The sequence below is a fragment of the Mesorhizobium sp. KR9-304 genome (genome assembly GCF_040049215.1).
In the GTDB taxonomy this organism is placed as follows: domain Bacteria; phylum Pseudomonadota; class Alphaproteobacteria; order Rhizobiales; family Rhizobiaceae; genus Mesorhizobium_K.
This window is the reverse complement of the sequence record NZ_JBDZDN010000002.1, coordinates 114572-226031: the sequence shown is the minus strand read 5'-3', so window position 1 is coordinate 226031 and position 111460 is coordinate 114572. Positions and strand designations below refer to the sequence as shown.

Below are 111460 nucleotides of genomic sequence, written 5' to 3'. Positions count from 1 at the left end.
GCGTGTCAGGCGACGACCTTGCGGGGGTCGGCGCTGAAGGCCGAGATCAGCTTGCAGAGGTCGGTCTCGTTCAGCATGCGCGCGGCGTCGGCCGCCGCCACCCATTTGCGCTTGCGCTGACGCTTTTCCTTCCACTTGTCCGCGACCTTGTCGACCTCAAGCGGAAAGACCAGAACCTCGCACTGAACCTCCTCGCCGGAGGAGAGTATCTTGGCATACAAATACCGGCCCGCCGCGCGTCGCGAGACAGCGCCCGACAGGCCTGCTTCCTCGGCCGCTTCGCGCGCGGCAGCATCGCACAGCTGCTCGGTGCCTTCCGGCCAGCCCTTGGGCAGCACCCAGCGGCCGGTGTCGCGGCTGGTGATGAGCATGATCTCGACGCCATCCGCCGTCTTGCGCCACGGAAGTGCGGCGACCTGCAGGCGACAGGGCGCGTTGCCGAACAGCCGGCGCACCCTTTCGACCAGATGGTTGCTCGTCAGCACATTCATGAACATCAGGAGGGTAACGCCCCAAGCTCCGATTCGTTTGCCGCCTCAGTAATATTAAGGCTAATTGTCGAGAATAAAAGTAAAAATTCCATTCCGGATTTCAAGATTCAAGCTGCTCGAAAGTTGCGGTCCGTGCCGGCACGCGGCCGCGATCAGAACATGATTCGACCGCCCGAATGTGACAGGGCACAACCGCGCACTGTCGGGCGAGGGATGCAGCTCTGCTTGGAAATCAGCCGATGTGGTCGTCGGCAATCGGCTTCTGGTAGGTGAATCCCATGTCCCAGGGGAAATAGATCCAGGTGTCCTGGCTGACCTCGGTGACGAAAGTGTCGACCAGCGGACGGCCCTTGGGCTTGGCGTAGACGGTGGCGAAATGCGCCTTGGGCAACATGGCGCGGACGATAGCAGCGGTCTTGCCGGTGTCGGTGAGGTCATCGATGATGAGGACGCTCTCGCCGTCGTTTTCAAGCAGTGCCGGCGCGATTTCCTTCAGCACCGAGAGCTGACCCTGCGACGCGTAGTCGTGATAGGAGGCGACGCACACCGTCTCGATCACGCGGATGCCGAGTTCGCGCGATATGACGGCGGCAGGCACAAGGCCGCCGCGTGTGATGCAGACGATCGCCTTCCACTGGCCGTTGACGCCGGCAAGCCGCCAGGCGAGCGCGCGCGCGTCGCGGTGGAACTGGTCCCAGGTGACGGGGAAGGCCTTTTCGGGAAGCGACATGCGGCTGCACTCCGGCGGAATGCAGCCGGGATTAGCCGGGAATGACGGGGTCTGGCAAGCCTCGGCCTGCGGGCAGAGGCGTTTGTGCCCGTCGATATCGATGTCGGATATGCCTTGGTGCGTAGCCCCTCGTTACCGCCGTCGACGCCGATTGCCAGCGACCCGGCGACGATGATCGTTCCCAGCCTGCTCTTCATTGCTTTGCTCCTGAGACGTTTTCCAGGGCGACCAGCCGCGCGACGAAGGCCCCGGCCGTGGCGCAGCCGGACAGCGCAGCGAAGGTGAGGGGCTAGACGGCAAGTAGCCCGTCGATCAGCGGCAGGGCGATCTCCATGCCCGAGAGCAGGCCTGCGAGCGACATCAGGCGCATGCTCCAGGCGCGCGTCAGCACGGCGCGCCAGTTGGCGACGAGACGCATGACAGTTCTCCGGATTGTAGGAAGGGCGGGGAGGCGCTATAGACTTGCGCTGGGGTCTATTGTTGGGGTGAGTGGTGGCGCAAATACACCGGGGTACTTGGTTCGACCGCTATCCAGCGATGTTTAGGGTGGCACAGGAAAGATTACCTAATCCCGCCAGAGTTCTTTCCTTCGGGTGTTCGACCGGCGAAGAGCTTCTTACCATCCGTCGTTACTTCCCGGATGCTGAGATACTTGGCTGCGACATCGAGTTAACAGCGGCCCGTGCGCGCGATGACCTTCCAGGTAGGGTGTTTTTCAGTACGCCGGAGACGGTTACTGGCAACGGCCCATACGACATCATCTTCGCAAACAGCGTTTTATGCCTTCACGACAAGCAACACCGGCGCCCCGATATTTTTCCTTTTTCCGAGTTCCACGATCTGGTCGGGATCCTGCATCGGTCGCTAACGGCAGGCGGCCTGCTCTGCGCCTACAACACAAGTTACCTATTCAGCGAGCTGCCATTCTCCGGGCAATACCGACCGATCCGATCGAACGTGATAACGGATAACGGCTTCCTCCCGAAATGGCATTCCACCGGCGTCCAACTGTCGCGACGCAAGGGCCGTCGCCACATAGTATTGCAGCCCTACCTCACGTCGAAGTGGGACTTTTACGATTGCATTTTCGAGAAGGCGCAGGGAACGCCAATCACGGTTGAACTCGCGGAGCAATTCGACGCCGGCCGTAACATACGCCCGCCGTATGCGCCGCTCTGGCGCCAGGTGATTGGAGCTTGGCGTCTTCTGGTGGGTCCTGCAACCGTCCCAACTCGTCCTCAATCGACTCTAACGACCGCTGGAATACCGCATGCCCCGGCCCCAGCCCAGCGGATAGTCGGGGGCACGCGCCAAGGTGCGGCGAAAGACGAGACCTCGAACATAGCAGGATGAACTTGACGCGCGCGCCTTAGCTGATCGTGACAAGAACCATTGCCGACGCAGCGCCCGGAGTGCGATACGCTCTACAATCTGGTCTGGCAGCGCGCGATGGAATCCTTCGCCGCCTTTGTCGAACAGCACGTTGGAACGGCGATGCTTTTCGAGAAGCGAAGATCAACTGAGCTAATGCCATCCCGCGCAGCTATCGCGACAGGAACGCCGTAACCGGCATGGATTGCAGCACGGTGCGGGTGACGCCGCCGAAAAGCAGTTCCTTCAGCCATGAATGGCTGTAGGCGCCAAGCACGAGAAGATCGGCGCCGGTGGCTGCGAGGCGGTCGCGGATGATGTCGTCGGTTGCAGCCCCGTGCGAGGCCTCGGTGTGGACGGTGACATTGGCGCCGTGGCGTTCGAGCGCAGCGGCGATGTCGGCGCCCGCCTCGGCCGCCGCTTGCCCCTCCGGCGGATCGACGACCAGGATTTCCGTCCCTTCGGCCTCGAGGATGAAGGGCAGGGCGTCGAAGGCCGCGCGCGCGGCCTCGCGGCTGCCGTTCCAGGCAACGATCACGCGGCGGAAAGAGGCGAGGCAAGGCGCGTCGTGCGGGGTGACGAGCACCGGCCGGCCGGCATCGTAGAGCAGGGCATCGACATCGGGCGAGGCGCCGTCCGATCCGGCCTGGGCCGCGACGACGAGATCGCAGCTGCGGGCGCTGGCGATGCCCGAATGGGCGCTGTCGCCCGAAAAACTTTCGAGGCTCCGCCACTCGGCCGTTATGCCGGCCCCGGCGGTGCGCTGCCTGAAGATCGCCTCGATTTTCTTCGAGCGCTCCTCGTTCACCCCGGCCGATGCCTGGATGAACTCGGCGTCGGGAAAACCGATTGCCGAGGTATAGGGAACAGGCAGCGCCTCGGCATGAAGGCCGATCAGGTGGGCCTCGTGGCGAGCGGCCAGCGCCCCGGCGCAGTCGCTGACCCGCTCGGCGTCCTCGACGCCCTGGATGATGGCGAGAATGGTCTTGAACGGCATGGTTCCTCCAGCGAAAGGCGCGGCGCGACAGCCACGTGGACTGTATTGTTTCCGCACGGCCGCGCAAGCAGGGCAGACCGCGGTCGGTACGCCTCGCGGAAGAAGAACGCTCGGCGGCGGGCGGGCGTTCCGCCGCGTGCCCGGACGGCGCGAGACGGGCTACGCCGCCCTGGGAAGCCCGGCCACCATCTCCTCGACCGCTTTCGTTGCTGCGTCCAGCGCTTCCTGGGAGCGGGCGCGCACGACGAGTTCGGTCCAGAACGCGCCGTCGAGATATTTCGGATAGGAGCCGATAATCGTGTCGGGATGCGCCTTCTGGATCTCGGCGAGCGGCCCGCCGATGATGCCTTCGCCATGTGGGCAGGGGATGGTTGCCGAAAGCAGCTTCGTGCCGGTCTTCAGCGTCGGCACGACATTGTCGAGCATGGCCTGGAAGATCGACGGCACGCCGGCCATGACATGGACGTTGCCGATCTTGAAGCCGGGCGCGACCGAAACCGGATTGTCGATATGGGTCGCGCCGACGGGCATGCGCGCCATGCGCTTGCGCGCCTCGTTGAACTCGATGTTGCGCCTGGCGTAGCTTTCGGCCAGCAGGGCCATCGCCTTCCCGTCATAGTCGCAAGGAACGCCGAAAGCCCTGGCGACCGAATCGGCGGTGATGTCGTCATGTGTCGGGCCGATGCCGCCTGACGTGAAGACATAGTCGTAGCGGGGGCGGAGCGCGTTGACGGCGGCGGCGATCTCGTCCTCCTCGTCGGCGACGATGCGGACTTCCTTCAGGTCGATGCCGATCGCGGTCATGATGTCGGCGAGATGGCCGATGTTGCGGTCCTTGGTGCGGCCGGAGAGAATCTCGTCGCCGATGACGATCATGGCGGCGGTGACGATGTCTGACATGCGGGGATACCTCGGCGAGCCGACGTGAGATAGCGCGGCGGGCGGTTCACCGCAATGTTTATAGCCTCTGACTTGCCGAGCGCCTTCAACACGCTAGCGTGGCGAACGCTCAACCGGATTCGCTTCGCCGCTCTATCTCTTTGTTTCAGCATCGGATTTGTCCGAAAACCGCTGCGCAATTTTCGGTCCGATGCTCTAAAGCGCGTCGCGTCAAAGCGGATTCGGGCGACGCGCTTTAAGCGTCTGATTTCTCGCATGTCGTTATCCCGAAACCGGTTCCCACTTTCGGGCGACATGCTTTAGTCTCGCGCAAAATTGCGTGTCTGAGGAACATCATGGCTTCGGTCATCGGCTGGATCGTCGGCGCCGTCTTCCTGGCGGTTATCTTCGTCGCCGGCTATTTCGCGCTGGCGACGCGGCGCATCGCCGCCCGAGCCGAGCGGCTGGTGCCGCCATCGGGCAAATTCATCGATCTCGACGGCAACCGCATCCACTATGTCGAGATTGGCGAGGGACGCCCTATCGTCTTCGTGCACGGGCTCGGCGGGCAGCTTCACCATTTCCGCCACCCGATGTTCCCGTTGCTGCCGGGCTATCGGCTGATAGCGCTCGACAGGCCGGGATCGGGTTATTCAGTCCGTGGTGCCGGGGCGACGGCGCGGTTGCCCGAACAGGCCGAGACGGTCGCGTCCCTCATCAGGGCGCTGGAACTGGAGCGCCCCCTGGTGGTCGGCCACTCGCTGGGCGGCACGGTGACGCTGACGCTTGCGCTCAACCACCCCGAACTCGTCTCGGGCATCGTGACGCTGGCGCCGCTGACGCATATGATGGAAGAGGTGCCACCCGAGTTCAAAGGCCTCTACATCGCGTCGCCGCTCAAGCGCTGGCTGATTGCGCGGACGACCGCCGTGCCGGCCTCCCTGAAATATGCGAAGCAGACGCTCGATTTCGTGTTCGGGCCGCAGAAATGGCCCGAGGATTACATCGTTGCCGGTGGCGGCATGCTCGGACTGAGGCCGAGCCACTTCTACGCCACGTCGAGCGACATCGTGGCGATCGGGAAAGACCTTGGAGAGATCGAGGGACGCTACGGCGAGATCAAAATGCCGGCAGCCATGATGTTCGGCACCGCCGACCGGGTGCTCGACCACAGGAGGCACGGGCTGCCGATGCGCGACAAGGTCGCGAGCCTCGATTTCGAATTGGTCGACGGGCATGGCCACATGCTGCAGTTCATGGCGAGCGATCGCGTTGCCAAGATCATAGAGCGAACGGCTGCGAAGGCGTTCGGCTAGGGCTGTCTTCCGGGGAAAAGCACGCTGCCCGCTTCGACGGCCGATGCGGCACGCTCGTTCGACCGGCGGGCCGAAGTCGCTTCCAGCCGATTCCGGTAGATCCGCTTGAGGATATCGCAGGCCGACCTGGCCCGCCCTTCGCTGCGTGCCTTAAGCGCGCCGCCGCCCAGCGCCGCGGGCGCACCGGTTGTGTCGTCCCATACCATCCATGTCCCGGTCGGTTCCCGAAGACAGCGGAATCTAGGATACGTTTCTCCATTCCGGTGGATTGCCATAACGAGCAATGATGACGGGCACCCAAGGTTCAACAAAAGCTAATATAGTGGTTAACGATGCGCGGCGGCTGGGCGGGGCGCCAATGATGCGCTGGCCTTCATGGCTGGCTAAGGATTCCGACCAGCGGTCTGGAAAATCCCGAAGTCCCGGCGTAAGCTGCTGTCGTTCGCGCTACGCTGGGGAGCTTGCTGCGTCCATGGAGAAGTTCATCGCTGTACAGGAGCCGACCTGTACCTGGGCGGTCCTCGATACGCTCGACGACGTGCCCGCTGAAGTCGGCGGCAGGGTTTTGATCGGGCTCGCGAGGGAGGAAGCGATGGCGCTCGCCTTCCTCGCCAACGCGGAGCGGACGCCTGGTATCGGAGACGGACGCATCCCGGGAACCGGTTTGCGACTTGTCGTGGCCAGAGCGGCATAGGCTTGGCTGGACCGCGCGTCGGTAACCTTAGCGCCTAAGGTTAAAAGTTCCTTTCATTGGCGCGATGCGCTCGACTGATGCACAAGGATCGGGAGGCGCGAGGCATTTGCCGCGCGTGGGTGGGCTCAGGGGCTAACGCGCCGGCCGTCTCGCGTCTCTCCGCCACGGGACAATACCGCGTTGCCGCTTGACGGCGGATGCCGCGCGCCCGAAAAGACCTGCACGCGGACGTGGCGGAACCGGTAGACGCAAGGGACTTAAAATCCCTCGATCTCTGATCGTGCGGGTTCGATCCCCGCCGTCCGCACCAATCTTCAGGGTTGTCCGTCAATAAAGTCGCAACGATTGTCGGTACTTAATGGCGTCGTTTCGTCAAGGGCAACGCTTGAAGTCATGAAAAAGCTACTACCGCTCATTGCTGCATCGCTCATGCTTGTGCTCGCGCAGGCTGCGTCCGCCGCCACCCTCACCGCCAACGTTTCGCTGTCCAGGCAGACCATGACGGTCATGCATCGCGGCACTGTCATCGGCACCTGGCCGGTGTCGACGGCGCGGCGCGGCAAGGTGACCCCGACGGGCAGCTGGAGCGCGAAATGGCTGTCGCGCCATCACAGGTCCAGCCGCTACAACAATGCGCCCATGCCGTACTCGATTTTCTACAACGGCAATTATGCGGTGCACGGGACCTACCAGACCAAGGCGCTTGGCCGTCCCGCCTCGTCGGGTTGCGTGCGCCTTGCTCCCGCGCACGCCGCCAGGCTGTTTTCGCTGGCCAAGGCCGAGGGGCTGGCGAACACCCGCATCATCATAAGGCATTAGCCCGATCTGGCCCCGCCGATGAACGCCCCACGACGTTAGGCGTGCTGTCAACGGCAGTGCGTAGGTCTGCTTGGGCGATCCTCAAATTATTGCCGCGCGTTGCGCAACAGCAACAGACTCGTCGAGCGCAAAGTTCTAATGTAACTTCCTCTAATATATGGCGATAGACAGCGAAGAGGTGTGCAATGTTGTCCCTTCGAAAAACTGCTCTAACGACCGCAATTCTGTTGGCATGGGGCGGATACGCCATCGCAGCGGACGCCGTGGTTGAGGAAGCCGTCATCGTCGAGACGGCCTATGACTGGAGCGGGGTCTATCTCGGCCTGCAAGGCGGCTACGGCTGGGCTGACGCCGATTTCTCGATTGATAACGGGGCCGAATTTACCGTCGATGCGGACGGGCCGTTCGTCGGCGGATATGCTGGCTACAATTTCCAATGGGATCGTTTCGTTGCCGGCATCGAGGGCGATATCAACGCGAGTTGGATCGACGAAGACGACGGAGTCGGAGATATCGATATAGACTGGTTCGCCTCGATACGCGGACGCGTCGGTTACGCGTGGGACCGTACGCTGTTTTTCGGCACCGCCGGCTGGGCATTCGCTCATGCGGACGCGTCGGCTGTGGTGGTGGCTGGCATAGACAATGACCTGGATTTCGACGGATGGACGGCAGGTCTCGGTATCGAACATGCCTTCACCGACAACTGGCTCGCGCGCGCAGAATATCGCCACTACGACTTCGGCAGCGAGGATATCCTACGAGGTGAAGTCGATCTGGACATGGACACCGTGTCCGTGGGCATCGCCTACAAGTTCTGAGCCGCATACCCAGGCAGCAAAACCCCGGCCAGTGGCCGGGGTTTTGCGTTCATATGAACGTGTCGGATCGAGTCTAAGAGTGCTTGATCAATCGACTATTTCCGGGCGTTCCGGAGCACACTTGATGGGCGGCAGCGGATGCCACGGCCTTCGGGCTCCGGCGCACCGCTATTTCGCGTCGATGAAGTCGGTTACCGACTTGGTGTATTCGTCGGGCGCCTGCAGCATGGCAAAGTGGCTGGCGTTGGGCAGGATGACCAGTGTCGCGCCAGGAATTGCCGAGGCGATGTATTTGGTGTGGGCGCGGGTGATCGCCTCGTCATGGTCGCCGAGCACGATCGCCGTCGGCGTGGTGATCTTGGCAAGCTGCTCCTTGGTCCAGGCCGGCTGGCTTTCCCACATGTGGCTGATCTGGGCGACGAAGGCCTCGTATTCGCCCGGCGTCTTCGACAGTTTTGCGTAGTCCTTGCCGGAGCGCTCGATATAGGCGCCAAAGGTCTTGTTGGTCATGACGCCGGGATCGAGACCGTCGACCGTGACGTTGGCGGCCTGGGCGTAGAGCTTCGTCAGCCGCTCGGGGTGTGTCATGGCGATGTCGATGCCGATGATGCCGCCATCGCTCCAGCCGACCAACGCCGTCTTGTCGATCTTGAGGTAGTCGAGCAGTGCAAGGTAGTCCGACGCCATCAGATCATAGCCGAAGGGCTGCGCATCGCGGGTTGAGCGGCCATGGCCGCGGCTATCGGCGACGATGACCTTATGGGTCTTGGAAAGCTCCGCAACCTGGCTTGCCCAGATATCGGCGTGGCCGAGCCCGCCATGGATGAGCAGGACAGGGTCGCCGGCGCCGTAGGTGGCGTAGTACATATCAATGCCATTGACCTTGGCGTAGCCGGTCTCGGTCGCCGCGGGCATCGCCGCCGGTTCGGGCAGCGTCTGCCAGCGTTCCTCGGCGGTGGCAGCACCAACGAGGAACCCGAACGCCAAGGCAAATGCTGACAAATTCCAGAAGCGGCTCATTGTGCTCTCCATCAACTGATGCCGGAATTGAACGACCAGGCCGGATACTTGTCAACGAATGAAAAACCCGCGATTGGTCCTCTCGGAGAGACGGGGTTACGCGTTCGGTCTTCGGGGTCGCGCTGGATTTTCTCCGGGCTGGCAAGGCGCTTGAAGACGCGCTCGGCAGGCACGTTGCCGACGCCCGCCGTCACTCCTCGTCGACGAAGACTTCCTCGCGCTTCTTGCGGACTGAAGGCAGGAAGACGACGATCAGGACCGCGACAGCCAGCAGCAACAGGCCGGCGCTGATCGGCCGCGTGACGAATGTACTGGGATCGCCGCGCGACAGGATCATGGCGCGGCGGAGATTTTCTTCCAGCAGCGGGCCGAGCACGAAGCCGAGGAGCAGCGGCGCCGGCTCGCAGCGCAGCTTCAGCAGGAAATAGCCGAGCAGGCCGAAAAAGGCGACGACGAACAGGTCCCAGACGTTGGAATTCACGCTGTAGACGCCGATCGAGCAGAACGCCATGATGACAGGGAACAGCACGAAGTAGGGCACCTTGAGCAGCTTCACCCACAGCCCGACCAGCGGCAGGTTGAGCACGATCAGCAGCAGATTGCCGATCCACATCGAAGCGATCAGGCCCCAAAAGAGAGCGGGATTCTCGGCTGCCACGTTTGGCCCGGGCACGATGCCCTGGATGATCATCGCGCCAATCATCAGCGCCATGACCGGATTGGCCGGAATACCGAGCGTCAGCATCGGGATGAAGGAGGTCTGCGCGCCGGCATTGTTGGCGCTCTCGGGTCCGGCGACGCCGGCGAGCGCGCCGCGGCCGAATTCCTCGGGGCGGTCGGAGACGCGTTTCTCGATCGAATAAGAAGCGAAGGCGGCAAGCACGGCTCCGTTGCCGGGCAGGATGCCCAGCGCCGAACCGAGCGCGGTGCCGCGCAGGATTGGTCCGACCATGCGACGGAAATCCTCGCGCGTCGGCATCAGGCCGGTGACCTTGGCCATCAGCACCTCGCGCGTGCGTTCGTCCTCCAGGTTGCGGAGAATCTCGGCGATGCCGAAAAGTCCGACGGCGATGGCGACAAAATTGAGCTGGTCGCCGAGCTGGATCAGGCCGAAATTGAGGCGCGAGGCGCCTGAGATGACGTCCTGCCCGACAAGTCCAAGAAGCAGGCCGAGCACCACCATGGCGATAGCCTTGACCACGGAGCCGTGGGCCAGGGCGACAGACATCACCAGGCCGACGATCATCAGCGAACAATATTCGGCCGAGCCGAATTTCAGCGCTACCGCGGTGAGCGGTGGGGCGAAAAGCGCGATGAGCACGGTCGCGATCGTACCGGCGACGAAGGAGCCGATCGCAGCGGTGGCAAGCGCCACGCCTGCACGGCCGTTCCTTGCCATCTGATAGCCGTCGATCGCGGTTACGGCGGAGGAGGATTCCCCGGGCATGTTGATCAGGATCGCGGTCGTCGAGCCGCCGTATTGCGCGCCGTAGTAGATGCCGGCGAGCATAATCAGCGACGAGACCGGGTCGCCGATCTGGAAGGTGATCGGCAAAAGCATGGCGATGGTGGCGGTGGCGCCGATGCCGGGCAGCACGCCAATGAGCGTGCCAAGCAGCACGCCGATCAGGCAGAAGCCGATGTTGGTGAACGTCGAGGCGGTGGCGAAGCCGAGAGCCAGATTGTTGAGGAGGTCCATCGGGTGCCTCTCAGCGCAGCCAGGGGCCGAAACGTTCGAACGGCAGTCCGAGCGCATAGCTGAAGACGAGCGTGGAGAAGACGGTCAGCGCCACCGACAGCGCCAGCGCATACAGCGGCTTCATCCTGAACGAGGCGAAGCAGGCGAACAGCGCGGTGATGAAGACGGCGCCGATGAAGCCGAGACCACGCACCGTGAGGCCGAAGATGATGGGGGCGAGCGTGATGAAGAAGATCCCGCGCCAGGCGATGACGCCGACCGGCTCCCCGATTTGGCGCAGCGCTGAAAAGAGGATGATAGCGCCGAGCAGAACGAGCAGCAGCGACAGGGCAAGCGGCATGCCGCCGGGGCCGATGCGCAGCCAGGTGCCGAGCTCGACTTGCAGCGACTGCCACGTGAAAATCGCGCCAACCAGGATGAAGAATGCGCCGCAGATGACGTTCGTCGGGTCGAATGCCGCCGGCTTCATGAGTGTCCCCTCCGTGTCGGCGGCTTGGGATATCGGGCCGCTGGCCGATCGTCTTTTTGTCTGTCCGTTTGAGGAATAAGAACTAAGCTCTCCTCCGATCCCCATACTGTGCCTGGCGGAACCGCGAGACAAGTGCCGGCGAGCGGCCGGAGCGGGCTTGAAAAACCGGACGCCGCACTGCGGCGGCGCCGGGTTTCCTGCTTTCCATGTTTGCGAAAGCGCAGATCAGTCCGCGTACTGTCCGGCGGCGTCGATGATCGGCTTCCAGCGCGCGATCTCGCTTTCGAGCTTGGCCTTGAGCGCGGCCGGCGTCGCGTCGGCTTCCGGCGACGGGGCGGTGCCGAGTTCGGCGAAGCGTGCCACCACGTTGGGATCCTTCAGCGCAACCTGCAGCGATTTCGACAGGCGTTCCGTAGCCTCCGCAGGGGTGCCCTTCGGCGCATAGAGGCCGTGCCAGATACCGACCTGGAAACCGGGCAGGCCACCTTCCTCGGCGGTCGGGACATCGGGAAGCACGTCGAGACGGGCAGCGGACGTCACCGCATAGGCCTTGATGGTGCCACCCTGGATCTGCTTGGTCGTGTTGGTGGTCTGGTCGCACATGATGTCGACCTGGCCGCCGAGCAGGTCGGTCATGGCAGGACCGGTACCCTTGTAGGGGACGGTGACGAGCGGCGTCTCGATGGCGCTCATGAACATCATGCCGCAAAGATGCGACGCCGCGCCGATGCCGGCATTGGCGACGCTGACGGTGTCCTTGTTGGCCTTGGCGTATTCGATCAGGCCTTTGAGGTCGGTAGGCTCGAGGTCCTTGCGGGCGACGATCGTCATCGGCACGTCGGTGACGAGGCCAACATATTCGAAGGCGTTGAGCGTATCGTATGGCAGCTTGCGGTAGAGCGTAGCGCTGGTCGCCATGCCGATATGGTGGAGGAGCAGCGTGTAGCCGTCGGGCTCGGCCGATGCCACGCGGCCGGCACCGAGCGTGCCGCCGGCGCCGCCGACATTCTCGACGATCACCTGCTGGCCGAGATCCTTGGACATGGCTTCTGCGACAAGGCGGGTGACGGTATCGGTCGGGCCGCCGGCCGCGAACGGCACGACCACGGTGATGGTGCGCTCCGGATAGGCCTGAGCGGAGGCGGCTTGCGGCAGCGCGAGGGTGGCCGTGGCGAGGGCGATCGATGCTAAGATGGATTTCATTTGCTTCCTCCCAGAGATTGTTCCGCCCTGATGATCCCAAAGTGGGCGTTTGTTTGCCCAGCATTGGCGTTTCGCGCGGAAAATCAACCGAAATCCTGCTTCGGAAGCAATTGCCGCGATCTTGTAGACGAAAGGCTTAGATCGCCGCCAACGCCCGGATGACAGCTCAGCGGTTGGGCTCGGCGGGCTCCAGCGTAATGAATCGGCCTTCTGCCAGGAAAGCAATGTCTGGCCAGAACTCGGCTTCGAGTTGCAGCCAGCCGCAGCGCTTGCCCATGCGGCCAGACTCGATGGCTTCGCAGGGCGAGCCGGAAGGCCAGATTTCGAACTCCTCGTAGACGTGCTCGATGAAGAAAGATTTCTCGCCGACGCCGTCGATTGTCACGCACGCCTCGATCCAGCCGGAGGGATGCACGTCGACGCGAAGCGCGGCTCCCATCTCCATGGCATCCCTGCCGACACGGAAATCGGCCTCCAGCGGATCGGTGTATTCAGCCTGTCGCACCTCGATTAGCGAGACCTGCCAGCCGCCGACCACCCAGGGGCCGTCGAAGCCAAGCGCAGTGGACAGACGGTGGCAAAGCGCCATCAGCGTTTCGCGCGGCGGAACACCCTCCTGGGCGGTGAACGCGTCGTTGTGGATCGGCGGGCGCCGCGGTGGAGGAACGTTGCTGGTCATTGCATGTCCGAATGAGGACGGATACTGGCGCTTCACGATCTCTCTTGGCAAAGTCCGGCAAAAGCAAGGAGCATGTTCATGGCGCAGAGGCCGGCGAATGGCGCGGGAAAGCCGAGACCCTGGGCCCAGATGGCGACGACGCTGGTCGATGTCGCGACGGGACGCAGACCGGCAGATCTGGTGGTGCGCAACGGGCGCTGGGTCAATGTGCATTCGGGCGAAGTCATTCCCGGTACGGATCTGGCGATCGCCGGCGGGCGTTTTGCGTATTGCGGGCCGGACGCCAGCCACGCGATCGGCGAGGGGACGACGGTGGTCGATGCCGGCGGTCGCCACCTGGTGCCGGGGCTGTGCGACGGGCACATGCACGTCGAGAGCGGCATGGTGACGGTGACGGAATTTTGCCGCGCGGTGATCCCGCACGGCACGACCTCGATGTTCATCGACCCGCACGAGATCGCCAACGTGCTCGGGCTGCCCGGCGTCAGGCTGATGCATGACGAGGCGCTGGCTATGCCCGTCAACGTGCATGTGCAGATGCCGTCCTGCGTGCCGTCGGCGCCAGGGCTGGAAAACCCGGGCGCGACGCTCGGCGTCGCCGAAGTCGCCGAGGCGATGGGCTGGGAAAACATCATCGGGCTTGGCGAGGTGATGAACTTTCCTGGTGTCTCGGCCAACGACCCGAAGATGGCCGGCGAGATCGCCGCGACCATGAAGGCCGGCAAGACCGTCGGCGGCCACTATGCCTCGCCGGACCTCGGATTGCCTTTCGCGGGCTATGTCGCGGGCGGACCGGAGGATGATCACGAAGGGACGCGAGCCGCAGACGCAATCGCCCGCGTGCGGCTCGGCATGAAGGCGATGCTGCGGCTCGGCTCGGCATGGTTCGACGTGGCCGAACAGGTGAAGGCGGTGACGGAGCAAGGCATCGATCCCCGCAATTTCATCCTCTGCACCGACGACAGCCATTCCGGCACGCTGGTCAATGAAGGCCATATGGACCGCGTGCTGCGCCACGCCATAGCGCAGGGGCTGAAGCCGGTGACGGCGATCCAGATGGCGACGCTGAACACCGCGCAGCATTTCGGGCTGGAGCGAGAGATCGGCTCGATCGCGCCGGGGCGGTCCGCAGATTTCCTGATCGTTGAGGACCTAGCCGGGATGAAGATCGACCAGGTCTACGCGCGCGGCATGCTGGCCGCCGAAGCCGGCAAGCTCGTCATCGACATCCCGCCCTATGACTATCCGCAGAGCGCGCGCAATACGGTGCATGTCGGCAGGACGATCGAGGCGAAGGATTTCGACATCAAGGCGCCGGCCGGCGCCAACGAGGTCAGAGCGCGGGTCATCGGCGTGATCGAGAACCAAGCGCCGACCAAGGCGCTGGAGGCCGACCTGCCGGTGGAGGAGGGGCTGGTCGCGATGGACCGGGCGAACGACATCTGCCAGATCGCGGTGGTCGAGCGCCACAAGGGCACCGGCAAGGTGGTCAACGCGCTGGTCTCCGGCTTCGGCTACAAGGAGGATTGCGCGCTAGCCTCGACCGTCGCGCATGACAGCCACCACATGATCGTCGTCGGCACCAACAAGCAGGACATGGCGCTCGCCGCGAACCGTCTGGCCGAAGTCGGCGGCGGCGTGGTGCTGTTCTCCAAGGGCAGGGAGCTTGCACTGGTGGAGATGCCGATCGCCGGCCTGATGTCGGACGAGCGCGCCGAGATCGTGGCGGCGAAGGCCGGCAGACTGACCGAAGCGATGCGCGCCTGCGGGTGCACGCTCAACAACGCCTATATGCAGCACTCCCTGCTGGCGCTGGTCGTGATCCCGGAACTCAGGATCTCCGACGTTGGGCTGGTGGATGTCAGGACGTTCGAGAAGGTCGAGCTTTTCGTCTAGGCAGTTACCCGGCCGTCATTCGGACCCTACCGTGAAGATCCTGAGCGGTGTCGTCACGACGATCGAGGTCGCCTGACCGACTGAGCTTGCCAGCCGGTTGACGCGCTCGTTGGCTTGCTCTTGCGTGGGACGCAGGCTTTCGGGCATGCGCAGCCTCTGGCCAAGCAACTGGACGAGCACCGGATTGTCGGCGAATTTCGCGTGGTTGAGCTTGTCTCCGGACTGCGTCTGGCTGAGATCGACCACGACCACACCCAGAGCCGCCAGTTCGTCGGCATTCGCATCGTCGCCGACGCGCGCCTTCTTGCCGGCGATGCGACTTGAGAAGCCCAATGCCTTGTCGTCGGCCGACAGCAGCACGACGAAGGGTCTGTCAGGCTTGCCGTAACGGATCATCTGCTTCTTGAAGATGTCAACGTCGATGTCGGGCGACGCGAGAATGACATAGCCTAGCTTGCCGCCGAGATCGCGGTTGCCGGCGATGGCGAGCTGGCGCAGCGCCTCCACCGCCACCCAGTTGCCCATGGAATGGGCGATGATATCAATGCTCTTCACGCCGCGGGTTCTGGACAGCGTCACCAGTGTCGCCTCGAGATCGTCGCGGGCGGCGGTGCTCGAGTCCTTGTCGTAGACATAGTCGCGGGTCCTGGCGCCGGACGCCCAGGAGAACAGAACCGGCGTGCCGGGATAGCCCATGTCGTGCGCGATCTGGGTGACGCGATAGACGCCGTCGTCGAAGCCGGTGTTGTAGCCGTGCACGAAGACCAGGACGCGATCTCCGTTGTCGGCGACCGCGGTGCTGAAGGCTGCACCCGAATCGTAGATTGTCAGGTCCGTGGCCGTGAAATCCTTGGCGGGGTCGCCCGGATTGCCGTCCTTGGCGCGCTCGATCGTGCCGATTTCGTGGTTCTTGGGCACGGTGACCCCGATCCGGGCGAAGGCGAGCATATCGGAGCGGTCGCGGCTGAAAACGAGGCGTTTGTCCTCGGCCTGGAGCCGCGTGGTAGCGACGAAGATTTCGTGCTTGGCGGCGACTTCGGAAGCAGGCACAGGACGCAATTCGTCCGCGAACAGCTCGTGCTTGCGTTCGGTGGCGCAGGCGGAAACGGCCAGCGCGAGCGGCACGACAATGAGCAGTCTAGGACGCACTACACTCACCTCCGGCGCCATCCCTGCAGGGCGCTTGCGAGCACCGATAGGGCTAGAACGGTGCCTGGTCCAGCGCAAAAGCTCCCGCCCCGGACCGGCCGGCGCGCCCGAAGCGCTCTAAGAGCCTTGGCCGAGCGCGGTGATGCGGTCGGTCACCTCGCGGTCGCTGGCGTAACCGTCGTCCTCGCGCAGGCGCTGTCCGAGCAGCCTGACCAGCGTTGGATTGTCGGCGAACTTGGTGTGGTTCAGCCGATCCGCGCTCTTCTCTTGCGACAGGTCGACGACGATGACGCCGAGTTCGGCGAGTTCGGCCTGGTTGCCGTAGCCGCCGACGCGAGGGCGGTTGCCGGCGATGATGCCGGAAAGCTTGAGGGCGCGGTCATCGGCCGAAATCATCAGGAAGAACGGCCGGTCCGGCTTGCCGTAGCGGCGCATCTGGCTCTTGAAGACGTCGAAATCGATGTCGGGCGAGGCCAGCACCACGTCGCCGAGCTTGCCGCCGAGATCGCGGTCGCGGGAGAGCGCAAGCTGACGCAGCGCCTCCATCGTGACCCAGGTGCCCATCGAATGCGCGACGATGTCGATGCGGCGCGCGCCGGACTGGGCAAGCAGGCGAAGCGTGGCCTCGAGCTGGTCGCGGGCGACGCTGGCGCTCTCGCGGTCGTAGACATAGTCCTTGGTCGTGCCGCCCGACGCCCAGGAGAACAGAACCGGCGTTCCCGGATAGCCGGAATCGTGGGCGATCTGCGTGGCGCGGTAGACGGCGCTGTCGAAGGATGTGTTGTAGCCATGAATGAAGATCATGGCGCGGCCGCCGCGCGCCGCGATGTCGGCGCTCAGCGCCGAGGAGAATTGCGGCTGCGCTTCATAGGCGACGACCTCGGTTGCCGTGAAGAACTTCAACGGGTCGTCGGCCTTGCCGGGCTTGTTGCGTTCGATCTGGCCGGTCTCGTGCGCCTTCGGCACCGTCACGTTAACACGGGCGAAGTTCAGCTTGGGCGAGCGCGAATTGTTGAACACCTTGGCGTCCGCCGACGCTTCGCGCGTGGTGGCGACGAAGATCGAGTGGTTGCCGGCGATCTCGCTGACCGGGACCGGCACGGCCGCGGTGCCGATCAGATCGGTGGCGTTGTCGTTGGTCATGCAGCCGGCGCAGACGAGAGCAAGCGCCGCGGATAAAAGTTTGATTTTCAACACAGTCTACAATTCTCCGGCCATTCGGCCTGTTTCTTGAGGCATACCTTCCCCGAACGCCTGATAAAGGCATTAGCAAGGCGAAGAGGGCAGAAACGGCCCTGGCGCGGTCGACGGCCGTCGCCCTGTTGCGTGAAAGCCAAAATGGATCGCCGCCGGTGAAGCGCGCGATGTCGGCCGATATGCGGACACCTTGTTGTCCGATTGCCGAGACAGGACTTCGGCGTGGCCTCGACCGCGCGGATATGCGATAGCGCAAAAGCGTGGAGAGCGGCAGCCATGCGGTCAATATGGTGGGAGCGATGACGAGTTTCGCGGAGCGCGTTTCGAAAGCGGCGGCGGCCCTGCACGCACTGTTTCCCGCAACGCCACTGCAGCGGAACGACTATTTGTCGAAGAAGTACGGCGCTCATGTGCTGCTGAAGCGCGAGGACCTGACGCCGGTCCGCTCCTACAAGATACGCGGGGCGTTCAACTTCTTCCGGCATGCGCTGGCCGCCGGCACCGCTGCCGAACTGTTCGTCTGCGCCTCGGCCGGCAACCACGCGCAGGGTTTCGCCTTCGTCTGCCGGCATTTCGGCAAAAGAGGCGTGGTCTACATGCCCGTCACCACGCCGCAGCAGAAGATCGACAAGACAAAACTCTTTGGCGGCGAGTTCGTCGAGATCAGGCTTTTTGGCGACTTCTTCGATGATTGCTATCGCGCGTCGCTCGAATTCGCCGAGGCGAGCGGGGCGCATATGGTGCCGCCCTTCGATCACAAGGACATCATCGAGGGGCAGGCGACCGTCGCCTGGGAAGTCGCTGACCAGATGCCGGGCGGCCGCTCGCCGGACATGATGGTGCTGCCGGTCGGCGGCGGCGGATTGTCGGCGGGCGTCACGCAATATTTCCACGAGATCGGCCGCGACATGCGCTTCGTGTTCTGCGAGCCGGCTGGCGCCCCGAGCCTTGCCCAAAGCCTTGCGGCAGGTCGGCGCGTGAGGCTTGAAAGCGTCGACAATTTCGTCGACGGCGCGGCGGTCGGCGAGATCGGCCGCGAGCCGTTCCGGCACCTCAGGGATTTCCCGGCGGACTCAGTGCGGCTGATACCCGAGAACCGGCTTTGCGCGACGATGATCGAAATGCTCAACGTCGAGGGCGTCGTGTTGGAGCCGGCGGGCGCGCTGGCGATCGACGCGCTGAAGGATTTTGCGAAGAAGGAGCTTCGCGGCAAGACGATTGTCTGCGTGGTCTCCGGCGGCAATTTCGATTTCGAGCGGCTGCCCGACGTCAAGGAGCGCGCGCTGCGCTTCGAGGGGCTGAAGAAATATTTCGTCTTCCGCTTCCCGCAGCGGCCCGGCGCGCTGCGCGATTTCCTCGATCTGCTCGGGCCTGACGACGACATCGCGCGCTTCGAATATCTGAAAAAGTCGGCGCGCAATTTCGGCTCGGTGCTGATCGGCATCGAGACGAAGGACCGCAGGAATTTCGACGTGCTGGCGAAACGCTTCCACGAAGCGGGATGGGCCTATCAGGATATCACCGACAACGAGACGATCGCCGGGCTGGTGATATGACCGTCTACATCATTCTCTTTCGCGGCGTCGGCGGCGCGACGCAGCTGCCAACCAAACCGCTGCGCGAGGCGCTGACGGCGGCAGGCTTCAAGGATGTCGCGACCTATATCAACAGCGGCAACGCCGTCTTGTCTTCACGAAAGAGCGCAGCGAGCGTCACGACCGACGTCGCGAAGATCGCGAGGCAGGAATTCGGCTTCGACAAGGCCGTGCATGTGGTGACGCGAGAAGAATGGGCCGATCTGATCGCGAGCAACCCGTTCCCTAAGGCGGTCGAGGTTCCGAAATTCCTCCATGCGGCGGTTCTGGCCGAGACGCCGGAGGAGGGGAGGGTGGAGGCCCTGCGCGCGTTTGCGAAAGGCGGCGAGCGCATCGAGGTCGTCGGCAAGGTCGCCTATCTGCACACGCCGAATGGTTTTGGAACGTCGAAGCTCGCCGAAAAATTCGACAAGGGAATCGGCGTGCCCAACACGGCGCGCAACTGGAACACGGTGATCGCGCTGGCCAAAATGGCCGACGCGATCAAGTGACAGGAAGAAGGCGCGTCACCAGCTTCCGGTGTTGGCCATCGAAGCCCAGGGTTCGGCCTTTGCGAGAGCCGGTCCTTTCTGCAGCAGTTCGATGGAAATGCCGTCCGGCGACTTGATGAAGGCCATGTTGCCGTCGCGCGGCGGACGGTTGATTGTGACACCGGCGTCCATCAGGCGCTGGCAGGTCTCGTAGATGTTGTCGACCTCATAGGCGAGGTGGCCGAAATTGCGGCCGCCCTTGTAGTCTTCCGGATCCCAATTGTAGGTCAACTCGACCAGCGGCGCTTTTTCGGTGACGCCGCTGTGCTCGTCTTCGGGAGCGGCAAGGAAGATCAGCGTGTAGCGGCCCTGCTGATTCTCATAGCGGCGGACTTCCTTCAGACCGAGCTTGCTGACGTAGAAATCGAGCGACGCGTCTATGTCGGCGACGCGGACCATGGTGTGCAGATAGCGCATGTTTCATCCTCGGAGATCTGGGTGCGGGAACATAGGGCGGCTCACACCGGTCGGCAACCTGCAGCGACGGGCTTTACTGGCCGGGATTTACCATGAGACCTCCAAAACCTAGTGCATATGTGAAAAAAGCCAGAGCAGGCCTTGCACATAAGCTTACGCACAGTGTTAATCTTGAGCCTAGAATCAGCTGTGCCAGTCCACGACAGGGGGCGTTCTGATGGGGGAAAAAGCCTCTATCGCGAGGCGTGAGGGAATCGGAGACGAAGCCTTCGTCGGCAACGAAGGCGGCGATGCGGCAGTCGTTGAAGTTTCCGGCGCCATCAAGTGGTTCGACGTCGCGAAGGGCTATGGTTTCGTCCTGCCCGACGACGGCCAGTTCGGCGACGTTCTCCTCCATGTGACCTGCCTCAGGCGAGACGGTTTTCACACGGCGCTCGAAGGCTCGAGGGTGGTCTGCCTGGTCAAGCAGGGCGATCGCGGACTGCAGGCGTTCCGCGTGCTCTCCATGGACAACTCCACGGCGGTGCATCCGGCCGAGTTGCAGGAGCAGCGCACGCATGTGGTCGTGACGCCAGAGAGCGGGCTGGAGCGCGCGCTGGTCAAATGGTTCAACCGCACCAAGGGGTTCGGCTTCCTGACGCGCGGCGATGGCACGGAAGACATCTTCGTGCATATGGAGACGCTCAGGCGTTACGGTCTGACGGAGTTGCGGCCAGGACAGGTCGTTCTGGTTCGCTACGGCCGCGGCGACAAGGGCCTTATGGCTGCCGAAATTCATCCCGATATCGGTACCTTGCCGGTCGCGCACTAGATTGGTCCTAGGCGCGCCGTGGCCCGCCGGTGATCTTGGGACCGCCCGAATGATTCGCAAATCCCTGCTTGCTGTCGTTGCGGTCGTGGCCATCGTCGCCGCGCTCGGTTTCTATATCGGCATGCCGCAGTCGTCGGCGGACCAGGCGATGCGCCTGCCGGTCGATGCGGCGCCGCTGGTGGCCGAGACGGCCGGCGGCGAGCGATCTTTTACGATCGAAATCGCCGACGACGGGAGCGAACGTTCCGCCGGGCTGATGTTCCGCCAGACCATGGACGATGACCACGGCATGCTGTTCGTGTTTTCCGAAACCAAAGAGGTCGGCTTCTGGATGAAGAATACGCCCATGCCGCTCGATCTCATCTTCATCGGAGAGGACGGCAGGGTACGCGGCATATTGCCGGGCGAGCCATTTTCGGAAGCGCCGATCTCGCCGGGCGAACCGGTTCGGTTCGTGCTCGAACTCAAGCGCGGCACTGCGGAGAAGGCGGGCATCAAGGACGGCGACATATTGCGCCATCCGACGATCGCCGCGGCGGCCGGTAGGCAATGACGGCTAGGGCCAGAGGCCTAGGCGCGGTCGGGCGCGGTCGGGTTGGCCAGAATCCAGGCAGGCGGCAAACGTGGTCTCGACCCTGAAGGGAATTGCCGGCGCGATGCAGTTCTTCGAGCATGACGGCTTCGATTTCGCCTTCATCGACCAACAGCCTGCGCCCGGCGCCGAGCCGGTGCTGCTGATCCACGGCTTCGCCTCGACCCATATGGTCAACTGGGTGGCAACGGGCTGGGTGAAGACGCTGAACGACGCCGGCTACCGCACCATCGCCTTCGACAATCGCGGCCACGGTGCAACCTCGAAGAGCTACGTTGCGGCGGACTATACGCCCGAGAAGATGGCCGGCGACGCTTCGGCCCTGCTCGACCACCTCGGTATCACCCGGGCTCACGTGATGGGATATTCGATGGGCGCGCGCATAGCAGCCTTCCTGGCGCTCGCGGAGCCGCAAAAGGTCGCTACGCTGATCTTCGGCGGGCTGGGCAGCGGCATGGTCGATGGCGTCGGCGAATGGGATCCAATCGCCTCCGCGCTGCTGGCCGATGATGCCGGCAGCGTCACCCACCCGCGCGGCAAGAGCTTTCGCGCCTTTGCCGACCAGACCAAAAGCGACCGCAAGGCGCTCGCCGCCTGCATCGTCGCCTCGCGGACGCTGCTGACCGAGGCGGAGGTCGCCCGCATCGCGCAACCGACACTGGTGGCCGTCGGAACCAGGGACGACATAGCCGGTTCGCCCGAGGAACTTGCCGGGATGATGCCGAACGCAGAAGGCTTCCCGATCGAGGGGCGCGACCATATGCTTGCCGTCGGCGACCGCAGCTTCAAGGCGCGCGTTGTCGGGTTTCTCAAGGAACATCCGATAGGAAGTTCATGACATTGCGACATTGGCGAGCCTTGCGGTCAGTCCGCGATTGCGGTGGCATCAAGCGGACGTCGGCCCGGCCGGGGAAAGCTTGCGGATCGAAGCCCGACGGCTTGACGCCATTTCTGCCGCAACATATTGGAACCGTGCGCCCGAAACGGCGAGGCCTCGTGGCGGAGTGGTTACGCAGAGGACTGCAAATCCTTGCACCCCGGTTCGATTCCGGGCGAGGCCTCCACTTCGCGCGTTGCGTCCAGGCGGTTCCATCGCCTTGGGATGCGTAACTGAGGGGCGCGCGGCGCGCGCATAGTCGGGCCAAACGAAGATGACCGCCGATTTCTCCGAACTTCGCGTCAAGATGGTCGACGGCCAGTTGCGTACGACCGACGTGACTTCCCAGCCGCTGCTGTCGGCAATGCTCGAGGTGCCGCGCGAGGTATTCGTGCCCGAGCCTCGCAAGGCGCTTGCCTATATCGACGACAACATTGCCGTCTCCGGCCAGGGCGGACAGGGCGCTCGCTATCTGATGAAGCCGTCGCCGCTCGCCAAGCTCATCCAGCTTGCCGAAGTCGGCGCCAACGACAAGGTGCTCGATGTCGGAACCTGCACCGGCTATTCGGCGGCGGTGCTGTCCCGGCTGGCCAAATCCGTCGTAGCCCTGGAGTGCGACAATTCGCTCGCCGATCAAGCCGCGGCAAATCTCGCCGGCCTCGGCTACGGCAATGTCTCGGTGGTGCGCGGGCCTCTGCAGGCCGGTTACAAGCAAGGCGCTCCCTATGACGTCATCTTCGTCGGCGGCAGCGTCGACGTGCTTCCGGAGGCCTTGCTTGGGCAACTTGCGGAAGGCGGCCGGCTTGTCGTCACCGAGGGCAGCGGCAATGCCGGCGCGGCGCGCATTTACGTCAAAGCCAACGGCATCGCCACGGGACGCCAAGCGTTCAATGCGGCAGTAAAGCCACTACCGGGATTTGAACGCGCGCCCGCGTTCGAATTCTGACGGCTTGGCTCTTGCACGAGCCGCTAAGCCATGTTGCTTTAGGGACCGGGGACCATCATCGCCGATTTGACGCAAATTGTTTCAGCGTGGGATTGGCCGGAAACCAGGTGCCGGATGGCCGGCGAGGAGCATATGCGGCCGAATCGGCTGATGGCTCCTGCGAATGCATGAGGGTAGAGTGTGTCGTTGGTAGCCAGGAAAGTTCTCGCCGCCGTACTTTTTGCCGCGACGGCGCTGTCTTCGTCGGCGGTGTCGGCCGAGACGCTATTCGGCGCTTTGGCAAAAGCCTACCAGCTTAATTCGACTTTGAATTCCAGCCGCGCCGGCGTGCGCGTTACCGACGAGAACGTGCCGATCGCGAAGTCCGGCTGGCGTCCGACCATCGGAGCCAGCGGAAGCATCGACTACACGACTACCAAGGGCCGGAGCCGGCTGACCACCGGTTCCTTCGGCGTGCAGATCGACCAGATGCTGTTCGACGGTTTTCAAACGAGGAACAATGTCCGCGCTGCCGAGGCGCAGGTGAGGGCGTCAGTCGAAAGCCTGCGCAACGACGAACAGAACACGCTGTTCGATGCCGCCAGCGCGTATATGGATGTGATTCGCGACCGGCAGATCGCCGTTCTGACCGAACAGAACTTGCAGTTCCTGACCGAACAGTCGCGCGCCGCGCGTTCGCGTTTCGAGGTCGGCGAGGGCACAAGGACGGACGTTGCCCAGGCTGACGCGAGCCGTTCCGCCGCCGTCGCGCAGCTCGCGGTGGCCCGGGCGCAGGCGCAGACCAGCGAGGCAACCTACCGGCAGGTGATAGGCGACGATCCGGGCAAGTTGCAGGCCGGGGCGCCGCTCGCCAAGATGTTGCCGAAGAGCATGGAACAGGCGATTGCGATCGCTGCGGGGGACCATCCCGCGATCATCGCGACCGAGCATCTGGTCGATGCCGCGGCGTTCGCGGTGAAATCGAACGAAGGCGCCCTTCTGCCGCAGGTGTCGGCGTCGGCCGGCGTGGCGCGCAGCTATCAGAACACCGAAGTCAACGGCCTGCCGGGCGTCGGGAGCACGCAGGACGGAACCTACGACTCGGCCAGCGTCGGCGCTACCTTGACGATCCCGATCTACACCGGCGGCCGCGTTTCGGCGCTGGTGCGCCAGTCGAAGGAATCGCTCGGTCAGGCGCGCATCCAGGTCGATGTCAGCCGCGACCAGGTGCGCCAGGCGATCGTCTCGGCCTGGACTCAGTATGTAGCGGCGCGCGAGAGCGTCGCCGCCAACCGCGAGCAGGTCGCTGCCCAGCAGCTCGCCCTCAACGGTGTGATCGAGGAGCGCAATGTCGGCCAGCGTACCACGCTCGACGTTCTCGACTCGCAGGCTGACGTGATTACCGCGCAGATCAATCTGGCGAGTGACGAACGCGACGTTGTGGTGGCCAGCTACGCCATCGTTTCGGCGATGGGTGCGCTCACCGCCGAGCGTCTCGGCCTCCAGGTGGCGGTGCACCGGCCGAAAGAGCACTACGACGCGGTCAAGGACAAGTGGGGCGGTCTGCGGACGCCCGACGGCCGCTGAGCTCTGCGCGCGGCGGCTTGGTGCAGCGCGCAAGTCTTTGAAATAGCAATCTGTTGAAATCCCCGGCACCCGGAGTTTGGGGATTCTCCTAAGACGTTCCGTCCGCTACGCTTTCACCAATGATTCGCAGACTCGTCCCGTGAGCGGGCGAGCTGCGAATTGGTCAGGGGCGGCGGACGCGACGATGGCACAAGCAAGCAGCGCACAGCGCGAACCTTCCATGGAAGAGATACTGGCCTCGATCCGGCGCATCATCGAGGACAATGACGCTGGCCGCAGGCAGGCCGACGAACCGGAGCAGACCCGGACCGAGCAGAGCCGCACTGCGGCGCCGGCCGCGGAATCGGCCGAGCGCACGGTGATCGAGGTCGACGCCTTCCGCAACGAACTGCGCACGCCGATCGACGCGATGGAGCGCGCGCCGGCGCCGCGCGAGGTGGCGCACAAGAAGCCGGTCACGCTCGCCGAGGTGCAGGCGCAGATCACGGCCGAGGCCGCGGCGATGCCGTCGCGATGGGACATGCCGCCGGAAAGGCCGGCTCCCGAGCGACCTGTTTCCGAGCGGACCCCCTATGAGCGCTCGCCCGACGACATCAAGAAAGCGATCGAGAATTCGCGGATAGCGCGCGAGGACGCCCGCGCGCTGCTCGGCATACCCGAGCCGGCGAACAACGCTCAGCCGCCCCAGCTGCGCGGGAGCGAGCCGGGGACGTTGCGGGACGCGGCGATCGAGAGCAGGCCGGCTATCGTGACGCAAAACCGTCCGGTGGCCGTGGAGATCGCCGCAGCCAAGCCTGCCATATTGTCGGAGCGGGTCGAGCGTCAGGTGGCCGCCTCCTTCAGCGAGCTTTCGGAAGCCTTTGCCGCGCGCAGCAGGAAGACCTTCGACGAGATGGCCGAGGAGATGATCGCGCCGCTGCTTCGCGACTGGATGGAGAACAACCTGCCGACGCTGGTAGAGCGTCTGGTGCGCGAGGAAATCGAACGGGTGGCGCGCGGCGCGCAATAGCGCCGCCGCCTGCCGCACGGACTGACGCCGCTCTTGGGCGGCGTTTTTGTTTGCGCCGTCCGCCCGCAGCTACCCGCGGTTGACTTGCCGGCGGCCTTCCGATTTACAGCGACCGAAATCCGGACAGCGCAGCCATGCTTGAGAAGACTTACGACGCCAAGACCGTCGAGCCGAAGATCGCGAAAATCTGGGAAGAGGCCGACGCCTTCGCGGCCGGAGCCGGCGCTCAAGCCGACGCCGAGCCGTTCACGATCGTCATTCCGCCGCCAAACGTTACCGGCTCGCTGCATATGGGGCATGCGCTCAACAACACGCTGCAGGACATCCTGGTGCGCTTCGAGCGCATGCGCGGCAAGAACGTGCTGTGGCAGCCCGGCATGGACCACGCCGGCATTGCCACCCAGATGGTGGTCGAGCGCCAGCTGATGGAGAAGCAGATCCACCGCCGCGACCTGACGCGGGAACAGTTCGTCGAGAAGATCTGGGAATGGAAGGCCGAGTCGGGCGGCATGATCTTCAACCAGCTCAAGCGGCTCGGCGCGTCAGCCGACTGGTCGCGCGAGCGCTTCACCATGGACGAGGGCCTGTCCAGGGCCGTGCTCGAAGTGTTCGTCACGCTCTACAAGCAGGGCTTGATCTACAAGGACAAGCGACTGGTCAACTGGGACCCGAAGCTCTTGACCGCCATCTCCGACCTCGAGGTGGAGAGTCGCGAAGTCGATGGCCACATGTGGCACTTCAAGTACCCGCTCGCCGGCGGCGAGACCTACACCTATGTGGAGAAAGATGCCGACGGCACCGTCGTCTTCCAGGAGGAACGGAACTACATCTCCATCGCCACGACCCGCCCCGAAACGATGCTCGGCGACGGCGCGGTGGCGGTCCATCCGTCAGACGAACGCTACGCGCCGATCGTCGGCAAGCTGTGCGAGATTCCCGTCGGTCCGAAAGAGCACCGGCGGCTGATCCCGATCATCACCGACGAGTACCCCGATCCCGCCTTCGGTTCGGGCGCGGTGAAGATCACCGGCGCGCACGACTTCAACGACTACCAGGTCGCCCGCCGAAACCGGATTCCGCTCTACCGCCTGATGAACGAAGTCGCTGCAATGCGCGAGGACGGCGAGCCTTACGCGGTATGCGCGGCGCGCGCCGTCGAGATCGTCCGCAGCGGCGAACTGCCCGCCGATTCGGAAGTGGAGTCGATCAATCTCGTGCCCGACGAGTATCGCGGCCTCGATCGCTATGAGGCCCGCAAGCGCATCGTGGCCGCCATCAACGCCGATGGACTGGCGGTGACGATCAAGGATGCAGACGGCAACGACGTTCCCTACGTCGAGAACAAGAAGATCACGCAGCCTTTTGGCGACCGCTCGGGCGTCGTCATCGAACCGTTCCTCACCGACCAGTGGTACGTCAACGCGGCGGAACTGGCGAAGCCGGCCATCGCATCGGTGCGCGAGGGCCGCACCGAGTTCGTGCCCAGGAACTGGGAAAAGACCTATTTCGACTGGATGGAGAACATCCAGCCCTGGTGCATCTCGCGCCAACTCTGGTGGGGTCACCAGATCCCGGCCTGGTACGGACCGGACGGTCATATCTTCGTCGAGAAGACCGAGGAGGAGGCCCTCGGCGCGGCGGTGGAATATTATCTGGCGCTGGAAGGCCCCTGGAAAGCCTGGGTCGAAGACCAGCTTGAGAATTACGAGCCAGGCAAAATCCTGACCCGCGACGAGGACGTGCTCGACACCTGGTTCTCCTCGGCGCTGTGGCCGTTCTCGACGCTCGGCTGGCCCGAAAAAACTCCGGAACTGGATACCTACTACCAGACGGACGTTCTGGTGACCGGCTTCGACATCATCTTCTTCTGGGTCGCCCGCATGATGATGATGGGCCTTCATTTCATGAAGGAGGAGCCGTTCCACACCGTCTATGTCCACGCGCTCGTGCGCGACAAGAACGGCGCCAAGATGTCGAAGTCGAAGGGCAACGTCATCGATCCGCTGGAACTGATCGACGAATACGGCGCCGACGCGCTGCGCTTCACGCTCACCATCATGGCGGCGCAGGGGCGGGACGTGAAGCTCGACCCGGCGCGCATCGCCGGCTACCGCAACTTCGGCACCAAACTCTGGAACGCAACGCGTTTCGCCGAGATGAACGGCGTGGCGCGTAACGACGAGTTCTGGCTGAACGACGCGAAGCTGACCGTCAACCGCTGGATCCTGACCGAGCTGACGCGCGCGGCGAAGGATATCACCGACGGCATCACATCGTACAAGTTCAACGAGGCGGGCGCCTCGGCCTATCGCTTCGTCTGGAATTATTTCTGCGATTGGTATGTCGAGCTGCTGAAGCCTGTGTTCATGGGCGACGACGAGGCCGCCAAGGCCGAGAGCCGGGCGACGATGGCCTTCGTGCTCGACGAAATCTACAAGCTGCTTCATCCGATGATGCCGTTCATGACGGAAGAGCTCTGGGCGCAGACGGCGAGCGAAAGCGAACCCCGCGCCACGCTGCTCTGCCATGCGGCATGGCCGGCGCCCGATTTCGAGGACACCGGTGCGGCGGCGGAGATCAATTGGCTGATCGACCTGGTCTCGGGTGTCCGCTCGGTGCGCTCGGAGATGAACGTGCCGCCTTCGGCCATCGCGCCGCTGGTGCTTGTCGGCGCCAATGCCGAGACGCGCGACCGGCTGTCGCGTCACGAGGCGGCGATCAAGCGGCTGGCCCGCGTCGGCGACGTCAGCCATGCCGAGGCCGCGCCTGCCGCTTCGGCGCAGTTCGTGCTGGGCGAGGCGACCGCCTGCCTGCCGCTCGGTACGCTGATCGACGTGAAAGCGGAGACGGCGCGGCTGCAGAAGGAACTCGCCAAGACGACCGAAGAGATCGCGCGGCTGCACAAGAAACTCTCGAACGAGAAGTTCGTGGCCAATGCGCCCGAAGAGGTGGTGGCCGCCGAACGCGAGAAGCTCGACGAGTACCGCGAGGCGCAGACGAAGCTCGACACGGCCCTGTCGCGCGTGCGCGGCGAAGGCTGAACGGCCGTACAACCTGCCGCTGCGGCATATTCCGTAGGCCGAAATGCCGCAGCGTTACGCCCGTATCGCGACCATTTTTCGCCGCGTTGTTGCCATAATGTAACAGGCGCGTGAATTCCGCACAATTTCGAGGCTGTCTGGCGGCGTCCTAAGGGTTTTGCTCAGCAGAAATCCGTAGAATCCTCCGAAAATGGGTGATTCATGCGCCATAGGCACAACTTCTCCGTGAAAACCTGCGCTTCCGCACCGTGGAACGCGAACAGTCTGCGAATTTGTCAGTTGCGCAGAATCGCTGAAGTCCATTTAGCTTGTGGCAGTACTTCGGGGAGGAAGGCATGAAGAGCCTGCATGTCACAGCGTTTCTGGCTGGATGCGCGACGCTGGCGGCGGTTGGGACGGCGAACGCCGGTGGCTTCAGCCGCGGCGTGGCCGATACCGATCTGATTTTCGAAGAAGGCAACTTCAACATGCGGGCGAGCGTGACGGTCGTCATGCCGAAGCGCGGATATGAGACTCTGACCGCGCCGCCCGCCGGCCCGCTGGCCGGCCTGACACCGGGCCAATCCTACGCAAGCACCGACGGTGACTATACCCAGACCTACGCAATTCCGAGCACTGCGGTTAAGTTCAACCTGACGGACGACTTCCGTTGCGCGGGAACATATACCCAACCGTTCGGAGCGGATTCAGAATATGGCCCTCAGGCCGTCCTTTTCGGTTCGCTGGCCGATGGGACAGGCACGATCAGGGAGGGGTTCGACACCAATGAATTCGCTGGGACCTGCGGCTACAAGTTCGACCTCGCCAAAGGTCGGGCATGGTTGCTTGCGGGCGGATTTTTGCAAGATTTCAGCTACAGTCAGACCGTCTTGTTCAACGGCACGGTGGTTGCCGCCGGTCTCATCGCAGCGGGAGTTCCACCGGTGCAAGCGGGCCAGCTTGGCACTGCACTAAACAATACCGATGCCACCCTGCAGTTCGATGGTGACTACGAACCGGGCTTTCGTATCGGTGTCGCGTACGAGATCCCGGAAATTGCCCTGCGGGCCCAGATCATGTACCGATCCGAAGTCCATCACACGCCGGACGGTACGTTCTCAACCGCACTTGACGGGCCGTCAGGACCGGCCCCTGCCGTCGCCGACGGCACCCTGCCGCAGTCGGTTGAGTTGAAGGTACAGTCCGGCATCGCGCCAGGCTGGCTCGCCTTCGGGTCGGTTAGATGGACGGACTGGAGCGTGCTCGACACTCTCGATTATACAATCCTCGGCGGTCCGCTTCCGGGCGCGAGGGAACTTGAATATTACTACAAGGACGGCTGGACAGTGACCGGCGGTATCGGCCATGCCTTCAGCGAAAGCATCTCCGGCGTGGTTGGCCTTACCTGGGATCGCGGGGTTTCGACCACCGAAGATACGCTCAGCGACAGCTACACAGCCGCCGCCGGCGTTTCGTTCAAGGACAAGCTTGGCGGCGAGGTCCGGTTTGGCGGCGCGATCAGCTATTTGACCTCGGCCAGCGTTTCGGCCGAGGCTCAACCGACAGGCGTCGGCGTGGTCGATGAAGGCGCAAGCTTCGGCTACACAGTCGACGGCGACTGGGTCTACGCCCTCTCGGCCGGATACAGGATCGCCTGGTAGGAAACTTCAAATCTCGCGAAAAGCCCGGCAATGCCGGCCTTTTTTATTGGGTATGCGGGTGTTGCCCGCGCGCTACGGTTGCCGCCCATCCGTGATTTGTGACGTTTCGGCAACACTATCTCAAGAACCAATGCGGTATGGTTCCGGCCGGGAAATTTGCCCCGTTCCCGCCATAAACCCGGCGCACCCGAAAGTCTCCTTCGGACGAGCGCCGCAAGAAAAGACGCAGACGACGGGAAACGTGCCGTGAGTTGAACGGCAAGGAAACGAATGGACGCCAGGGTAATCTCGAAGGCAAATTTGCCGAGCCGCCACGTGACCGAGGGTCCGGCGCGCGCTCCGCACCGTTCCTACCTTTACGCCATGGGCCTGTCTCCCGCCGAGATCGCACAGCCGCTCGTCGGCGTCGCGAGTTGCTGGAACGAGGCCGCTCCCTGCAACATCTCCCTGATGCGCCAGGCGCAGGTGGTGAAGAAGGGCGTGGCCGCCGCCAGCGGCACTCCGCGCGAGTTCTGCACCATCACCGTGACCGACGGCATCGCCATGGGCCACCAGGGCATGAAGTCGTCGCTGGTGTCACGCGAGGTGATCGCGGACTCCGTCGAACTGACCATGCGCGGCCACTGCTACGACGCGCTGGTCGGGCTTGCCGGCTGCGACAAGTCGCTGCCCGGCATGATGATGGCGATGGTCCGCCTCAACGTGCCGTCGATCTTCATCTATGGCGGGTCGATCCTGCCGGGCTCCTGGCGCGGCCGCCAGATCACGGTGCAGGACGTGTTCGAGGCCGTCGGCCAGCATTCGGTCGGCAAGATGTCCGACGCCGAACTGTTCGAGGTCGAGCAGGCCGCCTGTCCATCCGCCGGTTCGTGCGGGGCACAGTTCACCGCCAACACGATGGCCACGGTCGCCGAGGCGATCGGGCTAGCGCTGCCCTATTCCTGCGGCGCCCCGGCGCCCTACGAGATGCGCGACCGCTTCAACTTCGCCTCCGGCGAAAAGATCATGGAGCTGATCGCCAAGAACATCCGCCCGCGCGACATCGTCACGCTGAAGGCGCTGGAGAACGCGGCGGCTGTGGTGTCCGCCACCGGCGGCTCGACCAACGGCGCGCTGCACCTGCCGGCGATCGCGCACGAGGCCGGCATCAAATTCGACCTTTTCGATGTCGCCAGAATCTTCGAGAGGACGCCTTACATCGCCGACCTCAAGCCTGGTGGCAAATATGTGGCGAAGGACATGTTCGAGGCGGGAGGGATTCCGCTGCTTATGAAAACCCTGTTTGAAAACGGGTACTTGCATGGCGACTGCCTGACGGTCACAGGCCGCACTTTGGCCGAAAACATGGAGCATGTTTCCTGGAACGACAATCAGGACGTCGTGCGCCCGGCCGACAAGCCGATCACCGTGACCGGCGGGGTTGTCGGCCTCAGGGGAAATCTTGCTCCCGAGGGTGCGATCGTGAAGGTTGCGGGCATGTCCGAGCTGAAATTCTCGGGTCCCGCGCGTTGTTTCGACTCCGAAGAAGAGTGTTTCGAGGCGGTCGGCAACCGTGATTACAAGGAAGGCGAGGTTCTCGTCATCCGCTACGAGGGTCCCAAGGGCGGACCTGGCATGCGCGAGATGCTGTCGACGACGGCGGCGCTTTACGGCCAGGGCATGGGAAGCAAGGTGGCCCTCATCACCGACGGGCGTTTCTCAGGCGCAACGCGCGGCTTCTGCATCGGCCATGTCGGGCCGGAGGCGGCTGTGGGCGGTCCGATCGGGCTGCTGAAGAACGGCGACATCATCACGATCGACGCCACCAAGGGCACGATCGAAGTGGCGCTGCCGGACGCGGAACTGGCGGAACGGGCGAAGAGTTGGAAGCCGCGCAGGACGGACTACCAGTCCGGCGCGATCTGGAAATATGCACAAACGGTCGGGCCCGCCCGAGACGGGGCGGTTACCCATCCGGGCGGCGCGAAAGAAACACACTGCTATGCGGATATATGAGTTAGTCAGGGTTTGCGCGTTCGGCGGCGCCGTTGCCGCGGCTTCGGCCGCCGGCACCGGCATTGCGCTGGCGTTCGACGACAATGTGTTCGACGAGGCCGGCGGCGTGAAGGCTGAATCCAACCCCTGGGCCGTCTTCCAGTTTGGCTATTCGGCCTACCAGAGCGGTCACAAGGACCAGGCCGCGGAAGCCTACCGCTATGCGGCCGAGAACGGCCAGATCGGCGCGACGTGGAAGCTCGCACGCATGTATGCGGCAGGCGACGGCGTTGCCCGCAATGACTACGAGGCGTTCAAGTTCTTCTCCGAGATCGTCGAGCAGGATGTCGAACCCGGCAGCCGCGAGGAAAGCTACGTGTCGGACGCGCTGGTGGCGCTGGCGGGCTATCTGAAGACTGGAATCCCCGGGAGCCCGGTCGGGGCCAATGCGGCGGCCGCGCAAGAGTATTACATGCGCGCCGCTGCCAACTACCGCAATCCGAGCGCCCAGTACGAGATGGGCAAGATGTTCCTCAAGGGCGAAGGCGGCGTGAAGGCGAGCATGCGCCAGGCCGGGCGCTGGTTCCAACTGGCGGCCGAGAAGGGCCATGCGGGCGCGCAGGCGACGCTCGGAAACCTGCTCTTCCAGAACGGCAAGATCGTGCGCGGGCTTGCCATGATGACGGCAGCGCTGGAACGCGCCTCTCCCACCGATCAGCCGTGGATCCGGGGCATGCAGGAAGAAGCCTTCTCGCTTGCTCCCGAAGCCGACCGCCGCACCGCGATCGCGCTGGCGCAGGACATCCTCGGCAAGGGCGGCAACAGCCAGTAGGCAAAAGCCTCGCCAGTTGCGCAGCCGCTTCAATAGGCTGTGCCAAAGCCTTATTTTTGCTCGACCTGGCCGCGCCGTTCCTGAACAATGGCGTGGCATTCCACTCGAGTCTCGAGATTGGCAGATATGAGCAGCGAAAGGCCGCCGCGCGATCCTATCCTGCGTGACGCGATGATGAAGGCGGCGACTTCCGAGCCGTCGGCCCGGCCATTCGTGCACCTGCGGGTGCATTCGGCCTATTCGCTGCTCGAAGGCGCGCTGCCGGTGAAGAAGATCGTTGCCCATGCGGTGAAGGACGCCGCGCCGGCCATAGCCACCAGCGACACCAACAATCTCTTCGGCGCGCTCGAATTCGCGCAATATGCAGTGAAGGACGGAATCCAGCCGATCATCGGCTGCCAGATCGATGTCGCTTTCGGCGACGAGAACCTGGATGCCAACCGCGGCTACCAGAAGCGGCAGGGACCGGAACTTCATCCGCTCGTGCTGATCGCCGCCAACGAGACCGGCTACGGCAATCTCGTGCGGCTGGTCAGCCGCGCCTATCTGGAGAATGCGCCGGGCGAGGCGGTTCATGTCTCGCTCGGCTGGGTCGCTGAGCATGCCGAAGGCCTGATCTGTCTTACGGGCGGCCCGCGCGGAGCGATCGGAACGGCGCTGAAGACCGATCACGCGCAACTTGCCGAAAACCGCCTGCTCACGCTGAAACGGATATTCGGCGACCGGCTTTATGTCGAGCTGGAGCGTGCCGAGGGCTACGACCGCGTGATCGAGGCGAAGACGATCGACCTGGCCTACGCTCACGAACTGCCGCTGGTCGCGACCAATGAGGCGTTCTTTCCGGCGCGCGAAGACTATGAGGCGCATGATGCGCTGATCGCCATAGCCGCGGGCTCGGTCATCGCCGCCGACGACCGGCGCCGACTTGCGCCGGACCATTTCCTGAAGAGCCAGAAGGAGATGGCGGCGTTGTTTGCCGACTTGCCCGAAGCCATCGACAACACGGTCGAGATTGCGCGGCGCTGCTCCTACTACCCGAGGACGCGCAACCCGATCCTGCCGCGCTTCACCGGCGGCGACGTCGCCGACGCCGACGCGGCGGTGAAGGCCGAAGCGGCGGAATTGGCGCGGCAGGCGCGCGAAGGGCTGGCGGCGCGGCTTGCCGCGCACGGCCCGACGCCGGGCTTCACCGTCGAGCAGTATGGCGAACGGCTGGAGTTCGAACTCGGCGTCATCGAGCGGATGAAATATCCGGGCTACTTCCTGATCGTCGCCGACTTCATCAAATGGGCGAAGGCGCACGGCATCCCGGTCGGCCCGGGCCGCGGTTCGGGCGCCGGCTCGCTGGTCGCGTGGTCAACCACCATCACCGACATCGATCCTCTGCGCTTCTCGCTGCTCTTCGAGCGCTTCCTCAACCCCGACCGCGTATCGATGCCCGACTTCGATATCGACTTCTGCCAGGACCGCCGCGACGAGGTGATCCGCTACGTGCAGGAGAAATACGGCCGGGACCAGGTCGCGCAGATCATCACCTTCGGAACGCTGCAGGCGCGCGCGGTCCTGCGCGATGTCGGGCGCGTGCTGCAGATGCCCTACGGACAGGTCGACCGGCTCTGCAAGATGGTGCCGCAGAACCCGGCCAATCCGGTGACGCTCGCCAAGGCCATCGAGGGCGAGCCGCGCTTCGCGGAGGAGGCGGAACGCGAGCCGGCGGTCCAGACCCTGCTCGACATGGCGCAGAAGCTCGAAGGCCTCTACCGCCACGCCTCGACCCATGCGGCCGGCATCGTCATCGGCGACAGGCCGCTGTCGGAACTGGTGCCGATGTACCGCGATCCGCGCTCGGACATGCCGGTCACGCAGTTCAACATGAAATATGTCGAGCAGGCCGGACTGGTGAAGTTCGACTTCCTCGGGCTGAAGACGCTGACCGTGCTCGACCGAGCGGTGAAGCTGATCCGCCGGCGCGGCATCGACGTCGATCTCGCCCATATCCCGCTCGACGACGAGAAAACGTACTTGATGCTGTCGCGCGGCGAGGTGGTCGGCATCTTCCAGGTGGAAAGTGCGGGCATGCGCAAGGCGCTGGTCGGCATGAAGCCTGACCGCATCGAGGACATCATCGCGCTGGTGGCGCTCTATCGCCCCGGCCCGATGGAGAACATCCCGACCTACAACGCGCGCAAGCACGGCGAGGAGGAGATCGCCTCCATCCACCCCAAGATCGACCATCTGGTGAAGGAGACGCAAGGCGTCATCGTCTACCAGGAACAGGTGATGCAGATCGCGCAGGAACTGTCCGGCTATTCGCTTGGCGAAGCCGATCTTCTGCGCCGCGCCATGGGCAAGAAGATCCGCTCCGAGATGGACGCGCAGCGCGCGCGCTTCGTCGAAGGGGCGCTGAAAAACGGGTTGTCGAAGCCGCAGGCCGACTTCATCTTCGATCTGCTGGCTAAATTCGCCGACTACGGCTTCAACAAATCGCATGCCGCGGCCTACGCGGTGGTCTCTTACCAGACGGCCTATTTGAAGGCGCACTATCCGGTCGAGTTCCTGGCAGCGTCGATGACGCTCGACATGGGCAACACGGACAAACTCGCCGACTTCCGCCAGGACGCGCTGCGTCTCGGCATCGACGTCGCGCCGCCGTCGGTGACGACGGGCTTCCGCGATTTCGAGGTCGGCGAAAACAAGATCTTCTATTCTCTTGCCGCGCTGAAGGGCGTCGGCGACGCCGCCGTCGAGCACATCGTCGCCAAACGGCAGGAGAAGGCGTTCGCCAGCCTTGAGGACTTCTGCGAGCGCGTCGATCCGAAGATCGTCGGCAAGCGCGTTCTGGAAACGCTGATCATGGCCGGCGCGCTCGACTGCTTTGGCCACGACCGCGCCGCGATGATGGCCGGGCTCGATCGGATGATGGGCCTTGCCTCCCGCGCCTACGAGGACGCGGCGCTCGGCATCACCGACATGTTCGGTGGGTCGGCGGTCAGCCAGCAGAAGCTTCACCTGCCATTCGCGGAGCCGTGGCTGCCGGCGGAAAAGCTGCACCGCGAGTTCCAGGTGGTCGGCTTCTATCTGTCCGCGCATCCGCTCGACGAATATCGCGCGGCGCTGAAGAAGATGCGCGTGCAGACATGGGCGGAGTTCTCGGCCGGCGTGAAGCAGGGCGCGACGGCGGGCAGGCTCGCCGGCACCGTGACCTCGAAGCAGGAGCGCAAGACGCGCACCGGCAACAAGATGGGCGTGGTAAGCTTCTCCGACACGTCCGGGCAGTACGAGGCCGTGCTCTTCTCCGAGGGTCTCGCGCAGTACCGCGACATGCTGGAGCCCGGCAAATCGCTTGTCATCACCGTCTCGGCCGAGGACCGGCCCGAGGGCGTCAATCTGCGCATCCAGACCGTGCAGTCGCTGGAGGAGATGGCCAGCCAGGTGCAGAAAGCCCTGCGCATCTACGTCCGCGATCCAGGCCCGCTGGGCACGCTGGCAGGCCAGCTTTCGGCAAAGGGCGAGGGGCAGGTGAGCTTCGTCGTCATCAAGGAAGGTGCTGCGGGCGAAGTCGAGATCGAGCTGCCCGACCGCTATCGCATCTCGCCGCAGGTGGCGTCCGCCATGCGCGCGGTGCCCGGTGTCGTCGAGGTCGAACTCGTCTAGTTCTGGCACTCCGGGCAACCTCGCGCCTGCCGACGCGTTGTAGCTTGCCGCCTTGCAAGGCGGCGCTGGAGGGGCCTCACTCGTGACATTGACACCGGCCGACGGCGACGAAAAGCCCCTGACCGGCATCACGTGGCTTCGCGACAAGCTGCGCCGGCTCTATCACGGTCGCACTCCGGCGGCATTCCGGTTCCAGATGGCGGTCATCGTCATCGACTTCGCCATCATCGCCTTCTTCATCGCGACGCCGGTGCTGTCGGAGACACGCTCCTTCCTCTGGATCGACTACTCGGTGGCAGCCTTGGTCGCTGCCGACATGGTCGCGCGGCTGCTCGCCTCGACGAGTATGCTGCGGCTGTTGAAGCAGCCGACCTCCTGGGTCGATATCTTCATCCTGGCCACCCTGCTTTTCCCGCAGGCGCTCGCCAATCTTGGCTTCCTACGGATCTTGCGGCTGTGGTCGCTGGCTAGAAGTCATGTCCTGTGGCGGCCGCTCAATCGCCGCGGCCTGCGTCCCTGGCGCGAGACCATCATCGCGGTCGTCAATCTTGTGACTTTCCTCTTCATAGTCACCGGTTTCGTCTACACGTTCTTCTTTCGCGTCGGGGCCGGCATCGAAGGGTATGTCGATGCGCTCTACTTTACGGTGGCGACGATCACCACCACCGGGTTCGGCGACATCACGCTGCCCGGCGTCGCCGGCAAGCTGACCTCGATCGTGGCGATGATCGTCGGCATCTCGCTGTTCGTGAAGCTCGCGCAGGCCGTCTTCCGGCCGAACAAGGTGTTTTACGAGTGTCCGCATTGCGCTTTGCAGAGGCACGAGCCGGACGCCGTGCACTGCAAGGCCTGCGGCCATCTGCTGAAAATCCCCGACGAAGGGACCTGATGCTCAGGATGTCGCGACTTCAGGTTCGCGCGCGCGGCGCTGGAGATTGAAAAGGTTGCCGGTCAGGATGAGCGCCGCGCCGATGGCGGTGAAGAGATCGATTCGCTCGCTGTAGAGCAGGAAGCCGATCAGCGCCGACAGCGGCAGCCGCAGGAAGTCCATCGGCATGACGACCGTCGCCTCCGCATAGGACAGGGCGCGGGCCATGCAGAAATGCGACGACATGCCGGTGAAGGATACCAGAAGGATCCACGGCCACATCTCTGGCGTCGGCGTGCGCCAGACGGCGATCGCCGGAACGAGCCCGATGATGGATTGGATGATCAGCATCCAGAAAATGATGGCGACGACGCTGTCGGTGCGGGTGAGCGACTTCACCATCACCACGGAGATGCCGAAGGCGACGGCGCCCGCGAGCATGATGAGGTGGCCGGGATCCACCGCTGTCGCGCCGGGCCGCACGATGACGAGCACACCGACAATGCCGAGCAGAATCGCCGCGATCTTGCGCGCGTTCATGCGTTCGCCGAGGAACAGAACCGCCAGCAGCGCGCCCCAGATCGGCGTGGTGAATTCGATCGAGATGAGCTGCGCCAGCGGTATCATGGTGAGCGCCTGGAGCCAGGCGAACTGGCCAGCATAGTGCACGACGTTGCGGCCGATGTGCTGCAGCGGCCGCTTGGTGCGCATTGCGGCAAAGCCGCCCGACGCGAAGACCAGCGGCAGCAGGATGAACCAGCCGATGACCGAGCGCATCTCCATGACCTGGAATACGTCGAGTTCCGGCATGATGGCACGGCCGGCGACCGTCATGGTCAGGAAGGAGGCGATCGACCCTCCCATCCACAGCGCCGCCTTTGGTGTCGAATGCGTTTCGGCCATGCGCGGTGTGTGGCAAGGGCCGCGTTCCGCCGCAACCGCTTAGAGCCGCCAATCGGCTGGGCCAGAGCGCTACGAGCTTACACACGCCTGTCAAACATACGTGCGAGAAAGGCGCGCCACTGTGATCTTTCGGGCTGATTCTTCGGAGGCCGTCATGACCAGAGCTTTCCGCATTCTGTTTGTTGTGTTTGCGTTTTGCTCGTTGTTTCGCCGGCCCTGGCCGACGACGCGGATATGCTCGCCTCCTTTGCCGGCAGTTGGAGCGGCAAGGGCAAGTTCCGCCTGACGACGGTCTCGTCGCCGGTAACGGTTTCTTGCGCCATGGATGCCGACGCCTCGCCGACTAGCCTCTCCATGGACGGAAAATGCCGCGGCCTGGTCGTCGTGTCGCGCAAGATCGGCGTGACGCTAAAGTCCGACGGAGCGGGATTTTCCGGCGCTTACCTGGGCTCCACGACCGGTCCGGCGGGCCTTTCCGGCGCGCTGACGGGTGATGTTTTCGACCTCTCGATCCGCTGGGCAAAGGCGGTCAACGGCGACCGCGAAGCGAAGATGAAAGTACAGAAGGTCGGCGAAAACGGCATGAAGCTTACGACGGTCGACGTCGACCCGAAGACCGGCGAGCAGGTCGTCACATGCGAGATCGACCTCAACAGATCGTAGAGCGCTTCAATCCTCGTCCCGCTCGATGAATTCCGGCGGATGGGCCGAGCGGCCCTTGCCGAACGTATAGCCGGTCTCGACGGCCTTTCTTCCGAACTTTTCCCGCAGGCTGTCGATAGCGCCTTCGGCAAGCGCACGTTTGCGCGCCGGAAGATCGACGAGGTCGGGCGGATCAGCCTTGTCCGAGTCGGTCAGGTCGCTGACGCCTATCCCCAACAACCGATATTTGGTGCCGTCGGTTTCCTTTTCCAAGAGATGCAGCCCGGTCTGGAAGATGCGGTCGGCAAGCCGCGTCGGATCGGTGAGCTGCCGGTTGCGGGTGCAGAGCTTGAAATCCTGCGTCTTGAGCTTCAGCACTACGGTGCGGCCGGCAATGCCTGACTTCTTCAGCCTCGCCGAGACTTTTTCCGACAGGGCGCGCAGCACCGGCACCAGATCAGCGGGCGATGCGAGGTCGGTGTCGAACGTCGTCTCGGCCGACACGCTCTTGGCGTCGCGGTCGGCATGGACCTGGCGTTCGTCCTGCCCGCGCGACAGATGATAAAGCCGGTCGCCCATCGAGCCGTAGCGGCGCATCAGTTCGGCGCGCTCCAGTTTCTGCAACTGGCCAATCATCCTGATGCCGTCGCGCTCGAGCGTTGCCGCGAAAGCCTTGCCGACACCCCAGATCAGCGTCACCGGCTGTTCGGCGAGAAACCCGACGGCCTCTGCCTCGCCGATCACCGAGAAGCCGCGCGGCTTGCGGAAATCGGACGCCACCTTGGCCAGGAATTTGCAATAGGAGAGGCCGGCGGAGACGGTGATGCCGACCTCCTGTTCAACGCGCCGCGTGAAATCGGCAAGCACCATCGCCGGCGGACGGCCATGCAGCCGCTCGGTGCCGGAGAGGTCGAGGAACGCCTCGTCGATTGAGAGCGGCTCCACCAGCGGGGTCAGCGCCTGCATCATGGCGCGCACCTCGCGGCCGACGCGCACATATTTCTCCATGTCCGGCGGAACAACGATTGCCTCGGGGCAGGCCTCCAGCGCCTTGAACATCGGCATGGCCGAGCGCACGCCCTTGATGCGGGCGATGTAGCAGGCGGTGGAGACGACGCCGCGTTTTCCGCCACCGATGATGACCGGCTTGTCCTTCAGCGCAGGGTTATCGCGCTTCTCGACCGCCGCGTAGAATGCGTCGCAGTCGATATGGGCGAGATGCAGCCGGTAGAGTTCCGGGTGCCGCGCCATGCGCGGGCTGCCGCAGCGCTCGCAGCGCGGCGCGGCGCGCGCCTGCAGCGCCATGCAGTCGCGGCAGAAACCGTGCTCGGGGTCGTTGACAGGGATTGCCATCACTGCGAACATAAAGAGAACATCGCAAATCTTATGCCAGCGCGCCGTTGCGAACAAGCGGCGCGGAAGGGTGGGTAATATGCCTGTGGACATTCGGCCGCTGACGCCCGATCTCTGGCCCGCCTTCGAGGACCTGTTCGGCAAGCAGGGCGCCTGCTACGGCTGTTGGTGCACCTACTTCCGCTTGCCGCCCGCTGCGCGCAAGACCAAGGACGGCCAGCAGAAGAAAGCGATCATCCGCGGGCGGATCGAGGCCGGCCCGCCGCCGGGTCTGCTTGCCTTCGATGAGGGCCAAGCCATCGGCTGGATGCAGATAGGTCCGCGCGCCGACGTACCGGAGTGGAACAATGCGGGCAGGGGCTCGGCGCCGGTCGATCCCGGCGATGCGTCCGACCCGGCGGTATGGGCGATCTCGTGTTTCTTCCTGCGCGCCAAGGCACGCGGCAAAGGGCTTAGCCACAGGTTGGTAGCGAGCGGCCTTGCATTCGCGAGGGAGAATGGCGCTCGCTTGGTCGAAGTCTGCCCGATCGACCAGTCGAAAAGTTCACGTTCGGTCGGCCTTTTCGTGGGCTCGACGCGCGTCTTCGAAAAGGCGGGCTTCTCAACGCTCGTCAAGCGCAAGGCCGGCCGGCCTCTGATGCGTTATGTGCTTTGAATGCCGCGGGAACCCATCAGACCGATCGGTCGTGGTCGTCGCCGCCGAAGGGCAGCGCGCGCAACGCAGCCGAGACCTGCTGGGGCGGAATGCCCGAATCTTCAGAAAAGCGCATCAGCGTGGGCTCGTGCGCGACGATGAACTGCAGCACGCCGGCGAGGAAGCCGGGTTCGCGGGCCGCCTGCCGGATCGCGCCTGCATCGATGCCTGATATCGCCAGGAAGCGAGGCAGCAGCTCCGGATCGGCGGCGACGAAGCCCAGCGCCTGGATAGCCAGCGCCTCGGCACTCTCGCGGTTCTGTCGGTCGTTTGTCATAGGCGGCCTTTCGGATCGGGTCCCGAGTAACTATCCTGACGACCGCAGGCAAGCGCGCGCGCCGCGATTCCCTGGATGCAGGGGCAGGAAAGCCTTGTGTTCGACCCTATTGGTTTGTGTTTCGTCAATGTTCTTGTCGTAACGTCTCGACAGGGGTTTGACGCCCGAAAAGGCGTTGCGGCGATGCTTGCCCGCTCGGATCGGGAAGCTGGAACGGGAAGTCGATGCCGAAGAAAGTCATGATCGTCGAGGACAACGAGCTCAACATGAAGCTCTTTCGCGACCTGATCGAGGCCAGCGGCTACGAGACCGTGCGCACGCGCAACGGGCTGGAGGCGCTGGATCTGGCGCGGCTGCACAAGCCCGACCTCATTTTGATGGATATCCAGCTGCCGGAAGTCTCCGGCCTCGACGTGACCCGCTGGCTGAAGGAGGACGACGACCTCCACAAGATCCCGGTGATCGCCGTGACGGCTTTCGCCATGAAGGGCGACGAGGAGCGGATTCGCCAGGGCGGGTGCGAGGCCTATATCTCCAAGCCGATATCGGTCCCGCGCTTCATCGAGACCATCAAGTCTTACCTGGGCGACGCCTGATGACCGCGCGCATCCTCGTCGTCGATGACGTTCCAGCCAATGTGAAACTGCTCGAGGTCCGGCTGCTCGCCGAATATTTCGAGGTATTCACGGCGGGCAATGGCGCGGACGCGCTCGAGACCTGCGAGAACGGCAAGATCGACGTCGTGCTGCTCGACGTCATGATGCCCGACATGGACGGGTTCGAGGTCTGCCGCCGGCTGAAGAGCGACCCGGCTACCTCGCACATCCCGGTGGTCATGATCACCGCCCTGGACCATGTGTCCGACCGCATCCGCGGGCTCGAAGCGGGCGCCGACGACTTCCTCACCAAACCGGTCAACGACCTGCAACTGATGACCAGGGTGCGGAGCCTGGTGCGGCTGAAGATGTTGACGGACGAGCTTCGCCTGCGCGCCTCGACGACGCGGAACATCGGGATCGAGGAACTCCTGTCCCGCCGCGAGCCCGAGAGCGAAGCGACGCCGGCGATTCTCCTGATCGACGAGCGGCCCGATTCTGGACGGGAGGTCGCCGAAATGCTCGGCGAGTCGGCCAAGGTCGATGTGGCGACCGATCCGCATGTCGGCTTCTTCCAGGCGGCGGAGGAACCCTATGAATGTGTGATCGTCTCGACCGGCTTTGCCGAATTCGATCCGCTGCGGCTCTGCTCGCAACTGCGCTCGCTCGACCGCACGCGCTTCGTGCCGATCATCCTGCTCGCGGAGGAGGGCGAGGTCGACCGCATCGTGCGCGGGCTGGAACTCGGCATCAACGACTTCCTGATCCGGCCGATCGACCGCCAGGAACTGACGGCGCGGCTGCGCACTCAGGTAAAGCGCAAGCGCTACAACGACCATTTGCGGCTCAGCGTCACCCAGACGATCGAGATGGCGGTCACGGACGCGCTGACCGGACTGCACAACCGCCGCTACCTCGACAGCCATTTGCAGACTCTGTTCGACCGCGCGGTGGCGCGGCGGCGGCCGCTGTCGCTGATGATCACCGACATCGACCGCTTCAAGGCGATCAACGACAGCCACGGTCACGACGGCGGCGACGAGGTGCTGCGCGAGTTTGCGCGGCGGCTGCGCAAGAACGTGCGCGGCATCGACCTTGCCTGCCGCTATGGCGGCGAGGAGTTCGTGGTGGTGATGCCCGACACCGAGGCGGCGATTGCCGGGAAGGTGGCGGAGCGGGTGCGCGCCGAGATCGCGGACGCGGCGTTCGCCGTCGCGGGTAAGGATGTCACGGTCACCGTCAGCGTCGGCGTGTCGTCGCTGAAGAAGGGCGTCGATTCGGTGGCGGAACTGCTGAAGCGCGCCGACGTGGCGTTGTACGAGGCCAAGAGCGGCGGCCGCAACCGGGTGGTGGCCAAGGCCGCCTGACGGAAAACACGGGCCAAGGGCGGGTTTCTGAAATTTACCTTAATCCAAGCGATTCGCGAGGGTTGGTTAAGAAAGTATTGATTTCCAAACGTTCTTGCGCGAAAGTTGCTCTAACAAAACGGGCGCCGGAACGAGGAAATAACGAGCCGCACCGCCTGATCGACACCCCATGATGCTCAGGTCCGCCGCATCTCCTGGGTCCGTGGGGTCGGCCGGCCGGCGCTGGCACATAGTGGCCTCCTCGTACCGCTGTCAGATGCCCGGCCGGCCCCCTTCCTCTTTCTATAGCAACGCGTGAAGAATTTAGCCGAACACTCTGTTTGTGCTCGAAAATCCGCGCGCTTGCAATGCAGTGCCGCGTGGATAGAGGACGGGCTGTCACAAATTTGCGACGGTGAAAGTGCGTTGAAGAACAACAGGTTACGAAAATTGAACGGTGCGGCGGCCGGAATTTTTGTTCACAACCAGCCGCCGGGCGCAGTCAGCCCGCACGATCAACGAAAAACGCCGCCCGAAGGCGGCGTTTCGATGCAGTCTGGAAAACCCGATCCTACTTGATCTTGGTTTCCTTGAACTCGACGTGCTTCTTGGCGACCGGGTCGTATTTGCGGAACGACAGCTTGTCGGTCTTCGTGCGGCTGTTCTTGCTCGTCACGTAGAAGAAACCGGTATCGGCGGTCGACAGAAGCTTGATCTTGAGTTTTGCAGCCTTGGCCATTTTTTCGTCCGTTGGATTGTCTGGAGTTCATGCCGCCTGAACGCGGGCAGAACCCGGACGCGGAAAACTTGGCGCGACACATAAAGATCGCTGCCCGAAAGTCAAGTCCGTGTCCGGGTTCAAGACATATGAGACGGTTTGAGGCCTCCAACGTTGCGGCGACCTGCCGGCCAGGAAAGGGGGCCTATACTGAAAAGTTCAAGGCCGCATAGAATGACGGCATGAGCGTCTCCGACCCGCAGGCCAACCATGCCGACCAATCCGGCGAACGGCGGGTGGCGATCGTCTATGACGGCGGCTGCCCGTTCTGCTCGGCCTATGTTCGGCTCGTCCGGCTGCGCGACGCGGTGGGGCCCGTGGAGTTGATGGACGCGCGGCGGGGAGGGCCGCTGGTCGACGAGATCGCGGCAGCCGGCTACGACCTCGACGACGGAATGGTGCTGAAGCTCAATGGCGTTCTCTACCATGGTGACGAATGCCTCAACCGGCTGGCGTTCCTGTCGACCGGCTCCGGCGTGTTCAACCGGCTGATGGCGTTCCTGTTCAGCCGCCCCGCGGCGGCGAGGATCGCCTATCCCTTCCTGCGCGCCGGCCGGAACCTGGCGCTCAGACTGATGGGGCGGAGAAAGCTGGACATTGCGAAGCCGAAGCAGCCGGTCTAGCTTTTTTCAGGAGGGTGCATGAATGGCCTATGTCCTATCGTCGGGGATATCGGACAAGCCGGGCTGGATGTCAGCGCCGCGGCTGCGGCTTGCCTTATTCGTCGTCATTGCGGGGTTCATGATCGGCGGGCCGGTGGCCGAACAGATTTTCGGGCTGCGCAGCAAGGCCATCCGCTCCTGGATAATGTTCAGCGTGCCGGGGCTTGGCATGGTCGACGTGTCGTTCTCGATCCGCCAACCGGACGGGACGTTCGCCCCGCTCGATCGTTTCGCGCTGCTCGATGAGCCGCGCACGGGCAAGCTGAAGCGCATCGAAAAACGCAAGGATCTCGCCGAGGTGATCGAACGGATCTGTGCGGCGGCAGGACCCCAAGCCGATATCCGGGTCAAGGCACGGCAGGCGGTCCGCTCCGGCTGGAGAACCCTGCACACGGGAGCGCGGAATGCCTGCGCCGAGTGACACCGCCCGTTTCGTTCGGCAGCAGCTACGCGACGCGGTCTTCCGGCTGGCGGACTGGGCGGCCAACTCCGAAGGATCGTCCCGCTCCTCGGCGCTCATCCGCATAGGACTTGCCGCTCTTTTCTGGGCGCGGCTGGCGAATGAAATGATCCTGTACAAGGATCAAAGCGCCGTCGGACTGCTGCTGTCGCTCAATTTCTTCATCGCGACAACGGCGCTGATGATCGGTTTCCACAGCCGAACAGCCGCTCTTTGGGCAGGCATCGTCGGATTCGTGGTCTACTATTTCGGGCAGGATCTCGGCCGCCCGCCCTGGGTACATCATCATACCTACCTGTTGTCCGTCGCCATTACACTGCTGGCGCTGACGCCATGCGGCAAATCCTATTCGCTCGACCGCTATCTCGCGGTCGTCCGCGCCGAGCGGAACGGAGAGCCGCCGCCGGCCGAAAGCGGCAATCTGCTGGGGCTACGGCTGATCGTCGTGCAGATGTCGGTGCTCTATTTCTTTTCGGCATTCGACAAGACCAGCGCCGCCTTCCTCAGCGGGGCGAGGCTGGAACATATCTTCCTCTATTATTATTCCGGCTCCGACTATCCGTCGCTGCCAGGCTTTCGCGGGCTCGCGATCGTGACGGCGATTGCGGTCGTCGTTCTGGAATATGCGCTGGCATTCGGCATGCCGTTCGCCCGAAGCCGGAGATATCTGGTGCTGCCAGGCCTGGCCTTCCACGCAATCATCTACTGTACGTTGCCGGTCTATACGTTTAGCGCCACCATGGTGGTTCTGTATCTCGCCTATTTCGATCCCGGCACCGTCCATAGGCTGATCGACCGGCTGAATGGCCAGAGCGAGGCCGGCCCCAGACGCTCGGACGCAGGCGGCGTCTAGAGCGGCGAACGCTCAATCGGAATCGCTTCGCCGCTCTATCTCTTTGTTTCAGCATCGGATTTGTCCGAAAACCGCTGCGCACTTTTCGGTCCGATGCTCCAGGATCCAGACCTAACGGCCGGTTCCGCCCGCCAAACGGCTGGCGGCAAGCGCGATGTAAGCGGCGAAGAACAGCGCCAACGACCAGCCGAATCCGTCGGTGCCGAAGAGGTCCATGCCGATGCCGATCGCCTGCGGCCCGAGCACCATGCCCAGACCGTAGCAAAGAACGAAGGCGGCGTTGGCCGAGGCGAGGTCGCGGCCCGTAAGGCGGGAGCCGAGATGGGCAAGCCCTATCGTGTAGAGGGCCGCGACCACGCCGCCCCAGACGAAGAGCAGCGCCGCCATGATGTGCCAGTCATAGGCGAGATGCTGCATCAGGATGGTGCCGGCGAGGCCGACGACGGCGCAGCCGAGCAGCAGATGGCGGCGGTCGCGGATGCGGTCGCTGAGCATCCCGATCGGAATCTGGAGGAGCACGTTGCCCAGCCCGATCATGCTCAAGAGCAGTGCCGCGTCGGCCTCCGAATAGCCGATGCGCGCGCCATAGACGGGAAACAGCGCGAAGCCGCCGGTTTCGACAGCGCCGAAGACGAGCACGGCGGCCGTAGCGGTGGGCACCAGCCATATGAAGCGCACGAAGCTTGTCGTCTCGTCGCCCTCCGCGTGGATCGCGGGGCTCTCCCGCCAGGCGGCAAGCACGGGGATGGCGGCGACCGCGACCAGGCAGAAGGTGACGCCGAAAGGCAAGAACCCCTGGCTGCCGATATGCGAGAAAAGCCAGGGGCCACCGGCGAAGCCGAGCGACAGCACGGTGGCGTAGATGCCGAGCACGAAGCCGCGTCTGTGCGGCGGCGCCGACGTGCTGATCCAGAACTCCGACAGGATGAAGAGGACGGTCAGCGCCACGTGAAGGCCCGCGCGCAGCGGAAACCACATCCAGAAGCTGTTGGCGAAATAGAAGCCCACGAAGGCGAACGCGCCGAGCGCGATCATGGCCAGCATGGTCCACACCACGCCGAAACGCGCCGCGAGCGGCGTGGCGATGGGAGCGGCGGCGATGGAGGCCACCCCAGCGACCGCCGTGTTCAGGCCGATCATGGTGGCGGAAATGCCGCGGCTCTCGAGGATGACGGAAAGCAGCGGCATGCCGAGCCCGATGGCGATGCCGACGACGCTGATCGAGGAGATGGCGGCGGCGATCGGCAGCCAGTGCAGGCGGTCGGGATCAGGGGCGGGCGGGGTATGCATGCATGCGGGGCCGGTTGCGGGAGCGGGCGCAAGCCGGGTCGCTCAAATCGGGGCCGGTGTCAATGCATGGCGGGAGGGAGGGGAAAGATTAGGGCAGGGGACGTTCACATCGCGTGCGCGGGAAAGACACGGTAGCGCCTGGGCCGAAAGGCGATGCGGCCGCTGGCGCCTGCCGGATGCTCAACCGGCAACTCGATCTCGACGCGTTCGCGCGCGCCACCGACTTCGAGTTCCACCCGGCGCGTGCCGGCGACGCGTCGGCTTGCGGCAACCGTCCCGGCGATGCAGCCGCCGCATCCATCGAGCAACTCGATGTCGTGCGGCCGGAAGTAGAGCGTCGCTTCGCCATTCGGCACGCTGGTGGCCTCGATGCCGATCGAGCGATCCTGAAGCCAGAGCTGACCGTTTTCCACCCGCACCGGCAGCGCGCTGGAATCGCCGATAAAGCCGTATACGAAGGGCGAGTTCGGGCGGTCGTAGACGTCGTCGGCCGACCCGACCTGCTCGACGCGCCCCTGGCTCATCACCACGACGCGGTCGGCAAGTTCCAGTGCCTCTTCCTGGTCATGGGTGACGAAGACAGTGGTGTGGCCGGTCCTGTCGTGTATTTCGCGCAGCCAGCGGCGGAGCTCGCGGCGAACCTGCGCATCCAGCGCGCCAAACGGCTCGTCCAGCAGAAGCACGCGCGGCTCGATTGCCAGCGCTCGGGCAAGCGCCACGCGCTGCCGCTGCCCCCCGGAAAGCTGACTCGGGTAGCGGTTTTCCAGCCCGGAGAGCTGGACGAGATCGAGAAGTTCCGAGGCGCGGTGACGTATCTCGGACTTGGGCGGGCGGCTGGCCCCGGGGCGCACCTTCAGCCCGAAGCCGATGTTGTCGGCCACCGTCATATGGCGGAACAGCGCGTAGTGCTGGAAGACGAAGCCCACGTTGCGTTCCTGAACCGAACGGTGCGACGCGTCTTCGTCGCCGAAGAAGACCGTGCCTACAGTCGGGCGCTCCAGCCCGGCGATCAGGCGCAGGAGCGTGGTCTTGCCCGAACCCGAAGGGCCGAGCAGCGCGATCAGTTCGCCTGAGCGGATGTCGAGCGAGACGTCGTGCAGCGCCGGGTAGCCGTCAAACTCCTTGCGCACCGACTTGATCGAGACGTCCATGGTGCCGCTCCTAGTGCCTGGCCGCGGCGGCGATTTCGTCGCCATAGCGGTATTCGAGGATTGATTTGAGGACGAGCGTCACCAGCGCGAGGCCGGCGAGCAGCGTCGAGACGGCGAAGGCCGCGACGAAATTGTACTCGTTGTAGAGAATCTCGACATGCAGCGGCATGGTGTTGGTGAGCCCCCGGATATGGCCTGATACGACCGAGACGGCGCCGAACTCGCCCATGGCGCGGGCATTGCAGAGCAGCACACCGTAGAGCAGCCCCCATTTGACGTTGGGCAGTGTCACGTAGCGGAAAGTCTGCCAGCCGGAGGCACCAAGGGACAGGGCGGCCTCCTCGTCGCCGGTTCCCTGGTCCTGCATCAGCGGGATCAGTTCACGGGCCACGAATGGGAAGGTCACGAAGATGGTCGCCAGCACGATGCCCGGCACCGCGAACAGAATCTCGATGCCGTGGGACTTCAGCCATGGCCCCAGCACCGATCCCGCCCCGAACAGCAGCACGTAGACGAGGCCCGAGATCACAGGCGAGACAGAGAAAGGCAGGTCGATCAGCGTCGTCAGGAACGCCTTGCCCTTGAACTCGAACTTGGCGATCGTCCAGGCTGCGACGATGCCGAAGACGAGGTTCAGCGGCACTGCGATCGCCGCGACCGTGAGGGTGAGCCGGATGGCCGCGAGCGTGTCGGGCTCGTTCAGCGCGAACAGGAACTCGCCCGCGCCTTTCCGGAACGCCTCGATGAAGACGGCGATCAGCGGAAGCACAAGGAACAGCGCGAGGAAGCCGAGCGCCAGAGCGATCAGGATTCCCCTGACGAGCGGACCCTCAGTCGTGGCGCGGCGATAGCTGCGCGTACGCGGCGCAGCGGATGCGACCGAATCGGACATGCCCGACATCAGCTCAACCGCCATAACCGTGTCTCCCGCGGCTCCAGGCCTGGATCAGATTGATGGCGAACAGCATGGCGAAAGAGATGAGCAGCATGATCGCCGCGATGGCCGTCGCGCCCGCGTAGTTGAACTCTTCCAGGCGGATGACGATCAGCAGCGGCGCGATTTCCGAGACGTAGGGAATATTGCCCGCGATGAAGATGACCGAACCATACTCGCCGACCGCGCGCGCAAAGGCGAGCGCGAATCCCGTCAGAACAGCGGGTGCAAGACCGGGCAGGATGACGCGCCGGATGGTCTGGAAACGGTTCGCACCCAGCGTGGCGGCCGCCTCCTCCACTTCGCGGTCGATTTCCTCCATCACCGGCTGCACGGTGCGCACGACGAAGGGAAGGCCGATGAAGACCAGCGCGATGACGATCCCGAGGGGCGTGAACGCCGCCTTGACGCCAAGCGGGGCGAGGAACTGGCCGATCCAGCCATTAGGGGCGTAGATGGCGGCCAGCGCGATGCCTGCCACCGCGGTCGGGAGCGCGAAAGGCAGATCCACGGCCGCGTCGACGATGCGCCGGCCCGGGAAACGATAGCGCACCAGCACCCAGGCCACGATCGTCCCGAAGACGACGTTGACGATGGCCGCGATCAGCGAGGCTCCGAAGGAAATCCTCAACGCGTTGAGCGTGCGTTCGTCGGTGGCTATGGCCCAGAACCCGGCCCAGCCGAGTTCGGTCGTACGCCACGCGACGCCGGACAGCGGGATGAGGATGATGAGCGCCAGGTAGGTGATCGTGAAGCCGAGCGTCAGCCCGAAACCCGGGATGACGCTCGGCTTCCTGAATCGCCACCCCTGGGATGCGGCCAGGGTGGTCATGCGCTTCCTCAGTTCGATGAGCCGGGTCTGTAAATCTGGTCGAACACCCCGCCGTCGCCGAAGTGGTAGGGCTGGGCCTTCGCCCATCCGCCGAAGATCGGGTCGTCGATCGATACCAGTTCCAGTTTCGGCAGCTTCTGGAGGATGTCCGCCGGAACGACGTCAGGGTTCGATGGGCGGTAATAGTGCTTCGCCGCCAACTGCTGACCCTCGTCTGAATAGAGGTAGTTCAGATAGGCCTCGGCGACCTTGCGCGTGCCCTTGGCATCGACGTTGCCGTCTACGATCGTGACCGGCGGTTCGGCCAGGATGGAAGATGGCGGCACGACGATGTCGAACAGGTCCGCGCCGAATTCCGCGCCGGCGAGCGCCGCCTCGTTTTCCCAGGCGAGCAAAACGTCGCCGATCTGGCGCTGGGCGAAGGTGGTCAGCGAGCCGCGCGCTCCGGTGTCGAGCACGGGGGCCCGCCTGTAGAGCTCGGCGATGTATTCCCTGATCCTGGTCTCGTCGCCGTTGAACTGCTTGTGCGCCCAAGCCCATGCGGCAAGGTAGTTCCAGCGCGCGCCGCCAGACGTCTTGGGGTTCGGCGTGATGAGCTGGACGTCGCCCTTCACGAGATCGCCCCAGTCGCCGATGCCCTTGGGATTGCCCTTGCGGACGAGGAACACGATGGTCGATGTGTAGGGCGATGAATTGTGGGGCAGGCGCTTGCGCCAGTCGGCGGGGATCTTGCCGCTGTTCTTGGCGATCGCGTCGATGTCGCCTTCGAGCGCCAGGGTGACGACGTCGGCGTCGAGACCGTCGATCACGGCGCGCGCCTGCTTGCCCGAGCCGCCGTGCGACGTCTGGATCGTGACGGTCTCGCCGGTGTCGGCCTTCCACTTGGCGGCGAAGGCCGCGTTGAATTCCTTGTAGAGCTCGCGGGTCGGGTCGTAGGACACGTTGAGAAGCGTGGTGTCGGCAAAGGCGAAGCCGAGCACGCCGAACTGTACGGCGCCGGCCAACATGCCGACGAGAAGCGAGCGAGATACAAACCTTGTCATGGCAATGGTCCCCGTTAATTTCACCAAAATCCTACTAAATTTATAGAATTATGGACGCTCTGCCTGTTTCCTTTTTTCTTCTGCGGGGGAATTTCGTTTCGGATTTGGAGCTGCTGCGGGATTTTCCTTCTGGAGCCGAGCTGCCGGCGTCGCTTAAGCCGGAAACGCAAACAGGCCGCCGACGACCCTCGCGGCAATGCCTCGCCAGATCCGTCGCACCCTTGCGCGCCACGCAGAGTCGCTAATTTGCCTTTTCCGCGAGGCGGAACCTGCCGTCGCGCCCCTCGACGATGCCTTGCTCGACATCGGCGAATTTTGTCTCGGCGCAATAGAGGCGGGCGGCTTCCCGATGGGCCGTCCGCTGCGCGGCTGACGGTTCGCCGAGCTTGCCGCGCAGCCTGCGCGAGATACGCTTCATCTCCCAGGCGAGGCTGGCCCAAAAATCCCTGGCGCCCCATTGCCGGTCGAGCCAGTCGGGCCACGGTGTGTCCCTGAGGAACGCCTCGTAGAGCCGATATGCGGAACGGTCGGGAAACAGTCTCTTGCGGAATCCGTAGCGCCGCCAAGGCTTGTCGTGGCCGGCATGATGGACGATGACGGGACAGGGAGGGTCGTCCGCCCAGGGTCGCTCCCTGGTGTTGGGAGGCATGTTCCAGATGGGCGTCAACTCGGCGATGTTTCCATCCAGAACGGCGTTGAGCGCGTGCTCGTCGGGGAGAAAACAAAGGTCGGGGTTTTGCCTGATAAAGGCGAGGGCCCGCTCTCCAAGCATAGCCCGGTTCCATTTCGCGACGTCGATGTAGAGAACCCCGCTGTTGAAGAAGCGGTAGGGCTCGCTCATGCCGAGAGCCTTGAAATGGTCAAGGGTTTGCCGGCGCTGCTGTTCGGTCAAGTCGACGAGGATGCGCCCGGACGGAGCGGCGGCGATTTCGAATGGCCCGGTGTCCAGCGAGAATATCCGGCCGACATCGCCATGGATGGTGAGATCGCTGTCGAGGTAGAGCAGCCTGTCGTATTGACCGGACAGGTGTTCGGCCAATTGGAGTTTCATGAGCGTGGCCGAGGTCAGGCGTCCGGAGAACCGCTTCACCTCCGACAGCCGGGCCATGTCCATGTCGTCGCGGAAGATGATGCCGCGCTCCCGCATCCAAGCCTTGTGCGTCTCAGTCACTTCTGAGGCTTGGGAGAAGACGATGACGTCGTAGCGGTTGGACGAAGCAGGTTCCCTCGACCGGACGGCGTCGGCGACGAACAGCGCCGGGATGAGCATGTTCCGGTCCGTACAGAGGCACACCGCGTTGCGCGCGGGCGTCGCCTTCGCGAGAGGGCTGACGGCATTCGACGGAGAGGGAGAACGCGGGTCGAGGTTCACTTCTTCCGCTCGAACGGGCGAAGGTTTGTCTTGGTCAAATGGAGGAACGGTTTCTCGTTTCCGTGGAGGTCGATGCCCTGCTGGTAGTGCTTCTGCCAGCCGGCCTTTCTCGCCGCGGACCCCTGCACCTTCAGATCGTCGTTGAACTTCTTGCGGGCCGTGGCCCATTCGCGGTGGTCGGCTTCAAGTTGCGGGTCAGCCGAGATGGGCATGATCCTGGGACGGACGCTTTCCAGCGCGCCACGCCTTGCGAGCGTGAGGTGGCAAAACGGCTCGCCCTTGTGGAAGCGAATCGCGGTTTTGGGCCGCGTGAATTTCCAGTTCATGGTGAAGTTGAACGGCCCCCAGTCGCTCTCGACGACGCCCGTCAGAGGGGCGATGGCGTCCTTGGGCTGGTTGATCGGCCCCTGAACGATGAGGTCGGTGCCGGGATCGGTCCTGAACACCAACGGCATCCTGAACGTCAGTATTCCCTCGCCGAAATGACTGATCGCAGGCGGCGTCGTGCCTCGGTCTTCAAGCACAACGACGCCATCGAGCGACGGTCCGCCGTTCCAGATGGCCGTGAAGCTGACGGGACAGAGGATTTCCCAGCCATAGCGGTTGGCCATGACGAGCGGCAGACATCGGTATGGCGCCCGCTGATGAGCGTCGTCCATCCAGTCACGCCGATGGGGAGCGGGCCGAATCTCGAACCCGCCGTCGTCTTCAATGACGTAGCAGATCAGTTCCATTGCCGACGCAACTGCTCAAGCACCACCGACCCGCTGAATTACCCGGCGATCCGCTCCCGTCACGACAGACTTTCTGACAAAGGCCGTCCTAGCTAAACTATGTCAAGGAACACTAGGTATCTGCGGCGGCGGAGCGAACGGCGCGGACTGTGACACCGCGGTGACTGCCGGCAGAATCACGCGCTTGTCGAGCGAAGGCTTCAAATAAGGCTTTCTCATCCAAATCTCCGAACGGACGTCAGGTTGGTAAAAATGGCGGCGGCACGAACGGCGCGGACTGCGTCTGCGCGGTGACCGCCGGCAGAATCACTCGCTTGTCGAGCGAAGGCTTCAAATATGGCTTTCTCATCCAAATCTCCGAACGGACGTCAGGTCCAGCAACCGTCAACCACCAGGTAACAGCGGCGGCGGCACGAACGGCGCGGACTGCGTCTGCGCGGTGACCGCCGGTAGAATCACTCGCTTGTCGAGCGAAGGCTTCGAATATGGCTTTCTCATCCAGATCCCCTCGTGGAGTCCCGCTACAATGCCATCAGCATTTACCTTCGTTCAACGCGAAATGGAATAGCCGACAAGTTGCCCGCTGCCGATTAACGTCGTCAGTGCCGCCGATATCGTCACTCGGTCATGCCGCAGGCTTGTCTCTCAGCGAAATCGCATATTCCGGCTCGATCACCTTCGGCCGACGCCAGGGACGAAGGAAATCCTTGAGCCGCTTTCGGTCCACGGGCTTCTCGTAATCCGGAACCGGGAGAGACGCGAGGCCGTAGTATGCGTCCAGTATGCCTGTCTGCAGCAGCTTGCGCTCCTGCGTGTAGAAACTGAAGTGCGACACGATGAGATCGCCAAAAATCCGCCCGCATGTGTCGAGCTTGGCCGGCAGGACCACGGAATACCATTCCTCCTCGGCGCCCCGGTGGTGGTGGAAGAGCTCGCCGAGCCGCGCGATGTCAGAGCCGAAGAAGGCAATCGCGTTGATCGAGAACCGCGACAGGCGGATGTCCCGGTCGGGCACCCGGAAATCGGCGAGCCTTCCCTGTCGCACCGCGTCGATAAATACCGGATGCATCGCCTTGGGAAAGCTCGCATACGCCCATGCATATGGGCACATGGCCTGGCAGGTGATCGGGCCGTTGATGACGACCCGCGAGAAGTGCTGCAGCAGCGAGGCGCAGACCACGTTGTTTATGACCAGCGGAGAGAACCACAGCGCCGAACCCTTTGCGGCTTGGGCTTTCGCCTGGAACTTCTCGAAGAAGCCGGGCTCGACAAAGACGATGTCGTCATCGAAACGAAGGTAGAGCGCTTCCGGATCGTCGCAGAACCGGAAAAAATCGCCAACTATGCCAAGGTTGCCGTTGGCGCCGGGCAGCTCCTTTATCTTGCAGCGTGGATCGGTCGCAGCAAGCTCGCGCAAATACCGTCGATCGCTTTCGGTGCGGCAATTGTCCCACAGTTGCCACTCGGACACTTCCGGGCTGCCGAGAACGTAATGACTGAGAAGACGGAGATAGCGCTCCCGGCCGGCTGGCGTGACGACAATCAGCTTCATTCAACCGTCCTTCAGCGCCGGTGGCCACAAGCCCCAGGCAACCGGAACATCGTATAGTTGACGCTGGATAGAGAAGTGAATGACTTCTGCCAACCGGGTGGCGTTTTCCTCTGGCGTCCGGGGCGGATATCGCACTATCCGTCCCGTCCCGACATGCTATGGTGGCGCAAAAGCGCCACGGCGAGGGCGGCGCGGGAGCATGGTGAGAGGACGGGTATGGTGAGAGCTTTTCTGAGCGCGGCGGCGATGGCCGCGGGCATTTTTCTGGCGCCTGCGGCGGCTTTCGCCTGCGAGGGCGGCAAGGTGCTGATGGAGGACAATTTTAGCAAGCTCAACCGCGCCTGGGGCGTGGCGATCGATCCCAAGCTGGAGCGCGTCGACGGCGAGGGCCTGTCGACCGACTATCCGCCCGGCACTGTCAAGCGCGCGATCAGCCAGTGGGGCTTCTTCGACAATGCGGTCGCCTGCGCCACCTATACGGTGGCCTATCGCTGCACCGACGCGGAGGTGTGCGAGACGCAGCCCTATGTCGGGCTGATCGTCTGGGGCGTCGACCTCGAGAACTACTATGCCTTCGAGGTCGCCCCGCTGGTCGGCATCTACAGCGTGCAGCGGCTGCAGAACAACAAATGGCTGACGCCGGTTTCCTGGACCGCGCTGCCCGGCGGCCGGAAATTCGCGGCCGGCGACAAGTTCGAGCTGTCCGCGGTGATGAAAGGCAACATGATCACCTTCAAGGTGAATGACCGGCCGGTCATCGAGTTCGAGGCTATGGCGCCGGAGGGCGGATCGCTGGTGGGTTTCGAGCTCGCCGCCGCGCAGACCGGCCGGGCCAAGACCCAGCTCAATCTGTCGCGTTTCGAGGTCCGCGAGCTAACTGCGGAGTCGCAGTGAGCTTACGTGCCGTGCGCCCATCCGGAGGGCGCCCGTACGCTGTGGGGAATGCGAATGACAAAGGGCTATTGGGTTGCTTTTGTCGATGTATTGGACCCGGAGGGCTACAAGGCTTACGTGGCCGAGAATGCAACGGCATTCCGCAAATACGGGGCCCGTTTTCTCACCCGAGGCGGTCAGGGCGAGAATCCGGAAGGCCAGCCGCGGTCCCGCGTCGTTGTCATTGAGTTTCCAACCTACGACGCGGCGATAGAGTGCTATCACTCCCCGGAATATGCCAGGGCGATGGCTTTGAGATCAGGCAAGTCCATCATGGATTTGGCGATTGTGCCAGGATACGACGGCCCGCAGCCCGAAGGGAGCGCCGACCGGATCTAGAGGCCCGCCGCGCGCTCAAAGCATCTCGCGGACGAAGCGTTTTCTGACCATGCGGTAGAAAGGCGCCGGCCCGCCGGGGTTGAGCCCTGGATCGCAGGCCAGACGTTTTTCCAACTCGCCGAGCACGGTCCTGGTGATTTCGGGAATGTCGACGCGTTTTGCTTGCGCGATCGGAAGCCAGACCAACTCTTCCAACTCGTTGGTCGGTCCGCCCCCGGGCAACTCGACGGCGACGTCGCCACGCCAGGCGCTGAGGAATCGCGTGTCGAAGCGCCGTACGCGACCGGGCGGCGTGATCGCCCGCGCAATCAAACGCAGGCCGGCAAGCGCCGGGCGAACGCCGTGGTCGGCGAAGGCCTGCCACTCGGCCTTGCCGGCGGCGAACGGACCCTTCTCGCCGATCAGCATGCCCGCTTCCTCATAGGTTTCGCGGATCGCCGACAGCGCTATGGCGCGGGCCCGCGCGAGGCTCGTGCGACCGGCGCCGGCCATGAGCTTCGCCTCCTCGTGCGGGTGCAATCCCGACGCCACGACGACGCGGCTGTCGGCGGGATCGGTGCGGCCGCCGGGAAAGACGAACTTGCCCGGCATGAAAGCGTGCCGCATATGGCGGCGCCCCATCAGCACGTGGAGGTCGCCACCCCTGCGGTTGAGCAGGATAAGGGTGGCAGCGTCGCGCGGGCGAAGCGGGCCAGGCCCCAGCGCCTTCGCCTCGATCCTGTCCACCTCGGCTTTGGTCATGCCTTCCATGGTGGCCAGATTAGGGGAAGGGGAGGCGCGGTCAATGTCTCAGCTTAGACAGCGGCACCGAGCGCTGGCCGGCAATGGACACTGGCGATTCGAGGTGCGGCTTGTGGATCCATGCGACTGATGTATGCTCGGATTCGCATATTTCGCACGAGAGCGGGGAAGTGCTTGTGAAGAGGACCTACGAAAAGCCGGTGCTGACGAAACGCAGTCTGCTGTCGACGGTTGTCGCTACCGCATCGCCGGTTCCTATGCCCAGTTAATACGGCCGGGCCGGGGATGCCGTCTTCGCTCAGGCAAAGGAGGGACAATTGAAGAAGACCTACGAGAAGCCGGTGCTGACGAAACGTAGCCTGCTGTCGGCGGTTGTCGCTACGGCATCGCCGGTGCTTATGTCCGGGTAATCCGGCACCAGGCCACAAAAAGGAGGGACAATTGAAGAAGGCATACAGGAAACCCGCGCTGATCAAGCGCGACGTGCTTTCAAAGGTCACCGCAGGCGATCCGTCGTTGATCTTCGCGTGCGTCTAGCCATTTCAATCGTTAAGGCTGCGCCGTTCTCCTTGAGAGCGTGACGATTCAGTCGATCTTCATCGATGACCGGCGTGTAGCCCTGGTCATCCACCAGAACCGCGTTGCCGAGAATGGCCATTGCGTGACGATGCGACCCGACGCGGCCGCGTAGTAGTTCCTCGTCGTCTTGTAGACGGATTTCTCCAGCCTTTCCTGGACCCGGCGGTTGAAGCCGTCGAAGGCCGAGCGCCTGACCTCGACCGTCGCGCCGCCCGCTCTCACCATCGCCGCGAGGCAATCGGCGGCGAAGCGCGCCTGGCATTCGAGGATGAACAGCAGCGTGCCGCTGTTGCTGTTGGGGCCATCGAGCATGAAGAAATTCGGGAAGCCCGGTACGCAGGAGCCGAGGAAGGCGGCCGGCTCGCCGCTCCAGACCGTGTGCAGGTCGGCACCGTTCCTCCCCACGACTTCAAGGCGCGACAGATAGTCCGCGGCGCTGAAGCCGGTCGCGAGCACGACGACGTCGAGCTCGTGGCGGTTGCCCTCTTCGTCGATCAGGCCGTCGGCGTCCATGCGCGCCACCGCGGGAGCGATCGCGACGTGCGGCTGTTGGACGGCGGCGTAGAAGTCGCCGCTGGCCACCGCGCGCTTGGCGCCGAGCGGATGGTCGGGCAGGAGTTTCTCGACGAGGTCGGGGCGTTCGGCCAGCGACCGCCTGAGATATGCCTCGGCGGCGGTGCGCATACGCCGGTTGATCTTCGAGCCCAGCCTTTCCGGCCGGCCGATCCTGGCCCATTCGTACCTGAGAAATTCCTTCAAAGCCTTGAAGCGGTACTGCCACGAGGTTTGGTAGCGTGTGCGCTGTCGGGCGGTAAATATCCGGTTCTTCTTGGGCAATATCCAGTTCGGCGAACGCTGGAAGATGGTGACCGACTTCGCGACCTTCGCCGCCTCCGGGACGATCTGCACGGCCGACGAGCCGGTCCCTATGACGCCGACGCGCTTGCCCGCGAGGCTGATGTCGTCGGGCCAGCGCGCCGTATGGCAGGCGATGCCCGGATAGGCGGCAAGATCGATGCCGGGCGGGATGACGGGGACGCTGAGGAAACCGACGCAGGAGATGACGGCTTCGAACTCCGCGGTCCGGCCGTCGGCGAAGCTCACAGTGTAGAGCTTCTTCTCGTCCGACCACGCGGCCGAGACGACCGTGGCGCCGAAGCGGAACCGCGAGCGAAGCCCGAATTCGTCGATCGTCTTCTCGAGATAGCGTTTCACCTCCGCTTGGCTGCCGAATCTTTGCGTCCAGTCGTACCTGTTGAAGGAGAATGAGTAGAGATGGCAGGCGATGTCGACCTCCGCGCCGGGATAGCGGTTGTCGTGCCAGGTGCCGCCCGGCTCGCTCGAACTCTCGAAGACCAGGAAATTGTCGAGTTTCGCCCGCTTGAGGTACCAGGCCGCCGCGATGCCGCTGATGCCGCCGCCGACGATGGCGATGCGCAACCCGGCGGACCTGTCCAGCGATATGTCGACCGGTCGATCCGCCTGAACAAGCCCTTCGTGCATGGCGCGGAAGCTACATCAGGATCGCGACGAACGCCAACCGGTCTCAGGCGGCGCTGCGCGGCACCTTTCGGCGATAGGCCTGCTGCCGAACCGGCGGGCTCGATTGTGGCAGCGCGGGCGAGGGTATCCGCGAGGGGGCCTCGGCCCGGCGGCGGCCGATGGGCGCGCCGAGCAAGCGCAGGCCGTTGAGCACGACCAGAACCGTACCGCCCTCATGTCCGATCACCGCAAGCGGGAGCGGCAGGTCGAAGAACAGCCCGCCAGTGACGAGCACGGCCATCGCGCCGATCGCGAATATAAGGTTCTGCCGGATGATCGTCGCCGTCCGGCGCGCCAGCCGATGCGCTTCCGCCAGGCGCCCCATGTCCTCCGACAGCAGGGCGACGTCGGCGGCCTGGAGGGCCACGTCCGAGCCCGCCGCGCCCATGGCGATGCCGACGTCGGCGCGCGCGAGAGCGGCGGCGTCGTTGACGCCGTCTCCGACGAAGGCGACCTTGCCTTTGGCAGCGAGCGCCGCGACCAGTTCGACCTTGTCCCGCGGCAGCATGTCGGAATGAATCTCGTCGTCCCGCAGCCCCAGTTCCGCGCCGATGCGCAGCGCGACGGGACGGCGATCGCCCGTCATCATGACGATCGTGCCGACCCCGGCATCCCGCAGCGCGGAAAGCGCCGGCGCGGATGTCGCGCGCGATTGGTCGGCAATGGCGACGGCTCCCAGCACCTCAGTGTCCCGGCCGAGATAGACGATGCTCTGGCTGTCTTGCGTCAGCGGTTGCAGCGCCGGGTGATCGATCGATGCGCCCATTTCTGCCGCAAGGCGCGGATTGCCGGCCCAGAGCAGACCCTTGCCGTCCTCGCCGACGATCCCGGCGCTGGGCCGCGTGGTGGCGTTCCTGACCGGGGCGGGGTCGATGCCGCGGCCGGCGGCCTCCCGGCGGATGGCGGCGGCGCTTGGGTGCTCAGACTGCGCCTCGAGGCCGGCCAGCAGCGACAGGAAGCCCGGCACGTCTCCGTCGATCGCGACGACGCTGGTCACCGCCGCCTTGCCCGTCGTCAGGGTTCCGGTCTTGTCGAATGCGAAAGCGTTGACCGCCGCCAGCGTTTCAAGCGCGGCCCCACCCTTGAACAGAACGCCCCCGCGCGCGGCGGCCGACAGCGCCGAGAGGATCGCGGCGGGAACCGAGATGACGATGGCGCACGGGCTGGCCGCCACCAGCAGGGTCGCGGCCCGGTAGAGCGCTTCCTCCCAGTCGCGCCCCAGCCAATAGAAGGCCGCGAAGGCAAGCACGGCGCCGGCCATGACCGCTACCGTGTAGCGCTGACCGAACCATGCGCTGAAACGCTCGGACGGCGCCTTGGCCGCCTGGGCCTCGGTCACCAGCGCGATCATGCGGGCGACCGTGCTTTCCGCGACGGTCCTGCTCACGGCGACTTCGATCACGCCGTCGAGGTTGACCGTCGCCTCGAAGACCTGAGCGCCTGGCTCCTTGGCGACGGGCATCGATTCGCCGGTGATGTTTGCCTCGTCCACGGAGCCGCGCCCGGCGACGATCACACCGTCGGCCGGCACGCGCGCGCCGGGCCGCAGCACGAAGACATCGTCCACCACAAGGCCGGCGGCGGGAATTTCCTTGACCGTGCCGTCGGGCTTCCTGCGCAGGGCCGTTTCCGGACGCAGCGCCATCAAGGCTTCGATGGCGCGGCGCGCGCGTCCCAAGGCCCGCTCCTCCAGGGTGGTCGAGATGCTGAAAAGGGTGAGCAGGACCGCGCCTTCGAACGGCGCGCCGACTGCCGCCGCAGCGATGGCCGCGACGACCATCAGCAGGTCGATGTCGAGGATGCCTTCCTGCCACAACGTTCCGAGCGCCCGCCAGGCCGCCGGCAGGCCGCCCGCCAGATAGACAAGCGACAGGCCTGTCAGGGAGAACAGCGCGGCGGCTTCGCCCTCCAGAGGCCAGATGGCGGCCGAGGCAAGCAGCATGCCGAGCACGGTCAGGACCGTCAGGACCACCGAGGTGTCTAGCGGGAAGAATCGTTGCACGTCATGTCCTCGGCCAAATATCTGGTGGGCTTGGCGGTGCCTGGACCGGGTCCCCGACGACACCGCCATGCCGACGACCCGCCATACAGGCCTTCGCCGATTGAAGAAAGCGGCGTTAGAAAGCTCGATATAGCGCGTTGCGCCATGCTCACCCAATCAGAGCCGCTCTCAACGCCGGAATGTCGTCGAGCACATGGTCGACGAAGGCCGCGATACGCGGTGTCTTGCGCAACTCGGGGTGCGCGAGCAGGTACCAGGCGCGGGTCAGTTCTTCGACCGGCGGGAGCACCTGGACCAGCGTCTCCTCGGCGTCACCCAGGGTCGTGGGCAGTGGCGCGACGCCAATGCCGGCCTTCACCGCCGACAAAGTGCCCAGCATGCTGTTGTTTCGGTTGACCACGCGCGCGTTCGGCACCGCCGCCGGCAGCCATTTCGCTACGCGGTGGTTGGCCATGATCCCATCAAAGCCGATCATTGCATAGCCGGCGAGCTGTGCGACGCTGGCCGGCCGCCCATGCTGCTGGATATAGCTCTTGCTGGCGTAGATGGCCCACACCGAGTCGCAGATCTTGCGCCCGACCAGCGTGTCGTCGGCGGGCTCGCCCGAGCGGAATGCGACGTCGGCCTCGCCCTTGGCGATGTCGAGGTAGCGATCACTTGTCACGAACTGTACCTTGAGGCCGGGATAGCGCTCATAGAAGCGGTCCAGCAGGCCTGTCGCGACGATACGCGAAACGGTCGGCTCCGGACACGTAAGGCGGATCACCCCCGTGAGATCGTTCTTTAGCGCCTCGACCTGGTGGTCAAGCGCGGCGATGGTCGCCTCGACGGCCAACACCTTGTCGATGAGCGCCTCTCCGATCTCCGTAAGCCGGTAGCCCGTGGAGCGCCGTTGCACCAGTGTGAGGCCGAGGTTGCGCTCAAGCTCCGTCAGCCGGCGGTGAACGGTCGACTGGTTGCAGCCGAGCGCCCTGGCCGCGGCCAAGGTGCTGCCGTGTCGGGACACGGCGATCAGATGGCGCAGGTCGCTCCAATCGAACATCGTTGGACTATGCACTTTTGCGCGCTTGTCTTGCAAACAAGCTGCTCCCGGCGATGCCGCCCGGTGGCTACCTTTCTCCTTCAATGCCTTGGAGGAAGACATGCACGAGAAGACCAGCGTCGACACCATGATCGCGGGCCTGACCGTCGGGGTCACGCGCAGCGCCGAGGAGACCGGGATCGCCAAGTTGACCCCGCTGCACCGCGAGGTCGTCGCGAGCATGCCGCGAGCGTCGGAGCAGGAGATTCGGGTTCTGTTTGCCACACTCCTGCCCGGCGACGTCACTCCATATCACTGGCACCGCTTCCCGGTGACGGTGTTCGTAGTCGAAGGTACGTTCACGCTGGCGCTGGAGGGGCGCGAGCCGATAGCGATTGCCGCGGGACAGGTTCTTGTGGAGCCGGCCCACGTCAAGATGAGGGGCTATAACAGGGGGGACGTGCCGGCACGGATGGCGCTGTTCTACGTGTGCGAACCTGGCGCGCCGTTCGCCGATGCCGTCTCGACCTGAGCCAGCGATCACGCCCCGGAGGGTGCGCCGCCACTCTCGGTTCACATCTCGGGATGCGTTTCCAGCGCATCGTCCTCGTCGCCGAAGCCGTGCATGTAGAGCGCCCATTGCAGGCCGACGATGGCGCCCTTGACCGGGCGCAGCAGGCCGACCGCCATGACGATTGTGAGCGGTGCCCAGATCGCCAGGTGCTGCCATGTCGACAGAGTGCTCGTCGCCTCGAAACCCATGAAGGCGCCGACGATGACATGGCCGACGATCACCACGACCAGATAGGCAGGCAGGTCGTCGGCGCGATGGTGGTGCATATCCTCGCCGCAATGCCCGCAGGCCGGCACGACTCCCAGGAAGGACGAGAACAGCTTGCCTTCGCCGCATTTCGGGCATTTGCCGCGAAAGCCGTTCCACATGGCGTTCCAGAGCGGCCGGGCTGGGCGCCCCGTGTGGTGCTCGCCGCCGAAAACCTGGCTTTCCATTCTCATCTCCTTGCGCGGCCGCGCGGCTGTGAGGCACGCTCCCGCATCTTCCTGCCGCCCTTGGACTTGTGGAACGAACGCTTCGATCCCGGCAGGGGTTTCGGCTCGCTCAGCATCTCGAACCGCATCGCGCCGGCGAGCGGCGCGACTTCCACAAGGCGGACCTCGACACGGTCGGCGAGCTGAAAACCCTTGCCCGACTGGCTGCCGAACAGGGCCCGCGCGGCTTCGTCGAAGTGGTAATAGTCATCTCCAAGAGAAGATATAGGTATGAAACCATCCGCACCGTACTGCGGCAATTGGACAAATAGTCCCGATTTGGTGACGCCCGAGATGCGCGCCTCGAAGGTCTGGTCGACCTGCTCGGCGAGATAGGCCGCGATCAGCCGGTCGACCGTCTCGCGCTCGGCCGCCATGGCGCGCCGTTCCGACGCTGATATCAGCCCTGATATCTCCTCCAGCCGCGCCTCCTCGGCCGGCGTGATCCCGTCCGCGCCGAGCTTCAGCGACGCGATCAGCGCGCGATGGACGATGAGGTCCGAATAGCGCCGGATCGGCGAGGTGAAATGCGCGTAGCGCCGCAGGTTCAGCCCGAAATGGCCGAGATTCTCCGGCGAATAGACGGCCTGGCTCTGCGTACGCAGCACCACTTCGTTGACCAGCGCCTCGTTGTCGGCGCCCTGTACCTGCGCCAGGATTCCGTTGAAGGCGCGCGGGGTGAGTTGGGCGCCGCGCGCCAGCGACATGCCCAGCGTCGCCAGGAATTCGCGCAGCGATTCCTGCTTGGCGAGCGAGGGCGCGTCGTGGACCCGGTAGACCAGAGCCTGGAGCTTTGCCTCCAGCGTCTCGGCCGCGGCGACATTCGCCTGGATCATGAACTCCTCGATGAGTTTGTGCGCATCGAGACGGTCGGGAACGATCACCTTGTCGACAGTGCCGTCCGGCTTGAGCAGGATCTTGCGCTCGGGCAGGTCGAGTTCCAGCGGCTGGCGCGAGACGCGGCCGCGCTTCAGGACAGCATAAGCCGCCCAGAGCGGCTTCAGCGCCGTGTCGAGGATCGGACGGGTGACATCATCAGGCGCGCCTGACATCGCCGCCTGCGCCTGGTGGTACGCGAGCTTCGCCGCCGACTTCATCATGACGCGGTGGAACGAGTGGCGGATTTTCCGCCCTTCGGACGAGAAAGTCATCCTCACCGCGAGCGCGGGACGGTCGACGCCCTCTTTCAGCGAGCAGAGATCGTTGGAGATGCGCTCGGGCAGCATCGGTACGACGCGGTCGGGGAAATAGACCGAATTGCCGCGCTTCAGCGCCTCGCGGTCGAGGGCTGAGCCGGAACGCACATAGGCGGCGACGTCGGCGATGGCGACGGTGACGATGACGCCGCCAACATTCTTCTCATCCGTGTCTGGTTCGGCGAACACCGCATCGTCGTGGTCCTTGGCGTCGGCCGGATCGATGGTGATGAGGGGGAGGGCGCGGAAGTCTTCGCGGCCGGCCATGTCCGCGTGTTTCGCCGCCTCGGCTTCGGCCAGCACGTCGGCGGGGAAGATGTGCGGAATCTCGTGCGCGTGAATGGCGATCATCGAGACCGCCTTCTCCGAGGTCAGCGAGCCGAGCACCTGAATCACACGTGCGCGCGGCAGGCCGTAACGGGCGGACGAAACCTGCTCGACCTCGACGAGATCGCCCTTCTCGGCTCCGTTGAGATCGTCGCGCGAAACCGTCATCTCCGACTGGCGGCGCTCAACCGGCTCGATGCGGAAGGAGCCGTCATCGGCCTGCCTGAGCACGCCGAGCACGGCCTCGGCGCGCTTCTCGAACAGCTTCATGACACGGCCGGTGTAGGCCGGGCCTTCTCCCTCGTCAGACGGGAAGGTCTTTGCCAGCACGCGGTCGCCTATGCCCGGCGCGGGGCCGCTGCGCGACGGTTTTAGCGAGACGATCGGCGGCTCGCCGAAACGGTCGTTCCATTCGCTCGGCCGGGCAAGCAGCCCGCCATCGGCGTCGCGGGAATAGATTTCGAGCACGCTGACATGGGGCAGGCTGCCGGCACGCGAAAGACGCTTGCGTTCCTGGTTGAGCAGGCCCTCGTCCTGCAGGTCGCGCAGCATGTCCTTCAGCCAGACGCGATCCTCGCCCTTCAGCGAAAAAGCCTTGGCGATCTCGCGCTTGCCCGAGCGGTCGGGGTTCTCGTGGATGTATTTGAGGATGTCTTCCCGGGTCGGACGGAAGTCGCCGCGCACTTTACCCTGGGCCGCCGGGGCTTTGCCGGCTGGTTTTCCTGTGCCGGGAATCCTGCGTGCCAATCCTCAGGCCTTTTTCTTGGCGGCGACCTTCTTCGCCGCCGGCTTTTTCGCCGCCGTCTTCTTCGCTGCTGGCTTCGCGGTCGAGGAAGCCCTGCGGAACGATTTCTTGCCGCCGCCGCCCTTGGCGGCTTTCTCGGCGATGAGCGCAAGCGCATCTTCGAGCGTCACCGACATCGGGTCTCTGCCCTTGGGTAGCGTGGCGTTGATCTTCTCGTGGTTCACGTAGGGTCCGTACTTGCCGTCGCGGACGGTGATCTTGCCGCCGTCGGGATGCTCGCCCAACTCCTTCAGCGCTGCCGGGGTTCCACCGTTGCGCCCGCCGCGCCCCTTGGAGACCTTCTCGGCGATAACCGACACGGCGCGGTTGAGCCCGATCGAGAACACATCCTCGATGCTTTCGAGATTGGCGTAAGTGCCGTCATGCAGCACGAACGGCCCGTAGCGGCCGAGGCCGGCGGAGATCATCTTGCCGCTTTCGGGATGCTGGCCGACATCGCGCGGCAACGCCAGCAGCGCCAGCGCCTTCTCGTGATCGATGCTGTCGGGCGTCCACCCCTTCGGCAGGCTGGAGCGCTTGGCTTCCTTGCCGTCGCCGCGCTGGACATAGGGTCCGAAGCGGCCGGAGCGCAGCGTGATCTCCTCCGATGTGTAGGGGTCCTTGCCGAGCACCTTCGGCCCTTCGGACTCGCCGCCGTTTTCGGCGTTCTCGGCACCGAACTGGCGCGTGTAGCTGCACTCCGGATAGTTCGAGCAGCCGATGAAGCCGCCGCTTTTCCCGAGCCGGAGCGACAGGTTTCCGGTGCCGCATTTCGGACAGATGCGGGGGTCGCTGCCGTCGGCGCGCGCCGGGAAGAGCAGCGGCGCAAGGTCCTCGTTCAGCGCGTCGAGCACCTGGGAGATGCGCAGGTCCTTGATGTCGTCGACGGACGCCGAGAAGTCGCGCCAGAAATCGCGCAGCACGACCTTGTATTCGAGCTTGCCGTCGGAAATCTCGTCGAGCTTCTCCTCCAGCGAGGCGGTGAAGTCGTATTCGACATACTTCGCGAAGAAGCTTTCGAGGAATGCCGACAGCAGCCGGCCCTTGGCCTGGGGGATCAGACGGCGCTTGTCGATGGCTACGTATTCGCGGTCCTCGAGCGTCTTCAGGATCGCCGTGTAGGTCGACGGACGGCCGATGCCGAGTTCTTCCATCTTCTTGATCAGCGTCGCCTCGGTGTAGCGCGGCGGCGGCTCGGTCGTGTGCTTCGAGACGTCGATCTTCTCGCGCTTTAGCGTCTCGCCGGCGCGGATTTCGGGCAGGCGGCGGTCCTCCTCGTCCTCGGCGTCGTCTTCCTTCTGGTCCGTGTAGGCGGCGATGAAGCCGTCGAAGCGGACGACCGAGCCGACTGCGCGCAGCGTCGCGGCGCGGCTGCCGTTCACCGCCTCGATCTCGGCGGTGGTGCGCTCGATCTCCGCCGGCTGCATCTGGCTGGCGATGGCGCGCCTCCAGATCATCTCGTAGAGGCGGAACTGGTCGGCATCGAGATATTGGCGCACCGAACCCGGCGTGCGGAAGAAGTCGGTCGGGCGGATCGCCTCGTGGGCTTCCTGCGCATTCTTGGCCTTGGTCGAATAGTATCGCGGCTTCTCCGGCAGGTATTTTTCGCCGAACTCCTTGGTGATCGCGGCGCGCGCGGCGTCGATCGCTTCCGGGGCCATCTGCACGCCGTCGGTTCGCATGTAAGTGATGAGGCCGGCGGTCTCGCCGCCGATGTCGAGACCCTCATAGAGGCGCTGCGCGATCTGCATGGTGCGCGTCGCCGAAAAGCCGAGCCGCGACGACGCCGCCTGCTGCAGCGTCGAGGTGGTGAAGGGCGGACCGGGGTTGCGCCTGGTCGGCTTGGCTTCGACGGACAGCGCGCTGAACGACGCGCCTTCGAGCATGGCGCGGATGTCGTCAGCCTGGGCCTGCGATGACACGTCGAGCTTCTGCAGCCGCTTGCCTTCGAAGCCGGTCAGCCGCGCCTCGAAGCTGTCGGCGCGCGGCGTGCCGAGGATGGCGGCGATCTGCCAGTAGTCCTCGCGGATGAATTTCTCGATCTCGACCTCGCGGTCGGAGACAAGCCGAAGCGCCACCGACTGGACGCGGCCGGCCGAGCGCGAGCCCGGCAGCTTGCGCCACAGCACCGGCGACAGGGTGAAGCCGACAAGATAGTCGAGCGCGCGGCGGGCCAGATAGGCGTCGACCAACGGTGCATCGATCTGGCGCGGATGGGCCATCGCGTCGAGCACTGACTGTTTTGTAATCGCGTTGAAGACGACGCGGCTGACCGGCTTGTCCTTCATCACGCGCTTGTTCTTCAGCACTTCGAGCACGTGCCAGGAGATGGCTTCGCCCTCGCGGTCGGGGTCGGTGGCGAGGATCAGACCGTCCGCATCCTTGACCGCGTTCGCGATTTCGGTGAGACGCTTGGAAGAGGGGCCGTCGACCTCCCACGACATCGAAAAATCGTCGTCGGGACGCACCGAGCCGTCTTTCGCCGGAAGGTCGCGGACATGGCCGTAGGAGGCCAGGACCTTGTAGTTCCGGCCGAGATATTTGTTGATCGTTTTCGCCTTCGCAGGCGATTCGACGACGACAACGTCCATGAGCGGTTAGGTTTCCCTGCGGCGCGGAATGGGAGAACGACGCGCCATGAAGTTTTGGAATCGTCCGTCACATGGCTGCGCTTTTCGGTCCGGTCAAGCCCGCAGGCCGAAAATCGCGGTTGGTGCGACCCTATGCAACTTTGACGGTAGGTAAGAATTCCTTGCAACCTATAGTAAATATGGTAGGGATAACATCCGTAAGGAACTGCCGCGAATAACCGCAAAATAATCCAGAGACTGAACGATGGCTTGGCGCATTTGAAATCGCGCCGGGCCGGCAATGGAGTCTTGCTCGATGCATGCGCAGCCAGGCAGGAAAAGGCACGATGCGCTCGACTACATACAGTCGATGCTCGGACAACTGCGCAACATGGCCGAAGCCGAGCGCTGCGACATGCTCGCCTACCTGATCGAGATGGCCTATCTGGAAGCGAGCGACATCGTCCGCGGCGAGCGGCCGTCACGGAGCCCCGAGCAGAAGCGAAACAGCTCCGCCTGAGTGGCGTTCGAGCCGGCCGGCGAGGTCGAGCTCCAGAAGGATCATGAACACCTGAGCCGGGTGAAGCCCGGTGTGGCGGATCAGTTCGTCGATGCCAACAGGCGTCGGTCCGAGTGCCTCGATGACGCGTTCGCGGTCGGTGTCCTGCGGCGGAGGCGTGGCGCCGAAATCCGGTGGTTCGTCGAGTTTTGGCGGAAGCTGGATCGCGGAACCCGTCAGCGGCGCGATGGCTTCCATGATGTCGGCCGCCTCCGTCACCAATATCGCGCCTTCCTTGAGCAGGCCGTTGGCGCCGGCCGCGCGCGGGTCGAGCGGCGAGCCCGGCACCGCGAAGACCAGCCTGCCCATCTCGCCGGCAAGCCTCGCGCTGATCAGCGAACCGGAGCGTTTCGCCGCCTCGACCACCACCAGCCCGAAGGAGAGGCCGGCGATGATGCGGTTGCGGCGCGGAAAATCCTGTGCGCGCGGCTCCCAGCCGAACGGCATCTCCGAGACCGCCGCGCCGCCGCGCGTCGTGATCTCGCCGAGCAGGTCGATGTTCTCGGGCGGATATGGCTGGTCGAGCCCGCCGGCGAGCACCGCCACGGTTCCCGTGGCCAGGCTGCCCTCGTGTGCCGCGGTGTCGATGCCGCGCGCCAGGCCGGAGACGACGCCATAGCCATGCCGGCCAAGCTCGGCGGCGAGCATGCGCGCCATCTTGATGCCGGCAAGCGAGGCATTGCGCGCACCGACGATGGCGACCGGCGGCAGCGAGAACACGGCAGGCGTACCCTTCACCGCCAGCAGCGGCGGCGGGTGGTCCATGCGCTTCAGGAGCGGCGGATAGTCGGGCTCGCCGATGCCGATGAAACGCGCGCCATGTTTCGCGGCGGTCTCGAGTTCCGCCTCGGCTTCGGCGATCGAGGGGATGCGCACGGCTCGCCCCGCGCCGCCGGCCATCGCCAGTTCCGGCAGGATTTCCAGCGCAGCCTCGGCGGAGCCGAAGCGGTTGATGAGGTCGCGAAAGCTCGCGGGGCCGACATTGGGTGTCCGGATGAGGCGCAGCCAGGATAGCCGCTGCCGGTCGCTGAGGCGAGGGGCTCCATCCGGCCTGTTCAACCCTTGGCCCCGATCCTGCCTTCGGTGCCGGCGATGAGCCGCGCGATGTTGGCGCGGTGTTTTATGAAGACGATGACGCTCAAGCCGGCGAAGAGGATGGCGAGGTCGATGCGACCCATGAACCAGAGAGCGAGCGGCGTGACGACGCAGGCCGTCAGCGCCGACAACGACGAGTAGCGCAGCGCGAAGGCGACGACGACCCAGACCGCGCAGAACAGCAGCGCCGCCTGCCACATCAGCCCGGCTAGCACGCCGATATAGGTGGCGACGCCCTTGCCGCCCTTGAAGCCGAGCCAGACCGGGAAGAGGTGGCCGAGGAAGGCGCCGAGGCCGGCGGCGATGGCGGGTTCGGCGCCGTAGACGCCGGCGATCAGCACCGCCGCCGTGCCCTTCAGCATGTCGAGGAGAAGCGTCGCCGCGGCGAGACTCTTGTTGCCGGTGCGCAGGACGTTGGTCGCGCCGATATTGCCCGAGCCGATGCTGCGCACGTCGCCCAAGCCCGCCGCGCGAGTCAGGAGCAGGCCAAAGGGGATCGAGCCAAGGAGATAGCCGAAGGCGAGGGCGAGGATGGTGGCGTAGGTCATAGTTTCCCGACGAGCTATGCGGAAAAGACTGTGCGGCCCGCGACCAGCGTTTGCAAGACCCGGCCCTGCAGCCGCGCGCCCTCGAAGCAGGTGTTTTTCGAGCGCGAACGGATGTCGGCCTCGCGCACGACCCAGGGTTCGTCGAGGTCGACGAGGACGAGGTCGGCGGGCGCGCCCGGCTTCAACGTTCCGCCAGGCAGGCCGAACAGTTTTGCGGGAGCGGTGGAGAGCACTTCGGCAAGGCGCAGCAGCGGTACGTCGCCATTGTGGTAGAGCCGGAGCGCGGCGCCGAGCAGCGTCTCCAGCCCGATCGCACCCTCCGCCGCGTCGGCGAAAGGCAGCCGCTTGGTGTCGACGTCCTGCGGGTCGTGCGAGGAGACGATGACGTCGATCGTGCCGTCCTTGAGGGCCTCGATCATGGCGAGCCGGTCGTCCTCGGCGCGCAGCGGCGGCGACAGGCGAAAGAAGGTGCGGTATTCGCCGACGTCGTTCTCGTTGAGCGAGAGGCTGTTGATCGAGACGCCCGCGGTGACGTTCGCGCCGTCGGACTTGGCGCGTGCAATCGCGGCGGCCGCCATGGCGGTCGAGATCTTCGCCGCATGGTAGTTGGCGCCGGTCAGCCTTGCGAGCATCAGGTCGCGCTCGAGCGGGATCGCCTCCGCCTCGCGCGGAATGCCCGGAAGCCCCAGCCAGCTCGCATAGAGCCCTTCGTTCATCACGCCGCCCGCCGACAGGTCGGCATCCTGAGTCTCGTGCGCGATCACCGCGCCGAAATCGCGCGCATAGGTCAGCGCGCGGCGCATCAGCGAGGAACTGGCGATGGTGTGCCTGCCGTCGGTGAAGCCGACCGCGCCGGCTTCGCGCAGCAGGCCGAACTCGGTCATCTCGCGGCCTTCGAGTTTCTTGCTGATGGCGGCCGCGGGATAGACGTGGACCGACGCCGTGTCGCGCGCGGCGCGCAAGACGTGCTCGACCAGCGCTATGTCGTCGATGATCGGATCGGTGTCGGGCATCATCACGATGGAGGTGACGCCGCCTGCAGCAGCGGCCTGGCTCGCCGAATGAATGGTCTCGCGGTGCTCCGCGCCCGGCTCGCCGATGAAGACCCTGGAATCGATTAGTCCGGGGATGATGACCTTGCCCCGGCAGTCGACGACCGTGGCGCCTTCCGGCGTGCCCTGGTTCAGTGCGGATGCGCCGGCCGCGACAATCTTCCTGCCGTCGACGATGACGGCGCCTGTCTCGTCGATGCCGCGAGACGGATCAACGACGCGGGCGTGGCTGAAGACGGTGACGCTCATTGCGCGCCTCCGCCGGCATTGCGGCGCGGATCGAGCAGCGCTTCCATCACCGCCATGCGCACGGCGACGCCCATCTCCACCTGTTCCTGGATGACGCTCTGCGGTCCGTCGGCGATCTCGGAGGCGATCTCGACGCCGCGGTTCATGGGCCCGGGATGCATGACCAGCGCGTCGTCCTTGGCCGCCTTAAGCTTCTCGGCGTCGAGGCCGAAATAGCGGAAATATTCGCGCACCGAGGGCACGAAGGCACCGGCCATGCGCTCGCGCTGCAGGCGCAGCATCATCACCACGTCGGCGTCCTTCAGTCCTTCCGCCATGGTGCGGGAAACGATGACGCCCATCCTCTCGATGCCTGATGGCAACAGTGTCGAAGGCGCTACGACGCGCACCTGCGCGCCCAGCGCATTGAGCAGCATGATGTTGGAGCGAGCGACGCGCGAATGCAGCACGTCGCCGCAGATAGCGACGATGAGCTTCGACAGCGGGCCCTTGGCGCGGCGGATGGTTAGCGCATCAAGCAGCGCCTGCGTCGGATGCTCGTGCGCGCCGTCGCCGGCGTTGACCACTGAGCAGCCGACCTTCTGCGCGAGCAGGGCGGCGGCGCCGGCCGACTGGTGGCGGATGATGAGGATGTCCGGCCGCATGGCGTTCAGCGTCATCGCCGTGTCGATCAGCGTCTCGCCCTTCTTCACGGACGAACTCGCCACCGCCATGTTCATCACGTCGGCGCCGAGCCTTTTGCCGGCGAGTTCGAAGGACGACTGGGTGCGGGTGGACGCTTCGTAGAAGAGGTTGATCTGGGTGCGGCCGCGCAGCGTCGAGGTCTTTTTTTGCGGCTGGCGCGAGATCGAAACTGCCGCGTCGGCGCGGTCGAGCAGCATTTCGATATCGGCGGGAGACAGGTCGCGGATGCCAAGCAGATGGCGATGCGGGTAGAGCGGCGGAGAGGGCGCTTCGGTCATGTCAAGGCGCTGCTATAGGGTGCGGGTCCTTTCCCCGCAAGCCAAGCGGCTTTGGATTGGCTGTATTCTCCCCGGTATTTTCGTCGCGTTAACGACAGCTTCGGCTATATAAAGCCCCGATGTCAGCCCGGATTCGGTCGGCTGGCGGCAGTCAGGAACAGCGCGTGACGGACGAGGTAACAAACCAGCCACCGCCGATCGCAGGCGGCAACGCCTGGCGAGGCGACCCGCTGCTGATCCAGATCGCCGAGGATTTTTCGGCGCCGGTGCGCAAGGACCTCGACAATCTCGGACGTTTCGTGCTGACGCCCGAAGCGCAGGAGACCGCTCGGCTCGCGAATGTCGAGACGCCGGTGCTGAGAACCCACGACCGGCAGGGCAGGCGGATCGACACGGTCGACTTCCACCCGGCCTACCATGCGCTGATGCGCCGCTCGATGGCGAGCGGGCTGCACTCCTCGATCTGGGAAAACGGAGCCGCCGAAACCGGCCGGCGTCATCAGGTGCGCGCGGCGCGCTTCTATCTCACGTCGCAGCTCGAGGCCGGGCATCTCTGCCCGATCACCATGACCAGCGCCTCGCTGGCGGCGCTGATGGCCACCCCGCAACTGTTTCGCGAATGGGCGCCGCGCATCACCACGCGCAAATACGACCAAAGCACCAAGCCGCCGGTCGAAAAGACCGGGCTGACGCTCGGCATGGGCATGACGGAGAAACAGGGCGGCACCGATGTGCGCGCCAACACGACCAAGGCCGAGCGCGCCGGCAACGGCTTTTACCGCATCACCGGCCATAAATGGTTCATGTCGGCGCCGATGTCGGACGCTTTCCTCGTGCTGGCGCAGGCGGGCGAGGGGCTCTCCTGCTTCCTCGTCCCGCGCATCCTGGGCGACGGCACCGGCAACGGGTTCCATTTCCAGCGGCTGAAGGACAAGCTCGGCAACCGCTCCAACGCCTCTTCGGAAGTGGAGTTCGTCAACGCGATCGGGCAGATGGTGGGCGAGCCCGGCGCCGGCATCAAGACGATCATGGACATGGTCACGCTGACCAGGCTCGATTGCGCCGTAGCCTCGTCCGGCCTGATGCGGGCGGGCCTTGCCGAGGCCATCCACCACACGCGGCACCGCCAGGTCCAGGGCCAGAAGCTCGTCGACCAGCCGCTGATGCAGCGCGTTCTGGCCGACATGGCGCTCGACGTGGCCGGCGCCTCCGCGCTGTCCTTCCGGCTGGCGCGCTCCTTCGACGAGGCGGCGAGCAACCGGACGGAGGCGTCGTTTGCCCGCGCGATGACGCCTGTGGTGAAATACTGGGTCTGCAAGATCGCGCCCGCGCTGCTCTACGAGGCGATGGAGTGCCTCGGCGGCAACGGCTATGTCGAAGAGATGCCGCTAGCGCGCTACTACCGCGAGGTGCCCGTCAACGCGATCTGGGAGGGTTCGGGCAACGTGATGGCGCTCGACGTTCTGCGCGTGCTGGGCCGCGCGCCTGGCTTGTTCGACGAGGTGCTGGCCGGCATCGAGCACGACCTCGGCGCCGGCGGACCGGGCACGGTCGCCGTGCTGCGCGCGGCCATGCAAGTCGCATCCACCGACGAGGGTTCGGCCCGCATCCTGACCGAGCAACTGGCGCTGTCGGCGGCGGCTGCGGAATTGAAGCGCATGGGGGCGGGGCGAATCGCCGACGCCTTCATCGAGACGAGGCTCGCCGGCCAGTGGCGCACGACCTACGGCATGCTCGACGCGCGCCATGACGCGCGACTGATCATCGACACGCTCTATCCCACGACGAACTGAACGCGGAATCGTCTCCGCAGCGGTCAACGAGAAAGGGCTGGCCATCCACAGGCCGCGTCCGTTAACCTTAACAAATGGTTTACGTTGCATCGCATTTTTGCCCGGACCACTGTCCGAGGGCGACCCAAGGGATTCTCATGCGGCCTCTTTCAACCACCTTTGCGGGTTTCAGCGCGGCCGTCCTGCGGGAATCCGGCCGCCTCTGCGGAGATCCATGCTGATGCGTTGGGTATTCGCCGCCTGGGCGCTGCCGATGGGCATTTTCTGGGGCTGGTATTTTCTGTCGCTCAACGACATGAACTTCGGCTACGTCATGCTGACGCGCCAGGTGCACGATTTGCTGTTCCAGCTCTACGGCCAGGCGCTCGGCGTCGAGCCGGCGACGATCCCGCCGCTGGTGGCCAAGGCTTGCGTCCTCGACACTCTGCTCATCCTCGCCATCTGGGCCTTCCGGCGCAGGCAGGCGATCGCCGACTGGTTCAGGACCAAGCGCCAGCGCTATTTCGGAGCGGAACCTTCGCCGAGCGCGTGAAGCCGGTCGAGCACGCCCTGCAGGATGAAGGCGGCGGCCGCCGAATCGATCTTGCCGGCGCGTTTCTTTCTGGAAAAGTCCATTTCGATCAGAGTGCGCTCCACGGCAACGGTCGAGAGCCTTTCGTCCCAGAAGACGAAGGGCAGGTCGGTCATCCTGGCCATGTTGCGCACGAAGGCGCGTGAGGCCTGAGCCCTCGGCCCTTCCGAGCCGTCCATGTTGATCGGCAGGCCCATGGCCACCGCGCCGACATTGTCCTTCGCCAGGAGGGCGAGCAGCGCGGCGGCGTCGAGGGAGAATTTCTTGCGTAGGATGACCGGGCGCGGATGAGCGAAGGACAGGCTCCGGTCGGACACGGCAACGCCGATCGTCTTTTCGCCGAGGTCGAGCCCGGCGAGCGTCTTGCCGCCGTCAAGAGTGGCGGGTAGATCGGTGACGGCGATGACGGCCAACGGATGTTCCTTAGCGCGGAGTTCGGGCCGTTCTACCTTCTTAATGCAGGTTGCTCCAGCAATTGAAATACCGAGGAGATGTTCGATGAAGCTGACCTGGTACGGGCAATCGGCCTTCCGCGTCGAGGCGGGTGGCGCGACGATCCTGATCGATCCGTTCCTTTCCGGCAATCCGCTATGGAATAGGGGCTGGGAAGGGCCGGCCGAGGGCGTCACCCATGTGCTGCTGACCCACGGCCACAACGACCATCTCGGCGACACCGCCGACATCGTGAAGAAGACGGGAGCGCAGCTCGTCGCCAACTTCGAGATCTGCATGTATCTCGTCGGCCAGGGTGTTTCGGGCGAAAAGATCAATCCGGGCAACACGGGCGGAACCGTCGATTGCGGCGGCTTCACCACGACCTTCGTGCAGGCGCTGCATTCCTCGTCGTTCAATGTCGGCGACGGCTCGAACGTTTACCTCGGCAACCCGCTCGGACTGGTGCTGCATTTCCCCGAGGACAAGACGCTCTATCATATGGGCGATACCGACATCTTCTCCGACATGGCGCTGATCAACGAGCTGCACGGGCCGGAGATCGGCCTGGTGCCGATCGGCGACCGCTTCACCATGGGCGGGGCCGTGGCCGCGCTCGCCTGCCGGCGCTTCTTCAAGTTCCAGACGGTTATTCCCTGCCACTACAGGACCTTCGGCCTGCTCGACCAGACGCCGGACAAGTTCGTCGCGGGGATGGAGGGGTCGGGCACGAAGGTGCTGGCGCCGGAGGTTGGGAAGGCGGTGGGAGTGTAGCGGGCGAGGCGAAGCGACGCCCCTTTGACCTTGATCAACAAATCGACAGGATTTTGGGTTATCGTTCTTTCATGGTTCGTGCGATCGGACAGATTCGGGCAGTCTGCGCCGTGCTGGTTCTTGGCATGGTCATGGCGCTTGGCGTCGTCGCCCTGTCGGAAGCCGCGCCTTTCGGCGGGTATAACGAGCCCGCCGTTCACCAGATGGTCGAAGCCGATTCTGCCTGCGCCGACGCGGCGTGCACGGAGCGCAATGCCGATGACTGCTCCGCCGCCCAGGCATGCTGCGGCGCTTGCGCCGTTCTCGCCTTGGAGACCGCCGGCGTTCCGGCCCGCCCGGGCGATGCCTGGGGATTGATACCCCGCCCTATGCTCAGCGGCCTCGCCCCGCTCGTCAACCGACATCCTCCCCGCGTCCACGCCTGACCTTGGCGCCACGTGCGCCGGTCGAGCCACCATTCTTCGTCCCGGCGCGCAAGCGCCGAGGCAATGGCGGCTCCAAGTCAGACAGTCGACAAAGGGAGATTCCCAAATGCGCAACATGCTACCGCTTGCCGCGGCCATCGTTCTTGGCCTGACGGCAAACGCCTTCGCCCAGGCCGATCCCCACCATCCACAAGGCACCTCCGCGCCCGAAGCGAAGATGCCGGCCGAAACGCAGGCGACCCCGCAGACAGCCCCCATGGACTGCCGCGACATGATGAGCGGCATGATGGGCAACATGACGCCGCCGGACGGCTCACCGCAAATGCAGACGATGCGGATGATGCACATGATGCAAATGATGCAGATGATGCAGGCGATGCACATGCAGATGATGCAGCAGATGCAGAAGGACATGATGTCCGAAACACCGAACAAGGGAGTCTCGCCATGACCGACCTAGCCAATGCACGGCCTCTTTCCGTCCTCGGGCTTTCGGTTGCAATCGGTGTCGCGCTGGTCGTCCTTTTCGTGCTGTGCGCCCTCGTCGAGCTGCTGCTGCCGGGCCTCCCGGCGACGCACGCCTGGATCGGGCTGTTCACGCTCGCTCCGGTGACGTCGCCGCGCGCCTGGATCGAAGGCGTCTTCTACAGCTTTGTCTTCGGGATCGTCACCGGCGCGATCGTGGCGGTGGTGCATAACGCTATCGCCGCGCGGGGCGACTGACGGATCGCGGCGGAGACGCCGCAAGACGCATCATATTCAGGAAGGAAAAAGAGAATGAACCGTCGTCACTTGCTTGCCGGCATCATGGCCGGAACCGCCGCGCTGTCCCTGCCGCGCGGACCTGTTGGCCGCGCCCTCGCCGGCGGGGCCGCCAAGCGCCTCGCCATCACGCGCCGCGCCATCGAGGTGAACGGTCGGGCCGCGTCGGTGTTTGGCCTGACGGGACCGGACGGAAAGCCGGGCCCAAGCTTCACCGAAGGCGAGGCCTTCAACGTCCTGCTCGCCAACGAAACGGGCGAGGCCACCCTCATCCACTGGCACGGGCTGACGCCGCCCTGGCCTAGCGACGGCGTGCCCGATCAGCCGGCGCCGCCGATCGCGGGCAGGGAAGAGCGGAGCTACGACTTCCCGGTCGGGGAGGCCGGCACGCACTGGATGCACGCGCACACGCTACAGGAACAGGCGCTGCTTGCAGCTCCGCTGATCGTCGGTCCGGCGCGGCCGGCCGACGAGCAAGAGGTGGTCGTTCTGCTGCACGATTTCTCGTTCAAGACGCCCGAGGAACTGCTGGCGTCCCTCACCGGCGCCAAGACGGATCCGATGGCCGGGATGGATCACAGCGCGCATGGCGCCATGAGCATGCCGGCCTCGCATGACGGCCCGATGGCGATGGACCTCAACGACATCGAATACGACGCCTATCTCGCCAACGACCGCACGCTGGACGATCCCGAGGTCGTCGAGGTTGAGCGCGGCGGGCGGGTGCGGCTGCGCATCATCAACGGGGCGACCGCCACGGCATTCACCATCGACCTCGGCGGGCTCGAAGGCGAGTTGATCGCCGTCGACGGCCGCGATGTCGTTCCCGTGAGGGCAAGTCGCTTCCCCATGACCATGGGGCAGCGGATCGATGTCCGGCTGCGGCTGCCCGACGAGGCCCGCGCATTTCCGATCCTGGCGCTGCGCGAGGGCGAGCCGCAGCGCACCGGGATCATCCTCCGGCCCGCCGGCGCCAGCGTCACGAGGATCGCCGTGGAAGGCGAGGAAAGCGGACCGGTGCTCGATCTGTCGCTCGAAGCCCGGCTGAGCGCGGCCCGTCCCCTCGCGCCGCTGCCGGCGAACGAGGCCTACCAGCTTGCGCTCGACGGCGACATGGCCGCGTACAAATGGAGTCTGGCCCTGGACCGGCCCATTGTCGTCAGCCAAGGCGATAGGGTCGAGGTCGAACTCGTCAACAGAAGCATGATGGCGCACCCGATGCATCTGCATGGCCACCACTTCCAGATCGTGGCGATCGACGGCCAGCGGTTTGCCGGCGCCGTGCGCGATACCGTGCTTGTCCCGCCCCGGCGCTCGGTGACGGTCGCCGTCGACGCCGACAATCCGGGGCAGTGGGCATTCCACTGCCATCACCTCTACCACATGGCCGCCGGCATGATGACAACCTTCGGCTATGGCTGACGAGGCGAGGGCGGGTCTGCCGGTGCGCAGCCGTAGGGGAAGCGCATCCTGAAAGGCCGATTGGGGGTGATATTGCACTGCGGCACCCGTCTCGTTATAGCCGGGAGCGAATTTCCCCAGTCGATCGAGTGTTCCCATGTCCGTCGATATCGCCACAGTGAAGCGCGTCGCGCATCTCGCCCGCATTGCGGTCAGCGAGGAGGACGCCGAGCGCATGACCGGCGAGCTCAACACCATCCTGGGCTTCGTCGAGCAGTTGAACGAGGTCGACGTTTCCGGCGTTGAGCCGATGACCTCGGTCATTCCGATGGAGATGAAGAAGCGGCAGGACATCGTCACCGACGGCAACAAGGCCGCCGACATCGTCGCCAATGCGCCGGCTACCGATGAGAACTTCTTCCTCGTGCCGAAGGTGGTGGAGTAGCCGCCATGGCGATCTCGATCGCGGCCGAGACGCCGCTGCAGGACGATGTGCGCGCCATGGTCGCCGACCTCAACGCGACGATGCTCCCGCTCACCCCGCGCGAGTTCCAGTTCCAGCTCACTGTCGAGCAGATGGCCGACCCGTCGCTGACCACCTTCGTTGCGCGCGACGAAACCGGACGCCATGTCGGCATGGCGTCGCTGAAGGACCATGGCGGAGGCCTGGGCGAAGTGAAGCGCATGTTCACGCTGCCGGAGGTGCGCGGACAACGGGTCGGCTCGTTACTCCTGCAGCGGCTCGAGCAGCTTGCGCGCGAGAAGGGGATTTCGCGGCTGGTGCTCGAGACCGGCGAGGCTCCGGGTTTCGAGGCGGCCTACCGTGTCTATGAGCGCGGCGGCTTCACGGTCTGCGGCGCGGTGCTGGATTATCCCGATTCCGGTTTTTCGCGCTTTTACGAAAAGAAGATTGTTCCATGAGCGACCTGACGAAACTGACGATTGCCGAGGCGCGCAACAAGCTGCGCGCCAAGGAGATCAAGGCGGCCGAGATCGCCGACGCCTATCTCGCCGCGATCGAGCGCGCCAATCCTCTGCTTAACGCCTACATCGCCGTGACGCCCGAGAAAGCGCGCGACATGGCTAGGGCATCCGACGCGAAGCTGGCGAAGGGCGAGGGGGGGGCGCTGGAAGGCATTCCGCTGGGCATCAAGGATCTCTTCGCCACAGAGGGCGTGCATACGCAGGCGGCGAGCCATGTGCTCGACGGTTTCAAGCCGCGCTACGAGTCGACTGTGACGGCCAACCTGTGGGCCGACGGCGCGGTGATGCTCGGAAAACTCAACATGGACGAGTTCGCCATGGGCTCGTCCAACGAGACCTCCTATTACGGCCCGGTGGTCAACCCTTGGCGGCGCTCGCGCGTCGAGACTTCCGTCATGCCGACGACGCATGACGGAGACGGCGGTTTCGTCTCGGCCGGCGGGGCCAGGCAGACGAAGAGCTACGACAACATGCAGTTGGTGCCTGGCGGCTCGTCGGGCGGCTCGGCCTCGGCGGTCTCGGCGTTCCTGTGCGCCGGCGCGACCGCGACCGACACCGGCGGCTCGATCCGCCAGCCGGCGGCCTTCACCGGCACGGTCGGCATCAAGCCGACCTATGGCCGCTGCTCGCGCTGGGGCATCGTCGCCTTCGCCTCGTCGCTCGACCAGGCCGGCCCGATCGCGCGCGACGTGCGCGACGCAGCGATCATGCTGAAGTCGATGGCCTCCGTCGACGCCAAGGACACGACCTCGGTCGACCGCCCGGTGCCGGACTACGAGGCCGCGCTCGGCCGTTCGGTGAAGGGCATGAAGGTCGGCATCCCCAGGGAATACCGTGTCGACGGTATGCCTGACGACATCGAGGCGCTCTGGCAGAAGGGCATCGCCTGGCTGAAGGATGCGGGCGCGGAAATCGTGGACATCTCGCTGCCGCACACCAAATACGCGCTGCCGGCCTACTACATCGTGGCGCCGGCGGAAGCCTCGTCCAACCTCGCGCGCTATGACGGCGTCCGCTACGGGTTGCGGGTGCCGGGCAAGGACATCGTCGACATGTACGAGCAGAGCCGCGCCGCCGGCTTCGGACGCGAGGTCAAGCGCCGCATCATGATCGGCACCTACGTGCTGTCGGCCGGCTACTACGACGCCTACTACCTGCAGGCGCAGAAGGTGCGCACGATGATCAAGCGTGATTTCGAGATCGCTTTCGACGCCGGCGTCGACGTTATCCTGACACCGGCGACGCCGTCGGCCGCCTTCGGCGTCGCCGACCAGGACATGGCCGCCGACCCGGTCAAGATGTATCTCAACGACATCTTCACGGTGACCGTGAACATGGCCGGCCTGCCGGGCATAGCGGTGCCTGCCGGGCTGGACCGGCACGGCCTGCCGCTCGCGCTGCAGCTCATCGGCAAGCCGTTCGAAGAGGAGACGCTGTTCCAGGCCGGCCACGTCATCGAGCAGGCCGCGGGCCGCTTCGAGCCGGAAAAGTGGTGGTAGCCTCGCGGTTCAGGCGCGCCGGTTTGTAAAAGCGTGGTCGGCGCTGTAGAGGTGCGGGCTGTTCAGGGGGAGACTTCTTTGCCGCCCATTTCCGACAGCCGCAAACGCATCCTGGTGACGGGCGGGGCCGGATTTCTCGGCTCGCACCTCATCGACCGGCTGCTCGAACAGGGTCACGAGGTCATCTGCGTCGACAATCTGTTTTCGTCGACCAAGCGCAACATCGATCATCTGCACGGCAATCCGCGCTTCGAGTTCCTGCGCCACGACGTCTGCTTCCCGCTCTATGTCGAGGTCGACGAGATCTACAATCTGGCCTGCCCGGCCTCGCCCATCCATTACCAGCACGACCCGATCCAGACGCTGAAGACTTCGGTCCACGGCGCGATCAACATGCTGGGGCTGGCCAAGCGTCTGAAATGCAAGATCCTGCAGGCATCGACCAGCGAGGTCTATGGCGATCCGGTCACGCATCCCCAGACCGAGGAATATTGGGGCAACGTCAACCCGATCGGCCCGCGCGCCTGTTACGACGAGGGCAAGCGCGCCGCCGAGACGCTGTTCTTCGACTATCACCGCCAGGCGGGCGTGCCGATCAAGGTAGCCCGCATCTTCAACACCTACGGCCCGCGCATGCACCGCCAGGACGGGCGCGTGGTGTCGAACTTCATCGTGCAGGCGCTGCTTGGCCAGCCGATCACCATCTATGGCGACGGCTGCCAGACGCGTTCCTTCTGCTATGTCGACGATCTGCTCGACGGGCTGATGCGGCTGATGGCGAGCCCGGCCGAGGTGATCGGGCCGATCAACATCGGCAACACGCGCGAGTTCACCATTCTCGAACTCGCGAAGATGGTGATCGAGATCACCGGCTCGGGCTCGGAAATCGTCAGGAAGCCGCTGCCCGGCGACGATCCGAAGCAACGGCAGCCCGACATAACCAAGGCGCGCGAAAAGCTCGGCTGGGAGCCGACAGTTCCGGTGCGCGAGGGACTGACGCGCACCGTTGCCTATTTTCGCGAGCTTCTTGCGGACGAGATCAACCAGACTGCTTCCCGCTGAAGCGTGATTGAGCTCGAAGCCGGTTGTGCGGCAGGCGGAGTTTGATAGGTTCGCGAACGCGATGGAGTTCTCCTTGCTTTTCTATCTCTCCAAGATTTTCTGGTTCCTGATCCAGCCACTCAACCTGGCGATCTTCCTTCTGGCGCTGTCGATCCTTCTGGGATGGCTGGGCTGGCGCAAATTGCGCGGCTTCACCCTGGTTCTGTCTTTCCTGATCCTTGCCCTGTCCGCATGGACGTCGCTCGGCGCGCTGCTGCTCAATCCCCTCGAGGAGCGCTTTCCGCGGCCGCCTCCGCCAGACAAGGTCGCCGGCATCATCGTGCTCGGCGGCGGTTTCGAAGGCGGGATCAACCTGGCGCGCGGCGGCTACGACGTAAACAGCGGCGGCGACCGCTTTCTCGAGGCGGCGGTGCTGGCGCGGCGATACCCGGATGCCAAGATCGTGGTGTCGGGCGGAACGGGCACGATGGTATTGGACGGCGAGGGCGACGCCGACACCGCGCCGAAGCTCTTCGGGGCGCTGGGCGTGCCGGCTGGCCGGCTGATCCTGGAACGCGAATCGCGCAATACCTACGAGAATGTCGAGAACCTCAGGCAACTGGTCACGCCTGGACCCGACGAGACATGGCTGCTGGTGACCTCCGCGTTCCACATGCCGCGCTCGGTTGGCCTGTTCCGCAAGGCGGCGTTTCCGGTTCTGCCGTGGCCGGTCGACTACCGCACCTCCGGCGAGGAGGGTATCGGCGTGATGCGAGACAACCCGGCCGATTCCCTGCAGACGACGACGATGGCGATCCGCGAATGGATCGGGCTGATCGCCTACAAGTTTGTCGGCCGCATCGATTCCGTCTTCCCGGGTCCCGACGACACCTCAGGCGTCATCGGCCAGGACGGCGCGGCGAGCGGCGGAGAAGAACTGGCGCCGAACCAGGACGCAGAGCAGCAGCAGGGTGGAGAGGGCCAGGATCAAGGGGCCTACAAACCACCCAAGGTAGCCGAGTGAGAAGAAGATACCGCGCAGGCCGGCGTTGAAGTGCTTGCCGGCGAGGATGTTCATCTTCGCTGCGCGCACGATCGCCTTTTCGGTCTCCTCGGCATGGCCATGCTCGTCTTTCTGCACAGGCACCGCGCCGATCAGGATCGAGCAGTAGTTGAACAAGCGGTAGGACCAGCCGAACTTGAAGAAGGAATAGGCGAGCAGCAGGATCAGGCCCATCACCTTGATCTCGAAGAGCGGCCTGGACGGCGTGGTCGTCAGGGGCAGCTCGGACAGCACATTGAGCACCCTGTCGCTGGCGCCCAGAAGCGCGAAACAGCCGCCGACCGCGATCAGGGCGCTCGAGCCGAAGAAGGCGGTGCCCTGCTGCAATCCCAGCATGATCGAGGTGTCGATCATCCTGAGGTCGCGCCGCGCCATGGTGCGCATCCATGCCTCGCGCTGGACGTTCATCGCGGTCGACAAGGAGATGCGATCGAACGGCCGGCCTTCGGTCGCCATGGAGTAGGACGCCCAGACGGCCAGGAAGAAGGCGAGCGCGGCGAGGTCGGCGGTCGAGAGAAGCATACGGCAGCCCGTTTCTTGCATCAGGTCGAACCACTATATACGCAATGTCGTCCGCGGATCATCCGAAGTCGGCTGATGCGAAGCGCGCGCCCGGAAAAGCGCGGCATACTCGTAAGCGGCGGCCATCGCGCCAGGAGCCTTTGATTGTTCCTTTCGGTATTCGACCTGTTCAAGATCGGCATCGGCCCGTCGAGCTCGCACACGATGGGGCCGATGACGGCCGCCAGCCGTTTCCTCGAAGAGATCGCCAATGGCGACTGGCCGCGTCCGGCCGGCGTCAAGGTCGACCGCATCGCCGTCAGCCTGCACGGCTCGCTCGCCTATACGGGCATCGGCCACGGTACCGACCGCGCGGTGATCCTCGGCCTAACCGGCGAGACGCCACAGACGGTGGATCCCGACAAGACGGATGCCGCGATCGCCGGGATCGCGGCCGCGAGGAGAATTTCGCCGCCCGGTCATCCGGACTATCGCTTCGACCCCGAGAAGGATCTTGTGCTCGACCGCAAGACGCCGCTTCTCGGCCACGCCAATGGCATGGCGTTCTGCGCCTATGATTCGTCCGACAGGCTGCTGCTGAAACGCATCTATTATTCGATCGGCGGCGGCTTCGTAGTGTCGGAGGAGGAGCTGCAGCGGCTGAAGGCCAAGGGTCCGGAGAAGCCGGGCAAGGCGGTGCCCCATCCCTTCAGGAACGCCGTCGAGATGCTGGCGATGGCGAAGGCGAGCGGCCTCTCCATCGCCGAGATGAAGCGCGCCAACGAAGAAGTCCACATGCCCGGCGAGAAGCTCGACGAGGGGCTCGACGCGATCTGGCAGGCGATGCTCGGCTGCATCGAGCGCGGCTTGTCGCAGGACGGCATAATGCCGGGCGGACTGAAGGTGCGCCGCCGCGCGCGGGCGCTGCACGACAAGCTCAACGAGGACTGGCGCACCAACCGGCCGAACCCGCTGCTCGCTAACGACTGGCTATCCATCTACGCCATGGCGGTGAACGAGGAGAACGCCGCCGGTGGCCGCGTCGTCACCGCGCCGACCAATGGCGCCGCGGGCACGCTGCCCGCTGTGCTCCGCTACTGGCTGCATTTCCATCCCGAAGCCGACCAGGCGAGCATCCGCGACTTCCTGCTCACCGCCGCGGCGATTGGCGGCATCATCAAGACCAATGCCTCGATTTCAGGCGCGGAGGTCGGCTGCCAGGGCGAGGTGGGTTCCGCCTCGGCGATGGCCGCGGCGGGCCTGTGCGCCGTCATGGGCGGCACGCCCGAGCAGGTCGAGAACGCCGCCGAGATCGCGCTGGAGCATCATCTCGGCATGACCTGCGATCCGGTCGGCGGGCTGGTGCAGGTGCCCTGCATCGAGCGCAATGCGCTTGGCGCCGTGAAGGCCGTGACCGCCGCCTCGCTCGCCATAAAGGGCGACGGCACGCATTTCGTGCCTCTCGACGCGGCGATCGAGACAATGCGCCAGACCGGGCTCGACATGAGCGAGAAATACAAGGAAACCAGCCTCGGCGGGCTGGCGGTCAATGTGGTGGAGTGTTGAGGCCGGCGAAACGCAATCCTTGCAGTTGGATTTGGCCAAGAAGCTAGGACGATGCTAGACTTGTATCTTGAGGCGAGTGCGGTTCGTGCGGGGATCCATGATGCGCCAGTGGGACGACGTTCTGGACTTCTGGTTTCCCGAGGGCGCGGCGCTGGACGTCGACGCCGCGGCTCACCGCGAACACTGGATGTGGCGGATGCGCGGCGGAGCCGACGCGCAGATAATAGTTCGTTTCACCGACACGACCGAGCGAGCCGCGCGCGGTGAGTTCGACCACTGGGCGAGTGATCCGCATGGCCGCCTGGCCTTGATCGTCGTGCTCGACCAGTTCCCACGTTCGGTCTGGCGACAGTCTCCGCGGGCTTTCGCCCAGGACGCGAAGGCGCTCGCGCTTGGCCTCGAGGGTTATGAGAACGGCCACTACGCCGTCCTGGAAACGCCATGGTACAAGACCGTCTACAATCTGCCACTCATCCATTGCGAGGGGCCGGGTCATCTGGAGCGGCTCGATCGGGCGATCTCTCTGGCACATGAGATTCTCGCCGAGGCGCCGCCAAACCTGAAGCCAGGCTATCAATTCGCCGCGGAACAGCCCTTGGAGGCGCGCAAGGTCATAGCCGCATTCGGCCGCCATCCACACCGAAATGCTGTGCTGGGCCGGACCTCCACGCAGGAAGAGGAGGCATACGTCGCGGAGGGCCGTTTCCCGCACCTGCGCGTGATTCCAGAAGTCGAACGCTGACCTTATGGTGGCGGTGGGCTCATCTTCGATGCCGAAGGCGGTCGAAGCACCTGTGCATAACCCGGTCGGAGATTGAACCGCCGCCGCCTCGTCGCTAAGTCTCGTTGATGGCCCTGAACCTCCTAAAACTCTGCGTCGGCTGCGACGGCGTCGAGGATCTGGAAGAATGGATCGCGATGCGGCTCGACCAGCGCCGGCGCGCGGGCGAACCGGTCGAGCATTTCCATACGACCCGCATGATCCCGACCCGCGCGAGCGAACTCGTCGATGGCGGCTCGCTCTTCTGGGTCATCAAGGGCAGCGTTCAGTGCCGCCAGCGCTTGCTCGAAGTCAGGCCCTTCATCGACGGCGAAGGCATTTCGCGTTGCCATCTGATGCTCGATCCGATCGTGGTCAGAACCGACTGGCAGCCGCGCCGCGCCTTCCAGGGCTGGCGCTACCTCAAGCAGAATGAAGCGCCTCTCGATCTCGGCAAGGGCCGCAAGGGCGTCGCCGAGATGCCTGTCAAACTCAGGCAGGAACTGACGGAATTGGGCCTGCTTTAGACCGTCGTGCGATTGCCGGCCTTTTGTCGCCGGGCTTGCAAGCTGGTCGGCACCGTCACATGTTCTGCCCCATGAGCGACAAGAAAACGCCTGTTCCGACGGGAGGAACGACCCAAGCGCCGCAAAAGCGATCCGCCCCCAGCGAGATCGACGCGTTCCTGCGCCAGGCGAAGGCTGTCGCCCTGACGCGCGCAGCGGGCGGACGGCTAATCCTCGCGCTCGACGCAACGATGAGCCGCCAGCCGACCTGGGACATGGCCTGCGCGCTGCAGGCCGAGATGTTCGACGCGGTTGGAAGTGCCGGCTCGCTCGGCGTCCAGCTCGTCTATTTCCGCGGCTTGAGCGAATGCCGGGCGTCGAAATTCGTCAGCGACACGGCCGCGCTGAAGCGGCTGATGTCCGGCATCTCGTGCCGCGGCGGCAATACGCAGATCGGCAAGGTGCTCAGCCATGCGCTGAAAGAGACAGCGGCCGGAAAGGTCGATGCGCTGGTCTATATCGGCGATGCGATGGAAGAGCAGCTGCAGGATCTCGCAGGCCAGGCAGGCAGTCTCGGTCTGCACGGCGTGCCTGTCTTTGTCTTCCAGGAGGGCAGGGACCATGTCGCCGAGAAAGCGTTCAAGGAGATCGCCAGGCTGTCCAAGGGGGCCTGGTTCCGTTTCGACCGCAATTCCGCCGCGACGCTGGCCAAACTCCTGTCGGCGGTCGCGGTCTTCGCCACGGGCGGGCTGAAGGCTCTCGAGGCGCGGGGCCGGCCGGAGGACCGGCTGATGATCGAGAGCATGCGGAGCGGCAAGACGGGATGAGCGCGGTGCTTGGCATCCTTGCCGTCTTGCTGGTGGCGATCGGCCTCGTCGCGGCGTTCCTGCGCGTCGATGCGTCGAAGCTTGCCGGGGCCTTGCGCATTGCGGGGCCGGCCGTGCTGGGCCTTGCCGGCATCCTGCTCACCGTCACGGGCCGCGCCGCGGTTGGCGGCATGCTGCTGACGGGCGCCGCCGCCTGGTACAGCTTCGGCCGCGCCAAGGGGCGCGTTGCGAAACCCAAGGGGCAGCGCTCGACGGTCAGGACCGCGGCGCTCGAAATGGAACTCGACCATGACACGGGCGGGCTCGAAGGCATCGTGCTCGCGGGGCGTCACGAGCAGAAGATGCTCTCCGGCCTGTCGCTGAAGCAGTTGATGGAGCTTTACAAGGAACTCGCTGGTGACTCGGAGAGCCGCCAGCTTCTAGAGACGTATCTTGACGGCCGCTTTCCCGCCTGGCGCGACGACGTGAAGGCGAATGGTGGCGACCGGCAAGGTGTTGCGCCAGGTTCTGGCCCCATGACTAAGGAGGAGGCCTACAAGGTCCTTGGTCTTGAAGCGGGAGCCACCACGGCGGATATCCGAAAGGCGCACCGCCGCCTGATGCAGCGCCTGCACCCCGACCTCGGCGGGACCTCGTTCCTGGCGGCGCGCATCAACGAAGCCAAGGACATCCTGCTCTCTGATCACGGGTAGTTCTCCTTCGACACGGTACATTCCGGAGTCCCTCGACAAGACAGGCCGACGCTACTGGACGGCGTAGCACTCGATCTTTTTCTTCTTCAGCGACTTGCAGGCGTTCCAGGCGTCGTTCTTCGTCTCGAAGCCGCCAAAACGCGCACGGTAGTAGGTCACGCCGCCCTTGCTGAAGGTGACGGTGTATCCGGATGCGTCGGCAAGCACCCCGCCTGCCTGCCTGGTGGTCTTGGTCAGGAAGGCGCGCGCCTCGACCTCGCTCGGCGACGAGGCGACCTGGATAGACCAGCCGGACGCCGGCACCGACGCGGTGTTGATCGGATCGATATCCGCCATGCGGGCCGGGATCGGTTCGGCATAGGCTTGCTCGACGGCCTCCGGTTCGGCGTCGCCTTGCTCGGTCATCTCGGTGGTCGCGGGTTCATCGGCCTCGGCAACGACTTCCTCTTCGGCGCGCGCCGGCGGCTTCGGAGCGTTCTTGCCGGGCAGCAGCGCGGCCAGTGCGCGGATCGGCGAATTGCCCGATTCCTTGCTCGCCTTTGCAACGACATCGCCGCCGCCTCGCTTTGCCGAAGCCTTCGGCATCCAGGTGCGGATGAGTTCGGCCATGTGGGCGTCGCGAGACTTCGCAGTCTGGCCGCCCATGACGACGGCGACGATGCGCCGGTTGCCGTCCGAAACCGACGAGACGAGGTTGAAGCCCGACGCGCGGGTGTAGCCTGTCTTGATGCCGTCGACGCCCTTGACGCGGCCGAGCAGCCGGTTGTGGTTGGCGAGGCGCTGCTTGCCGTATTTGAAGGAGCGGGTCGAGAAGTAGGAATAATACTGCGGGAAATGTTCGCGCAGCGCGATACCGAGCGTCGCCATGTCGCGCGCCGTCGAACGTTGCGCGGGGTTTGGCAGGCCATGGGCGTTGCGGAAGATCGTGCCGGTCATGCCGAGCTGGCGGGCCTTTGCCGTCATCTGGCGGGCGAAACCATCTTCCGAGCCCCCCAGCTTTTCGGCAAGCGCGGTCGCCGCGTCGTTGGCCGATTTCGTGACGAGCGAATAGATCGCCGTCTCCACGGTGATAGAGCCGCCGGCCTTCACGCCGAGCTTGGTCGGCGGCTCGGCGGCGGCATTCTTGGAGAAGCTAATCTTCGTCGAGGGCTTGAGCTCGCCGCTGGCCAGCGCCTCGAACGTCAGATAGAGCGTCATCATCTTGGTCAGCGACGCCGGATAGCGCGGGGCGTCGGCGCTCGACGAGAACAACGTCTTGCCGGTGTTTGCGTCGACGACGATGGCCGCATACTTCGCGCTGGCGTGAGACGGCGCGACCGCCGCGCCGCTGACGGCCAGCGCAAGCAGCAGGACTAGGGTGGATCTGCAGGAGAGCAATGTCCGGTGAGCTATGCCAGCCAACACTTGACGCACGGTTACACCCTTTGAAGTCGCAAGTTGCACGAAGAGGCGGCAAAGGCCCCGCCTCGCTTTCGCCGACAGTAGGGGCGTCAGCGTTACCAATCCGTTTATGGTAACCGGACCGTTCATGATTTTATCCGGCTTTGAGACGGATTTTCTGAAATTGCCGTGGTTCGGCCGGTTGCGTAGACCGGTCCGATTTGCGCACTGCGGTTTGACTTGTTGTGCGCCGCAACATACTTTTGACGAAAGGGCGCGGCGGTGCCGAAAGGAATGCAGATGACGCAGACGTTCGAAGACGCCGGAAAATACGGCAAGGAATTTCTCGACTCCGGCCTGGAAAGCTTCAACGCGGTGACGCGCGATGCGCAGGCCATGTCCGGCGAAGCATCGAACTACGCAAAGAAGGTTTTCGAGACCGGCGCGGAGGCAGTCGACAAGCTGCTGTCGGCGAAGTCGATCGAGAAGGTGGTCGAGATCCAGACGGCATATGCCAAGCAAGCCTACGAGGGCTTTGTCGCCGAAGCCACCAGGCTGGGCGCGCTATACGCAGATATGGCGAAGGACGCCTACAAGCCGTTCGAATCAGTCGTCGCCAAGGCGAAATAGTTCTCGCCAGCCGCCGCGATCCGCACGTCCGCACCGCATACATTGCGGACGGACGCGATCGCTCGTCCCGATTTCGTCGGACGAACGTTCACGATTGAGGGAATCCTGCGATGCGCGGCAGCCAGCCATATTGTCAGCAAGAAAGAAGGGCTTAAAATCAACACCCGAAGCACTACATAGCGCTGTCGGGTGTAGCATTGGAAATGAGGACGGATCGGGTGAACATTGGCGGGGCGGCCATAGCAAAAAGCATGATCCGCATGCAGGATGGCGATGACGGTCGCGGCGATGACCGAGGCGGGGGTCCCGGCCGCGGCACCGCGGTGATCACGCGGACCAAGCCGAAGACAAAGAAGCCCAGCCTCTACAGGGTCTTGATCCTGAACGACGATTACACGCCGATGGAGTTCGTGGTCCACGTGCTGGAGCGTTTCTTCCAGAAGGACCGCGAGGCAGCGACCCGCATCATGCTCCATGTTCACAATCACGGAGTGGGCGAATGCGGGGTCTATACATTCGAGGTGGCCGAGACCAAAGTGTCCCAGGTCATGGATTTCGCCCGACAGAATCAGCATCCGCTGCAATGCGTGATGGAGAAGAAGTGAGGTAACATGCCGGCTTTCTCCCAAGGCCTGGAAAAGGCGCTGCACCAGGCGCTGACGTTCGCCAACGAACGGCACCACGAATACGCGACGCTCGAACACCTGCTGCTTGCGCTGATCGACGACGCGGAAGCCGCGGCGGTGATGCGCGCCTGCAACGTCGATCTCGACGAGCTGAAGCACACCGTCATCACCTATATCGACACCGAGCTCGACAACCTCGTCACCGGCTACGACGAGGACTCCAAGCCGACCGCCGGCTTCCAGCGCGTCATCCAGCGCGCCGTGATCCACGTCCAGTCGTCCGGCCGCGAGGAAGTTTCCGGTGCCAACGTGCTCGTTGCGATCTTCGCCGAGCGCGAGAGCCACGCCGCCTATTTCCTGCAGGAACAGCAGATGACCCGCTACGACGCGGTCAACTACATCTCGCACGGCATTGCCAAGCGTCCGGGCGCCAGCGAACCGCGCTCGCCACGCGGCGCCGAGGAGGAGCAGCGCACCGGCAACAGCGAGCAGGGCGAGGACGGCAAGAAGAAGCAGCAGGACGCGCTGACGGCCTATTGCGTCGACCTCAACAAGAAGGCGCGGGCGGGCAAGATCGACCCGCTGATCGGGCGCGAGTCCGAGATCAACCGCACCATACAGGTGCTCTGCCGCCGCTCGAAGAACAACCCGCTCTATGTCGGCGACCCCGGCGTCGGCAAGACGGCCATCGCCGAAGGACTGGCCAAGCGCATCGTCGAAGGCGACGTCCCCGAAGTGCTGCAGGATGCCACGATCTTTGCGCTCGACATGGGCACGCTGCTTGCCGGCACCCGCTATCGCGGCGACTTCGAAGAGCGGCTGAAGCAGGTGGTCAAGGAACTCGAGGAGTATCCGGGCGCGGTTCTCTTCATCGACGAGATCCATACCGTCATCGGCGCAGGCGCAACGTCGGGCGGCGCGATGGACGCATCGAACCTGTTGAAGCCCGCGCTGTCCTCAGGCGCGATCCGCTGCATCGGCTCGACAACCTACAAGGAGTTCCGGCAGTTCTTCGAGAAGGACCGCGCGCTGGTACGGCGCTTCCAGAAGATCGACGTCAACGAGCCGTCGGTCGACGACGCCATTGCCATCATGAAGGGCCTCAAGCCCTATTATGAGGAATTCCACAAGGTGAAGTACACCAACGAGGCCATCAAGGCGGCGGTGGAGCTTTCGGCGCGCTACATCAACGACAGAAAGCTGCCCGACAAGGCGATCGATGTGATCGACGAGACGGGCGCTTCGCAGATGCTGCTGCCGGAAGGCAAGCGCAAGAAGACGATCGGTATCAAGGAGATCGAGGCGACCGTCGCCACGATGGCCCGCATACCGCCCAAGACCGTGTCGGCCGACGATGAGAAGGTGCTGGCGGGCCTCGAGATCGAGCTGCAGCGCGTGGTCTACGGCCAGGACACCGCGATCACCGCGCTGACCTCGGCAATCAAGCTCGCGCGTGCAGGTCTGCGCGAACCGGAAAAGCCGATCGGCTGCTACCTGTTCTCGGGTCCGACGGGCGTCGGCAAGACCGAAGTGGCAAAGCAGCTCGCTGCGTCGCTTGGTGTCGAGCTCATCCGGTTCGACATGTCGGAGTATATGGAGCGCCACACGGTCTCACGGCTGATCGGCGCGCCTCCCGGCTATGTCGGCTTCGACCAGGGTGGTCTTCTGACCGACGGCGTCGACCAGCATCCGCATTGCGTGCTGCTGCTCGACGAGGTCGAGAAGGCGCATCCGGACCTGTTCAACATCCTGTTGCAGGTCATGGACCACGGCAAGCTGACGGACCACAACGGCAAGCAGATCGACTTCCGCAACGTGATCCTGATCATGACGACCAATGCGGGCGCATCCGATGCGCAGCGCGCGGCGATCGGCTTCGGCTCGACCAAGCGCGAAGGCGACGATGTCGAGGCGATCAACCGGCTGTTTACGCCGGAGTTCCGCAACCGGCTCGACGCGATCATCCCGTTCGGCTCCCTGCCGGTGCCGGTTGTGCATCAGGTCGTGCAGAAGTTCGTCATGCAGCTCGAGGCGCAGCTCTCCGAACGCGGCGTCACCTTCGACCTGTCGCCGGAGGCGATCTCCTGGCTGGCCGACAAGGGTTATGACGAGCGCATGGGTGCGCGTCCGCTCGGACGTGTCATCCAGGAGCACATCAAGAAGCCGCTGGCCGACGAGGTTCTGTTCGGCAAGCTGAAGAAGGGCGGCACGGTGCGCGTCACCGTCGAAACGAACGAAGACGGCAAGACCGCCCTGAGGCTCGATTCGATCGCCGACGAGACGCGCGTGAAGCCGAAGAAGGAAGATCCTTCCGAGGAAGAGGCGAAGGTCGTGGTGAAGAAGGCCAAGAAGCCTGCCACAGCGAAGGCCAAGCCTGCTCCAAAGACGCTGGACACTGCCAAGCGCAGCTTAGTGCCGCAACTCCCGCGCAAGAGCTGACATAGCCGGACGCAGAGATCAAAAAAGTCCGGTCCTGACCTGACCCCCGAAAGTTGGACACAACCTTCGGGGGTTTTGCATGTCCAAACACAGCGAGAGCGTGAAGCGCTTGATTGTCGCGCGCTGCTTGAGCGGGGATGAACGTTACGCACGCGCTGGTGCCGCTCATTGCATTGACGCTGCGACGGTTCGCAAGTGGGTTGCGGTGCCGTGTCTACCTGCGGGCAAGAAGGCCGATTGACGAATGCGGGTGCAATAGCTATGAGTGAGACAGGTCTGTATCACTCTGGATTCCTATCATGGCCCGAAGCGCAATTGCAGCCGCGAAACGCCGGCATATCGTCGCGACCGCCTACGGCCTCTTCAAGCGCGACGGCTTCCACGCAACCGGCATAGACAAGATCATCGCCGAAGCGGACGTGGCCAAGATGACCATGTACCGGCATTTCCCGAGCAAGGACGAACTGATCGTTGAGGTTCTCAACTGGCGGGCGCAACGCTTCAGCCATCAGCTCGACAGGCTGGCGGAAGCGGCGTCGACGCCACAGGAGAAGATCGCGGCGATCTTCGACTGGCATGAACGCTGGTTCGACAGCCCGGATTTTCATGGCTGCCTCTTCCAGCACGCGCTGGCGGAGTTCGGGGAGCAGCATCATGCCGTGTTCCAGGCCGCCACGCGACAGAAGCGAGATATTCAGCAGCGGATGCGGAGTATCCTGAAGCAGTCCATGCCGGACAGTCGAGCCGAGCAGGTCGCGACAATCCTGTTCATGCTGATCGAGGGAGCGACCGTGCTCGCCAAGATAAGGCAAGGCAAGGCCGCCATCGCCAGCGCGCGGAGAACTGCGGCAGGCATTCTGGCAGCGGAGGCGTCGCAGTGAGCGCCGCCGTCATCGGCCTTGCACTTGCCGCCGCGATCCTGCATGCGGCTTGGAACGCGTTCCTGCGCAACGGCGGCGATCGGCTCTGGACGGTTACCGTCATGAGCTTCTCCAGCACTGTCATCGCGCTGCCATTCCTGCTCGCCTATCCGCTGCCGGCGGCGAGTGCGTGGCCGTATATCGTTCTCTCTGCCGTGCTTCAGGTCGGTTACAGCGTCTTTCTCGTCGCCGCCTATCGCCATGGCGAGTTGGGACAGGTCTATCCGATCATTCGCGGAACCGTTCCGCTTCTCGTAACGCTTGGCGGCTTCCTCATCACCGGCGACCGACTGGAGCCATATCAGATTGGCGGCGTCATCCTCGTCGCGATGGGAATCATGAGCCTGGCTCTTGGCAAGGGCCGTGCCTCGACCTCGTCCATCCTGTTCGCTCTCGCCACGGGGACGATCATCGCCGCCTATGCGACGGTCGATTCCATCGGCGTGCGCGAGGTCGGCCGGAGCGGCGCGTACACCGCCTGGGTGCTGGCGCTCTACGGAACCCTTCTGACGGCAACATACATCATGATGCGCGGGAGGCTGACCGTCGATTTCCGCTCAGCGGTCACATGGCAGGCACTCGCGGGCGGTCTGGTCGCGATGATCGCTTATGGCCTGGTCGTCGCGGCGTTCTCCCTCGGGCCGGCGGGCCCGATCACGGCACTGAGGGAGTCGAGCGTCATCTTCGCCGTCCTGATTGGCTGGCTGTTCCTCGGAGAACCTCCGACGCTGCGGCGCATCGCCGCCTGTCTGATCGTCGCGTCCGGAACGATCCTGCTCGGTCGCTAACTCCAGCGTCACCCGGTTCGCCGGGACTTTTTTGTTGGCGCCTTCTTTTCTCCTCCTAGTCCGAAGTCAGGCAGACGTCGTCCGACAGGTGAGGACTGGATGATCGACGTGTTGGTCATCGCCAAGGGGATGATGCGGTCGATGACGCGCTCTAGATGCTCCATCGAGCGTAGATGCGCCTTGGCGATGAAGCAGTCGTCGCCGGTCACGCGGTCGCACTCGACGATTTCGGAGAGGTCGCGCAATATGTCGGCGACGCGCGTGAGTTCGCCGGGCAGGGGCCGCACCCGCAGCCAGGCGGAGATCGGCAAGCCGATCTCCGGCGCGTTAATCCTGACAGTATAGCCTTCGATGACACCGCTTTCCTCCAGCCGCCTGATACGCTCGGAAACGCTCGGGGCGGAGAGCCCCACCAGCCTGGCTATGTCGGCGACGCTGGTCCGCGCATCGTCGGCCAGCGCCTTGAGGATGCGTGTGTCGACCGCGTCAAGCGGCCCGTCTTCATATCGAAGGCGCTTCATGGCAATTGGCTCTGTTCCTGTGGCTGTGCGGATCGTACGCCTTCATCGGTCCATATCAAATGGCAATTTTGCCTCGCAGAATGCGCCTTTGACGTGGGCGAAAACATGCCAGTGCTCGATACCGCCGCTGCAAAGGTGCCGCCGCCCCTCTGGTTCGCTGTAAGCGCGGTCTTCCATTATCTCGGGCCCGCCTTCGCGGTGCTGCTCTTTCCGGCGGTCGGGGTGTTCGGCGTCGCATGGATGCGCATCGCGTCGGCCGCGTTGATCTTCGCGCCGTTCACCCGTCCGCTCCGCACCATCAAGGTCGCCAACCGGCACACGCGCATGCTGCTCGTCGCGCTCGGCCTTACGCTCGCTGCCATGAATCTGTCGTTTTACCTGGCGCTCGACCGCCTGCCGATGAGCCTAGTCGCCGCCATGGAGTTCGTCAGCACGATCCTCATCGCACTCTACGGGCTGCGCAGCGGGCGCAACTTTCTGGCGCTCGCCCTTGCGGCCGCGGGCGTGATCGTCCTGATCGGTTTCAGCTGGTCGTCGGACCTCGCGGGCCTCGGTTTCTCGGTCCTCAACGCGGCGCTTTTCGGCGTCTACATCGTGCTTGGCCACAAGGCGGCCGAAGAGGGAGCCGGGCGTGGTGTCGAAATGCTGGGCGCCGCCATGGCGGTCGCCTTCGTCGCGGTCTTCCCAATTGGCATATCCGAAGTCCTCGGCGCGCTGTCCTCACCCGAACTGATCCTCGCCGGCGTCGGCGTCGGCCTGTGCTCGTCGGTCATCCCCTATGTATCCGACCAGCTTGCGATGTCGCGGCTGCCGCGCGCGACTTTCGCGCTGATGCTGGCGCTGCTTCCGGCGACGGCGACCGGCGTCGGCGCAATCGTGCTGTTTCAGATACCCTCACTCAGGGATATTCTCGGCATCGCTTTGGTGATGGGCGGGGTGGCGTTGCACAAGCAGCCGGCCGCAGTCGCGGATGGTCAGGCTATTTCTGCAGGGCTAGAAAATAGATCAGCAGATATACGGCGAACGGGGCCGACGGGTAGACGAACCAGATGTCCGACAGGCCGGTCGTCAGAAGGTTGATCGCCGCGAAGGCGCCGATCGCAGCGACCGGCACGCGCACCTTGAGCGGCTGACGACGATACCAGGCGCGAAATTTGCGGATTCGGGCAAGCTGGCGGTCGAGAAAATTTCCGCGCCCCGCGAGACGCTCCGAGGGGCGGTCGGTCTGCGCGGCTTGCCCAAGTGCCGATACCGGTCGCCCAGATGCGCGCTGCGACGGCGCGTTCCCTGCGTCGGCCTCGGTCTGCTGCACAGCTTCGACGTTTTGCCCCGGCATCCTTACCCGGTAGCTCGATATCGGCTCGTGCTGGCCCTTCACCTTCTGCTCGCCGGCGAAATCGTAGCCGAAAGCGAGATGCCTGTTGGTCAGGTTGAACACCGTTTCCGACACCATGATGCCGCCGGGATCGGCGAGCGATTCCAGCCTGGCTGCAACGTTGACGCCGTCGCCATAGAGGTCGCTGCCGTCCTGCATGACATCGCCGAGGTTGATGCCGATGCGAAACCACATCTGCTTCCTCTCGGGCAGGTCGCGGGTCTCGGCGCCGATCGCGTCCTGTATCTCGACCGCGCAGCGCACGGCCTCCACCACTGAGCCGAATTCGGCGATGACGGCGTCGCCCCAGGTGTTGACCTTGCGGCCCTCATGGCGCTCGAAGAGATCGCCCATGATCGCGCGGTAACGCTGCAGCCGCGCCAGGGTCTCGGCCTCGTCGCTGGCCATCAGCGTCGAGTAGCTCTGGACGTCGGCGCAGAAGATGGTCGTCAGCTTGCGCTTCATCTTGTCGACGGCCATGGCTTCAAGCGCTCGCGTTGACGATCATTCGCAGACAGAGATGGCGACTACGGGCGGCAATGGCAACCGGCGGCGCCCGCATTCCCCAACGCCGATCTGTCTAACCGAAATCGACAACGCTGAAAATCGCTGGGCCAGTCCGCCTTTCCATTCGCTCCGCCCCGATCACCATGTTATCGGGCGATGATGCCTGACGAAGCGTTTCCCGTAAGCCCTGGTTTCGCCGAGCGCCGCCGCTGGGTCCTGCGCGGCGCCGCGAAGGTGGTATCGGTGCCGGGTCTCATTCTTTGCACCGCGCATGTCGGTTTCGCCGATCTTGCGCAGCAGGCCGGACTGACGGCGGCGCAGGCGGTCTTCATGGTTGCAGCGATATGGGCGCTGCCGGGCATGGTGGTGTTGCTCGGCGCGGTGCTCTCGGGCGCTGGGCTGCTGGCCGCCGCGTTTGCCGTGGCGCTCTCCTCGGTACGGCTGACGCCGATGGTGGTGGCGCTGGTTCCGGAACTGCGCGGGATGCGGACCAGCAGGCTGACGCTCTATCTGCTGGCGCATTTCGTCGCCGTGACGTCGTGGGTGATCGCCATGGAGACGCTCCGCGGCGTGCCGCGTGAGCTGAGGACCAGCTACTATCTCGGGCTGGGCGCGATCCTCATTCTTACCAACATGGTTGTCGTCGCGATCGTCTTTGCCGTCGCCGCCGCGCTTCCGCCCATCGTCGCTGCCGGACTCTTCCTGCTGACGCCGATGTATTTCCTGACATCGCTGTGGGGTTCGGCGCGTGAGCAGGCGACGCATGTCGCGATGGTGCTCGGCCTCGTGCTCGGCCCGCTGCTGCATCTCGTTGTGCCGGGCTTCGATCTGCTCGGCGCCGGATTGATTGGCGGCGGTCTCGCCTATGCCGCGCACCTCTGGAAGGATCGCCCGGCATGACCTTGGGGGGATACGATGTCTGGTGGGGGCCCTACGCGTTCATCCTCATCGCCGGCTGGGCGATGACCTATCCGTGGCGGGCGCTCGGCGTCTATCTCGGCGGCCGCATCCGCGAGGATGCCGAGATCCTGGTGCTGGTGCGCGCCACTGCGACCGCGCTGGTGGCGGCGGTGATCGGCAATCTCGTCTGCTTCCCGTCCGGCCCGGCGGAAGAATCATCGCTGGCCCTCAGGGTGCTCGCCGCCGCCGCCGGTTTCGCGACTTACTTCTTCATAGGCCGCAAGATCCTGCTCGGCATCGTCGTCGCCGAGGTGCTTTTCGGCGTCGGCTTCTACCTCGGCTACTGAGCCAGCGCGGCGCGGATCTTCTCGGCGTTTGCCGCGAGGACGTCCGGCTTCTCCATCTGCCCGGTATGGGGCCGGAGGGCTACGCCGTCGAAGCGAGGGATGATGTGGAAATGCAAATGGAACACGACCTGGCCGCCGGCTGGCTCGTTGAACTGCTGCACCGTCACGCCATCGGCCGAAAAAGCCTTCATCACGGCGCGCGAGACTTTCTGCACCGAGGCAATCAGCGTCGCCAGGCTGTCCGGATCGGCATCGAGTATATTTCGCGACGGCGTCCTGGGGATCACCAGGCAGTGGCCGTCGCCGCGCGGCATGATGTCCATGAAGGCGAAGGTGTCGGCGTCCTCGTAGATCTTCTGCGAAGGCAGTTCGCCGCGCAGGATTTTTGCGAAGACGTTGGTGTCGTCGTAGGCCATCGTGGTCTCTCATGCTTTTGCCGATGCCATAATGGTCCGGCGAATCGTCTGGTTCAATGGGGCAGGGCGCTCGATGCTTTTCAACTATGTCTACCTGATCGTGGCCGTCATATTCGAGGTGATCGCCACCACCGCGCTGAAGCAGACCGAGGGATTTACGCGGTTGCTGCCCTCGCTGGTATCGATCGGAGGCTACGGGCTCGCCTTCTATTTCCTGTCGCTGCCGCTGAGAACCATGCCGGTCGGCATCGTCTACGCGATCTGGTGCGGCGCCGGCATCATCTTCATCACTGTCATCGGCTGGGTGTGGTTTCGCCAGGCGCTCGACCTGCCGGCGCTGGCCGGCATGGGGCTGATCATGGCAGGCGTCATCGTCATCAATCTGTGGTCGAGGACGGTGGTTCACTGAGCATTCGAAGTTCGGCCTGCTGGAGCTCGCCCCGGCGGAACGGAGCGTGTTCACCGAGATATTCGCTCATGCGCGCGACCTCGCGGCGCTCGCGTCGCAGATAGTCTTCGATCGCCGAGCGCAGGCCGGCATGGGCGATGAAATGCGCCGAGTGTGTGGTCACCGGGCGGTAGCCGCGCGCAAGCTTATGCTCGCCCTGCGCGCCGGCCTCGACGACCTTCAGGCCCTTCTCGATCGCGAAGTCGATCGCCTGATGGTAGCAGACCTCGAAATGCAGGAAGGGGTGGTCCTCGATGCAGCCCCAGTTGCGGCCGTAGAGCGTTTCCGAGCCGATGAAGTTGATGGCGCCCGCGACATAGCGTCCGTTTCGCTTCGCCATCACGAGCAGCACGTCGTCAGCCATGCGCTCGCCAACCAGCGAGAAGAATTTCCGGTTGAGATAGGGCCGGCCCCATTTGCGGCCGCCCGTGTCCATGTAGAAGGCGAAGAAGTCGTCCCAGACATTCTCCGTCAGGTCGGCGCCGGTCAGCCAGTCGATCGTGATGCCGGAAGACAGCGCCTCGCGGCGCTCCTTCTTCAGCGCCTTGCGCTTGCGCGACGCGAGCGTGGCAAGGAAGTCGTCATAGCTCGAATAGCCTTCGTTCAGGAAATGGAACTGCTGGTCGGTGCGGGCGAGGAAGCCGGCGCCCTCGAGCGCGGCCATGTCATCGGCTTGAGCGAAGGTCACATGTGCCGACGACACGCCGACCCGCTCGGCGACCTGCCTCAGGCCCTGCGCCAGCGCGGTCTTAACTGCCGCCGCGTCGGCGTTCCTGTTAACCAGCAGGCGAGGACCGGACGCCGGCGTGAACGGCACCGCCGCCTGCAGCTTCGGGTAGTAGCGCCCGCCGGCGCGCTCGAGGGCGTCGGCCCAGCCGTGGTCGAAGACATATTCGCCCTGGCTGTGCGACTTCACGTAACACGGCACCGCGCCGAGCACAGCGCCGCCGGCGTCTTCAAGCCGGAGATGGTGTCCCTGCCATCCGGTCTTGCGCACGGCGCAGCCGGACTCTTCCAGTATGTTCAGAAAATCGAAGGAAATGAACGGGTTGTAGGGCGTTTCGCAATTGTCGCGGGAGACGCCGGAAAACCGGTCCCATTCGGCCCTGGTGAAGGCGCCGATGCTCGACGCCATGCGTATGGAAAGTCCGCCGCTGTCGGCCGCCTCCGTCACGCTTTCCCGTTCACTCGCCATTGCGGCACTAATCTATGCTGCCCTGCAGCATAAGCAAGCGTCACGCCTTCATCTTGTCCGGGTCGAAGCCCTCGAAGGTCATCTGGTCGGCATATCTGAAGGTGAGGTCGACCGCCGGCCTGTCGCGGATCGTCCAGGTTATGACAGGCATCTTCAATTTGTCGCGCACGAAGCCGACGAATGGGTTCGGCAGGTCGCCGGCCGCATAGGAGGTGAAGTCGAGGCCGTGCGCCAGCATCGAGAAATGCGCTTCGATCAGGTGGCTGTCCTTGCCATAGGCGGTGAGGCCGGCCGGGATGTCGGGCATATATTTCCCGAAGTCGCGGATCAGCCAGTGGTCGAAGGACATGATCGCGACCTTGCCCTTGTATTTGTTGAGCTGCGCGCCGACCGCCTCGACCAAGCCGTCGTCATGGCCGGCGATGCCCTTGAGCTCGATGACGAGCGGCACCTTGCCGCGTACGAGGTCGAGCAATTCGGCGAGGGCAGGAATGTGGTCCTTCGTGCGGCCGACCTTTAGCGCCTGCATCTCCGCCGCCGTGCGCTGCCAGACGAAGCCGTCGGTCCGGGTCAGCCGCTTGAGGTCGCCGTCGTGAATGATAACAGGCACGCGGTCCGACGACAGATGCACGTCGCATTCGATGGCGAAGTTTCTGTCGACGGCGCGGCTAAAGGCGGTGAGCGTGTTCTCCCACACCTTCTTGTTGAGGTCGTGCAGGCCGCGATGCGCGATCGGCCGCTTGGTTAGCCAGGAAAGCTTCTTCATATCAGGCGATTTCGATGATCGCATCGACTTCGACGGCGGCGTTGAGAGGCAGCGATGCCATGCCGACGGCTGAGCGCGCATGCTTGCCGCGCTCGCCGAGGGCGGCAACCAGGAAGTCCGATGCGCCGTTGGCGACGAGATGCTGTTCGGTGAAGTCGGGCGCCGAGGCGACGAAAGCCGTGATCTTCACCACGCGGACGATCCTCTCGAGGTCGCCGAGCGCCGCCTTTGCCTGCGCCAGGATGTTGATCGCGCAGAGTTTTGCCCCTTCGCGGCCAGCCGCCGTATCGACATCGCGGCCGAGCAGTCCTGCCACCTGCAGCTTGCCGTCCTTGAGCGGCAATTGACCGGCGGTGAACAGCAGATTGCCGCTCCTGACGAAGGGCACGTAGTTCGCGGCGGGCGCCGCGGCGGTCGGCAAGGCCACGCCGAGATCGGCCAGCCGCTTTTCGATTGTTTCGCCCATCGTCTTTCCCTATGTCTGTCTTTGGACCATCGTTGCGGTCGAAACTGCTATTTTTGCCTCGCTTCCGCCACGACTTTTTTTTTAAGGTGAGGCACGTGACGGCGGCGGACGCCGCGCTGGCTGGAGTCCCATATGCGCGCATCGCACCTTGCGTTGGTTGTTTTCCTCTTCTCGCCGGTTCTGGCTTCCGCCGCTGGCGTCGCCGCAGCCGCGCCGCTCATTCAGCACCGCGCCGTCTACGACCTGAAGCTTTCCGACGCATCGGACCGGTCCGGCATCACCGGCATCTCGGGCCGCATGGTCTATGAGATCAGGGGCTCGGCCTGCGAAGGCTACACGGTGCGATTCCGCTACGTGACGCAGTCGGACACCCGCGACGCTACGCAGGTCACGGACCAGCAGACGACGACCTTCGAGGATGCCGACGGCAAGTCGTTCAGCTTCGTGACGAAATCCTACACCGACCAGAACCTCGACAAGGAACTGCGCGGCAACGCCACCCGCGAGACCGACGGCGTGAAGATCCAGATCGACAAGCCCGAAACCAAGAGCTTCGAACTCGCGCCGACGCAATTTCCCACCCAGCACCTGGTCGATCTGATCAGCCGCGCCAAGACCGGCGAGACTTTCTACGAGACCAGCATCTTCGACGGGTCGGAGGACGCCGACAAGGCGATGACCACGACCGTCATCGTCGGCAGGCTGGCGAACACCAGCAACAGCGATCCGGAGGCGAAGGCGCTGAACGCGCTGAGCGGCGAGAAATTCTGGCCGGTCGACATCGCCTATTTCGACGAAACCAGCGAAGGCGGCGAGGACACGCCTGAATACCGTATCAGCTTCAAGCTGCATGAGAACGGACTGACCCGCGACCTCGATATGGACTATGGCGACTTCGCGATCCACGGCGAACTGGTCGACCTCGCCGTCTTCGAGCCCGACGCCAAGACGCCCTGCAACCGGTAGAGCATCGGACCGAAAAGTGCGCAGCGGTTTTCGGACGAATCCGATGCTCAAACAAAGAAAGAGCGCTGTGGAGGCGATTCCGCCTCCATTGCGCTAGGCCGAGGCCGGCGTGGCGGTCTATGTTGATCAGCCGATCTGGCGCTGGGCCGGGCACAAATGGTGCCATATGCTGGCCGACGACGTGGAGGAGCTTCATCGTTTCGCGGCATCGATCGGCATCCACCACCTGCTCTATCAGGGACCACCCAAAACCTCAGCGCCGCACTACGACCTCACTGGACTTGAGCGGGCCCGCGCTCTGCGACTAGGCGCCATCGCCTGCAGCCGCGAGGAGATCGTCGCGGTTTTCCGGCGCGTGAAGGTGAAGAACGGCAAGGTTGCGAGGCCTCGACGAGCGCCGGCGCCGGCCAAGGTAAGGGAGATCGCTTGAGCCGGCCGATCCCTGCTCTCGATGTCTTCGTCCCGCCCCGGCCGAAGGCGTGGCTCATCCGCGCCATGACGCCGGTCAACCGCGCCTTCATGCTCAGGGGGTTTCCCGGCCTGCGCGGCGTCTGCGATATCCGCACCATAGATTTTCCGGCCGGCGAGCAGGCGCGGCTCGCGACCGTCTGCGGTGAGGGCAAGGCGACTTTCATCACGCCCAACCATCCGGAATTCTTCACCGACTGGATGCTCGACAAGGAGATTTCCGCGCGCCTCTGTCCGCGCGCGGCGTTCTGGGCCACCAACGGCGTCGTCAACGGGCTCGGCAAGCTCGCGCAGAAATTCTGGCTGGCGAACAATCTGATCGCACAGATCCCGGGAAACAGCGAACCGGCGCGTGAACATTCCATCGACTGGGCGCTCAAGGGCAACGTGGTTCTGCTTCACGCCGAAGGCGCGGTAGGCTGGCATTCCAACTACGTCGCGCCGCTGATGCCCGGCGCCGTCGAGATGGCGAACGAGGCGCTGAAGCGCGGCCGGGCAGCCGATCCCGGCTTCCAGGCCTTCGTCGCGCCTGTCGTCTGGAAGCTGGTGTTCGAGCGCGACGTCGAACCCAAACTTCTCAGCGAATGCGCCTATGTCGAGGGTCGGCTGAAGATCGAGCCCGGGGAGGGGCTATCTCTGCCGGAGCGGGCCTATCGGCTTTACGAGACGCTCCTCGAATGGGACGAAGAGGACCTCGGCATCGAAGAAGGGCCAGCCAAGACGTTCGCCGGACGGCATCGCCTGCTGGTGGCTGCCGTTTGCAGGAAGCTCGCCGAGCTGCTTGCACTCGACAAACCGCTGTCCGAGCCGTCGGAACTGCTGCGGATTGCCCGCCGCAGGTTGCGCGAGGCCAAATCCGATCCGGCCGCGCCTCAGATCAAATCCGCCATCGATCGGCTCGCGCTCAACCTGCGGCTCGGGGCTTACGCTTTCGACGGCGAAACGGTGACGCAGGAGGAACTGGCCGAACACATCAAGCGCATCCGCAACGACTATTGCAAAGGCACGATGCGCGACACGCTGAACCGTTACGTGCCGCGTCCGGCCGGCCCGCGCACCGCGATCATCCGGGTGCCGGAAGCCATTGCGATGCATGAATTTGAGGGATCGGTCGAGGATGCGCTGATGTTGTTGCGCGGGCGCATGCGGGAGGCGCTTGATGACATCAACGGGATGCTCGCCGTTAGTGGACGGCTGACAACCTACCCGAATCCCTTCCACGCAGGCCCTATAAAGGCGTCCTTGACCCCAAAATCTAAGCAATGGGTAGCTATTGCACAGCAACTGACAAGCGACCCTGCTCGATCATTGACGTGCCCTTTCTGTGGCAATGGAACCCTCGTTGTCCACGATGTGCCTTTTGACCCAAAAGGCGGGTTCGAGCGCTGGATAAATTGTCCTCATTGCAACGAGCACGCGGCAATCCGACACGGCTCCCAGATTTCAAACTGAGGCACTAAGACATTGAACATGTTGTCCAACATGATGTTGCTAACGCAACTGGCTTCGGTCTGGGCGAACCCGGTCGAGAGTACCAGCTATGTTACCGTTCAGTCGGTAAGCGATCAGACGACGGGCTTGACTGTTGAGCTTGGCCGGCTCGTCAACTTCAGTTCCGACTGCTTCGTGGTGAACGTATTCGAGGAGCAGAAGACTGATCGGCAAGTGGCCGAAGCGGCCTCACCAATCATGGTGGCGTGCGGGGTCGCGGAAGCAGAGCCGCGGCTTTCCTTGGAGAACGGCTGCTACGTATTCAGCGTCGACCATAGTTCCGGCGGGCTGCGCCAGCAGACGTGGTCCGATCCTGGGAGCGGGCGCTCGTTGTGTTTCCAGATGACCCCTCCAGGTCCGAAGGGAGGTTGGCAGCCCTAAACTCAAAGTGCCACCCAGCTTGCATTGCTGCGCTGCAGCGTCTATATGCGCGCACATTCCACACACGGACTTTGGTTTCCGACCGGGAGAAATCCGGAGGCGACCGCCGGTGGCGCAAGGGGCTGTTCCCGAAGCGTCGTTGTCCGTGGAGGCCAACCGGAAAGGAACTTTTGAATGGCTCTGCCAGACTTCAGCATGCGCCAGCTATTGGAAGCTGGTGTTCACTTCGGCCACCAGACCCACCGCTGGAACCCGAAGATGGCGCCCTACATCTACGGCGCCCGCAACAACATCCACGTCATCGACCTCAGCCAGACCGTGCCGCTGCTGCACCAGGCTCTGAAGCAGGTTTCCGACACTGTGGCCAAGGGCGGCCGCGTGCTCTTCGTCGGCACCAAGCGCCAGGCGTCCGACCTCGTCGCCGACGCGGCGCAGCGCTCGGCGCAGTACTACGTCAACTCCCGCTGGCTCGGCGGCATGCTGACCAACTGGAAGACGATCTCGAACTCGATCGCCCGCCTGCGCAAGCTCGACGAGATTCTGGCAGGCGAAGGTGGCCAGGGCTTCACCAAGAAGGAGCGCCTCAACCTCGACCGCGAGCGCGAGAAGCTCGACAAGGCGCTCGGCGGCATCAAGGACATGGGCTCGACGCCGGACCTGATGTTCGTGGTCGACACCAACAAGGAGGCGATCGCCATCCTCGAGGCCAAACGCCTGGGCATCCCGGTCGTCGCGATCATCGATTCCAACTGCGATCCGGACAAGATCGATTTCCCGATCCCCGGCAATGACGACGCGGCGCGCGCCATCGGGCTTTACTGCGACCTCATCGCCAAGGCAGCCATCGACGGCATCGCCCGCCAGCAGGGCGCGCTCGGCGTCGATATCGGCGCCTCGGCCGAAGCCCCGGTAGAGCCGGTGCTCTCCGAGGCTCCTGCCGAAGCGGCCGAAGAGCCGGCTGCGAAGGCACCCGAAGCCTGATCCGAGGGCCGCTCGCCGGCCTTCTTCCACCCGCATACCCCTTGCGCGGTTTCGCGCGAAGCACGAGGCGCGGCATCGGACGCGATGCCGCGCCGGCGCATTTCGAGACAAAGAGGCAACGATGAGCATTTCGGCAGCACAGGTCAAAGAACTCCGCGAACTGACCGGCGCGGGCATGATGGACTGCAAGGCGGCCCTGACCGAGACCAACGGCAACATGGAAGAAGCGGTCGACTGGCTGCGCAAGAAGGGCATCTCCAAGGCCGACAAGAAGTCGAGCCGCACGGCCGCCGAAGGTCTGATCGGCGTCGATTCCGGCCTGCGCGAGGCCGTCGTCGTGGAGGTCAACTCCGAGACCGACTTCGTTGCCCGCAACCCCGGGTTCCAGGAACTCGTCCGCAACGTCGCCAAGGTGGCGCTTGCCTTCGGCGGCGAAACCGAGAAGGTCGCCAACGAAAAATATCCGGGCTCCGACAAGACGGTCACCGAGGTCATCAAGGACGCGGTCGGCACGATCGGCGAGAATTTGAGCTTCCGCCGTTCGGCGAAGCTGTCGGTGCCGCATGGCGCCGTCGCGACCTATGTGCACAACGCGGTCGCCGACGGGCTCGGCAAGCTCGGCGTGCTGGTCGCGATCGAGACATCAGGCGATGCCCACAAGGCCAGCGCCTTCGCGCGCCAGGTCGCCATGCATGTCGCCGCCACCAACCCGCTCTCCCTCGACGTCGACGCGCTGGACCCGGCGGCCGTCGAGCGCGAGAAGGCGATCTTCTCCGACCAGGCGCGCCAGTCCGGCAAGCCCGAGAACATCATCGAGAAGATGGTGGAAGGCCGGCTGCGCAAGTTCTACGAGGAGGTCGTGCTCCTGAAGCAGGCCTTTGTGCTCAACCCCGACGTCACTGTCGAGAAGGCTTTGAAGGATGCCGAGAAGGAGATCGGCGCGCCGGCTAAAATCACCGGCTATCTCCGCTTCGCTCTCGGCGAAGGCATCGACAAGGAAGTCACCGACTTCGCGGCGGAAGTCGCAGCCACGGCGAAAAAGTAACGCGGGAAGCACTTCTTCTTTCTGACGAAGAGGGCCGCGCGCATGGCGTTGCGGCCCTCTTTCCGTATCGGTTCGACAGAACGGGAGAATCTCCATGCCATCCGCTGAATTGCTGATCGCCTTCTTCGCGACGGCCGCCGTTTTCGCCTACATACCGGGTCCCGCCATGCTCTACGCGGCCGCGCAGACCATGGCGCGTGGCCGGTTTGCCGGCCTGATGGCTACCCTCGGCATACATCTCGGCTGCTACGTTCACGTCTTTGCCGCCGCGGCCGGACTCTCCGTGCTGTTCCATGCGGTACCTGCGCTCTATCTGGCGGTGAAGCTTGCCGGCGCGGCCTATCTTATCTGGCTCGGCGTCAAGCTGCTGCGCGCCCGCGACGACAATTCAGCTACCGTTCCCGGCATTCGGCCGAAGTCTGGCCGCCGCGCCTTTTTCGATAGCGTCGCCGTCGAGGTGCTCAATCCGAAGACGGCGATCTTTTTCGTGGCGTTCCTGCCGCAGTTCATCGACGCCTCCGCATCGTTTCCGATCTGGCTGCAATTCGTGATCCTGGGCACGATCGTCAATCTGATGTTCTCCTCGGCCGACATTGTCTGCGTTCTTCTGGCCGGCGCGCTGATGAAGCGTTTGCGTCAATCCGGTCGTGCCAGGCGCATGATGCAGCGCGCCGGCGGCGCGGTGCTGGTCGGTCTCGGCACCCACATCGTCCTGCAGCGAAACTGACCGGTGGGGTCGGGTCGAAAGTGACGCAGCATCAACCGCTTCATGACGTTTGCCGACAGGGCGCCGCGTGACATTGCGGCGCCCTTCGTGTATCGCAAATCCGCGCTGTCCGGCCGTGTTCCCGACGGTTCGGCGCGCAACTCGACGCTGCAGCCCACATTGACGAGGATCCCATGACGGCAAGGTCCAAATACCGCCGAGTCCTGCTCAAGGCCTCGGGCGAGGCGCTGATGGGCGAGCAGCATTTCGGCATCGACGTGTCTGTGGTCGACCGCATCGCCGCCGACATCGCCGAGGCGAGGGCGATGGGCATCGAGGTCGGCGTCGTCATCGGCGGCGGCAACATATTCCGCGGCGTCGCCGTGGCCTCCAAGGGCGGCGACCGCGTGACCGGCGATCACATGGGCATGCTCGCCACGGTCATAAACTCGCTGGCGCTGCGCACGTCGCTGGTCAAGCTCGGCGTCGAGTCAGTGGTGCTGTCGGCGATCGCCATGCCGGAACTGTGCGAGAGCTTTTCGCAGCGCCAGGCCACCGCCTACATGGACCAGGGGAAGGTCGTGATCTTTGCCGGCGGCACCGGCAATCCCTTCTTCACCACCGATTCGGCAGCGGCGCTCCGGGCAGCCGAGATCGGCGCCGATGCTTTGTTCAAGGGCACGCAGGTCGACGGAGTGTACTCGGCCGACCCGAAGAAGGATCCCAACGCGGTTCGCTACGAGCACATCACCCATGCCGATGTCATCGGCAAGGGCCTGTCGATCATGGACACGGCCGCGATCGCGCTTGCGCGTGAAAACCACATTCCGATAATCGTCTATTCGATACACGAGCAGGGCGGTTTCGGGGCGATTCTAAGGGGAGGTGGCCGCTGCACGGTGGTCGCCGACTAGAATTTCTGGAGCGCGATGCTCGAGAATGGCAGATGAATAGCCCGAACGGGTGAGTTCGAGGAGACGGATCATGAAGAGCGGAGATTTCCAGGACATCCAGCGGCGCATGGAGGGCGCGATCAACGCCTTCAAGCACGACATCGCTTCGCTGAGGACAGGCCGTGCGTCGAGCAATCTGCTCGACGCCATTCAGGTCAAGGCTTACGGTTCCGACATGCCGCTCAATCAGGTCGCCACCATCACGGTCCCGGAGCCGCGCATGATTTCGGTTTCGGTCTGGGACAAGTCGATGGTCGGCGCGGTGGACCGCGCCATCCGCGAGGCAAATCTCGGCTTCAACCCAATCGTTGACGGCAACAATCTGCGCATTCCGCTGCCCGAACTGAACGAGCAGCGCCGCAAGGAACTGGTCAAGATCGCACATGGCTATGCCGAGAATGCCCGCGTCGCGATCCGCCATGTCCGCCGCGACGGCATGGACTTCCTGAAAAAGGCCGAAAAGGATGGCGACATCAGCGAGGACGATCACCGTCGTCAGTCGGACCAGGTGCAGAAGCTGACCGACGACACGATCTCGACCGTCGACAGCCTGCTCTCCGGCAAGGAAGCCGAAATCATGCAGGTCTAGCTCCTCGCCGCGGCGGCGGGGATGAAAGAGAAGAGATGACGACGCCCGAGCATGTCGCGATCATCATGGACGGTAACGGCCGCTGGGCGAAGGCGCGCAGCCTGCCGCGCGTCGCTGGCCACCGCGCAGGCGTCGAGGCATTGCGCAAGACGGTCCGCGCCGCCGCCGACATGGGCATCGCCTGGCTGACCGTCTATGCGTTCTCGTCGGAGAACTGGTCGCGGCCGAAATCCGAGGTCTCCGACCTGATGGGGCTCCTGAAGATATTCATCCGCCGCGACCTCGCGGAACTTCATCAAAGCGGCGTCAAGGTGAGGGTCATCGGCGAGCGCGAGGGCTTGGCTCCCGACATCGCCGCGCTCCTCGAAGAGGCGGAAACGCTGACCGCCGCAAACAGCGCCCTGAACCTCGTCATCGCCTTTAACTATGGCGGGCGCGACGAGATCGTGCGGGCGGCGCGCCGGATCGCCGAGGCCGCGGTGCGCGGCGAACTGCGCGGCGAGGCCGTCACGCCGGAGGTGTTCGCCCGCTTCCTCGATACCGCGGGCATCCCGGATCCAGATCTCGTCATCCGCACCAGCGGCGAGCAGCGCATGTCGAACTTCCTGCCCTGGCAGTCGGCCTATAGCGAACTCGTCTTCCTGCCGTGCTACTGGCCGGACTTCACGCGCGAGCATCTGGCCGAGGCGCTGCGCCAGTACACCGCCCGCGAGCGCCGCTTCGGCGGCGTCATGCCGCAGGGTATCGCGCAAGGCGTGGCATCGTGACCGACGCGGGGCCGGCCCGGCGGATGAGCAATCTGCAGCTGCGCGTCATTTCCTCCATAGTCCTGATCGTCGCCGTGCTGTCCGTCACCTGGTTCGGCGGGGCGGCTTTCCGCATTCTTTGCGCGGCGATCGCCGGCGCGATGTTCTACGAGTGGTGCGCCATGTCGCGCAAACCGGGCAGCGCCCGTCACCAGTGGGTCGCCGCGGCGTTGCTCGCCGTCGTGCTGCTGGCGCTTGTGCTCGGCTATTCGGCGGCCAGCGTCCTTGTCCTGCTGGTGCTGTCGGCGCTCGCCTCGCTGCTCGGTGGCCGGATCGGCGGGCAGGAATTCTGGGCGTCTGCCGGCCTGGCCTATGCCGGGCTCTCCGGCCTTTCGCTGGCCTTTTTGCGCGACGGCGACCAGGCGGGCCTCTTGGCCATCCTGTTCCTATTCGCGGTGGTGTGGGCGACCGACAGCTGCGCCTATTTTGTCGGCCGATCGCTGGGCGGGCCGAAGCTTGCCCCGTCCATCTCGCCCGGCAAGACGCAGAGCGGCGCGCTCGGCGGCGCGCTCGGCGGCGTCCTTGCCGGCATGGCGCTTGCCGCCTTTGCCGGGCTCGGCAACCTGCCGATGCTGGCGGTCGTGGCTTTCCTGCTGTCGGTCGTCTCGCAGATCGGCGACCTCTTCGAATCGTGGGTGAAGCGGCGGCACGGCGTGAAGGATTCCGGAAACCTCATTCCCGGCCATGGCGGCGTCATGGACCGGGTCGACGGGCTTGTCGCGGCTGCCTTCGCGCTATACGCCATCGGCGGGCTGCTCGGCAGCGCCGACAAACCCGCGCAAGCCCTGTTTGCGATCTGAGGGCGACACCGGATGCCACGGATTCGCCTGTATTGGCGCCACTGGTATCGGAACCGCGTTCGACGCGCGCCGCCTGCGTCGTGGGCGAGATGTTTTGAGGGAACGGCTTGAGCGATACACTTTCCGCGTTTCTCGGCACCGAAAGCCTGCTTG

113 protein-coding genes, 2 tRNA genes and 2 pseudogenes (1 of these 117 only partly in view) are annotated in these 111460 nt (G+C 64.4%); 72 read left to right on the top strand and 45 right to left on the bottom strand.

Annotated elements, in window-relative coordinates:
• Positions 1-5 precede the first annotated feature (5 nt).
• The 3 genes from ABLE71_RS13350 to ABLE71_RS13340 form a co-directional block, all read right to left on the bottom strand.
• Positions 6-491, bottom strand: a complete 486-nt coding sequence (locus tag ABLE71_RS13350) for an NUDIX hydrolase (protein WP_348784476.1) — start codon at positions 489-491, stop codon at positions 6-8.
• Between the two features lie 232 nt (positions 492-723).
• Complete coding sequence (gene gpt / locus ABLE71_RS13345) at positions 724-1221, bottom strand: xanthine phosphoribosyltransferase (protein WP_348783929.1); 498 nt, start codon at positions 1219-1221, stop codon at positions 724-726.
• Between the two features lie 289 nt (positions 1222-1510).
• Positions 1511-1639 (bottom strand): hypothetical protein, encoded by a 129-nt coding sequence (locus ABLE71_RS13340; RefSeq protein ID WP_348783928.1) that lies wholly within the window; start codon positions 1637-1639, stop codon positions 1511-1513.
• Positions 1640-1767: 128 nt separating this feature from the next.
• Here ABLE71_RS13340 and ABLE71_RS13335 point away from each other — a divergent pair, with 128 nt between their 5' ends.
• Positions 1768-2574 carry a class I SAM-dependent methyltransferase gene (locus ABLE71_RS13335; protein WP_348783927.1) on the top strand — a complete coding sequence of 269 codons (807 nt, stop codon included), beginning with the start codon at positions 1768-1770 and terminating at the stop codon, positions 2572-2574.
• A 190-nt stretch (positions 2575-2764) separates the two neighbouring features.
• Here the strand turns inward: ABLE71_RS13335 and ABLE71_RS13330 are convergent, their stop codons facing one another.
• Positions 2765-3589 (bottom strand): universal stress protein, encoded by an 825-nt coding sequence (locus tag ABLE71_RS13330; RefSeq protein WP_348783926.1) that lies wholly within the window; start codon positions 3587-3589, stop codon positions 2765-2767.
• Between the two features lie 159 nt (positions 3590-3748).
• Positions 3749-4489: a competence/damage-inducible protein A gene (locus ABLE71_RS13325; protein ID WP_348783925.1), complete on the bottom strand. Its 741-nt coding sequence runs from the start codon at positions 4487-4489 to the stop codon at positions 3749-3751.
• 335 nt (positions 4490-4824) lie between these two features.
• Here ABLE71_RS13325 and ABLE71_RS13320 point away from each other — a divergent pair, with 335 nt between their 5' ends.
• From ABLE71_RS13320 to ABLE71_RS13300, 5 genes are all read left to right on the top strand, one after another.
• Positions 4825-5784, top strand: coding sequence for an alpha/beta fold hydrolase (locus tag ABLE71_RS13320; protein WP_348783924.1), 960 nt, complete (start codon positions 4825-4827; stop codon positions 5782-5784).
• A gap of 472 nt (positions 5785-6256) precedes the next feature.
• Positions 6257-6478 (top strand): hypothetical protein, encoded by a 222-nt coding sequence (locus ABLE71_RS13315; protein WP_348783923.1) that lies wholly within the window; start codon positions 6257-6259, stop codon positions 6476-6478.
• Between the two features lie 224 nt (positions 6479-6702).
• Positions 6703-6788: transfer RNA gene (locus ABLE71_RS13310), tRNA-Leu, on the top strand.
• 83 nt (positions 6789-6871) lie between these two features.
• Entirely contained in the window at positions 6872-7297 is a 426-nt protein-coding gene (locus ABLE71_RS13305) for a L,D-transpeptidase (protein WP_348783922.1), read from the top strand.
• Positions 7298-7482: 185 nt separating this feature from the next.
• Positions 7483-8118, top strand: a complete 636-nt coding sequence (locus ABLE71_RS13300) for an outer membrane protein (RefSeq protein WP_348783921.1) — start codon at positions 7483-7485, stop codon at positions 8116-8118.
• Between the two features lie 168 nt (positions 8119-8286).
• Here ABLE71_RS13300 and ABLE71_RS13295 read toward each other — a convergent pair whose 3' ends face one another.
• The 5 genes from ABLE71_RS13295 to ABLE71_RS13275 form a co-directional block, all read right to left on the bottom strand.
• Positions 8287-9138 carry an alpha/beta hydrolase gene (locus ABLE71_RS13295; RefSeq protein WP_348783920.1) on the bottom strand — a complete coding sequence of 284 codons (852 nt, stop codon included), beginning with the start codon at positions 9136-9138 and terminating at the stop codon, positions 8287-8289.
• A gap of 190 nt (positions 9139-9328) precedes the next feature.
• Positions 9329-10837 carry a tripartite tricarboxylate transporter permease gene (locus ABLE71_RS13290; RefSeq protein WP_348783919.1) on the bottom strand — a complete coding sequence of 503 codons (1509 nt, stop codon included), beginning with the start codon at positions 10835-10837 and terminating at the stop codon, positions 9329-9331.
• Positions 10838-10847: 10 nt separating this feature from the next.
• Positions 10848-11306: a tripartite tricarboxylate transporter TctB family protein gene (locus ABLE71_RS13285; protein ID WP_348783918.1), complete on the bottom strand. Its 459-nt coding sequence runs from the start codon at positions 11304-11306 to the stop codon at positions 10848-10850.
• Between the two features lie 225 nt (positions 11307-11531).
• Positions 11532-12509: a tripartite tricarboxylate transporter substrate-binding protein gene (locus tag ABLE71_RS13280; RefSeq protein ID WP_348783917.1), complete on the bottom strand. Its 978-nt coding sequence runs from the start codon at positions 12507-12509 to the stop codon at positions 11532-11534.
• A gap of 166 nt (positions 12510-12675) precedes the next feature.
• The gene (locus ABLE71_RS13275; protein ID WP_348783916.1) at positions 12676-13188 is read right to left on the bottom strand and encodes a hypothetical protein; all 513 of its coding nucleotides are present in this window, start codon (positions 13186-13188) and stop codon (positions 12676-12678) included.
• A 78-nt stretch (positions 13189-13266) separates the two neighbouring features.
• On the opposite strand from ABLE71_RS13275, the gene ade reads away from it, so the two are divergent.
• The gene (gene ade, locus ABLE71_RS13270) at positions 13267-15084 is read left to right on the top strand and encodes an adenine deaminase (RefSeq protein ID WP_348783915.1); all 1818 of its coding nucleotides are present in this window, start codon (positions 13267-13269) and stop codon (positions 15082-15084) included.
• Between the two features lie 15 nt (positions 15085-15099).
• Here ade and ABLE71_RS13265 read toward each other — a convergent pair whose 3' ends face one another.
• Both ABLE71_RS13265 and ABLE71_RS13260 read right to left on the bottom strand, forming a co-directional pair.
• On the bottom strand, positions 15100-16233 hold the full coding sequence (locus tag ABLE71_RS13265; protein WP_348783914.1) for an alpha/beta hydrolase: 1134 nt from the start codon (positions 16231-16233) through the stop codon (positions 15100-15102).
• A 117-nt stretch (positions 16234-16350) separates the two neighbouring features.
• Entirely contained in the window at positions 16351-17376 is a 1026-nt protein-coding gene (locus ABLE71_RS13260; RefSeq protein WP_348784475.1) for an alpha/beta hydrolase, read from the bottom strand.
• A 353-nt stretch (positions 17377-17729) separates the two neighbouring features.
• Between ABLE71_RS13260 and ilvA the strand changes: the two genes are divergently transcribed.
• Positions 17730-18986 carry a threonine ammonia-lyase IlvA gene (ilvA, locus tag ABLE71_RS13255; RefSeq protein WP_348783913.1) on the top strand — a complete coding sequence of 419 codons (1257 nt, stop codon included), beginning with the start codon at positions 17730-17732 and terminating at the stop codon, positions 18984-18986.
• Positions 18983-19516: a DUF1697 domain-containing protein gene (locus ABLE71_RS13250; protein ID WP_348783912.1), complete on the top strand. Its 534-nt coding sequence runs from the start codon at positions 18983-18985 to the stop codon at positions 19514-19516. The genes ilvA and ABLE71_RS13250 overlap by 4 nt, the downstream gene beginning before the upstream one ends.
• 15 nt (positions 19517-19531) lie before the next feature.
• Here the strand turns inward: ABLE71_RS13250 and ABLE71_RS13245 are convergent, their stop codons facing one another.
• A complete protein-coding gene (locus ABLE71_RS13245) occupies positions 19532-19972 on the bottom strand; it encodes a VOC family protein (protein ID WP_348783911.1) in 441 nt (146 codons plus the stop codon).
• Between the two features lie 217 nt (positions 19973-20189).
• On the opposite strand from ABLE71_RS13245, the gene ABLE71_RS13240 reads away from it, so the two are divergent.
• The 13 genes from ABLE71_RS13240 (at position 20190) to ABLE71_RS13180 (ending at position 37803) form a co-directional block, all read left to right on the top strand.
• Positions 20190-20783 carry a cold-shock protein gene (locus ABLE71_RS13240; protein WP_348783910.1) on the top strand — a complete coding sequence of 198 codons (594 nt, stop codon included), beginning with the start codon at positions 20190-20192 and terminating at the stop codon, positions 20781-20783.
• Positions 20784-20832: 49 nt separating this feature from the next.
• On the top strand, positions 20833-21336 hold the full coding sequence (locus ABLE71_RS13235; protein WP_348783909.1) for a DUF192 domain-containing protein: 504 nt from the start codon (positions 20833-20835) through the stop codon (positions 21334-21336).
• Positions 21337-21439: 103 nt separating this feature from the next.
• Complete coding sequence (locus ABLE71_RS13230; RefSeq protein WP_348784474.1) at positions 21440-22213, top strand: alpha/beta fold hydrolase; 774 nt, start codon at positions 21440-21442, stop codon at positions 22211-22213.
• A 152-nt stretch (positions 22214-22365) separates the two neighbouring features.
• A tRNA-Cys gene (locus tag ABLE71_RS13225) sits at positions 22366-22439 on the top strand.
• A gap of 87 nt (positions 22440-22526) precedes the next feature.
• Positions 22527-23198: a protein-L-isoaspartate O-methyltransferase gene (locus ABLE71_RS13220; RefSeq protein WP_348783908.1), complete on the top strand. Its 672-nt coding sequence runs from the start codon at positions 22527-22529 to the stop codon at positions 23196-23198.
• Between the two features lie 180 nt (positions 23199-23378).
• Positions 23379-24764: a TolC family outer membrane protein gene (locus tag ABLE71_RS13215; RefSeq protein ID WP_348783907.1), complete on the top strand. Its 1386-nt coding sequence runs from the start codon at positions 23379-23381 to the stop codon at positions 24762-24764.
• Positions 24765-24948: 184 nt separating this feature from the next.
• Positions 24949-25773, top strand: coding sequence for a DUF2497 domain-containing protein (locus ABLE71_RS13210; RefSeq protein ID WP_348783906.1), 825 nt, complete (start codon positions 24949-24951; stop codon positions 25771-25773).
• A gap of 134 nt (positions 25774-25907) precedes the next feature.
• Entirely contained in the window at positions 25908-28814 is a 2907-nt protein-coding gene (locus ABLE71_RS13205; protein ID WP_348783905.1) for a valine--tRNA ligase, read from the top strand.
• A 335-nt stretch (positions 28815-29149) separates the two neighbouring features.
• Entirely contained in the window at positions 29150-30454 is a 1305-nt protein-coding gene (locus tag ABLE71_RS13200; RefSeq protein WP_348783904.1) for an outer membrane protein transport protein, read from the top strand.
• A 270-nt stretch (positions 30455-30724) separates the two neighbouring features.
• Positions 30725-32449, top strand: coding sequence for a dihydroxy-acid dehydratase (ilvD, locus tag ABLE71_RS13195; protein WP_348783903.1), 1725 nt, complete (start codon positions 30725-30727; stop codon positions 32447-32449).
• Positions 32436-33260 carry a tetratricopeptide repeat protein gene (locus ABLE71_RS13190; protein ID WP_348783902.1) on the top strand — a complete coding sequence of 275 codons (825 nt, stop codon included), beginning with the start codon at positions 32436-32438 and terminating at the stop codon, positions 33258-33260. The genes ilvD and ABLE71_RS13190 overlap by 14 nt, the downstream gene beginning before the upstream one ends.
• A gap of 171 nt (positions 33261-33431) precedes the next feature.
• Positions 33432-36914 carry a DNA polymerase III subunit alpha gene (gene dnaE, locus ABLE71_RS13185; protein WP_348784473.1) on the top strand — a complete coding sequence of 1161 codons (3483 nt, stop codon included), beginning with the start codon at positions 33432-33434 and terminating at the stop codon, positions 36912-36914.
• Between the two features lie 88 nt (positions 36915-37002).
• Entirely contained in the window at positions 37003-37803 is an 801-nt protein-coding gene (locus ABLE71_RS13180; protein WP_348784472.1) for an ion channel, read from the top strand.
• Positions 37804-37806: 3 nt separating this feature from the next.
• On the opposite strand, the gene ABLE71_RS13175 is transcribed toward ABLE71_RS13180, so the two are convergent.
• A complete protein-coding gene (locus tag ABLE71_RS13175; RefSeq protein WP_348783901.1) occupies positions 37807-38685 on the bottom strand; it encodes a DMT family transporter in 879 nt (292 codons plus the stop codon).
• A gap of 234 nt (positions 38686-38919) precedes the next feature.
• Between ABLE71_RS13175 and ABLE71_RS13170 the strand changes: the two genes are divergently transcribed.
• Positions 38920-39348 (top strand): hypothetical protein, encoded by a 429-nt coding sequence (locus ABLE71_RS13170; protein ID WP_348783900.1) that lies wholly within the window; start codon positions 38920-38922, stop codon positions 39346-39348.
• 6 nt (positions 39349-39354) lie between these two features.
• Here ABLE71_RS13170 and ABLE71_RS13165 read toward each other — a convergent pair whose 3' ends face one another.
• Entirely contained in the window at positions 39355-40692 is a 1338-nt protein-coding gene (locus ABLE71_RS13165; RefSeq protein WP_348783899.1) for a DNA polymerase IV, read from the bottom strand.
• A 67-nt stretch (positions 40693-40759) separates the two neighbouring features.
• Between ABLE71_RS13165 and ABLE71_RS13160 the strand changes: the two genes are divergently transcribed.
• Complete coding sequence (locus ABLE71_RS13160; protein WP_348783898.1) at positions 40760-41335, top strand: GNAT family N-acetyltransferase; 576 nt, start codon at positions 40760-40762, stop codon at positions 41333-41335.
• A gap of 16 nt (positions 41336-41351) precedes the next feature.
• Here the strand turns inward: ABLE71_RS13160 and ABLE71_RS13155 are convergent, their stop codons facing one another.
• The gene (locus tag ABLE71_RS13155) at positions 41352-41651 is read right to left on the bottom strand and encodes a DUF3572 domain-containing protein (protein WP_348783897.1); all 300 of its coding nucleotides are present in this window, start codon (positions 41649-41651) and stop codon (positions 41352-41354) included.
• Between the two features lie 224 nt (positions 41652-41875).
• On the opposite strand from ABLE71_RS13155, the gene ABLE71_RS13150 reads away from it, so the two are divergent.
• Entirely contained in the window at positions 41876-42247 is a 372-nt protein-coding gene (locus tag ABLE71_RS13150; RefSeq protein WP_348783896.1) for a response regulator, read from the top strand.
• The gene (locus tag ABLE71_RS13145; protein ID WP_348783895.1) at positions 42247-43614 is read left to right on the top strand and encodes a PleD family two-component system response regulator; all 1368 of its coding nucleotides are present in this window, start codon (positions 42247-42249) and stop codon (positions 43612-43614) included. The genes ABLE71_RS13150 and ABLE71_RS13145 overlap by 1 nt, the downstream gene beginning before the upstream one ends.
• A gap of 550 nt (positions 43615-44164) precedes the next feature.
• On the opposite strand, the gene rpmG is transcribed toward ABLE71_RS13145, so the two are convergent.
• Positions 44165-44332, bottom strand: coding sequence for a 50S ribosomal protein L33 (rpmG, locus tag ABLE71_RS13140; RefSeq protein ID WP_292765048.1), 168 nt, complete (start codon positions 44330-44332; stop codon positions 44165-44167).
• A gap of 221 nt (positions 44333-44553) precedes the next feature.
• Here rpmG and ABLE71_RS13135 point away from each other — a divergent pair, with 221 nt between their 5' ends.
• The 3 genes from ABLE71_RS13135 to ABLE71_RS13125 all read left to right on the top strand — a co-directional run bounded on the left by ABLE71_RS13135 (position 44554) and on the right by ABLE71_RS13125 (position 46346).
• Positions 44554-44994 carry a DCC1-like thiol-disulfide oxidoreductase family protein gene (locus ABLE71_RS13135; protein WP_348783894.1) on the top strand — a complete coding sequence of 147 codons (441 nt, stop codon included), beginning with the start codon at positions 44554-44556 and terminating at the stop codon, positions 44992-44994.
• A gap of 67 nt (positions 44995-45061) precedes the next feature.
• Positions 45062-45454 (top strand): hypothetical protein, encoded by a 393-nt coding sequence (locus ABLE71_RS13130; RefSeq protein WP_348783893.1) that lies wholly within the window; start codon positions 45062-45064, stop codon positions 45452-45454.
• Positions 45438-46346 (top strand): HTTM domain-containing protein, encoded by a 909-nt coding sequence (locus tag ABLE71_RS13125; protein WP_348783892.1) that lies wholly within the window; start codon positions 45438-45440, stop codon positions 46344-46346. Before ABLE71_RS13130 ends, ABLE71_RS13125 begins: the two co-directional genes overlap by 17 nt.
• A 111-nt stretch (positions 46347-46457) precedes the next feature.
• On the opposite strand, the gene ABLE71_RS13120 is transcribed toward ABLE71_RS13125, so the two are convergent.
• From ABLE71_RS13120 to ABLE71_RS13085, 8 genes are all read right to left on the bottom strand, one after another.
• Positions 46458-47636 carry an MFS transporter gene (locus ABLE71_RS13120; protein WP_348783891.1) on the bottom strand — a complete coding sequence of 393 codons (1179 nt, stop codon included), beginning with the start codon at positions 47634-47636 and terminating at the stop codon, positions 46458-46460.
• 104 nt (positions 47637-47740) lie between these two features.
• Positions 47741-48787: a sulfate/molybdate ABC transporter ATP-binding protein gene (locus ABLE71_RS13115; protein WP_348783890.1), complete on the bottom strand. Its 1047-nt coding sequence runs from the start codon at positions 48785-48787 to the stop codon at positions 47741-47743.
• A 10-nt stretch (positions 48788-48797) separates the two neighbouring features.
• Complete coding sequence (gene cysW / locus ABLE71_RS13110; RefSeq protein ID WP_348784471.1) at positions 48798-49679, bottom strand: sulfate ABC transporter permease subunit CysW; 882 nt, start codon at positions 49677-49679, stop codon at positions 48798-48800.
• 13 nt (positions 49680-49692) lie between these two features.
• Positions 49693-50553 carry a sulfate ABC transporter permease subunit CysT gene (gene cysT / locus ABLE71_RS13105; RefSeq protein ID WP_348783889.1) on the bottom strand — a complete coding sequence of 287 codons (861 nt, stop codon included), beginning with the start codon at positions 50551-50553 and terminating at the stop codon, positions 49693-49695.
• A gap of 8 nt (positions 50554-50561) precedes the next feature.
• Complete coding sequence (locus tag ABLE71_RS13100) at positions 50562-51596, bottom strand: sulfate ABC transporter substrate-binding protein (protein ID WP_348783888.1); 1035 nt, start codon at positions 51594-51596, stop codon at positions 50562-50564.
• 241 nt (positions 51597-51837) lie between these two features.
• Positions 51838-52890 (bottom strand): glycosyltransferase, encoded by a 1053-nt coding sequence (locus ABLE71_RS13095; protein ID WP_348784470.1) that lies wholly within the window; start codon positions 52888-52890, stop codon positions 51838-51840.
• Between the two features lie 74 nt (positions 52891-52964).
• The gene (locus ABLE71_RS13090; protein WP_348783887.1) at positions 52965-53702 is read right to left on the bottom strand and encodes a DUF6065 family protein; all 738 of its coding nucleotides are present in this window, start codon (positions 53700-53702) and stop codon (positions 52965-52967) included.
• Between the two features lie 625 nt (positions 53703-54327).
• Positions 54328-55254 carry a hypothetical protein gene (locus ABLE71_RS13085; RefSeq protein WP_348783886.1) on the bottom strand — a complete coding sequence of 309 codons (927 nt, stop codon included), beginning with the start codon at positions 55252-55254 and terminating at the stop codon, positions 54328-54330.
• Between the two features lie 216 nt (positions 55255-55470).
• Between ABLE71_RS13085 and ABLE71_RS13080 the strand changes: the two genes are divergently transcribed.
• Together ABLE71_RS13080 and ABLE71_RS13075 are read left to right on the top strand one after the other, a co-directional pair.
• Positions 55471-56148 (top strand): hypothetical protein, encoded by a 678-nt coding sequence (locus tag ABLE71_RS13080; protein ID WP_348783885.1) that lies wholly within the window; start codon positions 55471-55473, stop codon positions 56146-56148.
• A 54-nt stretch (positions 56149-56202) separates the two neighbouring features.
• Positions 56203-56526 (top strand): DUF1330 domain-containing protein, encoded by a 324-nt coding sequence (locus ABLE71_RS13075; protein ID WP_348783884.1) that lies wholly within the window; start codon positions 56203-56205, stop codon positions 56524-56526.
• 15 nt (positions 56527-56541) lie between these two features.
• On the opposite strand, the gene ABLE71_RS13070 is transcribed toward ABLE71_RS13075, so the two are convergent.
• On the bottom strand, positions 56542-57276 hold the full coding sequence (locus ABLE71_RS13070; protein WP_348783883.1) for an NUDIX hydrolase: 735 nt from the start codon (positions 57274-57276) through the stop codon (positions 56542-56544).
• Positions 57277-57584: 308 nt separating this feature from the next.
• On the opposite strand from ABLE71_RS13070, the gene ABLE71_RS13065 reads away from it, so the two are divergent.
• Positions 57585-57677: a putative RiPP precursor gene (locus ABLE71_RS13065; RefSeq protein WP_348783882.1), complete on the top strand. Its 93-nt coding sequence runs from the start codon at positions 57585-57587 to the stop codon at positions 57675-57677.
• A gap of 175 nt (positions 57678-57852) precedes the next feature.
• On the opposite strand, the gene ABLE71_RS13060 is transcribed toward ABLE71_RS13065, so the two are convergent.
• From ABLE71_RS13060 to ABLE71_RS13050, 3 genes are all read right to left on the bottom strand, one after another.
• Positions 57853-59349, bottom strand: a complete 1497-nt coding sequence (locus ABLE71_RS13060; protein WP_348783881.1) for an NAD(P)/FAD-dependent oxidoreductase — start codon at positions 59347-59349, stop codon at positions 57853-57855.
• A gap of 43 nt (positions 59350-59392) precedes the next feature.
• A complete protein-coding gene (locus tag ABLE71_RS13055; protein ID WP_348784469.1) occupies positions 59393-61330 on the bottom strand; it encodes a cation-translocating P-type ATPase in 1938 nt (645 codons plus the stop codon).
• A gap of 208 nt (positions 61331-61538) precedes the next feature.
• Positions 61539-62561, bottom strand: coding sequence for a LysR family transcriptional regulator (locus tag ABLE71_RS13050; protein WP_348783880.1), 1023 nt, complete (start codon positions 62559-62561; stop codon positions 61539-61541).
• Between ABLE71_RS13050 and ABLE71_RS13045 the strand changes: the two genes are divergently transcribed.
• Entirely contained in the window at positions 62533-62943 is a 411-nt protein-coding gene (locus tag ABLE71_RS13045) for a cupin domain-containing protein (protein WP_348783879.1), read from the top strand. The genes ABLE71_RS13050 and ABLE71_RS13045 overlap by 29 nt on opposite strands.
• A 41-nt stretch (positions 62944-62984) precedes the next feature.
• On the opposite strand, the gene ABLE71_RS13040 is transcribed toward ABLE71_RS13045, so the two are convergent.
• From ABLE71_RS13040 to topA, 3 genes are all read right to left on the bottom strand, one after another.
• A complete protein-coding gene (locus tag ABLE71_RS13040) occupies positions 62985-63419 on the bottom strand; it encodes a DUF983 domain-containing protein (RefSeq protein WP_348783878.1) in 435 nt (144 codons plus the stop codon).
• A 2-nt stretch (positions 63420-63421) separates the two neighbouring features.
• A complete protein-coding gene (rnr, locus tag ABLE71_RS13035) occupies positions 63422-65665 on the bottom strand; it encodes a ribonuclease R (RefSeq protein ID WP_348784468.1) in 2244 nt (747 codons plus the stop codon).
• A gap of 66 nt (positions 65666-65731) precedes the next feature.
• The gene (gene topA, locus ABLE71_RS13030; protein ID WP_348783877.1) at positions 65732-68356 is read right to left on the bottom strand and encodes a type I DNA topoisomerase; all 2625 of its coding nucleotides are present in this window, start codon (positions 68354-68356) and stop codon (positions 65732-65734) included.
• A 295-nt stretch (positions 68357-68651) separates the two neighbouring features.
• Between topA and ABLE71_RS13025 the strand changes: the two genes are divergently transcribed.
• A complete protein-coding gene (locus tag ABLE71_RS13025) occupies positions 68652-68855 on the top strand; it encodes a hypothetical protein (protein ID WP_348783876.1) in 204 nt (67 codons plus the stop codon).
• Here the strand turns inward: ABLE71_RS13025 and dprA are convergent.
• From dprA to ABLE71_RS13005, 4 genes are read right to left on the bottom strand one after another with little or no spacing between them, the layout of a single operon-like run.
• Complete coding sequence (gene dprA, locus ABLE71_RS13020) at positions 68817-69953, bottom strand: DNA-processing protein DprA (RefSeq protein ID WP_348783875.1); 1137 nt, start codon at positions 69951-69953, stop codon at positions 68817-68819. The two genes, ABLE71_RS13025 and dprA, sit on opposite strands and share 39 nt — an antisense overlap.
• Positions 69950-70537 carry a glycerol-3-phosphate 1-O-acyltransferase PlsY gene (gene plsY, locus ABLE71_RS13015; RefSeq protein ID WP_348783874.1) on the bottom strand — a complete coding sequence of 196 codons (588 nt, stop codon included), beginning with the start codon at positions 70535-70537 and terminating at the stop codon, positions 69950-69952. The genes dprA and plsY overlap by 4 nt, the downstream gene beginning before the upstream one ends.
• Positions 70538-70551: 14 nt before the next feature.
• Entirely contained in the window at positions 70552-71838 is a 1287-nt protein-coding gene (locus ABLE71_RS13010) for a dihydroorotase (RefSeq protein WP_348783873.1), read from the bottom strand.
• Positions 71835-72800 carry an aspartate carbamoyltransferase catalytic subunit gene (locus ABLE71_RS13005; protein ID WP_348783872.1) on the bottom strand — a complete coding sequence of 322 codons (966 nt, stop codon included), beginning with the start codon at positions 72798-72800 and terminating at the stop codon, positions 71835-71837. Before ABLE71_RS13005 ends, ABLE71_RS13010 begins: the two co-directional genes overlap by 4 nt.
• Positions 72801-72964: 164 nt before the next feature.
• Between ABLE71_RS13005 and ABLE71_RS13000 the strand changes: the two genes are divergently transcribed.
• Together ABLE71_RS13000 and ABLE71_RS12995 are read left to right on the top strand one after the other, a co-directional pair.
• Entirely contained in the window at positions 72965-74593 is a 1629-nt protein-coding gene (locus ABLE71_RS13000) for an acyl-CoA dehydrogenase family protein (protein WP_348783871.1), read from the top strand.
• 220 nt (positions 74594-74813) lie between these two features.
• A complete protein-coding gene (locus ABLE71_RS12995) occupies positions 74814-75125 on the top strand; it encodes a DUF6105 family protein (RefSeq protein ID WP_348783870.1) in 312 nt (103 codons plus the stop codon).
• Here the strand turns inward: ABLE71_RS12995 and ruvX are convergent.
• A complete protein-coding gene (gene ruvX, locus ABLE71_RS12990) occupies positions 75092-75577 on the bottom strand; it encodes a Holliday junction resolvase RuvX (RefSeq protein WP_348783869.1) in 486 nt (161 codons plus the stop codon). The genes ABLE71_RS12995 and ruvX overlap by 34 nt on opposite strands.
• An 85-nt stretch (positions 75578-75662) precedes the next feature.
• On the opposite strand from ruvX, the gene ABLE71_RS12985 reads away from it, so the two are divergent.
• From ABLE71_RS12985 to ABLE71_RS12940, 10 genes and pseudogenes are all read left to right on the top strand, one after another.
• Positions 75663-76370, top strand: a complete 708-nt coding sequence (locus ABLE71_RS12985) for a metal-dependent hydrolase (RefSeq protein ID WP_348783868.1) — start codon at positions 75663-75665, stop codon at positions 76368-76370.
• A gap of 71 nt (positions 76371-76441) precedes the next feature.
• On the top strand, positions 76442-76795 hold the full coding sequence (locus tag ABLE71_RS12980) for a hypothetical protein (protein WP_348783867.1): 354 nt from the start codon (positions 76442-76444) through the stop codon (positions 76793-76795).
• Positions 76796-76901: 106 nt separating this feature from the next.
• The gene (locus ABLE71_RS12975; RefSeq protein ID WP_348783866.1) at positions 76902-77246 is read left to right on the top strand and encodes a hypothetical protein; all 345 of its coding nucleotides are present in this window, start codon (positions 76902-76904) and stop codon (positions 77244-77246) included.
• On the top strand, positions 77243-77518 hold the full coding sequence (locus ABLE71_RS12970; RefSeq protein WP_348783865.1) for a hypothetical protein: 276 nt from the start codon (positions 77243-77245) through the stop codon (positions 77516-77518). Before ABLE71_RS12975 ends, ABLE71_RS12970 begins: the two co-directional genes overlap by 4 nt.
• A 54-nt stretch (positions 77519-77572) precedes the next feature.
• A complete protein-coding gene (locus ABLE71_RS12965; protein WP_348783864.1) occupies positions 77573-78979 on the top strand; it encodes a multicopper oxidase family protein in 1407 nt (468 codons plus the stop codon).
• A gap of 136 nt (positions 78980-79115) precedes the next feature.
• A complete protein-coding gene (gene gatC, locus ABLE71_RS12960; RefSeq protein ID WP_348783863.1) occupies positions 79116-79403 on the top strand; it encodes an Asp-tRNA(Asn)/Glu-tRNA(Gln) amidotransferase subunit GatC in 288 nt (95 codons plus the stop codon).
• Positions 79404-79408: 5 nt separating this feature from the next.
• Positions 79409-79879, top strand: a complete 471-nt coding sequence (locus tag ABLE71_RS12955; protein ID WP_348783862.1) for a GNAT family N-acetyltransferase — start codon at positions 79409-79411, stop codon at positions 79877-79879.
• Complete coding sequence (locus tag ABLE71_RS12950; RefSeq protein WP_348783861.1) at positions 79876-81441, top strand: amidase family protein; 1566 nt, start codon at positions 79876-79878, stop codon at positions 81439-81441. Before ABLE71_RS12955 ends, ABLE71_RS12950 begins: the two co-directional genes overlap by 4 nt.
• A gap of 78 nt (positions 81442-81519) precedes the next feature.
• Entirely contained in the window at positions 81520-82503 is a 984-nt protein-coding gene (locus ABLE71_RS12945) for a UDP-glucuronic acid decarboxylase family protein (RefSeq protein WP_348783860.1), read from the top strand.
• Between the two features lie 73 nt (positions 82504-82576).
• A pseudogene (locus ABLE71_RS12940) lies at positions 82577-83365 on the top strand (YdcF family protein); the annotation flags it as partial.
• 9 nt (positions 83366-83374) lie between these two features.
• Here ABLE71_RS12940 and ABLE71_RS12935 read toward each other — a convergent pair.
• Positions 83375-84067, bottom strand: a complete 693-nt coding sequence (locus ABLE71_RS12935; RefSeq protein ID WP_348783859.1) for a DUF599 family protein — start codon at positions 84065-84067, stop codon at positions 83375-83377.
• A gap of 144 nt (positions 84068-84211) precedes the next feature.
• Between ABLE71_RS12935 and ABLE71_RS12930 the strand changes: the two genes are divergently transcribed.
• The 5 genes from ABLE71_RS12930 (at position 84212) to ABLE71_RS12910 (ending at position 88397) form a co-directional block, all read left to right on the top strand.
• On the top strand, positions 84212-85612 hold the full coding sequence (locus tag ABLE71_RS12930) for an L-serine ammonia-lyase (protein ID WP_348783858.1): 1401 nt from the start codon (positions 84212-84214) through the stop codon (positions 85610-85612).
• A gap of 100 nt (positions 85613-85712) precedes the next feature.
• On the top strand, positions 85713-86354 hold the full coding sequence (locus ABLE71_RS12925; protein WP_348783857.1) for a DUF924 family protein: 642 nt from the start codon (positions 85713-85715) through the stop codon (positions 86352-86354).
• 107 nt (positions 86355-86461) lie between these two features.
• Entirely contained in the window at positions 86462-86899 is a 438-nt protein-coding gene (locus ABLE71_RS12920; RefSeq protein ID WP_348783856.1) for a DUF1489 family protein, read from the top strand.
• A gap of 71 nt (positions 86900-86970) precedes the next feature.
• Positions 86971-87705 (top strand): VWA domain-containing protein, encoded by a 735-nt coding sequence (locus ABLE71_RS12915; RefSeq protein WP_348783855.1) that lies wholly within the window; start codon positions 86971-86973, stop codon positions 87703-87705.
• Positions 87702-88397 carry a DnaJ domain-containing protein gene (locus ABLE71_RS12910; protein ID WP_348783854.1) on the top strand — a complete coding sequence of 232 codons (696 nt, stop codon included), beginning with the start codon at positions 87702-87704 and terminating at the stop codon, positions 88395-88397. The genes ABLE71_RS12915 and ABLE71_RS12910 overlap by 4 nt, the downstream gene beginning before the upstream one ends.
• Before the next feature lie 51 nt (positions 88398-88448).
• On the opposite strand, the gene ABLE71_RS12905 is transcribed toward ABLE71_RS12910, so the two are convergent.
• Positions 88449-89810 carry a D-alanyl-D-alanine carboxypeptidase gene (locus ABLE71_RS12905; protein WP_348784467.1) on the bottom strand — a complete coding sequence of 454 codons (1362 nt, stop codon included), beginning with the start codon at positions 89808-89810 and terminating at the stop codon, positions 88449-88451.
• A 267-nt stretch (positions 89811-90077) separates the two neighbouring features.
• On the opposite strand from ABLE71_RS12905, the gene ABLE71_RS12900 reads away from it, so the two are divergent.
• The 5 genes from ABLE71_RS12900 to ABLE71_RS12880 all read left to right on the top strand — a co-directional run bounded on the left by ABLE71_RS12900 (position 90078) and on the right by ABLE71_RS12880 (position 95180).
• The gene (locus ABLE71_RS12900) at positions 90078-90407 is read left to right on the top strand and encodes a phasin family protein (protein ID WP_348783853.1); all 330 of its coding nucleotides are present in this window, start codon (positions 90078-90080) and stop codon (positions 90405-90407) included.
• 260 nt (positions 90408-90667) lie between these two features.
• Positions 90668-91012 (top strand): ATP-dependent Clp protease adapter ClpS, encoded by a 345-nt coding sequence (gene clpS / locus ABLE71_RS12895; protein WP_348784466.1) that lies wholly within the window; start codon positions 90668-90670, stop codon positions 91010-91012.
• 6 nt (positions 91013-91018) lie between these two features.
• Positions 91019-93472 carry an ATP-dependent Clp protease ATP-binding subunit ClpA gene (gene clpA, locus ABLE71_RS12890; protein ID WP_348783852.1) on the top strand — a complete coding sequence of 818 codons (2454 nt, stop codon included), beginning with the start codon at positions 91019-91021 and terminating at the stop codon, positions 93470-93472.
• Positions 93473-93771: 299 nt separating this feature from the next.
• Positions 93772-94353, top strand: a complete 582-nt coding sequence (locus ABLE71_RS12885; protein WP_348783851.1) for a TetR/AcrR family transcriptional regulator — start codon at positions 93772-93774, stop codon at positions 94351-94353.
• Positions 94350-95180 carry a DMT family transporter gene (locus ABLE71_RS12880; RefSeq protein WP_348783850.1) on the top strand — a complete coding sequence of 277 codons (831 nt, stop codon included), beginning with the start codon at positions 94350-94352 and terminating at the stop codon, positions 95178-95180. Before ABLE71_RS12885 ends, ABLE71_RS12880 begins: the two co-directional genes overlap by 4 nt.
• Before the next feature lie 8 nt (positions 95181-95188).
• On the opposite strand, the gene ABLE71_RS12875 is transcribed toward ABLE71_RS12880, so the two are convergent.
• Positions 95189-95701: an Lrp/AsnC family transcriptional regulator gene (locus ABLE71_RS12875; RefSeq protein ID WP_348783849.1), complete on the bottom strand. Its 513-nt coding sequence runs from the start codon at positions 95699-95701 to the stop codon at positions 95189-95191.
• Between the two features lie 105 nt (positions 95702-95806).
• On the opposite strand from ABLE71_RS12875, the gene ABLE71_RS12870 reads away from it, so the two are divergent.
• On the top strand, positions 95807-96781 hold the full coding sequence (locus ABLE71_RS12870; RefSeq protein WP_348783848.1) for an EamA family transporter: 975 nt from the start codon (positions 95807-95809) through the stop codon (positions 96779-96781).
• On the opposite strand, the gene ABLE71_RS12865 is transcribed toward ABLE71_RS12870, so the two are convergent.
• Positions 96681-97556 (bottom strand): adenylate/guanylate cyclase domain-containing protein, encoded by an 876-nt coding sequence (locus ABLE71_RS12865; protein WP_348783847.1) that lies wholly within the window; start codon positions 97554-97556, stop codon positions 96681-96683. The genes ABLE71_RS12870 and ABLE71_RS12865 overlap by 101 nt on opposite strands.
• Before the next feature lie 186 nt (positions 97557-97742).
• On the opposite strand from ABLE71_RS12865, the gene ABLE71_RS12860 reads away from it, so the two are divergent.
• Positions 97743-98483, top strand: coding sequence for an AzlC family ABC transporter permease (locus ABLE71_RS12860; RefSeq protein WP_348783846.1), 741 nt, complete (start codon positions 97743-97745; stop codon positions 98481-98483).
• A complete protein-coding gene (locus ABLE71_RS12855; RefSeq protein ID WP_348783845.1) occupies positions 98480-98830 on the top strand; it encodes an AzlD domain-containing protein in 351 nt (116 codons plus the stop codon). Before ABLE71_RS12860 ends, ABLE71_RS12855 begins: the two co-directional genes overlap by 4 nt.
• On the opposite strand, the gene ABLE71_RS12850 is transcribed toward ABLE71_RS12855, so the two are convergent.
• On the bottom strand, positions 98824-99246 hold the full coding sequence (locus ABLE71_RS12850) for an HIT family protein (protein ID WP_348783844.1): 423 nt from the start codon (positions 99244-99246) through the stop codon (positions 98824-98826). The two genes, ABLE71_RS12855 and ABLE71_RS12850, sit on opposite strands and share 7 nt — an antisense overlap.
• 73 nt (positions 99247-99319) lie before the next feature.
• Between ABLE71_RS12850 and ABLE71_RS12845 the strand changes: the two genes are divergently transcribed.
• Positions 99320-99655, top strand: a complete 336-nt coding sequence (locus tag ABLE71_RS12845) for a multidrug efflux SMR transporter (protein ID WP_348783843.1) — start codon at positions 99320-99322, stop codon at positions 99653-99655.
• Here ABLE71_RS12845 and ABLE71_RS12840 read toward each other — a convergent pair.
• From ABLE71_RS12840 to ABLE71_RS12830, 3 genes are read right to left on the bottom strand one after another with little or no spacing between them, the layout of a single operon-like run.
• Entirely contained in the window at positions 99624-100889 is a 1266-nt protein-coding gene (locus ABLE71_RS12840; RefSeq protein ID WP_348783842.1) for a GNAT family N-acetyltransferase, read from the bottom strand. The two genes, ABLE71_RS12845 and ABLE71_RS12840, sit on opposite strands and share 32 nt — an antisense overlap.
• 40 nt (positions 100890-100929) lie before the next feature.
• On the bottom strand, positions 100930-101655 hold the full coding sequence (locus tag ABLE71_RS12835) for a glycerophosphodiester phosphodiesterase (RefSeq protein WP_348783841.1): 726 nt from the start codon (positions 101653-101655) through the stop codon (positions 100930-100932).
• Between the two features lies 1 nt (position 101656).
• Positions 101657-102121 carry a RidA family protein gene (locus tag ABLE71_RS12830; RefSeq protein WP_348783840.1) on the bottom strand — a complete coding sequence of 155 codons (465 nt, stop codon included), beginning with the start codon at positions 102119-102121 and terminating at the stop codon, positions 101657-101659.
• Between the two features lie 132 nt (positions 102122-102253).
• Here ABLE71_RS12830 and ABLE71_RS12825 point away from each other — a divergent pair, with 132 nt between their 5' ends.
• From ABLE71_RS12825 to rseP, 12 genes and pseudogenes are all read left to right on the top strand, one after another.
• Positions 102254-103087, top strand: coding sequence for a cell envelope integrity EipB family protein (locus ABLE71_RS12825; RefSeq protein WP_348783839.1), 834 nt, complete (start codon positions 102254-102256; stop codon positions 103085-103087).
• 109 nt (positions 103088-103196) lie between these two features.
• Positions 103197-103517 carry a DUF4031 domain-containing protein gene (locus ABLE71_RS12820; protein ID WP_348783838.1) on the top strand — a complete coding sequence of 107 codons (321 nt, stop codon included), beginning with the start codon at positions 103197-103199 and terminating at the stop codon, positions 103515-103517.
• 239 nt (positions 103518-103756) lie between these two features.
• The gene (locus tag ABLE71_RS12815; RefSeq protein WP_348783837.1) at positions 103757-105007 is read left to right on the top strand and encodes a hypothetical protein; all 1251 of its coding nucleotides are present in this window, start codon (positions 103757-103759) and stop codon (positions 105005-105007) included.
• Between the two features lie 18 nt (positions 105008-105025).
• Positions 105026-105427 carry a hypothetical protein gene (locus ABLE71_RS12810; protein ID WP_348783836.1) on the top strand — a complete coding sequence of 134 codons (402 nt, stop codon included), beginning with the start codon at positions 105026-105028 and terminating at the stop codon, positions 105425-105427.
• 174 nt (positions 105428-105601) lie between these two features.
• Positions 105602-106408 carry a 30S ribosomal protein S2 gene (gene rpsB / locus ABLE71_RS12805; RefSeq protein WP_348783835.1) on the top strand — a complete coding sequence of 269 codons (807 nt, stop codon included), beginning with the start codon at positions 105602-105604 and terminating at the stop codon, positions 106406-106408.
• Positions 106409-106529: 121 nt separating this feature from the next.
• Positions 106530-107453 (top strand): translation elongation factor Ts, encoded by a 924-nt coding sequence (gene tsf, locus ABLE71_RS12800; RefSeq protein ID WP_348783834.1) that lies wholly within the window; start codon positions 106530-106532, stop codon positions 107451-107453.
• Positions 107454-107547: 94 nt separating this feature from the next.
• A complete protein-coding gene (locus ABLE71_RS12795) occupies positions 107548-108180 on the top strand; it encodes a LysE family translocator (protein ID WP_348783833.1) in 633 nt (210 codons plus the stop codon).
• Between the two features lie 173 nt (positions 108181-108353).
• Positions 108354-109073, top strand: coding sequence for a UMP kinase (gene pyrH, locus ABLE71_RS12790; RefSeq protein WP_348783832.1), 720 nt, complete (start codon positions 108354-108356; stop codon positions 109071-109073).
• A 70-nt stretch (positions 109074-109143) separates the two neighbouring features.
• Positions 109144-109701 (top strand): ribosome recycling factor, encoded by a 558-nt coding sequence (gene frr / locus ABLE71_RS12785; protein ID WP_348783831.1) that lies wholly within the window; start codon positions 109144-109146, stop codon positions 109699-109701.
• A gap of 29 nt (positions 109702-109730) precedes the next feature.
• Positions 109731-110468, top strand: a pseudogene (locus ABLE71_RS12780) (isoprenyl transferase); the annotation flags it as partial.
• 23 nt (positions 110469-110491) lie between these two features.
• Entirely contained in the window at positions 110492-111307 is an 816-nt protein-coding gene (locus ABLE71_RS12775) for a phosphatidate cytidylyltransferase (protein ID WP_348783830.1), read from the top strand.
• A gap of 107 nt (positions 111308-111414) precedes the next feature.
• Positions 111415-111460, top strand: partial view of an RIP metalloprotease RseP gene (gene rseP / locus ABLE71_RS12770; protein WP_348783829.1) — the start only. Its footprint extends 1094 nt past the window's final position; 46 of the gene's 1140 nt are visible here — the first part of the coding sequence; the start codon lies at positions 111415-111417; its stop codon lies off the right edge, out of view.

Coding starts and splice junctions, on each gene's coding strand:
- ABLE71_RS13350 (WP_348784476.1), bottom strand. CDS start 491: ATGAATGTGCTGACGAGCAACCATCTGGTCGAAAGGGTGCGCCGGCTG.
- gpt (WP_348783929.1), bottom strand. CDS start 1,221: ATGTCGCTTCCCGAAAAGGCCTTCCCCGTCACCTGGGACCAGTTCCAC.
- ABLE71_RS13340 (WP_348783928.1), bottom strand. CDS start 1,639: ATGCGTCTCGTCGCCAACTGGCGCGCCGTGCTGACGCGCGCCTGGAGC.
- ABLE71_RS13330 (WP_348783926.1), bottom strand. CDS start 3,589: ATGCCGTTCAAGACCATTCTCGCCATCATCCAGGGCGTCGAGGACGCC.
- ABLE71_RS13325 (WP_348783925.1), bottom strand. CDS start 4,489: ATGTCAGACATCGTCACCGCCGCCATGATCGTCATCGGCGACGAGATT.
- ABLE71_RS13320 (WP_348783924.1), top strand. CDS start 4,825: ATGGCTTCGGTCATCGGCTGGATCGTCGGCGCCGTCTTCCTGGCGGTT.
- ABLE71_RS13315 (WP_348783923.1), top strand. CDS start 6,257: ATGGAGAAGTTCATCGCTGTACAGGAGCCGACCTGTACCTGGGCGGTC.
- ABLE71_RS13305 (WP_348783922.1), top strand. CDS start 6,872: ATGAAAAAGCTACTACCGCTCATTGCTGCATCGCTCATGCTTGTGCTC.
- ABLE71_RS13300 (WP_348783921.1), top strand. CDS start 7,483: ATGTTGTCCCTTCGAAAAACTGCTCTAACGACCGCAATTCTGTTGGCA.
- ABLE71_RS13295 (WP_348783920.1), bottom strand. CDS start 9,138: ATGAGCCGCTTCTGGAATTTGTCAGCATTTGCCTTGGCGTTCGGGTTC.
- ABLE71_RS13290 (WP_348783919.1), bottom strand. CDS start 10,837: ATGGACCTCCTCAACAATCTGGCTCTCGGCTTCGCCACCGCCTCGACG.
- ABLE71_RS13285 (WP_348783918.1), bottom strand. CDS start 11,306: ATGAAGCCGGCGGCATTCGACCCGACGAACGTCATCTGCGGCGCATTC.
- ABLE71_RS13280 (WP_348783917.1), bottom strand. CDS start 12,509: ATGAAATCCATCTTAGCATCGATCGCCCTCGCCACGGCCACCCTCGCG.
- ABLE71_RS13275 (WP_348783916.1), bottom strand. CDS start 13,188: ATGACCAGCAACGTTCCTCCACCGCGGCGCCCGCCGATCCACAACGAC.
- ade (WP_348783915.1), top strand. CDS start 13,267: ATGGCGCAGAGGCCGGCGAATGGCGCGGGAAAGCCGAGACCCTGGGCC.
- ABLE71_RS13260 (WP_348784475.1), bottom strand. CDS start 17,376: ATGACCAACGACAACGCCACCGATCTGATCGGCACCGCGGCCGTGCCG.
- ilvA (WP_348783913.1), top strand. CDS start 17,730: ATGACGAGTTTCGCGGAGCGCGTTTCGAAAGCGGCGGCGGCCCTGCAC.
- ABLE71_RS13250 (WP_348783912.1), top strand. CDS start 18,983: ATGACCGTCTACATCATTCTCTTTCGCGGCGTCGGCGGCGCGACGCAG.
- ABLE71_RS13245 (WP_348783911.1), bottom strand. CDS start 19,972: ATGCGCTATCTGCACACCATGGTCCGCGTCGCCGACATAGACGCGTCG.
- ABLE71_RS13240 (WP_348783910.1), top strand. CDS start 20,190: ATGGGGGAAAAAGCCTCTATCGCGAGGCGTGAGGGAATCGGAGACGAA.
- ABLE71_RS13235 (WP_348783909.1), top strand. CDS start 20,833: ATGATTCGCAAATCCCTGCTTGCTGTCGTTGCGGTCGTGGCCATCGTC.
- ABLE71_RS13230 (WP_348784474.1), top strand. CDS start 21,440: ATGCAGTTCTTCGAGCATGACGGCTTCGATTTCGCCTTCATCGACCAA.
- ABLE71_RS13220 (WP_348783908.1), top strand. CDS start 22,527: ATGACCGCCGATTTCTCCGAACTTCGCGTCAAGATGGTCGACGGCCAG.
- ABLE71_RS13210 (WP_348783906.1), top strand. CDS start 24,949: ATGGCACAAGCAAGCAGCGCACAGCGCGAACCTTCCATGGAAGAGATA.
- ABLE71_RS13205 (WP_348783905.1), top strand. CDS start 25,908: ATGCTTGAGAAGACTTACGACGCCAAGACCGTCGAGCCGAAGATCGCG.
- ABLE71_RS13200 (WP_348783904.1), top strand. CDS start 29,150: ATGAAGAGCCTGCATGTCACAGCGTTTCTGGCTGGATGCGCGACGCTG.
- ilvD (WP_348783903.1), top strand. CDS start 30,725: ATGGACGCCAGGGTAATCTCGAAGGCAAATTTGCCGAGCCGCCACGTG.
- ABLE71_RS13190 (WP_348783902.1), top strand. CDS start 32,436: ATGCGGATATATGAGTTAGTCAGGGTTTGCGCGTTCGGCGGCGCCGTT.
- dnaE (WP_348784473.1), top strand. CDS start 33,432: ATGATGAAGGCGGCGACTTCCGAGCCGTCGGCCCGGCCATTCGTGCAC.
- ABLE71_RS13175 (WP_348783901.1), bottom strand. CDS start 38,685: ATGGCCGAAACGCATTCGACACCAAAGGCGGCGCTGTGGATGGGAGGG.
- ABLE71_RS13170 (WP_348783900.1), top strand. CDS start 38,920: ATGCTCGCCTCCTTTGCCGGCAGTTGGAGCGGCAAGGGCAAGTTCCGC.
- ABLE71_RS13165 (WP_348783899.1), bottom strand. CDS start 40,692: ATGTTCGCAGTGATGGCAATCCCTGTCAACGACCCCGAGCACGGTTTC.
- ABLE71_RS13160 (WP_348783898.1), top strand. CDS start 40,760: ATGCCTGTGGACATTCGGCCGCTGACGCCCGATCTCTGGCCCGCCTTC.
- ABLE71_RS13155 (WP_348783897.1), bottom strand. CDS start 41,651: ATGACAAACGACCGACAGAACCGCGAGAGTGCCGAGGCGCTGGCTATC.
- ABLE71_RS13150 (WP_348783896.1), top strand. CDS start 41,876: ATGCCGAAGAAAGTCATGATCGTCGAGGACAACGAGCTCAACATGAAG.
- ABLE71_RS13145 (WP_348783895.1), top strand. CDS start 42,247: ATGACCGCGCGCATCCTCGTCGTCGATGACGTTCCAGCCAATGTGAAA.
- rpmG (WP_292765048.1), bottom strand. CDS start 44,332: ATGGCCAAGGCTGCAAAACTCAAGATCAAGCTTCTGTCGACCGCCGAT.
- ABLE71_RS13135 (WP_348783894.1), top strand. CDS start 44,554: ATGAGCGTCTCCGACCCGCAGGCCAACCATGCCGACCAATCCGGCGAA.
- ABLE71_RS13130 (WP_348783893.1), top strand. CDS start 45,062: ATGTCAGCGCCGCGGCTGCGGCTTGCCTTATTCGTCGTCATTGCGGGG.
- ABLE71_RS13125 (WP_348783892.1), top strand. CDS start 45,438: ATGCCTGCGCCGAGTGACACCGCCCGTTTCGTTCGGCAGCAGCTACGC.
- ABLE71_RS13120 (WP_348783891.1), bottom strand. CDS start 47,636: ATGCATACCCCGCCCGCCCCTGATCCCGACCGCCTGCACTGGCTGCCG.
- ABLE71_RS13115 (WP_348783890.1), bottom strand. CDS start 48,787: ATGGACGTCTCGATCAAGTCGGTGCGCAAGGAGTTTGACGGCTACCCG.
- cysW (WP_348784471.1), bottom strand. CDS start 49,679: ATGTCCGATTCGGTCGCATCCGCTGCGCCGCGTACGCGCAGCTATCGC.
- cysT (WP_348783889.1), bottom strand. CDS start 50,553: ATGACCACCCTGGCCGCATCCCAGGGGTGGCGATTCAGGAAGCCGAGC.
- ABLE71_RS13100 (WP_348783888.1), bottom strand. CDS start 51,596: ATGACAAGGTTTGTATCTCGCTCGCTTCTCGTCGGCATGTTGGCCGGC.
- ABLE71_RS13090 (WP_348783887.1), bottom strand. CDS start 53,702: ATGGAACTGATCTGCTACGTCATTGAAGACGACGGCGGGTTCGAGATT.
- ABLE71_RS13085 (WP_348783886.1), bottom strand. CDS start 55,254: ATGAAGCTGATTGTCGTCACGCCAGCCGGCCGGGAGCGCTATCTCCGT.
- ABLE71_RS13080 (WP_348783885.1), top strand. CDS start 55,471: ATGGTGAGAGCTTTTCTGAGCGCGGCGGCGATGGCCGCGGGCATTTTT.
- ABLE71_RS13075 (WP_348783884.1), top strand. CDS start 56,203: ATGACAAAGGGCTATTGGGTTGCTTTTGTCGATGTATTGGACCCGGAG.
- ABLE71_RS13070 (WP_348783883.1), bottom strand. CDS start 57,276: ATGGAAGGCATGACCAAAGCCGAGGTGGACAGGATCGAGGCGAAGGCG.
- ABLE71_RS13060 (WP_348783881.1), bottom strand. CDS start 59,349: ATGCACGAAGGGCTTGTTCAGGCGGATCGACCGGTCGACATATCGCTG.
- ABLE71_RS13055 (WP_348784469.1), bottom strand. CDS start 61,330: ATGCTGCTTGCCTCGGCCGCCATCTGGCCTCTGGAGGGCGAAGCCGCC.
- ABLE71_RS13045 (WP_348783879.1), top strand. CDS start 62,533: ATGCACGAGAAGACCAGCGTCGACACCATGATCGCGGGCCTGACCGTC.
- ABLE71_RS13050 (WP_348783880.1), bottom strand. CDS start 62,561: ATGGTGTCGACGCTGGTCTTCTCGTGCATGTCTTCCTCCAAGGCATTG.
- ABLE71_RS13040 (WP_348783878.1), bottom strand. CDS start 63,419: ATGGAAAGCCAGGTTTTCGGCGGCGAGCACCACACGGGGCGCCCAGCC.
- topA (WP_348783877.1), bottom strand. CDS start 68,356: ATGGACGTTGTCGTCGTCGAATCGCCTGCGAAGGCGAAAACGATCAAC.
- ABLE71_RS13025 (WP_348783876.1), top strand. CDS start 68,652: ATGCATGCGCAGCCAGGCAGGAAAAGGCACGATGCGCTCGACTACATA.
- plsY (WP_348783874.1), bottom strand. CDS start 70,537: ATGACCTACGCCACCATCCTCGCCCTCGCCTTCGGCTATCTCCTTGGC.
- ABLE71_RS13010 (WP_348783873.1), bottom strand. CDS start 71,838: ATGAGCGTCACCGTCTTCAGCCACGCCCGCGTCGTTGATCCGTCTCGC.
- ABLE71_RS13005 (WP_348783872.1), bottom strand. CDS start 72,800: ATGACCGAAGCGCCCTCTCCGCCGCTCTACCCGCATCGCCATCTGCTT.
- ABLE71_RS12995 (WP_348783870.1), top strand. CDS start 74,814: ATGCGTTGGGTATTCGCCGCCTGGGCGCTGCCGATGGGCATTTTCTGG.
- ABLE71_RS12985 (WP_348783868.1), top strand. CDS start 75,663: ATGAAGCTGACCTGGTACGGGCAATCGGCCTTCCGCGTCGAGGCGGGT.
- ABLE71_RS12980 (WP_348783867.1), top strand. CDS start 76,442: ATGGTTCGTGCGATCGGACAGATTCGGGCAGTCTGCGCCGTGCTGGTT.
- ABLE71_RS12975 (WP_348783866.1), top strand. CDS start 76,902: ATGCGCAACATGCTACCGCTTGCCGCGGCCATCGTTCTTGGCCTGACG.
- ABLE71_RS12970 (WP_348783865.1), top strand. CDS start 77,243: ATGACCGACCTAGCCAATGCACGGCCTCTTTCCGTCCTCGGGCTTTCG.
- ABLE71_RS12965 (WP_348783864.1), top strand. CDS start 77,573: ATGAACCGTCGTCACTTGCTTGCCGGCATCATGGCCGGAACCGCCGCG.
- gatC (WP_348783863.1), top strand. CDS start 79,116: ATGTCCGTCGATATCGCCACAGTGAAGCGCGTCGCGCATCTCGCCCGC.
- ABLE71_RS12955 (WP_348783862.1), top strand. CDS start 79,409: ATGGCGATCTCGATCGCGGCCGAGACGCCGCTGCAGGACGATGTGCGC.
- ABLE71_RS12950 (WP_348783861.1), top strand. CDS start 79,876: ATGAGCGACCTGACGAAACTGACGATTGCCGAGGCGCGCAACAAGCTG.
- ABLE71_RS12935 (WP_348783859.1), bottom strand. CDS start 84,067: ATGCTTCTCTCGACCGCCGACCTCGCCGCGCTCGCCTTCTTCCTGGCC.
- ABLE71_RS12925 (WP_348783857.1), top strand. CDS start 85,713: ATGCGCCAGTGGGACGACGTTCTGGACTTCTGGTTTCCCGAGGGCGCG.
- ABLE71_RS12920 (WP_348783856.1), top strand. CDS start 86,462: ATGGCCCTGAACCTCCTAAAACTCTGCGTCGGCTGCGACGGCGTCGAG.
- ABLE71_RS12915 (WP_348783855.1), top strand. CDS start 86,971: ATGAGCGACAAGAAAACGCCTGTTCCGACGGGAGGAACGACCCAAGCG.
- ABLE71_RS12910 (WP_348783854.1), top strand. CDS start 87,702: ATGAGCGCGGTGCTTGGCATCCTTGCCGTCTTGCTGGTGGCGATCGGC.
- ABLE71_RS12900 (WP_348783853.1), top strand. CDS start 90,078: ATGACGCAGACGTTCGAAGACGCCGGAAAATACGGCAAGGAATTTCTC.
- clpS (WP_348784466.1), top strand. CDS start 90,668: ATGCAGGATGGCGATGACGGTCGCGGCGATGACCGAGGCGGGGGTCCC.
- clpA (WP_348783852.1), top strand. CDS start 91,019: ATGCCGGCTTTCTCCCAAGGCCTGGAAAAGGCGCTGCACCAGGCGCTG.
- ABLE71_RS12885 (WP_348783851.1), top strand. CDS start 93,772: ATGGCCCGAAGCGCAATTGCAGCCGCGAAACGCCGGCATATCGTCGCG.
- ABLE71_RS12875 (WP_348783849.1), bottom strand. CDS start 95,701: ATGAAGCGCCTTCGATATGAAGACGGGCCGCTTGACGCGGTCGACACA.
- ABLE71_RS12870 (WP_348783848.1), top strand. CDS start 95,807: ATGCCAGTGCTCGATACCGCCGCTGCAAAGGTGCCGCCGCCCCTCTGG.
- ABLE71_RS12865 (WP_348783847.1), bottom strand. CDS start 97,556: ATGGCCGTCGACAAGATGAAGCGCAAGCTGACGACCATCTTCTGCGCC.
- ABLE71_RS12860 (WP_348783846.1), top strand. CDS start 97,743: ATGCCTGACGAAGCGTTTCCCGTAAGCCCTGGTTTCGCCGAGCGCCGC.
- ABLE71_RS12855 (WP_348783845.1), top strand. CDS start 98,480: ATGACCTTGGGGGGATACGATGTCTGGTGGGGGCCCTACGCGTTCATC.
- ABLE71_RS12850 (WP_348783844.1), bottom strand. CDS start 99,246: ATGGCCTACGACGACACCAACGTCTTCGCAAAAATCCTGCGCGGCGAA.
- ABLE71_RS12845 (WP_348783843.1), top strand. CDS start 99,320: ATGCTTTTCAACTATGTCTACCTGATCGTGGCCGTCATATTCGAGGTG.
- ABLE71_RS12840 (WP_348783842.1), bottom strand. CDS start 100,889: ATGGCGAGTGAACGGGAAAGCGTGACGGAGGCGGCCGACAGCGGCGGA.
- ABLE71_RS12835 (WP_348783841.1), bottom strand. CDS start 101,655: ATGAAGAAGCTTTCCTGGCTAACCAAGCGGCCGATCGCGCATCGCGGC.
- ABLE71_RS12830 (WP_348783840.1), bottom strand. CDS start 102,121: ATGGGCGAAACAATCGAAAAGCGGCTGGCCGATCTCGGCGTGGCCTTG.
- ABLE71_RS12825 (WP_348783839.1), top strand. CDS start 102,254: ATGCGCGCATCGCACCTTGCGTTGGTTGTTTTCCTCTTCTCGCCGGTT.
- ABLE71_RS12815 (WP_348783837.1), top strand. CDS start 103,757: ATGCTCGACAAGGAGATTTCCGCGCGCCTCTGTCCGCGCGCGGCGTTC.
- ABLE71_RS12810 (WP_348783836.1), top strand. CDS start 105,026: ATGTTGTCCAACATGATGTTGCTAACGCAACTGGCTTCGGTCTGGGCG.
- rpsB (WP_348783835.1), top strand. CDS start 105,602: ATGGCTCTGCCAGACTTCAGCATGCGCCAGCTATTGGAAGCTGGTGTT.
- tsf (WP_348783834.1), top strand. CDS start 106,530: ATGAGCATTTCGGCAGCACAGGTCAAAGAACTCCGCGAACTGACCGGC.
- ABLE71_RS12795 (WP_348783833.1), top strand. CDS start 107,548: ATGCCATCCGCTGAATTGCTGATCGCCTTCTTCGCGACGGCCGCCGTT.
- pyrH (WP_348783832.1), top strand. CDS start 108,354: ATGACGGCAAGGTCCAAATACCGCCGAGTCCTGCTCAAGGCCTCGGGC.
- frr (WP_348783831.1), top strand. CDS start 109,144: ATGAAGAGCGGAGATTTCCAGGACATCCAGCGGCGCATGGAGGGCGCG.
- ABLE71_RS12775 (WP_348783830.1), top strand. CDS start 110,492: ATGAGCAATCTGCAGCTGCGCGTCATTTCCTCCATAGTCCTGATCGTC.